Origin of the sequence: Micrococcus sp. KT16, from assembly GCF_003315015.1 — a bacterium.
Taxonomy (GTDB): domain Bacteria; phylum Actinomycetota; class Actinomycetes; order Actinomycetales; family Micrococcaceae; genus Micrococcus; species Micrococcus luteus.
This window is the reverse complement of the sequence record NZ_QNRG01000001.1, coordinates 1-113,000: the sequence shown is the minus strand read 5'-3', so window position 1 is coordinate 113,000 and position 113,000 is coordinate 1. Positions and strand designations below refer to the sequence as shown.

The 113,000-nt window shown below is 73.7% G+C and carries 101 protein-coding genes and 2 pseudogenes (1 of these 103 running past the window's edge); 56 read left to right on the top strand and 47 right to left on the bottom strand.

Annotation, left to right across the window (positions count from 1 at the left end):
- A protein-coding gene (locus DE149_RS00510; RefSeq protein WP_113913766.1) for a type I restriction endonuclease subunit R crosses the window boundary here: on the top strand, positions 1 to 638 show its 3' end. Its footprint begins 2,296 nt before the window's first position; 638 of the gene's 2,934 nt are visible here — the last part of the coding sequence; its start codon lies off the left edge, out of view; its stop codon occupies positions 636 to 638.
- A 251-nt stretch (positions 639 to 889) separates the two neighbouring features.
- Positions 890 to 2,377, top strand: coding sequence for a HEPN domain-containing protein (locus tag DE149_RS00505; RefSeq protein ID WP_113913765.1), 1,488 nt, complete (start codon positions 890 to 892; stop codon positions 2,375 to 2,377).
- Positions 2,378 to 2,775: 398 nt separating this feature from the next.
- Here DE149_RS00505 and DE149_RS00500 read toward each other — a convergent pair.
- From DE149_RS00500 to DE149_RS00490, 3 genes and pseudogenes are all read right to left on the bottom strand, one after another.
- A pseudogene (locus DE149_RS00500) lies at positions 2,776 to 3,187 on the bottom strand (phosphatidylinositol kinase); the annotation flags it as partial.
- Position 3,188: 1 nt separating this feature from the next.
- Positions 3,189 to 4,343, bottom strand: coding sequence for a glycerate kinase (locus tag DE149_RS00495; protein WP_113913764.1), 1,155 nt, complete (start codon positions 4,341 to 4,343; stop codon positions 3,189 to 3,191).
- A 29-nt stretch (positions 4,344 to 4,372) separates the two neighbouring features.
- Positions 4,373 to 5,776: a GntP family permease gene (locus DE149_RS00490; RefSeq protein WP_113913763.1), complete on the bottom strand. Its 1,404-nt coding sequence runs from the start codon at positions 5,774 to 5,776 to the stop codon at positions 4,373 to 4,375.
- Positions 5,777 to 5,954: 178 nt separating this feature from the next.
- Between DE149_RS00490 and DE149_RS00485 the strand changes: the two genes are divergently transcribed.
- Together DE149_RS00485 and DE149_RS00480 are read left to right on the top strand one after the other, a co-directional pair.
- Positions 5,955 to 6,200: a Txe/YoeB family addiction module toxin gene (locus tag DE149_RS00485; protein ID WP_199489680.1), complete on the top strand. Its 246-nt coding sequence runs from the start codon at positions 5,955 to 5,957 to the stop codon at positions 6,198 to 6,200.
- A 1-nt stretch (position 6,201) separates the two neighbouring features.
- On the top strand, positions 6,202 to 6,768 hold the full coding sequence (locus DE149_RS00480; RefSeq protein ID WP_113913761.1) for a mismatch-specific DNA-glycosylase: 567 nt from the start codon (positions 6,202 to 6,204) through the stop codon (positions 6,766 to 6,768).
- 309 nt (positions 6,769 to 7,077) lie between these two features.
- On the opposite strand, the gene DE149_RS00475 is transcribed toward DE149_RS00480, so the two are convergent.
- The 3 genes from DE149_RS00475 to DE149_RS00465 are packed head-to-tail and all read right to left on the bottom strand — an operon-like array spanning position 7,078 to position 9,124.
- A complete protein-coding gene (locus DE149_RS00475) occupies positions 7,078 to 7,860 on the bottom strand; it encodes an SCO1664 family protein (protein WP_113913760.1) in 783 nt (260 codons plus the stop codon).
- Positions 7,860 to 8,402, bottom strand: a complete 543-nt coding sequence (locus DE149_RS00470) for a DUF3090 domain-containing protein (RefSeq protein ID WP_113913759.1) — start codon at positions 8,400 to 8,402, stop codon at positions 7,860 to 7,862. The genes DE149_RS00475 and DE149_RS00470 overlap by 1 nt, the downstream gene beginning before the upstream one ends.
- Entirely contained in the window at positions 8,399 to 9,124 is a 726-nt protein-coding gene (locus tag DE149_RS00465) for a histidine phosphatase family protein (RefSeq protein WP_199489679.1), read from the bottom strand. Before DE149_RS00465 ends, DE149_RS00470 begins: the two co-directional genes overlap by 4 nt.
- Before the next feature lie 123 nt (positions 9,125 to 9,247).
- On the opposite strand from DE149_RS00465, the pseudogene DE149_RS11920 reads away from it, so the two are divergent.
- The 3 genes and pseudogenes from DE149_RS11920 to aqpZ form a co-directional block, all read left to right on the top strand.
- Positions 9,248 to 9,349: pseudogene (locus DE149_RS11920) on the top strand (ABC transporter ATP-binding protein); the annotation flags it as partial.
- A gap of 33 nt (positions 9,350 to 9,382) precedes the next feature.
- A complete protein-coding gene (locus DE149_RS11660) occupies positions 9,383 to 9,904 on the top strand; it encodes a hypothetical protein (RefSeq protein ID WP_010080493.1) in 522 nt (173 codons plus the stop codon).
- A 166-nt stretch (positions 9,905 to 10,070) separates the two neighbouring features.
- Complete coding sequence (gene aqpZ, locus DE149_RS00455; RefSeq protein ID WP_113913757.1) at positions 10,071 to 10,769, top strand: aquaporin Z; 699 nt, start codon at positions 10,071 to 10,073, stop codon at positions 10,767 to 10,769.
- 23 nt (positions 10,770 to 10,792) lie between these two features.
- Here aqpZ and DE149_RS00450 read toward each other — a convergent pair whose 3' ends face one another.
- Positions 10,793 to 11,593: a formate/nitrite transporter family protein gene (locus DE149_RS00450; RefSeq protein WP_113913756.1), complete on the bottom strand. Its 801-nt coding sequence runs from the start codon at positions 11,591 to 11,593 to the stop codon at positions 10,793 to 10,795.
- A gap of 7 nt (positions 11,594 to 11,600) precedes the next feature.
- Here DE149_RS00450 and DE149_RS00445 point away from each other — a divergent pair, with 7 nt between their 5' ends.
- From DE149_RS00445 to DE149_RS00425, 5 genes are all read left to right on the top strand, one after another.
- A complete protein-coding gene (locus DE149_RS00445) occupies positions 11,601 to 12,431 on the top strand; it encodes a patatin-like phospholipase family protein (protein ID WP_010080497.1) in 831 nt (276 codons plus the stop codon).
- A 28-nt stretch (positions 12,432 to 12,459) separates the two neighbouring features.
- On the top strand, positions 12,460 to 14,112 hold the full coding sequence (gene abc-f, locus DE149_RS00440; protein WP_113913755.1) for a ribosomal protection-like ABC-F family protein: 1,653 nt from the start codon (positions 12,460 to 12,462) through the stop codon (positions 14,110 to 14,112).
- A gap of 114 nt (positions 14,113 to 14,226) precedes the next feature.
- Positions 14,227 to 14,910, top strand: coding sequence for a type 1 glutamine amidotransferase domain-containing protein (locus tag DE149_RS00435; protein ID WP_069941694.1), 684 nt, complete (start codon positions 14,227 to 14,229; stop codon positions 14,908 to 14,910).
- A 41-nt stretch (positions 14,911 to 14,951) separates the two neighbouring features.
- Positions 14,952 to 15,962 (top strand): NADP-dependent oxidoreductase, encoded by a 1,011-nt coding sequence (locus DE149_RS00430; RefSeq protein ID WP_060973485.1) that lies wholly within the window; start codon positions 14,952 to 14,954, stop codon positions 15,960 to 15,962.
- A gap of 26 nt (positions 15,963 to 15,988) precedes the next feature.
- Entirely contained in the window at positions 15,989 to 16,795 is an 807-nt protein-coding gene (locus DE149_RS00425) for an alpha/beta fold hydrolase (protein WP_060973487.1), read from the top strand.
- A 32-nt stretch (positions 16,796 to 16,827) separates the two neighbouring features.
- On the opposite strand, the gene DE149_RS00420 is transcribed toward DE149_RS00425, so the two are convergent.
- A complete protein-coding gene (locus tag DE149_RS00420) occupies positions 16,828 to 17,319 on the bottom strand; it encodes a MarR family winged helix-turn-helix transcriptional regulator (RefSeq protein ID WP_041103948.1) in 492 nt (163 codons plus the stop codon).
- A gap of 111 nt (positions 17,320 to 17,430) precedes the next feature.
- Here DE149_RS00420 and DE149_RS00415 point away from each other — a divergent pair, with 111 nt between their 5' ends.
- Both DE149_RS00415 and DE149_RS00410 read left to right on the top strand, forming a co-directional pair.
- Positions 17,431 to 17,850 carry an organic hydroperoxide resistance protein gene (locus DE149_RS00415; RefSeq protein ID WP_017487949.1) on the top strand — a complete coding sequence of 140 codons (420 nt, stop codon included), beginning with the start codon at positions 17,431 to 17,433 and terminating at the stop codon, positions 17,848 to 17,850.
- The gene (locus DE149_RS00410; RefSeq protein ID WP_065573496.1) at positions 17,850 to 18,275 is read left to right on the top strand and encodes a hypothetical protein; all 426 of its coding nucleotides are present in this window, start codon (positions 17,850 to 17,852) and stop codon (positions 18,273 to 18,275) included. Before DE149_RS00415 ends, DE149_RS00410 begins: the two co-directional genes overlap by 1 nt.
- Before the next feature lie 62 nt (positions 18,276 to 18,337).
- Here DE149_RS00410 and DE149_RS00405 read toward each other — a convergent pair whose 3' ends face one another.
- The 3 genes from DE149_RS00405 to DE149_RS00395 all read right to left on the bottom strand — a co-directional run bounded on the left by DE149_RS00405 (position 18,338) and on the right by DE149_RS00395 (position 22,767).
- Positions 18,338 to 19,522: a M20 family metallopeptidase gene (locus DE149_RS00405; RefSeq protein WP_113913754.1), complete on the bottom strand. Its 1,185-nt coding sequence runs from the start codon at positions 19,520 to 19,522 to the stop codon at positions 18,338 to 18,340.
- Between the two features lie 34 nt (positions 19,523 to 19,556).
- On the bottom strand, positions 19,557 to 21,128 hold the full coding sequence (locus DE149_RS00400; RefSeq protein WP_113913753.1) for an AbgT family transporter: 1,572 nt from the start codon (positions 21,126 to 21,128) through the stop codon (positions 19,557 to 19,559).
- 124 nt (positions 21,129 to 21,252) lie between these two features.
- Positions 21,253 to 22,767, bottom strand: a complete 1,515-nt coding sequence (locus DE149_RS00395) for an acetyl-CoA hydrolase/transferase family protein (RefSeq protein ID WP_113913752.1) — start codon at positions 22,765 to 22,767, stop codon at positions 21,253 to 21,255.
- 187 nt (positions 22,768 to 22,954) lie between these two features.
- On the opposite strand from DE149_RS00395, the gene DE149_RS00390 reads away from it, so the two are divergent.
- The 3 genes from DE149_RS00390 (at position 22,955) to DE149_RS00380 (ending at position 27,054) form a co-directional block, all read left to right on the top strand.
- Positions 22,955 to 23,965, top strand: coding sequence for an NADP-dependent oxidoreductase (locus tag DE149_RS00390; RefSeq protein ID WP_113913751.1), 1,011 nt, complete (start codon positions 22,955 to 22,957; stop codon positions 23,963 to 23,965).
- A gap of 70 nt (positions 23,966 to 24,035) precedes the next feature.
- A complete protein-coding gene (locus tag DE149_RS00385; protein ID WP_170747997.1) occupies positions 24,036 to 25,358 on the top strand; it encodes a DUF4921 family protein in 1,323 nt (440 codons plus the stop codon).
- A gap of 43 nt (positions 25,359 to 25,401) precedes the next feature.
- Complete coding sequence (locus DE149_RS00380; protein WP_036338696.1) at positions 25,402 to 27,054, top strand: AarF/ABC1/UbiB kinase family protein; 1,653 nt, start codon at positions 25,402 to 25,404, stop codon at positions 27,052 to 27,054.
- Between the two features lie 28 nt (positions 27,055 to 27,082).
- Here the strand turns inward: DE149_RS00380 and DE149_RS00375 are convergent, their stop codons facing one another.
- Entirely contained in the window at positions 27,083 to 28,213 is a 1,131-nt protein-coding gene (locus tag DE149_RS00375; protein WP_113913750.1) for a trans-acting enoyl reductase family protein, read from the bottom strand.
- A 146-nt stretch (positions 28,214 to 28,359) separates the two neighbouring features.
- Here DE149_RS00375 and DE149_RS00370 point away from each other — a divergent pair, with 146 nt between their 5' ends.
- On the top strand, positions 28,360 to 29,352 hold the full coding sequence (locus DE149_RS00370; RefSeq protein ID WP_113913749.1) for a cation diffusion facilitator family transporter: 993 nt from the start codon (positions 28,360 to 28,362) through the stop codon (positions 29,350 to 29,352).
- 27 nt (positions 29,353 to 29,379) lie between these two features.
- Here the strand turns inward: DE149_RS00370 and arfB are convergent, their stop codons facing one another.
- From arfB to DE149_RS00355, 3 genes are all read right to left on the bottom strand, one after another.
- Positions 29,380 to 29,835, bottom strand: coding sequence for an alternative ribosome rescue aminoacyl-tRNA hydrolase ArfB (arfB, locus tag DE149_RS00365; protein WP_036338705.1), 456 nt, complete (start codon positions 29,833 to 29,835; stop codon positions 29,380 to 29,382).
- The gene (locus DE149_RS00360; protein WP_063190258.1) at positions 29,828 to 31,273 is read right to left on the bottom strand and encodes an MFS transporter; all 1,446 of its coding nucleotides are present in this window, start codon (positions 31,271 to 31,273) and stop codon (positions 29,828 to 29,830) included. The genes arfB and DE149_RS00360 overlap by 8 nt, the downstream gene beginning before the upstream one ends.
- A 137-nt stretch (positions 31,274 to 31,410) precedes the next feature.
- Complete coding sequence (locus DE149_RS00355) at positions 31,411 to 33,153, bottom strand: bifunctional 3'-5' exonuclease/DNA polymerase (protein WP_113913748.1); 1,743 nt, start codon at positions 33,151 to 33,153, stop codon at positions 31,411 to 31,413.
- Between the two features lie 139 nt (positions 33,154 to 33,292).
- Between DE149_RS00355 and DE149_RS00350 the strand changes: the two genes are divergently transcribed.
- Positions 33,293 to 34,774, top strand: coding sequence for a sugar porter family MFS transporter (locus DE149_RS00350; protein WP_063190256.1), 1,482 nt, complete (start codon positions 33,293 to 33,295; stop codon positions 34,772 to 34,774).
- A gap of 73 nt (positions 34,775 to 34,847) precedes the next feature.
- Here the strand turns inward: DE149_RS00350 and DE149_RS00345 are convergent, their stop codons facing one another.
- Positions 34,848 to 36,149: a dicarboxylate/amino acid:cation symporter gene (locus tag DE149_RS00345; protein ID WP_063190255.1), complete on the bottom strand. Its 1,302-nt coding sequence runs from the start codon at positions 36,147 to 36,149 to the stop codon at positions 34,848 to 34,850.
- A gap of 228 nt (positions 36,150 to 36,377) precedes the next feature.
- Between DE149_RS00345 and DE149_RS00340 the strand changes: the two genes are divergently transcribed.
- From DE149_RS00340 to DE149_RS00325, 4 genes are read left to right on the top strand one after another with little or no spacing between them, the layout of a single operon-like run.
- Positions 36,378 to 37,019: an ABC transporter permease gene (locus DE149_RS00340; protein ID WP_002855197.1), complete on the top strand. Its 642-nt coding sequence runs from the start codon at positions 36,378 to 36,380 to the stop codon at positions 37,017 to 37,019.
- Complete coding sequence (locus DE149_RS00335; RefSeq protein WP_070709188.1) at positions 37,016 to 38,023, top strand: ABC transporter ATP-binding protein; 1,008 nt, start codon at positions 37,016 to 37,018, stop codon at positions 38,021 to 38,023. The genes DE149_RS00340 and DE149_RS00335 overlap by 4 nt, the downstream gene beginning before the upstream one ends.
- Positions 38,020 to 38,772 carry an ABC transporter permease gene (locus DE149_RS00330; RefSeq protein WP_036382910.1) on the top strand — a complete coding sequence of 251 codons (753 nt, stop codon included), beginning with the start codon at positions 38,020 to 38,022 and terminating at the stop codon, positions 38,770 to 38,772. The genes DE149_RS00335 and DE149_RS00330 overlap by 4 nt, the downstream gene beginning before the upstream one ends.
- On the top strand, positions 38,769 to 39,776 hold the full coding sequence (locus tag DE149_RS00325) for a glycine betaine ABC transporter substrate-binding protein (RefSeq protein ID WP_113913747.1): 1,008 nt from the start codon (positions 38,769 to 38,771) through the stop codon (positions 39,774 to 39,776). Before DE149_RS00330 ends, DE149_RS00325 begins: the two co-directional genes overlap by 4 nt.
- Positions 39,777 to 39,805: 29 nt before the next feature.
- Here DE149_RS00325 and DE149_RS11735 read toward each other — a convergent pair whose 3' ends face one another.
- The 5 genes from DE149_RS11735 to DE149_RS00300 all read right to left on the bottom strand — a co-directional run bounded on the left by DE149_RS11735 (position 39,806) and on the right by DE149_RS00300 (position 44,814).
- A complete protein-coding gene (locus tag DE149_RS11735) occupies positions 39,806 to 40,276 on the bottom strand; it encodes an alkaline phosphatase D family protein (protein WP_060973549.1) in 471 nt (156 codons plus the stop codon).
- 360 nt (positions 40,277 to 40,636) lie between these two features.
- The gene (locus tag DE149_RS00315; protein ID WP_060973548.1) at positions 40,637 to 41,809 is read right to left on the bottom strand and encodes a cysteine desulfurase family protein; all 1,173 of its coding nucleotides are present in this window, start codon (positions 41,807 to 41,809) and stop codon (positions 40,637 to 40,639) included.
- Positions 41,806 to 42,726 (bottom strand): carboxylating nicotinate-nucleotide diphosphorylase, encoded by a 921-nt coding sequence (gene nadC / locus DE149_RS00310; protein ID WP_060973547.1) that lies wholly within the window; start codon positions 42,724 to 42,726, stop codon positions 41,806 to 41,808. Before nadC ends, DE149_RS00315 begins: the two co-directional genes overlap by 4 nt.
- Complete coding sequence (nadA, locus tag DE149_RS00305; RefSeq protein ID WP_113913746.1) at positions 42,723 to 44,051, bottom strand: quinolinate synthase NadA; 1,329 nt, start codon at positions 44,049 to 44,051, stop codon at positions 42,723 to 42,725. The genes nadC and nadA overlap by 4 nt, the downstream gene beginning before the upstream one ends.
- Positions 44,052 to 44,079: 28 nt before the next feature.
- Positions 44,080 to 44,814 carry an NUDIX hydrolase gene (locus DE149_RS00300; RefSeq protein WP_041104954.1) on the bottom strand — a complete coding sequence of 245 codons (735 nt, stop codon included), beginning with the start codon at positions 44,812 to 44,814 and terminating at the stop codon, positions 44,080 to 44,082.
- Between the two features lie 128 nt (positions 44,815 to 44,942).
- On the opposite strand from DE149_RS00300, the gene DE149_RS00295 reads away from it, so the two are divergent.
- A complete protein-coding gene (locus DE149_RS00295; protein ID WP_060973545.1) occupies positions 44,943 to 45,776 on the top strand; it encodes an alpha/beta fold hydrolase in 834 nt (277 codons plus the stop codon).
- Between the two features lie 126 nt (positions 45,777 to 45,902).
- Here the strand turns inward: DE149_RS00295 and DE149_RS00290 are convergent, their stop codons facing one another.
- Both DE149_RS00290 and DE149_RS00285 read right to left on the bottom strand, forming a co-directional pair.
- A complete protein-coding gene (locus tag DE149_RS00290; RefSeq protein WP_113913745.1) occupies positions 45,903 to 46,850 on the bottom strand; it encodes a DUF808 domain-containing protein in 948 nt (315 codons plus the stop codon).
- A gap of 145 nt (positions 46,851 to 46,995) precedes the next feature.
- A complete protein-coding gene (locus tag DE149_RS00285; RefSeq protein WP_073117509.1) occupies positions 46,996 to 47,514 on the bottom strand; it encodes a ferritin in 519 nt (172 codons plus the stop codon).
- 130 nt (positions 47,515 to 47,644) lie between these two features.
- On the opposite strand from DE149_RS00285, the gene DE149_RS00280 reads away from it, so the two are divergent.
- Entirely contained in the window at positions 47,645 to 48,184 is a 540-nt protein-coding gene (locus tag DE149_RS00280) for a PACE efflux transporter (RefSeq protein ID WP_098092251.1), read from the top strand.
- 24 nt (positions 48,185 to 48,208) lie between these two features.
- On the opposite strand, the gene DE149_RS00275 is transcribed toward DE149_RS00280, so the two are convergent.
- Positions 48,209 to 49,111, bottom strand: a complete 903-nt coding sequence (locus DE149_RS00275) for a patatin family protein (RefSeq protein ID WP_113913744.1) — start codon at positions 49,109 to 49,111, stop codon at positions 48,209 to 48,211.
- Between the two features lie 81 nt (positions 49,112 to 49,192).
- Between DE149_RS00275 and tpx the strand changes: the two genes are divergently transcribed.
- Both tpx and DE149_RS00265 read left to right on the top strand, forming a co-directional pair.
- Complete coding sequence (tpx, locus tag DE149_RS00270; protein WP_044659388.1) at positions 49,193 to 49,693, top strand: thiol peroxidase; 501 nt, start codon at positions 49,193 to 49,195, stop codon at positions 49,691 to 49,693.
- Between the two features lie 2 nt (positions 49,694 to 49,695).
- Positions 49,696 to 50,877 carry a S1C family serine protease gene (locus DE149_RS00265; RefSeq protein ID WP_113913743.1) on the top strand — a complete coding sequence of 394 codons (1,182 nt, stop codon included), beginning with the start codon at positions 49,696 to 49,698 and terminating at the stop codon, positions 50,875 to 50,877.
- Between the two features lie 14 nt (positions 50,878 to 50,891).
- Here DE149_RS00265 and zupT read toward each other — a convergent pair whose 3' ends face one another.
- On the bottom strand, positions 50,892 to 51,680 hold the full coding sequence (zupT, locus tag DE149_RS00260) for a zinc transporter ZupT (RefSeq protein ID WP_113913742.1): 789 nt from the start codon (positions 51,678 to 51,680) through the stop codon (positions 50,892 to 50,894).
- 65 nt (positions 51,681 to 51,745) lie between these two features.
- Between zupT and DE149_RS00255 the strand changes: the two genes are divergently transcribed.
- The 10 genes from DE149_RS00255 (at position 51,746) to DE149_RS00210 (ending at position 65,564) form a co-directional block, all read left to right on the top strand.
- Positions 51,746 to 53,224 carry an NAD(P)/FAD-dependent oxidoreductase gene (locus DE149_RS00255; protein ID WP_113913741.1) on the top strand — a complete coding sequence of 493 codons (1,479 nt, stop codon included), beginning with the start codon at positions 51,746 to 51,748 and terminating at the stop codon, positions 53,222 to 53,224.
- A 194-nt stretch (positions 53,225 to 53,418) separates the two neighbouring features.
- Positions 53,419 to 55,275 carry an ABC transporter family substrate-binding protein gene (locus DE149_RS00250; RefSeq protein ID WP_113913740.1) on the top strand — a complete coding sequence of 619 codons (1,857 nt, stop codon included), beginning with the start codon at positions 53,419 to 53,421 and terminating at the stop codon, positions 55,273 to 55,275.
- Between the two features lie 162 nt (positions 55,276 to 55,437).
- Positions 55,438 to 56,958, top strand: coding sequence for an ABC transporter permease (locus tag DE149_RS00245; RefSeq protein WP_049147577.1), 1,521 nt, complete (start codon positions 55,438 to 55,440; stop codon positions 56,956 to 56,958).
- A 5-nt stretch (positions 56,959 to 56,963) separates the two neighbouring features.
- A complete protein-coding gene (locus DE149_RS00240; RefSeq protein ID WP_098094718.1) occupies positions 56,964 to 58,154 on the top strand; it encodes an ABC transporter permease in 1,191 nt (396 codons plus the stop codon).
- Entirely contained in the window at positions 58,151 to 60,031 is a 1,881-nt protein-coding gene (locus tag DE149_RS00235; protein WP_073117068.1) for an ABC transporter ATP-binding protein, read from the top strand. Before DE149_RS00240 ends, DE149_RS00235 begins: the two co-directional genes overlap by 4 nt.
- A 148-nt stretch (positions 60,032 to 60,179) precedes the next feature.
- A complete protein-coding gene (gene typA / locus DE149_RS00230) occupies positions 60,180 to 62,090 on the top strand; it encodes a translational GTPase TypA (protein ID WP_113913739.1) in 1,911 nt (636 codons plus the stop codon).
- Positions 62,083 to 62,649, top strand: a complete 567-nt coding sequence (locus DE149_RS00225; RefSeq protein ID WP_113913738.1) for a hypothetical protein — start codon at positions 62,083 to 62,085, stop codon at positions 62,647 to 62,649. The genes typA and DE149_RS00225 overlap by 8 nt, the downstream gene beginning before the upstream one ends.
- Positions 62,646 to 62,972, top strand: coding sequence for a ferredoxin (gene fdxA, locus DE149_RS00220; RefSeq protein WP_002855160.1), 327 nt, complete (start codon positions 62,646 to 62,648; stop codon positions 62,970 to 62,972). The genes DE149_RS00225 and fdxA overlap by 4 nt, the downstream gene beginning before the upstream one ends.
- A 5-nt stretch (positions 62,973 to 62,977) precedes the next feature.
- The gene (gene dapC, locus DE149_RS00215; RefSeq protein ID WP_095347501.1) at positions 62,978 to 64,129 is read left to right on the top strand and encodes a succinyldiaminopimelate transaminase; all 1,152 of its coding nucleotides are present in this window, start codon (positions 62,978 to 62,980) and stop codon (positions 64,127 to 64,129) included.
- A 148-nt stretch (positions 64,130 to 64,277) separates the two neighbouring features.
- Positions 64,278 to 65,564, top strand: a complete 1,287-nt coding sequence (locus DE149_RS00210; RefSeq protein ID WP_101965978.1) for a citrate synthase — start codon at positions 64,278 to 64,280, stop codon at positions 65,562 to 65,564.
- Positions 65,565 to 65,660: 96 nt separating this feature from the next.
- On the opposite strand, the gene DE149_RS00205 is transcribed toward DE149_RS00210, so the two are convergent.
- Both DE149_RS00205 and dapD read right to left on the bottom strand, forming a co-directional pair.
- Entirely contained in the window at positions 65,661 to 66,668 is a 1,008-nt protein-coding gene (locus DE149_RS00205; RefSeq protein WP_036382671.1) for a DUF559 domain-containing protein, read from the bottom strand.
- A 250-nt stretch (positions 66,669 to 66,918) separates the two neighbouring features.
- Positions 66,919 to 67,884, bottom strand: a complete 966-nt coding sequence (gene dapD / locus DE149_RS00200) for a 2,3,4,5-tetrahydropyridine-2,6-dicarboxylate N-succinyltransferase (RefSeq protein WP_036382673.1) — start codon at positions 67,882 to 67,884, stop codon at positions 66,919 to 66,921.
- A 69-nt stretch (positions 67,885 to 67,953) separates the two neighbouring features.
- On the opposite strand from dapD, the gene dapE reads away from it, so the two are divergent.
- Complete coding sequence (dapE, locus tag DE149_RS00195) at positions 67,954 to 69,090, top strand: succinyl-diaminopimelate desuccinylase (protein ID WP_113913737.1); 1,137 nt, start codon at positions 67,954 to 67,956, stop codon at positions 69,088 to 69,090.
- A 61-nt stretch (positions 69,091 to 69,151) separates the two neighbouring features.
- On the opposite strand, the gene DE149_RS00190 is transcribed toward dapE, so the two are convergent.
- The 4 genes from DE149_RS00190 to DE149_RS00175 form a co-directional block, all read right to left on the bottom strand.
- Complete coding sequence (locus DE149_RS00190) at positions 69,152 to 70,039, bottom strand: amino acid ABC transporter permease (protein WP_113913736.1); 888 nt, start codon at positions 70,037 to 70,039, stop codon at positions 69,152 to 69,154.
- Positions 70,036 to 70,716, bottom strand: coding sequence for an amino acid ABC transporter permease (locus DE149_RS00185; protein ID WP_036382677.1), 681 nt, complete (start codon positions 70,714 to 70,716; stop codon positions 70,036 to 70,038). Before DE149_RS00185 ends, DE149_RS00190 begins: the two co-directional genes overlap by 4 nt.
- Before the next feature lie 104 nt (positions 70,717 to 70,820).
- Positions 70,821 to 71,714 (bottom strand): glutamate ABC transporter substrate-binding protein, encoded by an 894-nt coding sequence (locus DE149_RS00180; RefSeq protein ID WP_036382679.1) that lies wholly within the window; start codon positions 71,712 to 71,714, stop codon positions 70,821 to 70,823.
- Positions 71,715 to 71,761: 47 nt separating this feature from the next.
- On the bottom strand, positions 71,762 to 72,496 hold the full coding sequence (locus tag DE149_RS00175; RefSeq protein ID WP_199489682.1) for an amino acid ABC transporter ATP-binding protein: 735 nt from the start codon (positions 72,494 to 72,496) through the stop codon (positions 71,762 to 71,764).
- A 178-nt stretch (positions 72,497 to 72,674) separates the two neighbouring features.
- Between DE149_RS00175 and DE149_RS00170 the strand changes: the two genes are divergently transcribed.
- The 3 genes from DE149_RS00170 to DE149_RS00160 all read left to right on the top strand — a co-directional run bounded on the left by DE149_RS00170 (position 72,675) and on the right by DE149_RS00160 (position 74,170).
- Complete coding sequence (locus tag DE149_RS00170) at positions 72,675 to 73,478, top strand: TIGR00730 family Rossman fold protein (protein WP_044659404.1); 804 nt, start codon at positions 72,675 to 72,677, stop codon at positions 73,476 to 73,478.
- Complete coding sequence (locus tag DE149_RS00165; RefSeq protein ID WP_036382707.1) at positions 73,475 to 73,819, top strand: hypothetical protein; 345 nt, start codon at positions 73,475 to 73,477, stop codon at positions 73,817 to 73,819. Before DE149_RS00170 ends, DE149_RS00165 begins: the two co-directional genes overlap by 4 nt.
- Positions 73,820 to 73,999: 180 nt before the next feature.
- The gene (locus DE149_RS00160) at positions 74,000 to 74,170 is read left to right on the top strand and encodes a DUF3117 domain-containing protein (protein WP_002855133.1); all 171 of its coding nucleotides are present in this window, start codon (positions 74,000 to 74,002) and stop codon (positions 74,168 to 74,170) included.
- A gap of 78 nt (positions 74,171 to 74,248) precedes the next feature.
- On the opposite strand, the gene DE149_RS00155 is transcribed toward DE149_RS00160, so the two are convergent.
- The gene (locus tag DE149_RS00155) at positions 74,249 to 74,899 is read right to left on the bottom strand and encodes an O-methyltransferase (RefSeq protein ID WP_036316483.1); all 651 of its coding nucleotides are present in this window, start codon (positions 74,897 to 74,899) and stop codon (positions 74,249 to 74,251) included.
- A 196-nt stretch (positions 74,900 to 75,095) separates the two neighbouring features.
- Here DE149_RS00155 and DE149_RS00150 point away from each other — a divergent pair, with 196 nt between their 5' ends.
- Together DE149_RS00150 and DE149_RS00145 are read left to right on the top strand one after the other, a co-directional pair.
- Entirely contained in the window at positions 75,096 to 75,968 is an 873-nt protein-coding gene (locus DE149_RS00150; protein ID WP_036382685.1) for an anti-sigma factor, read from the top strand.
- Positions 75,969 to 76,028: 60 nt separating this feature from the next.
- A complete protein-coding gene (locus tag DE149_RS00145; protein ID WP_113913735.1) occupies positions 76,029 to 76,637 on the top strand; it encodes a twin-arginine translocase TatA/TatE family subunit in 609 nt (202 codons plus the stop codon).
- Between the two features lie 48 nt (positions 76,638 to 76,685).
- Here DE149_RS00145 and DE149_RS00140 read toward each other — a convergent pair whose 3' ends face one another.
- The 3 genes from DE149_RS00140 to DE149_RS00130 are packed head-to-tail and all read right to left on the bottom strand — an operon-like array spanning position 76,686 to position 79,927.
- The gene (locus DE149_RS00140) at positions 76,686 to 77,834 is read right to left on the bottom strand and encodes an Mrp/NBP35 family ATP-binding protein (RefSeq protein WP_036382689.1); all 1,149 of its coding nucleotides are present in this window, start codon (positions 77,832 to 77,834) and stop codon (positions 76,686 to 76,688) included.
- The gene (locus DE149_RS00135; RefSeq protein ID WP_113913734.1) at positions 77,831 to 78,619 is read right to left on the bottom strand and encodes a DUF1003 domain-containing protein; all 789 of its coding nucleotides are present in this window, start codon (positions 78,617 to 78,619) and stop codon (positions 77,831 to 77,833) included. Before DE149_RS00135 ends, DE149_RS00140 begins: the two co-directional genes overlap by 4 nt.
- A gap of 39 nt (positions 78,620 to 78,658) precedes the next feature.
- Complete coding sequence (locus DE149_RS00130) at positions 78,659 to 79,927, bottom strand: magnesium transporter MgtE N-terminal domain-containing protein (RefSeq protein WP_010080556.1); 1,269 nt, start codon at positions 79,925 to 79,927, stop codon at positions 78,659 to 78,661.
- Between the two features lie 92 nt (positions 79,928 to 80,019).
- Between DE149_RS00130 and DE149_RS00125 the strand changes: the two genes are divergently transcribed.
- On the top strand, positions 80,020 to 80,796 hold the full coding sequence (locus tag DE149_RS00125; protein ID WP_113913733.1) for a general stress protein: 777 nt from the start codon (positions 80,020 to 80,022) through the stop codon (positions 80,794 to 80,796).
- 6 nt (positions 80,797 to 80,802) lie between these two features.
- Here the strand turns inward: DE149_RS00125 and DE149_RS00120 are convergent, their stop codons facing one another.
- On the bottom strand, positions 80,803 to 82,608 hold the full coding sequence (locus DE149_RS00120) for a pyruvate kinase (protein WP_069942062.1): 1,806 nt from the start codon (positions 82,606 to 82,608) through the stop codon (positions 80,803 to 80,805).
- Between the two features lie 33 nt (positions 82,609 to 82,641).
- Entirely contained in the window at positions 82,642 to 84,240 is a 1,599-nt protein-coding gene (locus tag DE149_RS00115) for an aminopeptidase P family protein (protein ID WP_102708452.1), read from the bottom strand.
- 64 nt (positions 84,241 to 84,304) lie between these two features.
- Between DE149_RS00115 and DE149_RS00110 the strand changes: the two genes are divergently transcribed.
- Entirely contained in the window at positions 84,305 to 85,165 is an 861-nt protein-coding gene (locus tag DE149_RS00110; RefSeq protein ID WP_049147253.1) for a PHP domain-containing protein, read from the top strand.
- Between the two features lie 118 nt (positions 85,166 to 85,283).
- Here DE149_RS00110 and DE149_RS00105 read toward each other — a convergent pair whose 3' ends face one another.
- The 5 genes from DE149_RS00105 to DE149_RS00085 form a co-directional block, all read right to left on the bottom strand.
- Positions 85,284 to 87,092 carry a DEAD/DEAH box helicase gene (locus DE149_RS00105; RefSeq protein WP_061867030.1) on the bottom strand — a complete coding sequence of 603 codons (1,809 nt, stop codon included), beginning with the start codon at positions 87,090 to 87,092 and terminating at the stop codon, positions 85,284 to 85,286.
- A 250-nt stretch (positions 87,093 to 87,342) separates the two neighbouring features.
- Positions 87,343 to 88,908, bottom strand: a complete 1,566-nt coding sequence (locus DE149_RS00100; protein ID WP_063189558.1) for an RNB domain-containing ribonuclease — start codon at positions 88,906 to 88,908, stop codon at positions 87,343 to 87,345.
- 68 nt (positions 88,909 to 88,976) lie between these two features.
- On the bottom strand, positions 88,977 to 89,201 hold the full coding sequence (locus DE149_RS00095; RefSeq protein ID WP_002854967.1) for a DUF3107 domain-containing protein: 225 nt from the start codon (positions 89,199 to 89,201) through the stop codon (positions 88,977 to 88,979).
- Between the two features lie 120 nt (positions 89,202 to 89,321).
- Positions 89,322 to 89,978 carry a TetR/AcrR family transcriptional regulator gene (locus tag DE149_RS00090; RefSeq protein ID WP_044659417.1) on the bottom strand — a complete coding sequence of 219 codons (657 nt, stop codon included), beginning with the start codon at positions 89,976 to 89,978 and terminating at the stop codon, positions 89,322 to 89,324.
- A gap of 25 nt (positions 89,979 to 90,003) precedes the next feature.
- A complete protein-coding gene (locus tag DE149_RS00085; RefSeq protein ID WP_113913732.1) occupies positions 90,004 to 91,356 on the bottom strand; it encodes a glutamyl-tRNA reductase in 1,353 nt (450 codons plus the stop codon).
- 136 nt (positions 91,357 to 91,492) lie between these two features.
- Here DE149_RS00085 and hemE point away from each other — a divergent pair, with 136 nt between their 5' ends.
- Genes hemE through DE149_RS00055 form a run of 6 tightly spaced genes read left to right on the top strand, consistent with a single transcriptional unit; the run spans position 91,493 to position 98,316 of the window.
- Positions 91,493 to 92,716: a uroporphyrinogen decarboxylase gene (gene hemE, locus DE149_RS00080; RefSeq protein WP_101967521.1), complete on the top strand. Its 1,224-nt coding sequence runs from the start codon at positions 91,493 to 91,495 to the stop codon at positions 92,714 to 92,716.
- Complete coding sequence (locus DE149_RS00075; RefSeq protein WP_101965984.1) at positions 92,713 to 94,221, top strand: NAD(P)/FAD-dependent oxidoreductase; 1,509 nt, start codon at positions 92,713 to 92,715, stop codon at positions 94,219 to 94,221. Before hemE ends, DE149_RS00075 begins: the two co-directional genes overlap by 4 nt.
- A 50-nt stretch (positions 94,222 to 94,271) precedes the next feature.
- Positions 94,272 to 94,988: a hydrogen peroxide-dependent heme synthase gene (gene hemQ, locus DE149_RS00070; RefSeq protein ID WP_036314319.1), complete on the top strand. Its 717-nt coding sequence runs from the start codon at positions 94,272 to 94,274 to the stop codon at positions 94,986 to 94,988.
- Positions 94,988 to 96,337 carry a ferrochelatase gene (locus DE149_RS00065; protein ID WP_049147270.1) on the top strand — a complete coding sequence of 450 codons (1,350 nt, stop codon included), beginning with the start codon at positions 94,988 to 94,990 and terminating at the stop codon, positions 96,335 to 96,337. The genes hemQ and DE149_RS00065 overlap by 1 nt, the downstream gene beginning before the upstream one ends.
- A gap of 4 nt (positions 96,338 to 96,341) precedes the next feature.
- Positions 96,342 to 97,475 (top strand): hydroxymethylbilane synthase, encoded by a 1,134-nt coding sequence (hemC, locus tag DE149_RS00060; protein WP_049147271.1) that lies wholly within the window; start codon positions 96,342 to 96,344, stop codon positions 97,473 to 97,475.
- Position 97,476: 1 nt separating this feature from the next.
- Positions 97,477 to 98,316, top strand: coding sequence for a uroporphyrinogen-III synthase (locus DE149_RS00055; protein ID WP_049147273.1), 840 nt, complete (start codon positions 97,477 to 97,479; stop codon positions 98,314 to 98,316).
- A 27-nt stretch (positions 98,317 to 98,343) separates the two neighbouring features.
- Here the strand turns inward: DE149_RS00055 and DE149_RS00050 are convergent, their stop codons facing one another.
- From DE149_RS00050 to brnQ, 3 genes are all read right to left on the bottom strand, one after another.
- The gene (locus DE149_RS00050; protein ID WP_049147275.1) at positions 98,344 to 98,625 is read right to left on the bottom strand and encodes a hypothetical protein; all 282 of its coding nucleotides are present in this window, start codon (positions 98,623 to 98,625) and stop codon (positions 98,344 to 98,346) included.
- A 99-nt stretch (positions 98,626 to 98,724) separates the two neighbouring features.
- Complete coding sequence (locus DE149_RS00045; protein WP_049147277.1) at positions 98,725 to 99,825, bottom strand: NYN domain-containing protein; 1,101 nt, start codon at positions 99,823 to 99,825, stop codon at positions 98,725 to 98,727.
- A 10-nt stretch (positions 99,826 to 99,835) separates the two neighbouring features.
- Complete coding sequence (gene brnQ / locus DE149_RS00040; protein ID WP_095346900.1) at positions 99,836 to 101,230, bottom strand: branched-chain amino acid transport system II carrier protein; 1,395 nt, start codon at positions 101,228 to 101,230, stop codon at positions 99,836 to 99,838.
- Positions 101,231 to 101,337: 107 nt separating this feature from the next.
- Between brnQ and hemB the strand changes: the two genes are divergently transcribed.
- Together hemB and hemL are read left to right on the top strand one after the other, a co-directional pair.
- A complete protein-coding gene (gene hemB / locus DE149_RS00035) occupies positions 101,338 to 102,324 on the top strand; it encodes a porphobilinogen synthase (RefSeq protein ID WP_036381100.1) in 987 nt (328 codons plus the stop codon).
- Positions 102,321 to 103,646 carry a glutamate-1-semialdehyde 2,1-aminomutase gene (hemL, locus tag DE149_RS00030; RefSeq protein WP_036314334.1) on the top strand — a complete coding sequence of 442 codons (1,326 nt, stop codon included), beginning with the start codon at positions 102,321 to 102,323 and terminating at the stop codon, positions 103,644 to 103,646. The genes hemB and hemL overlap by 4 nt, the downstream gene beginning before the upstream one ends.
- Before the next feature lie 28 nt (positions 103,647 to 103,674).
- Here the strand turns inward: hemL and DE149_RS00025 are convergent, their stop codons facing one another.
- On the bottom strand, positions 103,675 to 104,361 hold the full coding sequence (locus tag DE149_RS00025; RefSeq protein WP_036314335.1) for a 3'-5' exonuclease: 687 nt from the start codon (positions 104,359 to 104,361) through the stop codon (positions 103,675 to 103,677).
- A 44-nt stretch (positions 104,362 to 104,405) separates the two neighbouring features.
- Between DE149_RS00025 and DE149_RS00020 the strand changes: the two genes are divergently transcribed.
- From DE149_RS00020 to DE149_RS00010, 3 genes are read left to right on the top strand one after another with little or no spacing between them, the layout of a single operon-like run.
- A complete protein-coding gene (locus DE149_RS00020) occupies positions 104,406 to 104,816 on the top strand; it encodes an MGMT family protein (RefSeq protein ID WP_036314337.1) in 411 nt (136 codons plus the stop codon).
- Complete coding sequence (locus tag DE149_RS00015; protein ID WP_036314339.1) at positions 104,813 to 108,253, top strand: ATP-dependent DNA helicase; 3,441 nt, start codon at positions 104,813 to 104,815, stop codon at positions 108,251 to 108,253. Before DE149_RS00020 ends, DE149_RS00015 begins: the two co-directional genes overlap by 4 nt.
- The gene (locus tag DE149_RS00010) at positions 108,241 to 111,765 is read left to right on the top strand and encodes an ATP-dependent DNA helicase (RefSeq protein WP_036314341.1); all 3,525 of its coding nucleotides are present in this window, start codon (positions 108,241 to 108,243) and stop codon (positions 111,763 to 111,765) included. Before DE149_RS00015 ends, DE149_RS00010 begins: the two co-directional genes overlap by 13 nt.
- On the opposite strand, the gene DE149_RS00005 is transcribed toward DE149_RS00010, so the two are convergent.
- Positions 111,740 to 112,846, bottom strand: coding sequence for a phosphotransferase (locus DE149_RS00005; protein ID WP_036314344.1), 1,107 nt, complete (start codon positions 112,844 to 112,846; stop codon positions 111,740 to 111,742). The genes DE149_RS00010 and DE149_RS00005 overlap by 26 nt on opposite strands.
- Positions 112,847 to 113,000 lie beyond the last annotated feature (154 nt).

Here is a 113,000-nt window from a genome sequence, read left to right as displayed (position 1 = left end):
ACATCGAGATGCCCGACGAGGACGAGCAGGTGGCGTTCAAGGGCGGCGCAAAGGCGTTCCTGCGCACCTACAACTTCCTCTCGACTGTGCTGCCGTACGGGAGCAGCGAGTGGGAGAAGCGCTCGATCTTCCTCGACCACCTGGTGCCAAAGCTGCCCGCGCCGAAGGAGGAGGACCTCTCGGCCGGCATCCTGGAGAATATCGATCTGGAGTCGTACCGGGCCGAGAAGCTCAGCGCCATGAAGATCGTCCTTGACGATGAGGATGGCACTCTCGATCCGGTGCCAGCCGCCGGCGGTGGGCACCGCTCAGACCCAGAGCTCGAGAGGCTCTCCGCGATTGTGCGCAGCTTCAACGATCACTTCGGCAACATCGAGTGGAACGATGCGGATCGTGTGCAGCGGTTCATCACCGAAGAGATCCCGCGGCTGGTGTCCGAGGACGAGGCCTACAAGAACGCGCAGGCCAACGACGATCCAGTGAACGCCCGCGTCGAGAGCGACCGCGCACTCAGCCAGGCAATGCTGCGCCTCATCTCCGACGACACTCAGCTCTTCAAGGAGTTCCAGGACAACAGCAGCTTCAAGCAGTGGCTTGCGAACGCGGTATTCAACGCGACCTACCGGAAGAGTGCATGAGACTTTCATCCTCTGAAGGAGATGATGGGACAATGGTCGCTGACAACACGGACCATTCGAATAAGGTCATCCACTGCGAGCACTGGTCTGAAGAGCTCGGTCGTTTTGGCGGGTGGCATCACCACGAGGGCCCGCACGCGTGCGACTGGACTAACCACGACGGTGAGTGTTCGTACTGGTCGAGCATCGGTTGGCGATCCGACGCCTGACCTCTGCCACAAGAAGTTCTAACGAATTCAGCAAGGAGAGTCGTGGCGAATGACCCTTTGAACCTCGACACGCCTGCCGAGTGGTCTGGTCTCTGGTGGCTGCCAGACGACCCTGAACACCAAGTCCCCGGCGTGCTCCGGTATGCCCCTAAAGACGGCTTGAAGCTCTCCCTGATCGGCACGTTTGAGGACCGCATCATGTCGAATCCTTCGCCTGGCGTGACTGTGTTCCATGAAGGGAACTGGAGCTGGGACGTGATCCACGGTGCGGCCGAGCAGCGCGAGGTCACCCTGCTCGGCTGTGTCCCGAACGGCGGGAAGCGGACCATGCTCGCGCGGGTGAAGAGCCCCGACAAGCAGACCGTGGTGGCGACGACCGCGATCATTGGTGCGCACATCAGCAGTGAGGACGACGCAGCGTTCTCCGCGGCCGAGGTCTCGGTTGAGGACCTTGGGCTTTGGGCCGCTTCGTCGGTTTTCGAGGGATTCCTCGGCGCATCGGATGGCAAAATCGACGGGACGGGGAGTATCTCCGTCAAGCCGGTCGAGGCTCAGTCGGTCGTAGTCGACGGGACCGAGTTCCGCCTTGATCACCGGCACACGCTGCCGTACTTTGACCAGCGCAAGGGCGGCACGGTGGGGCGCATGCGGGATTCGGCGTTTGTGCGAGCCGTCTCGTCGGAGACGAGCTCTGTGAGCGGTGCGCTGGCGACGGCGAGCCTGGTGCAGGACCTCATCTCGCTCGCAATGCACCGCGCCGCCGGCGTCATCTGGCTGCGCTTGGAGGTGGCTGGAAGCGGCTCTGTGGTGCCTAACGAGGATGTTGTTATGCCGCCACGGTATGCGGACGTGCTCTATTCGCCCGTTGCTCTCGGCAAGCACGACGCCAAGACCGTCGAACACCACCGTGTCTTCTTCACCTGCGATTCGCTCCCATTCGAGGAGGTCTTACCCCGCTGGTGCGAGGCGCACGGTCGTCTGGAGGCGGCGACCAACATGATTCTGGGCCTCCGCTATGCGCCGGCCCGCTACGTCGAGAACAATCTCTTAACTGCCGTCGGCGCAGCCGAAGTACTGCACCGAGGCCTAGGCATTGACGAAAAGCCATTCCCTGCGGACGAGTTCACGACGATGCGCGACGCGATGCTCGACCAGGTGCCGCAAGAGCACCGCAGTAGGTTCAAGGGAGCCCTCCGCAACGATCCCACGCTGCGGGACCGGCTCCACGCACTGGCCGCGCGCCCCGATCAGGAGGCGATCGCGCTTTTGATACCGGACGTGGGCAGGTGGGCGGGCCGGACCACGCGCGCACGGAATGACCTGGCGCACGAGGGCAGGACCCCTAATCACTCGATCGAAGAACTGATCGCCATCGTCGAAGTAACAACCGCGGTCGTGATCCTCAACGTGCTGCACGAGCTTGGGTTGCCCGCTGAACAGCAGCGTAAGATCGTGCGGGAGCATCCGCAGCTCAGGGCGACAGCCCGCGCGGCGCGTGAGCGGCTAGACGTAATGGACGCGGGTGATTGAGAGCTCGTTTGCGGCTCAACTTTCCCAGAGTTCAGTGACGACTTGAGCAGCGTCAGTCTAATGTTGGCATCGCGCGCTGGCGCTGTTGCTAGTGAGTGCCAGGCACTGCCATTGTCGGCGTTCGCTCGACCACCTTCCCCAAGGTCGAGAACTGTAGTATAGATCCTTTTAGTTTCCATTTTAGCGTATGTGATTAAGCGCCCCAATTTGACGAGACATATCTATAATGATACCGGGAATGGTGGCGGGAAGTATGGGTCGGGTGATCCGGTGACCACATTGCGCCGCCGCGTCCGAGGGGGACGAGGCGCCGCCGGTACGAAAACCCAGGGGCGCGCTCTGAGGTCAAGAGTGGCGCCACTGGCCCAACTGGGCGCTCGCCTCAACGACTCTTCATTTCAGAACAGCGGCCAAGGCACGGCTGGCGTCAGCCCGCTCGGTGCCGGGAAGATCCCGTCGTCGAGCAACTGGGTGCATCGTTCGGCGAGGGCTTCGATTTCCCTCGGCATTCAGCAGCTCCGCCAGCCCCCGCCCCAGCTCACCGTCGAGCCCGTCGAGAACCCGGCCGACGCCGTCGGGCTCCTCCTCGCTCAGCGCCTCGCCGAGCCATCCCCACAGCACCGTGCGCAGCTTGTCCGCCACATGAAACGTCAGCCCGTGGTCCACCCCGTAACGGTGCCCGCCGGGCATGGGGGCGATGTGGGCGCCCTTGCGGTCGGCGTGGTTGACGATCACGTCGAACACTGCCATCTGGCGCAGCGCCGCCGAGTCCTCGTGGGCCAGGACGAGCCTCCGCCCGTCCTCGCCCTCCTCAACGTGTGAGGTCGGCGGGGGAGCAGGCCATCACCAGCCGCCCGACGTCGCGGGCGGTCGCGGTCAGGTCCTCTGCCGTACGGCGGATCGCTGTCGCCAAGTCCTGGGGGCCGCGACCAATGGGCACGATCGCGGTGATGCCCTCGTCGTAGAGGGTGTCCGCGTCCTGTCCCACGGAGCCGGCGAGGACGATCACCGGGACCGCACGTCCGGCTGCGCGCACGGCCTGGGCCACACCGATCGGCACTTTCCCGGCCAAGGACTGGCCGTCGATGCGCCCCTCCCCGGTGATGACGAGGTCAGCGGTCTTCACGAGGTCGTGGAAACCCGCCGTCTCGAGGACGACGTCGATGCCCGGCTTCAAGGTGGCCCCGATGAAGGCGTGCAGGCCACCGGCGAGACCCCCCGCCGCTCCCGAACCGGGGAGCGCGTCGATCGCGACCCCGAGGTCTCGCTCGACGATGCCCGCGAGATGGACCAGTCCGGTGTCCAGGCTCGCCACTGATGCAGGATCCGCCCCCTTCTGGGGGCCGAACACGTGGGCTGCACCCTGCGACCCCGTGAGGGGGTTGCTGATGTCGCACATCACCTCCACGTCGACGTCGCGGAGCCGGTCTCGTGCCGGGGTGGAGTCGATCCGCGCAATCCGGGTGAGGGTGTCGCCGGTGGGGACGAACTCCTCACCTGCGGCGTCCAGGAACCGGACGCCGAGGGCTGCGGCAGCGCCCGTGCCGCCGTCCGTCGTGGCGCTCCCGCCGGCCCCGACGATGACTCTGCGCGCGCCCGCGGACACCGCGTCGAGGATCTGCTCGCCGACCCCGAACGTCGTGGCCCGTCCCGTGTCCTCGCGTCCCGAGGCGAGCGGGAGCCCGGCACATGAGGCTGTCTCCACCACCGCCACGTCCGGCGCGACCAGTCCGTAGTGGACAGGTACGCGCTCGCCGTAGAACACCCCGCAGACTGTCGCGGGTCGCAAGGCGCCCCCTGCGGCGGCCACGAAGGCCTCGACGGTGCCCTCCCCGCCGTCGGCAATGGGCACCACGAGAACCTCGGCGTCGGTGACCGACGCGAGACCCGTCGCGATCGCGGAGCCCGCCTCCCGCGACGACAGGGCCCCCTTGAACGAGTCTGGGATGACGATGATGCGCTGCACGCGTGGATCTCCTAAGTCGGGTGACGGGGTCAGACGAGGACGAGGCCGAGGATCCAGATGAACACGATGGAGGTGAGTCCCATCAGGAGCGTGACCATCGTCTGGGTGCGGTAACCCTGCGAGGGCGTCATGCCGCTGAAGTTGGTGACCACCCAGAAGTACGAGTCGTTGGCGTGGGAGACGGTCATGGCGCCGGCCGCGATGGCCATGACCACGAGCGCGCTGGCCACCGGGGTCTCGAAGCCCAATGCGGGCATCATCGGGAAGACCATGGCCGACGTGGTCGTGAGGGCCACGGTGGAGGAGCCCTGCGCGGTCTTCAGGACGGCGGAGACGAGGAAGGGGAAGAACAGTCCGATGACCGACAACTGGGCAGCGTTGCTCTCGATGAAGGTGACGAGGTCGGTGGCGGCGATGACGCGCCCCAGCACACCACCGGCCGCCGTGATGAACAGAATGGGGCCGACGACCCGGAGGGTCTCCTCGGTCAGGTCGTAGAACCTCTCCCCACGGCGCACGCTGAACAGCAGGCCGACTGCGCAGAGGGTACCGACGGCGAGCGCGATCATCGGCGTGCCGAGGAATCGAGCGAAGTCACCCGCGGGGCCGGTCCACTTCAGGACGGATGCGAGCGAGCCGAGAGCCATGAGCAGGATGGGGACGATGATGGGCGCAAAGGACGCAGCAGTTCCTGGCATCCGCCCGTAGGACCGGCGAAGCGCGTCGTAGGCCGCCTCCAGCTCATCCGCATCCTCCGTGCCGGTCTCCTCGGCGGAGGTCACCCGCTTGCCGATGTAGAGGGCGTACAGGTACGCGACGAGCAGTGCGGGGATCGAGACGAGGACGCCGAGGCCGATCACCAACAGAAGGTGGTCACCGATGCCGAGGTTCTGGGCGGCTGCGATGGGCCCCGGGGTCGGTGGGATGAAGACGTGCGAGGTGTACAGGCCCGCGGCCAGGGCCACGGTCATCGCCACGGGTGACGCCCCGGTGCGACGGGCCAGGGCCTTGCGGATGGGGTTGAGGATGACGAATCCGGAGTCGCAGAACACGGGGATGGAGACCACCCAGCCCATGAGCTGCATAGCCAGGACGGGGTAGCGCTTGCCGACGACCCGCACGAGCGCATCGGCGATTCTGAATGCACCGCCGGTGCGCTCCAAGATGAGTCCGATGAGCGTGCCCAGGATGATGACGATGCCGATCGAGGTGAAGATCCCGGAGAATCCCTCCCCGATCACGTCGGCGATGCCCTTGACGGGCGCTTCCCCTTCGGCGCCGGTCGACTTCACCAGCGGGATCCCACCGATGATCCCCAAGGCGAAGGCGACGGCCATGATCGAGAGGAAGGGGTGGATCTTCCATCTGGAGATCATGACGATCATCAGGGCGACGGCGAGGATGAAGACGAGTAGAAACGGTATTCCAGTCATCGGAAGTCCTTTGTGCGGCAGGGGATTCCAGTCAGAGTAGGACCGATGGGACTTCAGCGGCGATGTTCTGAAGAACACGGTTCGGTCGTGACGAGTACGCCGCCTGGCAGGAGACCGCCTACCTCTTCCGCTCCCCGGCCAACGCCCGCCGACTGCTGGACACCTACGAGCGCGCCTCGTGTCGGACCGCTCCGCCTGGGATGACTGCACGCACTGGCAGACCACGGACCGCAAGGTCGTCACACGGATCACCACCCCCATCGACACCGGCTTGCGTGATCCCTTCGAGGGGATCGGCAAACCCGAGCAGCTGAAGTACGGCGCGGCCGGGGCATGGTCCCGGCGCATCACGGAGGAGCACAGGCTCGTCTACCTCGTCGACGGCGAGGACCTGATCATCCTCCAGGTGAGGTATCACTACTGACATGCGCTTCACCCAGGCCGAGCTCCAGCAGTTCCGCGACCGCACCGTCCCCGACCTGCTGCCGGACCCGCTGCGGCTGCTGTTCATCGGCATCAACCCCGGCCTGTGGACCGCCGCCACCGGTGCGCACTTCGCCCGCCGCGGCAACCGCTTCTACCCGGCCCTGCACCGCGCCGGGCTCACCCGGCACCTGATCGACGCCTCCGACGGCTACAAGGCCGAGGACCTTGCCGAGCTGCATGCCCGCGGCATCGGGATCTCCAACCTCGTCCCGCGTGCCTCCGCCCGCGCCGACGAGCTCACCGCGGAGGAGCTCGCCGCCGCCCCCGCCCGCCTGGACGCGCTCGTGGCCGCGCACGCGCCGGCTGTCATCGCCGTGTTGGGGGTGACGGCCTACCGGCAGGCGTTCGGACGTCCGAAGGCCGCGCTGGGGGAGCAGGAGACGCCGTGGCCGGGCACGCGGTTGTTCGTGGCGCCGAACCCCAGCGGGCTCAACGCCCACGCCACCGTGGACTCGCTCGCCGCGGACTACCGTGCGGCCGGTGCCGCGGCGGGGCTCGTGGACTGAGTGCACCCGCCGTCCCTGCGGCCGCGCTGCACGCCCGCTGGGATCTCCGATCGGGTGGGCACCGTGCGCACACGAGCCACCACCTCGCTCCTGGGCCTCGGCCTGACCGCCGCGGCCCTCGTGGGCTGCCAGACGCGGACGCGGACCTCGACGTGCTCCACCGACGCCACCCTGCGCAGCTGCGAGATCCCGTGTCAGGCAACGCGTTCCAGGACCTGCCCTTCCCCGTCTCCGGGCCGATCCTGCGCGCCGTCGGGGAGAACTCGCTGGACTTCACGATCAGCCGGACGCGCTGACGCCTCAGGCCCGTCAGAAGAGCGGCCAGGGCACGGCCGGCGTCAGCCCGCTCGGGGCAGGGAAGATCCCGTCGTCGAGCAACTGGGCACAGCGTGCGGCAAGGGCTTCGACTTCCTCGGCACTGAGCAGCTCCGCCAGCCCCCGCCCCAGCTCGCCGTCGAGCCCCTCGAGAACCCGGGCGACGCCGTCGCGCTCCTCCTCGCTCAGCGTCTCGCCCAGCCATCCCCACAGCACCGTGCGCAGCTTGTCCTCCACATGGAAGGTCAGACCGTGGTCCACGCCGTACCGGTGCCCGCCGGGCATGGCGAGGATGTGGGCGCCCTTGCGGTCGGCGTTGTTGACGATCACGTCGAACACCGCCATCCGGCGCAAGGCCGTCGTGTCCTCGTGGGCCAGGACCAGCCGATTTCCGTCCTCGTCCTCGCCCTCCAGGATCGTGAGCCATCCCGAGGCCGGCACCTCGTCTGCCGGGAACAGGTCCACGGCGTCCTGCTCAGGATCCTGCTCCTGCCAGAGTTGCACCATGCCCTCGCCGAAGGGGCCGTCTCGCAGCCAGGTGCGCGGCACGATGTCCCATCCCAGCGCCTCGGACACCAGGTGCGCGGCCACCTCGCGGCGGGCCAGGGTCCCGGCGGGGAAGTCCCAGAGCGGGGCCTCGCCCGCCACCGGCTTGTAGACCACCGAGGTGTCACCGATCGCGCCGAGGAACGTGGCGTTGGACGCCGTCGTGATGCGGCCGGTGAGCGTCAGCTCCCCGGACACCAGCTCGCCGGCGGGCACGTCCGCGGGGCTCATCAGGAGTCGGGGAGAGTGCAGTCGTGGCCGTCGGGGTCGATGGGCTGGCCGCAGTCCGAGCAGAACGGACGTCCGGCGTCCACGACCTCCCGGGTGCGCCGGGCGAACGCCCGGGCGGCGCCGACGGGCATCCGCACGCGCACGGCCTCGGCACCCGCCTCGGGCGCCGAGTCGGCGTCGTCGTCGGAGAGCGGGTGCGCGTCGATGAGCACCTGCGCGGTGGTGGGGTCCCAGCCCAGGCCGATGGCCCCCACCCGGAACCACTCCTGCACCGGGTCCAGCGGATCGTTGTCCACGAGTTCCACGGGCGTGCTGGCCGGGACGCTGTGCGGGTTGCCCTCCAGCGCCATCAGATCGTCCAGGATCTCGTCGATCATCTCCGCCATCAGGGCCGACTGCTGCTTCTCCAGGGCCAGGCTCACCAGCCGGGGCCCGGTGCGCACCTGCAGGTAGAACGTGCGGGCTCCGGGACGCCCGAGCGTCCCGATCACGACCCGATCCGGCCAGTCGAACTCATGGACGGGGGCAGGTGCATCAGTCATGCCACGATCCTAGGCGTCTGCCCGTCCACCGCACCGGCGCCCGTGCCCGCACCGCCGCCCACCGGTGCGTCGTCGGACGGGCCGAGGGTCGCCAGCCAGGACAGGTCCCCGGCGTCGGTATTGGTCGCCCAGACCCGCGGTCGGCTCGGTCCGTAGCTCACGATGGACACGGAGGCGGGCCCCACCTCGATCCGCTGGAACAGGTCCAGGTGCGTGCCGAGCGCATCGGCCAGGATCGACTTGATGACGTCCCCGTGGCTCACCGCCACCCACACCGCCCCGGGCCCGTGCTCGGCCTCGACCGCGGCGTCGTGCCGGCGGATCGCCGCCACCGCGCGGGCCTGCATGCCCGCCATGGACTCCCCGCCGGGGAAGACGACGGCGGAGGGCTGGGTCTGCACCGTCGCCCACAGGGGCTCGGTGGCCAGGTCGCTGAGCGCGCGCCCCTGCCACTGGCCGTAGTCGCACTCGGTGAGGTCGTCGTCGACCAGCGAGGACACCGTCCCCGGCTGGCGATCGAGGAGGGCGCGGGCCGTCTGCGCGCACCGCTCCAGGGGACTGGCCACCACCGCGGCCACGGACACGGCCGCGATGCGGTCCGCGGTGCGGGCCGCCTGCTCCCGTCCGTGCTCGTCCAGGCTGACCCCGGGGGTGCGGCCCGCCAGCAGTCCGGTCGCGTTGGCCGTGGTGCGGCCGTGCCGCACGAGAAGTACCGTCGCCATGGCCTCAGCGTAGCGAGGGGATGCCCGCCTCTCGCGGACAAAGCCTCGCGGCCATGACGCAAAGGGTCAGTGACGCAACGCGAGCACGCCTATGCCCGGCGAGGCTGACGCCCGTCTGCAGGCCTCGAACGCCCGGAGCAGGCCCTCGAGGCCTAGGACGGCGCCCTGCTGCTGGTCACCCACGACCGCCGCATGCTCGAGGCCGTCCGACTCGACCGCCGCTGATACCCTCCCCCGGTAGTCAACCTCCTGCTCTCGGTGACGTTCGCGTGCGGCGTGGCGATCGCCGGGCTCCACGTGGTGAACCGGCGGTTCATCGCGCCGATGTACGACGTCGTCCTCAACCTGGCCGCGTTCCTCGCCGCCGTCGCCTCCTCCGTGCTCCTGGGGCACGTGCTGCCCGCGGTGTTCGCCGCGCTGGCCGTGCTCGCCTGGCTGATCCTGGCCGTCCGCACGGTGCGCGCCCGCCGCGCGGGACATAAGCTGGAGGTGACCGCCGGGCGGCTCGTCGCCGTCGACACGCGGCCCAGCAAGGCCGACGGCCGGATCGGCCTGCGCTTCCTCTTCCGCGCCGTCCACCCGCTCACTGCCGCGGACGTCGCCGCCATCCGCCTGCAGGAGGACGAGGCCTCCGAGCATCGCTTCGTGACGTGCCAGGAGGCCCGGAAGCTCCTGCGCCCGGCGATCGCCCGCCGCGTCGACGCCGCCTGGGACGCCGCGCACTGCGTCTACCTGGAGGACGGGCGTCCCGCCGCGGGGGTGGATCAGCCGGCGGGCTGAGGCCCGGCCCCCGGCCGGACGAGCGGTGCCCGGCGGCGTCCCCGTCCCGGATGAGGGCCGCTGCCTGATCTGCGGGCGTGATCGTGGCGGCGCGGTCAGGAGGGTGGACGCGGGACGAGACGGTGCGCCCAGGCAACGGCGGGACGGTCCCACGGACGGCGCTGCCGTGTTCTCCGCATCCGTGATCGACGACGCCACAGGCGTCAACATGGGCATCGGCTTCCTCGGCGTCGCCCTCGCCTTCGGCCTGACCGTGGTGGCCATGGCCTATGCCGTGGGTCACGTCTCCGGCGGTCACTTCAACCCGGCAGTCACCCTGGGTGCGGCGCTCGCGGGTCGTCTGCCGTGGAAGCTCACTGTGCCGTACTGGATCGCCCAGCTCGTGGGCGGCGTGGCGGCCGGCGACGTGCTGCTGGCGATCGCCTCCGGTCGTCCGGGCTACTCGCTTGCGGAGAACGGCCTGGCCACCAACGGCTACGGCGAACTCTCGCCCGCCGGCTACTCGATGGGCGCGGTGTTCCTGACCGAGGCGCTGCTGACCGCCGTGTTCCTCTACATCATCCTCGGCGCCACGGACCGCCGTGCTCCGTCCGGCTTCGCGCCGCTGGCCATCGGCCTGACCCTCACGCTGATCCACCTGATCTCCATCCCCGTGTCGAACACCTCCGTGAACCCCGCTCGCTCCTTCGGCGTGGCCCTGTTCGCAGGCGGGGACGCCCTCGGCCAGGTCTGGCTGTTCTTCGTGGCCCCGTTGTTGGGCGCCGCGGTCGCCGGTCTCAGCTACCGCTTCGTCTTCCCCAACTCCTCCCGAATGACCGAGGAGCTGCCCGAGCCCGCCGCCGACGGGACGCGTGACGCCGTCTGACCCCTGCCATTCGGACCTTGCCCTCACCGCCCCTTCTCTTCCCGCATCTCCTTGGAACGCAGCAGGCGCGGCGCCGTCGTCAGCGCCAACCCGCCGAGGATGTTCAGGGGGATCACCCACCACACCCAGCTGAGCCACTCGAGCCAGCCCACGCCGTGCGCTCCGGACAGGATGGCTCCGATGATGAGGATCGAGTCCATCACCGAATGGAAGAGCGAACCGCCGGCGAGGACGACGGCTCCGGCGACGGACGCGACGATCATCGCCGTCGGGCTGTCCGTCCCGGCCTGCATCCGCGTCACGAGGGTGATCGCCACCCCGGCCAGGACCGCCAGGGCGGCGCCCTGCCAGCTGAAGCCGATGTCCAGGAAGTGGTGGGCGCTCTCGGCCAGGGTGCCGTGCAGGTCGGGGAACCCCGCCACCACGAGGGCGATCATCACGGTGCCGCCGAGGAGGTTCATCACGAGGGTCACCGCCCACAGACGCAGCAGCTCCATCCACGTGCCCCGGCCGGCGGCGATCGCGGTGATCGGGTAGTAGAACCCCTCCGTGAAGAGCTCGGAGTGGGCGAGGAACAGGCTGACCAGGCCGATGGAGAACGCGAGTCCGGCCAGCAGGTGGCTGCCCGTCTCGTGGAGCGTGAGCAGGTACGCGAGCAGGCCGATCGTGATCTCGACGCCGCCCAGGAACCCGGTGGTCGTCAGGGCGGTGAGGGACCGATGCAGGCGTTCCGCGCCCTCGTCTGCCGCCTCCCTGTGGGCCGCCGGCCTGCCGGAGACGGACTGACCGGCATCGCTCCCTTCACGGTCATGTCCGTGGCACACTGGGCCCATGATGCATGACGAACGGCCCACGGGTCGGCTGGGCCTCGCCCTGGGCGGCGGAGGAGCGCGCGGGCTGTGCCACATCGGGGTCTGGCGGGTGCTCGAGGAGCTCGACATCCGCCCGGACGTGCTCGCGGGAACGAGCATGGGCGGCCTCCTCGGCGCGCTCATAGCCGCCGGTCATGACGCCGCCTCGCTCGAGAAGATCGAGCGGAGCGTGGACTGGCCGCGGCTCATCAACTGGGGCCTGACCGGCGGCATCCTCTCCAGCGAGAGGCTGCGGGCCTGGCTCCGCGAGCTGCTCCCGGACACCTTCGAGGAGCTGCAGATTCCCCTGGTGCTCACCGCGGCCGACGTCGTCGAGGGCCAGACCCGCTACCTGCACACCGGGGACCTCATCACCGCGATCCAGGCGACCACCGCCTACCCCGGCGCGCTGGAGCCGGTGACCGTGGGGGACTCCGTGCTGGTGGACGGCGGCATCCTCAACCAAATCCCGGTGGATGGGGTGCGCTTCCTGGGCGCGCAGCGGGTGATCGCCGTCGATGCCACCACGCTCGAGCCCCTGGAGCGGCCGGAGCCCGGGGCGCGCACCCGCACCCGCCGTTCGCCCGCCACGTCGCTGCGCCAGGCCATGCGGGCGATTGACGTCATGCAGGCCCAGCTCACCACCGTCCGGCTCTCGCTCTACCGGCCGGACGTGCTCATCAGCCCGCCGATCGAGGGGATGACGGTCGCGGACTTCCGCAGCTCCGGCGTCGCCATCGCGGCGGGAGAGGAGGCGACGCGCGCCCGGGCCGAGAAGCTCGTGGAGCTCAGTCGCGGCAGAATGGCCTGACGCCCGCCGCACTTCCGTCAGGAGCACCATGACCGCCACCCTTGTCGCCTCCGGCCTCGCCGGCGGCCACGGCCACCGCACGCTCTTCGAGGATCTGGACCTCACGGTCGCGCCCGGGGACGTCGTCGGCGTCGTGGGGGCCAACGGCGCGGGCAAGTCCACCCTGCTGCGCATCCTCGGCGGGGACCTCGCGCCGCAGGCCGGCACGGTCAGCCTGGCCCCGGCCGACGCGTTCGTGGGCTGGCTGCCGCAGGAGCACGAGCGGGTGCCGGGGGAGACGGTCGCCGGGTACATCGCCCGCCGCACCGGGTGCGCCGCCGCGCAGACCGAGATGGACGAGGCCGCCGAGGCCCTGGCGGACCCGGACGTCACCGACGCCGCCGCGGCCCGCTACAACACCGCCCTCACCCGCTGGCTGGCCTCCGGCGCCGCGGACCTGGAGGAGCGCATCCCCGCCGTCCTTGCCGACCTCGGCCTGGACCTCTCCGCCTCCCCGGAACAGGTCCTCATGACCTTCCTCTCCGGTGGGCAGGCCGCCCGCGTCGGCCTCGCCGCGCTGCTGCTCTCCCGCTTCGACGTCGTGCTCCTGGACGAGCCCACCAACGACCTGGACCTCGACGGCCTGACCCGCTTGGAGGCCTTCGTGCAGGAGCTGCGCGGCGGCGTCGTGCTGGTGAGCCACGACCGCGAGTTCCTGGCCCGCTGCGTCACCCGCGTCCTGGAGCTCGACCTCGCCCAGCGCACCAACCGCGTCTACGGCGGCGGTTACGAGGCCTACCTCGAGGAGCGGGCCACCCTGCGCCGCCAGGCCCGGGAGAAGTACGAGGAGTTCGCCGAGCAGAAGCAGGACCTCGTCTCCCGCGCCCGCACCCAGCGGGAGTGGTCCAGCCAGGGCGTGCGCAACGCGATGAAGAAGTCCCCGGACAACGACAAGCTGCGCCGCAGGGCCAACAGTGAGTCGAGCGAGAAGCAGGCCCAGAAGGTCCGGCAGATGGAGAGCCGCATCGCGCGCCTGGAGGAGGTGGAGGAGCCGCGCAAGGAGTGGAGGCTGGAGTTCACCATCGGTGCGGCGCCGCGCTCCAGCTCGGTGGTCGCCACCCTCAACGACGCCGTCTTCCGGCAGGGCGGCTTCACGCTCGGCCCGGTGTCCCTCCAGGTGAACGCGGGGGAGCGGATCGGCATCACCGGGCCCAACGGGGCCGGCAAGTCCACCCTGCTGCGCGGGCTGCTGGGCCGCCAGGCCCCGGACGAGGGCACGGCCGCCCTGGGGTCCAGCGTGCAGATCGGGGAGATCGACCAGGCGCGCTCGCTGCTGGCCGGGACCGTCCCGCTCGCCGCGGCCTTCGAGGCGCTCGTGCCCGAGATGGCCTCCGGGGAGGTGCGCACCCTGCTGGCCAAGTTCGGCCTCAGGGCCGACCACGTGAACCGCCCCGTGGACGAGCTCTCGCCCGGCGAGCGCACCCGGGCATCCCTGGCCCTGCTCCAGGCCCGCGGGGTGAACGTCCTGGTGCTCGACGAGCCCACCAACCACCTGGACCTGGAGGCCATCGAGCAGCTCGAACAGGCCCTGGAGACCTATGAGGGCGCCCTGCTGCTCGTCACCCACGACCGCCGCATGCTGGACACCGTCCGCACCGACCGCCGCTGGCAGGTCCAGGACGGGCGGGTGACGGAGCGCTGATGTCCTGGGCGCGGCGGCCGCGGCGTGAGGCCGGTGGGCACCGTCACCCTTGCCCGAGATTCGGTTGCGTACGACCATGAGAGTGCAGTCCCCACCGACGAAAGGCCCCCAGACATGTCCCGCATCCTGATGATCCTCACCTCGCACGACCAGCTGGGCGACACCGGCCGCAAGACCGGGTTCTGGCTCGAGGAGTTCGCCTCGCCCTACTACGTCTTCACGGACGCCGGCCACGAGGTCACCCTCGCCTCGCCCCGCGGCGGCCAGCCGCCCATCGACCCGACGAGCTCGAAGCCGGAGATGCAGACCGAGGCCACCCGCCGGTTCGACCAGGACGAGGAGGCCAAGGCCGCCCTGGCCCACACCACGCCCCTGGCCCAGGTGGACGTGGACGGGTTCGACGCCGTCTTCTACCCGGGCGGTCACGGCCCGCTGTGGGACCTGGTGTCCGACGCCGACTCCACGCGGATCATCCTCGACAGCGACGCGGCCGGGCGCCCGCTCGGCCTCGTCTGCCACGCGCCCGGGATCCTGCACCCGATCACCGCCGCCGACGGCACCCCGTTCGTGCGCGGCCGTCAGGTCACCGGGTTCACCAACGGCGAGGAGGAGGCCGCCCAGCTGACGGACGTCGTCCCGTTCCTCGTCGAGGACTCGCTGATCGCCGCCGGCGCGGACTACCGCAAGGGCCCGGACGGGGAGAGCTTCGTGGTCACGGACGGCACCCTGGTGACCGGCCAGAACCCGGCCTCCTCCGCCGACGCCGCCCGCCGCCTCCTGGACCTGCTCGCGCGCTGACCCTCCACCGAGCCCGCCGCCCCGACCCCGAGGAGACCACCATGAGCACCCCCACCCGCACGCGCGAGATCCACCTCGCCTCCCGCCCCCACGGCGCCCCGACGCCGGAGAACTTCCGTCTCACGGAGGTCGAGCTCCCCGAGCTCGCCGAGGGCCAGGTCCTCGTGCGCAACACCGTGATGTCCGTGGACCCGTACATGCGCGGCCGCATGAACGACGTCGAGTCCTACGTGCCTCCGTTCCAGCTCGACGCCCCCCTCGACGGCGGCGCGGTGGGCACCGTGATCGCCTCGCGCCACGCGGACGTGCCGGAGGGCACGTCCGTGCTCCACGGCCGCGGCTGGCGCGAGCACGCCGTCCTCGACGGCGACGCCGTCCAGGCCGTGGACACCTCCCAGTTCTCGGACAGCACCTACCTGGGCGTGCTGGGCATGACGGGTCTGACCGCCTACACCGGCCTCGTGCACGTGGCCGAGATGCAGGAGGGCGACGCCGTCTTCATCTCGGGCGCCGCGGGGGCCGTCGGCTCGGTCGCCGGCCAGATCGCCCGCCTGCTGGGCGCCTCGCGCGTGGTCGGCTCGGCGGGCACGCCCGAGAAGGTGGCGCGGGTGAAGGAGCTGGGCTTCGACGCCGCGTTCGACTACCACGACGGCTCGCCCACCGATCTGCTGGCCGAGGCGGCGCCGGAGGGCATCGACGTCTACTTCGACAACGTGGGCGGCGACCACCTCGAGGCCGCCATCGCCGCGATGCGGGTCGACGGCCGCGTGGCGATGTGCGGCGCGATCGCCCAGTACAACTCGACGGAGCCGCCGGCCGCCCCGCGCAACCTCGCCCTGGCGATCGGCAAGTGCCTGACCCTGCGCGGCTTCGTCCTGCAGAAGTACGCAGCGCAGGTCCGCCCCGAGTTCCTGGAGCGCGTGGGCCCGTGGGTCGCCGCCGGGAAGATCCAGTGGGACGAGACCGTCCGGGAGGGTCTGGAGAACGCACCCCAGGCGTTCATCGACCTGCTCGAGGGTGCCAACACGGGGAAGATGCTCGTCCGGCTGTGACGGGCGACGGCGCACTCGGGGGCGGCATGGACACCTTCCGGCATCAGGGCCTGACCTTCGATGTCCGCGACGGCGGGCCGGCCGAGGGGGAGGTGGTCCTGCTGCTGCACGGCTTCCCGCAGGACGCCACGTCCTGGAGGCACGTCGAGCCGCTGCTGCACGCCGCGGGGCTGCGCACCCTCGCGCCGGACCAGCGCGGCTACTCCCCGGGGGCCGCGCCGCGGGCGACGGCGGCCTACCGCCTCCCGGCGCTCGTGGGGGACGCCGTCGCGCTGGCGGACGCGGCGGGGGCGCGGCGCGTCCACGTCGTGGGCCATGACTGGGGCGGCGCCGTCGCCTGGGCACTGGCCACCGCGCACCCCGAGCGCGTCGCGTCCCTGACCGTCCTGTCCACGCCGCACCCGGCCGCCCTGGCCCGCGCCCTGCGCGGCCCGGACCAGCTGCGCCGCAGCTGGTACATCGCCGCCTTCCAGGCACCGTCCCTCCCCGAACGGATCCTCGCGCGACGGCTGGGCTCCCTGCTGCAGCGGGGGCAGGTCCCCGGGGCGGAGCACTACGCCCGCCGGTTCTCCACCCCGCAGAGCCTGCGCGGTCCGGTGAACTGGTATCGGGCGAACCCGGATCTGGTGACCACCACGCGCAGCGCGCCCGTGTCGGTCCCCACCACGTACGTGTGGGGCACCCGGGACGCGGCCCTCGGGCCGCGGGCCGCCGAGCTCACGGCCGGGCAGGTGGCGGGGGAGTACCGGTTCGTGAAGCTCGACGCGGACCACTGGCTGCCCGAGCGCGAGGCGGACGCCGTCGCCCGGGCGATCCTGGACCGGGTGCGCTGACCGCGCTCCGCGCGCGGGCCGCTCCCGCCGTCTCAGCGCGGCCCGACGGCCTCGGTGATTCGGTTCAGCTGGTCCATGAGGACCTGGCGCTCGGCGACGTCGAGGGGGATCCGGGTGAGGGCGTCCACCGGGACCGTCCGGGCGGACGCCCGCAGCGCCCGCCCCTCGTCCGTCAGCCGCACCAGCACGCGCCGCTCGTCGCGGACGTCGCGCTCCCGCGTGACGAGCCCCATGCCGGCCAGGCGCCGCACCAGAGGCGTGATGGTGCCGTTGTCCATGCCGAGCCTGTCCCGCAGCGCGCCGACCCCCAGTGCCCCGGCGGTCTTCGGCGTCGACGCATCCGTCTCGGCCGAGGCGTCACCCTCCGCCTGCCACAGGGTGAGCATCACGAGGTACTGCGGGTAGGTGAGGCCGAGGCGGGACAGCAGGGGGCCGTAGCCGCGCGTGACGGCGCGCGCCGCCCGGTGCAGGGCGAAGCAGAGCTGGTCCTCGAGGGCGAGGCTGGGGGTCGGCGCGGCATCCATGGGAGCGATTCTAGTGGTCGCTGGGGAGCGACTTGGTTGCGCGCGACCTAACAGGGTGGCAGGCTGGAGCCGACTCGTCCCGCACGGGGCGGGCGGATGAAAGGACCTCCCATGGAGACCATCTACACCGCCGAGGCGCTCAGCACCGGCGCCGGCCGCGACGGCCATGTCCGCACCACCGACGGGCGGGTCGACCTCGACCTCGCCGTGCCCACCGAAATGGGCGGCTCCGGCCAGGGCACCAACCCCGAGCAGTTGTTCGCCGCCGGCTACGCCGCGTGCTTCCACTCGGCCCTGCAGATGGTCGCCCGTGCCTCCCGTGCCGACATCACCGACTCCTCCGTCGGCGCGCGCGTGGGCATCGGCCGCCAGGGTGAGGGCTTCGGCCTGGAGGTCACCCTCGAGGTCGTGCTGCCCCATGTCCCCGCGGACCAGGCCCGCGCCCTCATGGAGCAGGCGCACCAGGTGTGCCCCTATTCGAACGCCACCCGGGGCAACATCGACGTCGTCCTCGAGCTCGGGGAGGCGTGATGACGAAGCGTCGGCAGTCCGTCCCCCTCTCGCAGACCGCCGCCCGCCTCGGCCTCGGCGGGTTCATGACCGCCGCAGGGCTGTCCCACCTCACCGTGGCGCGCCGTGAGTTCCGCGCCCAGGTGCCCTCGTGGGTCCCGCTCCCGGCGGACCTCGTGGTGCTCGGATCCGGCGTGGCCGAGATCGGCCTCGGGGCCGCTCTGCTGGCGCTCCCCGGGCAGCGCCGCCTGACCGGCACCGCCCTGGCGGCCTTCTACACCGCGATCTACCCCGGGAACATCGGGCAGTACGCCGAGCGCAAGGACGGCTTCGGGCTGGACACGGACGGTCGCCGCCTGGCGCGGCTGTTCGGCCAGCCCGCCCTCATCGCGGCCGCCCTGTGGGCCGCGGGAATCCCCGAGCGGGAGCAGGGCGGGCGCCGCTGACGCCGTCGCCGGTCCTGCGGCCCTGGGCCGGCTCCGGGCACGTGCCCGGAGCCGGCGTGATCTCACCCCGCCGCGAGGCGCGGCCCGTTCCGCAGGACCTCGACGACCAACCGCAGGGCGATCGGGAAGGCGTCCTCATCCAGCCCGAACCGCGGGTTGTGGTGACCCGCGTCGAAGCCCTTGGCGGCGTTGCCGGCCCCCACGAACACGTACGTGGCGGGCGCGGTCCGGGAGAAGGCCGCGAAGTCCTCGCCGCCGAGCATCGGCGGGTCGGTGATCACCGAGCCCGGGAACAGGTCCTCGCACAGCTCATGGACCACAGCGGTGCGGGCCGGGTCGTTCCACACCATGTCGTAGCCGCGCAGATAGTCCAGCTCGCAGCGCAGACCGGGGTTCGCCGTCTCCAGGCCGCGGACCATGTCCCGCATCGCCGCCTCGACCGTGTCCCGCACCTCGTCGTCGTGCGTGCGGACCACTCCACCGATGTGCGCCTCCGGCGGGTACACGTTCAGCGCCGACTGACGCCCGGCGTCCATCCAGGTGGTGGACACCACGCACGGGTCCAGGCCGGCCACCCGGCGGGACGGGATGAGCAGGAACTGCTGGATCAGGGAGCTGGCCGCGGTGACCACGTCCACGGCGTCCTCCGGGGTGGACGCGTGGGCGCCCTCGCCCCGCAGGTGCACCTCGAACAGGTCCGAGTTCGCCGAGGCCGGGCCGGGCTTGATGTCCACCGTGCCCGTGGGGAGGGTGCTCCAGTAGTGGAAGCCGAAGAAGTAGTCGACGTCCGCGAACCGGCCCGTCTCCACCATCTCCTTGGCGCCGCCGGGCGGGGTCTCCTCCGCATGCTGGAAGATGCCGAGCACGGTGCCGGTCAGCTCGTCCCGGTGGTCGTGCGCCCAGACCAGGGCGGACATGATGGTGGCCGTGTGGCCGTCGTGACCGCAGCCGTGCATGCGACCCGGCGTCGTCGAGGCGAAGTCCAGGTCGGGGCGGTCCTCGGTCATGGCCAGCCCGTCGATGTCCGCGCGCAGACCCAGGGTGGGGCCGGGGCGGCCGGTGTCCAGGGTCACCACGAGGCTCGTCGGCGTGAGGTTCTCGAACGTGGCGCCCGGCAGGCGCGGCTCGAGCTCGGCACGGATGTAGCGGACGGTCTCGTGCTCCTCGAACGAGGCCTCCGGGTGCTGGTGCAGGTGACGGCGCCAGGCGACGAGCTGGCCCTGGTAGGCGTCGATGTCGGCGGACATGGGGGTCTCCTCTCGGTCGGGGCGGGGCGGGGCGTCACGGGGTGGGCAGGTGGATGGGACCGTCCGGCCCCATCGGCCAGCCCAGCAGGTACCAGACGACCATCATGGCGGTCCACACCAGGCCCATCGCGAGCGAATAGGGCACCAGCGTGGAGATGAACGTGCCGATGCCGAGCTTCTTGTCGTAGCGCTGGGCGTAGGTCAGCACGAGCGCGAAGTACGGGAACATGGGCGTGATCGGGTTCGTGACGGCGTCGCCGATGCGGTACACCATCTGCGTGAACGCCGGGTGGTAGCCCAGCAGCATCATCATCGGGATGAAGATCGGCGCCAGGATCGCCCACTTGGCGGAGGCCGACCCGACGAAGAGGTTCACGACGGCGGAGATCGCGATGATCCCGAGGATCAGCACGATGCCGTCCTGACCCTGGAGCAGTTCGGCGCCGCGGATGGCCAGGATGGCGCCCATGTTGGACGCGCTCACGTAGGACAGCAGCTGCGAGGCGAAGAACACGACGACGATGAAGCTGGCCATCGTGGCCATGGACTCCACCATCATGCGGGCGACGTCCGAGGAGCCCGTGATCGTCTTGGCCCGGACCCCGTAGACCAGCCCCGGGATGAAGAACGCCAGGGCAAGGATCAGCCCGATGCCGTTCATCAGGGGCGCGTCGGTGGTCAGGGAGCCGGTCTCCGCGTTGCGCAGGAACGAGCCCTGGGGGATGCAGGCGGCCACCACGAGCGCGGCGAACAGCGCCAGCGCCACCAGGGCCCAGCGGTTGGCCCGGCGCTGGACGTCGGTGATCTCCATGTCCCCGGCCTCGACGTCGTCCGCCTCCTGGTAGGCGCCCAGGCGGGGGATCGCGACCTTGGTGGTGATGAGCCACAGCACCGGCAGGAGGACGACGACGGAGGCGGCGATGAACCACCAGTTCATCGGGACGGTCGTCTCGATGTCGGGATCGATGATGACCGCGGCCTCCTGGGTGAAGCCCTGGACCAGGGCGTCGGACATGCCGATCATCAGGTTCGCCGCGAAGCCCCCGGTCGCGGCCGCGTAGGCCAGGGCGATGCCGGCGATCGGGTGCCAGCCCAGCTTGTGGAAGATCAGGGCGGCCAGCGGGGGCAGCACGATCGGGGCGGCGTCGCCGGCGATGTTGCCCAGCAGGCCGATGAGCGCGATCGCGGGGATGATCAGGCCCTTGGGGGCGCTGGTCATGGACTGCGTCAGGCCGACCTCGAACCAGCCCGACCGCTCGGCCACGCCGATGCCGAGCATGATGATGAGCACCTGTCCCAGCGGGGCGAAGGCGCCGAAGGTCTTGGCGGCGTCGCCGATGACGACGCGCATGCCCTCCGTGCTGAGCAGATTGGTCGCCACGAGGGTCTCACCCGTGCCCGGATGGACCGCGCTCCAGCCGCCCAGGCCGGCCACGGCGGACGCCACCAGGGTCAGGGCGCAGAGGCCCGCGAAGATGATGATCGGGTCCGGGAGCTTGTTGCCGCTCCATTCGATCACGTTGAGGAACCTGTTGAGCAGGCCCCCGGGGGCGCGATTCCGGGGTGAGGCGTCGGCGGCGGTGGACCCACCGGTGGGCGAGGTCATGGGACTCCTCCGAGGTGCGAGAGACGGTGAGACCTCGGCCACAGGGGCGAGGTACGGCCCACTGTAGGGTGCCCCGTCGCAGGTGTCCCGCAGGTGTCCCGCAGGTGTCCGGACCGGCGGGCCGTCAGCCGTGACGCATCGTCCCGGTCTCGAGGAAGCGCTGGTGCCAGGACAGGGCCTCGCCCAACAGGTGCGGGGTGTGCAGGCCGCCCGACTCGCGCATCGCGCGGTCGAAGTAGTCCCGCAGCGGCTCCCTGTAGTCCGGGTGCGCGCACGTGTCGATGATCGTGCGGGCGCGCTGCTTGGGGGAGAGACCGCGCAGGTCCGCCAGCCCCTGCTCGGTGACCACCACGTGCACGTCGTGCTCGGTGTGGTCCACGTGCGAGACCATCGGCACGATGCAGGAGATGTCCCCGCCCTTGGCCGTGGACGGGGTGAGGAAGAACGAGGTGAACGCGTTGCGGGCGAAGTCGCCGGAGCCGCCGAGGCCGTTCATCATCTTCGTGCCCATCAGGTGCGTGGAGTTCACGTTGCCGTACAGGTCGGCCTCGAGCATGCCGTTCATGGCGAGGATGCCGAGCCGGCGCACGAGCTCGGGGTGGTTGGAGATCTCCTGGGTGCGCAGGATCAGCTTGTCCCGATACTTCGCGGCGTTGTCGTTGAACCGTTCGGCGGCCTCGGTGGACAGGGAGAACGCGGTCGCGGACGCGGTCGCCAGGGTGCCGGAGTCCAGGGCGTCGAGCATGCCGTCCTGCACCACCTCGGTGAACGCGGACAGGCCCGTGAACCGGGACTTCACCAGCTCGGACATCACCGCGTTCGCGATGTTGCCCACGCCCGACTGCAGCGGCAGCAGCCGCTCGTCGTACCGGCCCTGGGCCACCTCGTGCTCGAAGAACTCCACGAGGTGCTGGGCGATCGCGATCGAGTCCGCGTCGGCGGGCTTGAAGGCAGAGTTGCGGTCCGGGGCGTGGGTCTCGACGACGGCCACCACCTTGGCCGGATCGCACCGCAGGTACGTCTCACCGATGCGGTCTGCCGGGTGGGTGAGCATGATCGGCGAGCGGTGCGGGGGCAGCGCGGTGCCGTAGTAGACGTCATGCAGACCCTCGAGGTCCTCGCTCTGCCACGAGTTGACCTCGAGGATCACCTGATCCGCCAGGTCGATCCAGGACTTGTTGTTGCCCACGGAGGAGCTGGGGACGAGACGGCCGTCCTCGCGGATCCCGGACACCTCGATCACCGCGGTGGTCATGGGCCCGTAGAAGCCGTTCCACACGGCCTGCGCCAGGTGGGACAGGTGCGTGTCGATGTACTCGATGGCGCCCGCGTTGATCTTGGCGCGCATCGTCGGGTCCGACTGGAACGGGGTGCGCAGCGCGACGGCGTCCGCCTCGGCCAGCGCACCGTCCATCTCCGCGGAGGTGGACGCCCCCGTGTGGAGGTTGATGCGGAACTCCTCGCCGCGCGCGTGCAGCTCCTTGGCCCGCTCGGCCAGCGCCATCGGCACGGCCTTCGGGTAGCCGGACCCGGTGAACCCGCTCATGCCCACGGTGGTGCCGTGCTGGATGAACGCCGCCGCCTCCGCGGCGGACATCACCTTCGACCGGAGGCCGGGGTGGTGGATGCGGGACGACATGGGTGAGGCCTCCGTGCGGGTGAGACGAGTCGAGCGAGAGCGCTGTGACGTGGAACAGCGATCAGCGTACCCGCGTCACGGGTGGCCGTGGGGATGATCACGCCGGAGGTGACCGAGCCCGACCTGCGTGATCGACGACGGCGAACAGGGCTCGGCACTCCGGGTCGGCGCGCCTAGGCTCGGCGGCATGCGAGCACTCGTCCTCCAGTCCTACGGCGGCCGTGAGGCCATGGCCCTCACCGACGTCCCCGCCCCCACGGCCGGCGCCGGCGAGGTGCTGATCCGCACCCGCGCGGTCGGCCTCAACCCCGTCGACGCGATGCATCGCGAAGGCGACTTCAAGGCCATCGCCCCCGACGACTTCCCCACGGTCGCCGGCAACGAGCTCAGCGGCATCGTCGAGACCGTGGGCGCCGGGGTGACCGCGTTCGCCCCGGGTGACGCGGTGATCACCCGCGTGGACCCCTCCGGCCACGGGGCATTCGCCGAGCTGGCCGCGGTGCGCGCGGACTGGGTGGCCGCCGCGCCCGCCCGCATGCCCCTGACGGACGCGGCCGGCCTGCCGCTCGCCGGCCTGACCGCTCAGCAGGCACTCGGCCCGGAGCACCTGGACCTGCAGCCCGGGGAGCGGTTGCTGATCACCGGGGCCGCCGGCGGCGTCGGGCTGATCGCCACGCGCCTGGCACACCTGCGCGGCGCGCACGTGACCGTGACCGCCTCCGCGGCGGGTGAGCCGTACGTCCGCGAGGCCGGCGCCGACGCGGTGATCGACTATCGCGCCCGCACCGTCGCAGAGGGGGGCGAACGCTTCGACAAGGTGTTCGACCTCATCGGCGGTGATCAGATGGCCGAGCTGCTCGGCTCGATCGAGCCCGGCGGCCGGCTGGTGACCATCGCGGGCCCGCCGAGCCCCGGCAGCCTTCGTGAGACCGCGCGCCCGTCGCGTCGGCCGCTGGCCGCCGTCGTCTCCCGGGTGGTCAGTGCGAAGGTGCGCCGGGCCGCGAAGAAGGCCGGGGTGACCTACGAGTTCTTCCTCATGCATCCGGACGGGGCGGGCCTGGCCGAGCTCGTTCGGCTCGTGGACGCCGGCGAGCTGGCCGTGACCGTGGACAGCCGCTACCCCCTGGCCGACTGGGAGCAGGCGTTCGAGCGTCTCGAATCCCACCATGCCAAGGGCAAGGTGCTGCTCGAGTTCTGACCGGCGGGCGCGTCGGCGCCGGCCTGCCCGGGCCGGCACCGCCTCGTATCCTGGCCTCGTGCACCCGTCTGTGAGCGAGCCCCTCACCCGACTGCCGGACGGCACCGTCAAGCAGCGCAACCCCTTCACCGGTACCGAGGTCTGGACCGTGCCCGGCCGCGGCCACCGCCCGCTCGGCCTCGTCCGGCCCGCCCCGCAGCCGCTCGACCCCGCCCAGCACGGCCGGCACTGCGCCTTCTGCGAGCACCGGATGCTGGAGACGCCGCCGGAGAAGTCACGCATCGTCTCCATGAGGGCCGACGACGGCGCCCCGGCCTGGCAGATCCTGCGGCACCCGGCCGCGGAGCGGCTCGAGGAGACGACCCCGGCCTTTCGCCGGGTCCCCAACCTCTTCGAGATCCTCAGCTACGACTACTGGCGTCTCAACCACGGCTATGAACTTCCCCCGGACGCGCGCCGCCGCCGTGACGAATACCTGGCCACCGAGGCCGGCCGCGCCCACGTGCGCGCCGTCGTCGCCGCGAAGCTGCGCGCCTCCGGCCGCTCCACCGAGGAGGCTGCAGCGATGTCCGAGGCGGAGCTGATCGCGGCGTCGGCCGCATTCTTCGGCGGCACGCACGACGTGGTGATCGCCCGGCGGCACTTCGTCGACGACGCCGTGGACGACCACCAGCTCGCCTCCTCGGGCACCCTCACCCCGGACGAGCACCACGCCTTCCTGGCCCTCACCGCCGACGCGATGCGGGACCTCTACGCGACCACGCCCGCCGTGCGGTACGTCTCCGTGTTCCAGAACTGGCTCAAGCCCGCCGGCGCCTCCTTCGACCACCTGCACAAGCAGCTCGTGGCCATCGACGAGATCGGCGCGCAGAACGCCGCCGCCCTCGACCGGCTGCGCGAGGACCCGCAGGTCTTCAACCACGCCGCGCTGGACGTCGCCGTGGCGCACGACCTCGTCATCGCCGAGAACGAGCACGCCGTGATGTTCGCCGGCTTCGGCCACCGGTACCCGACGGTCGAGGTCTACTCCACGAGCCCGGTGGGGGAGCCGTGGCGGCAGGACCCGGCCGAGCTGCGCGGCATGTCCGACCTGCTGCACGCCGCCCACGCGGCCACCGGCCCGGACGTCCCCTCCAACGAGGAGTGGCACACCCGCCCGCCCGGCGTCGCGGACCCGATGCCGTGGCGCGTGATGCTCAAGTGGCGCGTCTCCACCCTCGCCGGCTTCGAGGGCGCCACCAAGATCAACGTCAACACCCTCAGCCCGTGGGACGTGCGGGACCGGGTGCTGGCGAGGCTGCGGGAGCTGCGGGCGGCGGGCGCGCTCGCGGACGGGATGCGGATCGGGGCCGACGCGCGGGTCCGGCCGGGCATGCTCCGGTACGCGGACTGAGCGGCGGGGCCCGTCCCTCCGCGCGGTCGGTAGCGTGGGCGTCATGGCCCTCCACCTGCAGCGCTACCGCGAGATCGCCCACGTCATGGCCCGCAACGGCCTCATGGCCACGGCCGTGCAGGCCGGGCTCTCCCGGTGGCTGCCCCTCGAGGAGGGGGAGCCGCACCTGGGCATCGACGCCGAGGCCCGCCCCGAGCTGTTCGTGCGCACGTTCGAGGAGCTGGGCGTCACCTTCGTGAAGCTCGGGCAGCTGATCTCGGCGCGCCCGGACGTGTTCCCCGAGGCCTACTGCGCGGCGTTCGCCCGCCTCACGGACAGCACGTCGGCGGTGCCCTTCGAGGCCGTCGCCCGGACGGTCGAGGAGGACCTCGGCGCCGACGTCGACACCCTGTTCGCCTGGTTCGACCGGGCGCCCCTGGCCACCGCCTCCATCGGTCAGGCCCACCGCGCGCGCCTGCATGACGGGCGCGCCGTCGTCGTGAAGGTCCGCAAGCCCGGTGTGGTGGAGCAGGTCCAGGCGGACCTGGAGATCCTGCGGACGCTGGCGGCCACGTGGTCGCGGGCCTCACGGACCTTCGCCGACCTGGACGTGCCGGCCATGGTGGACGAGTTCGACCGCTCGCTGCGCGCCGAGCTCGACTACGTGGTGGAGGCGCGGGCCTGCGAGGAGATCGCCGCCGGCTTCCGGGACACCCCGGGCGTGCGGTTCCCGTGGATCGAGTGGGACCTGACCACCTCGCGCGTGCTGACCATGCAGGAGCTCTCCGGGCTGCGCGTGGACGACCTGGCCGGACTCGACGCCGCCGGCATCGACCGGGAGGAGCTGGCGTACCGGGCCGCCGACGTGCTGCTGGCCATGGTGTTCGAGCACGGCGTGTTCCATGCGGACCCGCACCCGGGCAACCTGTTCATCGAGCCGGACGGGACCGTCGGGTTCATCGACTTCGGCTCCGTGGGGCGGATCTCCCCGTCCCTTCGACGCCGGTTCGCGGGCCTGGCCATGGCGCTGGCCCGGCAGGACACCGACGGGCTGGTGCGGGCCCTGCTGGACATCGCCCCGCCGCGCGGCCCGGTGGACCGCCGTCGGCTCCGGCTGGAGGTGGCCCGGATCGTCGGCCGCCTCGAGGGGCGCGAGCTCGAGGACATCCGCGTGGCGCAGCTGATCTCGGAGATCTTCGCCCTGGTGCGGCGCCACCGGCTGTCCCTGCCGCCCGAGCTCGTGCAGCTGCTGCGGATGCTGATCATCGTGGACGGCATCGGCCGCCGCCTGCACCCCGGCTTCGACTACACCCGCGTGCTCGACCCGTTCGCCCTGCGCCTCGTGGGGGAGCACCTCGACCCCCGGCGGGTGGCGGGCCGGATCGGCCGGGCCACGATCGCGGCGGCCGAGCTCGGCATCGACCTGCCGGAGTACGCCCGCAAGGTGATGGAACGCATCGACGACGGCGGGATCGACGTCACCGTCCGCGCGAGCGAGCTCGAGCCGCTCGTGACGCGCCTCGAGCGGACGGGCGACCGGGTGGTGGCCGCCATGGTGGTGGCCGCGATGATCACCGGCGGCACGAACGTGCTCGTGGCGTACAAGGACCGGCTCGGCCGCTTCGCCGGGCCGGTGGTGGCCGCCGGCGGCGCCGCCCTGACCGGCGGCAGCGCCTATCTGGCCTGGATCAGCCGCCCGCGGCGTCGCCCCCGCTGAGGGCCACGGGCGGGGTCAGTCGTCGGGATCATGCCCGCACCAGGCCGACCGCGGCGCAGGCCGTCTCGAAGTCGTCGAGGCCGAACGCCTGGATCGGGCTGACGACGCCGGCCTCGCGGGCCCGGCCTGCGGCGAGCTGACGGGCGCCCCAGGCCATGAGGTCCCCGGTCAACGTGTAGGCGTTGGGGCCGCGCAGGTGCACGTCCGCCACGACGCGGCCGGCCGCGTCCCGCGCGATCGCCCCGACTCGGGAGCCCGTGCGGGCCCGGTCCGCGGCGTCGGGGCCACCCGGGTCCCCGGCCAGGGGCCGCAGCAGGGCCTGCACGCCGCGGGCGACGCCGGGGAGCCACCCCACCGCGCCGAGGGCGGCCGCGCCGATCTGCGTGGGCCGGGCCGGGAACCAGCCGTTGAAGACCTCGACCTCATCCAGGCCGGGCTGCATCCGCGGCAGGAACAGGGACTCCGTGCCGCCGAACAGCACGCCGCGGCGGTCCTGCCCGTCGACCCGGAAGACGGCCGACCGGCTGGCCAGGCCCGTGGTCGCCAGCCGCCCGCCGCGCCACGTGATCGTCCGCTCGGTGAGGGCGTCCACCATCGTCTGCCGCGTCCCGTGGCTGAGGTCGACGCGGGGGTCCAGCTCGCCGTCGGCGAAGTAGCCGATCTGCAGGGACCGCGCCCGTCCGGCGGCCTCCGCCAGCGCGAGCCCGCCCGCCAGCATGCCCGGCGCGTAGTCGAAGCCGAGGGCGGGCAGCAGGGTGGCACCCGTGCGTCGGGCGGTGGCGTCCAGGTCCGCCTTGAGGTCCTTGACGAAGCCGATCTCACCGGTCGAGTCCACGTAGTGCGCGCCCCGCTCCGCGGCGGCGCGGGCGACGGGTCGGCCGTAGCGTTCGAAGGGGCCGACCGTGGAGACCAGCACATCGCCCTCTGTGACCAGGGCCCTCAGCGAGGTGGGGTCCCCGGCGTCGGCGACGGCGACCTCCAGCCCGTCGTGCTGCGTCGCCGCGTGCTGGAGCGAGTCCCGGTTCCGGCCCGCCAGCACGGGCCGTGCACCCTGGGCCAGGAGGGCGTCCACGACGAGGGATCCGGCGTAGCCCGTCGCGCCGAGCACGATGATGCGCGGGACGCCGGGATGGTCGAGATGCAGGGGAGAATCCGTCATGCCCTCTTACAGCTAGGCCGCGCATGCGGAGACCTCACGGGCTCGGCGACGCCGATCCGCGTGGACCCCATCTCGCGCTCCTGGACCGGCGGACCCGGACACGGCGAGCCTGGTCCGGCACCCGCCTGCAGGGGCAGACTCGAAGGATGACCCGCACCCCGCCCGCTCACTCCGCCTCGCCCGCCGCAGAGACCGGCGGCGAGAGCCTGCTGACCGTCCTGATCGCCCTCGGCGTGAACACGGTGATCGCCGTCGTCAAGTCGATCGTGGGCGCGGTCACCGGCTCAGCCGCGATGGTGGCGGAGGCCGCGCACTCCTGGGCCGACGCCGGCAATGAGGTCTTCCTGCTGCTGGCGGAGCGTCGGGCCGGCCGAGCCCCCGACGCGCGGCACCCGCTGGGCTACGGGCGCGCGGCCTACGTGTGGTCGATGGTCGCGGCCTTCGGCCTGTTCGCGGTGGGCTCGGCGGTCTCGGTCTGGCACGGGATCACGGCCTGGTCCGCCCCCGAGGAGGAGGCGGAGTACACGATCGCGTACATCGTGCTCGCCGTCGCGTTCGTGCTCGAGGGCATCTCGTTCCTGAACGCGCACCGGCGCGTCCGCCGCGACGCGGAGCGGCGGCACATCAGCGATGCCACGTTCCTGCGCCAGACCTCGGACCCCACCCTGCGCGCCGTGTGGGTGGAGGACGCCTCGGCCCTGATCGGCCTGGTCATCGCGGCCGCCGCCCTCGCCCTGCACCAGCTCACCGGGGACCCCCGGTGGGACGCCGCCGGCTCGATCCTCGTGGGCGTGCTGCTCGGGGTCGTCGCGATCTTCCTGCTCTCGCGGAACATGGCGTTCCTCGTCGGCGAGGTCGCCGACCCGGTGGTCCGGACCCGGGTGCTGCGCTGGCTGCTGGAGCGGCCCGAGGTGCTCTCCGTGAGCTACCTGCACCTCGAGTACGTCGGCCCGGAGAAGCTCTTCGTCGTCGGGGCCGTGGACCTGGCCGGGGACGAGCGGGAGAGCGAGGCCGCGGTCCTGCTCCAGCGCGTGGAGGACGCCCTCCTCGAACACCCGCGCGTGGCCGCCGTCGTGCTCTCCCTGTCCAACCCCGCCCACGCGCCCCTGGCCCCGGAATCGCAGAACACCCGCGTCTGAGCCCGCGCGGCCGGCGGGCGAGCGGCCTCAGTCGAGGCCGGGGCGGCGGCGCGTGCGCTTCACCTCGGAGCGACGGTGTTTGGCCTCCAGGCGGCGCCGCCGAGAGCCGCGCGTCGGCTTGGTAGCACGCCGCGGCGTCGGCGGGGCCAGGGCCTCGCGCAGCAGCGCCGCGAGCCGCTCGCGGGCGGCCACCCGGTTGCGCCGCTGGGCCCGGTGCTCCGCCACGCTGACGGTGAGGACCGTCCCGGCCAGCCGGGGCGCCAGCCGCGCGAGGACGCGGGCGCGCTGGACGTCGTCGAGGGCGGAGGTGGCCGCCAGGTCCAGGCTGAGCTGGACCCGCGAGTCCGCCGTGTTCACGCCTTGACCGCCCGGGCCGGAGGCGTGGGAGAAGCGCTCGACGAGTTCGCCCGCGGGGATGACCAGCCCGCGGGGTGCGCCGGGGCCGGGGGTGACGCGCACGTCGCCGGGGCGGGGCTCAGCCACGGGGCGCCGCCGTCCGTGGTCCGCGCAGGTCCGCGAGTGCGACGAGGAGCGCGAGCGCCATGCACCCCGCCACCAGGGTGAAGGCGGCCATGAACGCCCCGTCCCAGTCGGCACCGGAGGCGACGCCCAGGAACACCCCCACGATCACGGCGGTGCCGACGGCCGTGCCGACGCGCTGGCCGGTCTGCAGGACGCCGCCGGCCGTGCCGGAGTGCCGCGGCGGGACCTCGGCCAGGCTGAGGGTCTGGTTGGGGGAGACCACCAGCCCCTGCCCGGCACCCAAGATGGCGAGGGTGAGCAGCAGCCACCACGGGCTCAGGCCGAACTCCCGGTTGGCCCACGCCACCCCGATGGAGCCCACGACGGCGAGCAGCGCCAGCGCGATGCCGAGGACGACGATCTTCCGGCCCGTGCGCAGCACCACGCGACCGGCCACGGTGGACATCACGCTCGACATGACCGCCGAGGGAAGGCCGATGAGTGCGGCGTGCAGCGCCGGGTAGCCCAGCCCGTTCTGCATGAACATGGCGATCACCACGAACATGCTGGTCGAGCCGGTGAAGTAGATGGCGATCAGCAGGGCGCCGCACGCGAAGCTGCGGGTCTGGAACAGGCGCAGGTCCACCATCGGGGCGCGGCCCCGTCGGGCGTAGCGGGCCTCCCAGCGTGTCCAGAGGGCGGCCAGGCCGATGCCGACGGGCACGAGCACGAACCGCCACGGCCCGAGCTCACGGTCCAGGAACGGGAGCATGACGGCCACGAGGGCGCCGGCCAGCAGGACGACGCCGACCGGGTCCAGGTCCGGACGCCGCGCCCGCTCGGGGGCGGTGCGCGGCAGCCACTGGCGGGCCACGATCAGGGCGCCGAGGGCGATGGGCACGTTCACCAGAAAGGTCGCGCGCCAGCCGAGGTCGCCGCCGAGCCACGCGATGAGCCCGCCGCTGAGCAGCGGCCCCACCGCCACGGACACCCCGACGACGGCGCCGAGCGCCCCGAACGCCCGGGCGCGGGAGGCGCCGGAGAACTCGCCCTGGATGAAGCCGGTGACCTGCGGGTTGAGCAGGCCCGCGCCCACGCCCATGACCAGGCGCGCGAGCACGAGCAGGACGCCCGTGGGCGCCAGGCCGGACAGGAGCGCACCGAGCGCGAACACGCCGAGGCCCACCAGGAACAGCCGGCGGCGGCCGAAGAGGTCACCCGCCCGGCCCGCCGGCACGAGCACCATGCCGAACACGAGGGTGTAGCCGGAGATGGCCCACTGCAGCTCCGCGTCGCTGGCGTCCAGGCCCCGCTGCAGGGCGGGCAGGGCCACGTTGATGCTGGACACGGCCAGCAGGGACATGAAGATCGGGATGAGGAGCACCGCGAGGATGCGCTGCTGGTGCGGGGTGAAGACCGAGGACGCGGCGCCGTCGGACGGACGCGGGGCGACGGGCATGCGGTCTCCTTCACAAGGGTGTCTCGGGCGCTCTCCAGGATCGGCCCTCGTCCCGCATCGTGCCAGGTCCGAGGGTCCTCGGCCCGGTGCGGCGCACGGAGGCCATGACCGCGACCGTCGCCCTGCCGCCCCGTCGCTCACTTCGCGTCCGCGTACGACCCCACGCTGGAGACGGTGAGCGGGAAGTCCACGGGGGCGGGACCGAACAGCAGGCGGCCGGCGGCGCTCGCGGACTCCGCCACGACCGTCCGCACGGCCTCGGCCTCCGTGGCCGGGCCGTGCAGGACGACCTCGTCGTGGACGAAGAACACGAGTTCCGTGCGCATGCCGGCCGAGCGCAGTCGACGGCGGATCTCGCCCATCCAGCACAGCGCCCACTCGGCCGCGGTGCCCTGCACCACGAAGTTCCGGGTGAAGCGGCCCTGGGAGCGCCGCCGTCGCCGGGCCGCGGACTCGGCGGCCTGGGTGCCGACGTCGGACACGGACTCCTGCCACTTCCGCCCCGGCGCGGGGGACCAGCGGCCCAGCCACGTGGACACCTGGCCGCCTCCCTCGCCGACGGAGGCCGCCCGCTCGAGCAGGCCGATCGCTCGGGGGTAGAGCCGGCGCAGGTGCGGCATGAGCGCCGCGGAGTCGCCCGTCGTCGAGCCGTACATCGCACCCAGCAGGGCGATCTTCGCGCGCCCGCGGTCGGCCAGCGCGGTGCCGGCCGCCCGGCCCTGCTCCGCCACCTCCCGGTACAGGTCGGGCGTGGTCCCGGCACGGGCCAGCGCCTCGTCGGCGGCCATCGCGGCGAGGATGCGCGGCTCCACCTGGGAGGCGTCGGCCACGGTCAGCGTCCACCCGGGGTCTGCGCGGACGGCGTCGCGCACCCCGGCCGGGACCTGCATGGCCCCACCGCCGTGGGCGGCCCACCGCCCGGTCACCACGCCGCCGACCAGGTAGGCGGCGTGGAACCGGCCGTCGTCGCCGATCCACTGGTCCAGCCAGTGCCAGCCGTTGGCCGTCCACAGCCGGGCCAGGGCCTTGTACTCCAGCAGAGGCGCGAGCAGCGCGGCCCGCGCCTCGCGTTCCGCGCCGCCGGCGTCGATCCAGTGCTTCAGGTCCCACTGCCGCGTGGACTCCACGGCCACGCCCGCCGTCTGCAGCGCCCGCAGCAGGCTCGGCTGCGAGTCGGGGCTCAGCCCGGGGGAGCCCAGGACGTCGGCGATGCGTTCGGCCAGGGTCTGCAGGCGGGCGGGACGCTCGCCCGGTGCAGGCCGGGGGCCGAGCTGCTCGGCGAGGAGCGCCTCGTGCACGCCCCGGTCCCACGGCAGACCCGCCGCCCGGATCTCTGCGGCCACGAGTGCGCCCTGCGACTCCGCCGCCGCGAGCAGCCGCAGCCGGTGCGGGTGGGCCGAGCCCTCGACGGCCGCCCGCTGCGCGGCCAGCTCCGCCGCGAGCACGGTGACGTCCGGGGCGGGGCCGGACTCGTCCGGCAGGTCGAAGAAGGACTCCTGACCGGCGGGCACCCGCGCCGGGCGCTCGGGCTCCGTCGGGTCGGCGACCTCGAGCTGCGCCACGGGCGTGTAACGCACCCCGCTGCCCGGCGCCGTCGCCGCGTGCCGCAGGATCCGCTGGACGAGGGCCACGTCCCAGCACCGATCCACCCGCACCCCCGCCGCCAGCCAGGCGGCGTACTCCGTCCCGACGTCGGCGAGCACCCAGCGGACCGTGCTCGGGTCCACGCCCAGGCGGGCGGGCAGACCGGCCACGAGCCCGGCCACGGACCCGGCGGCGCAGGAGCCCAGGGGAACGGCGTCATCGCCCTCCCCGTCCAGGGCCCACCAGGTGCCGGGGCTGCCGACGGAGGCGGGGGCGGGGCCCAGGACGACGAACATGGCCCTCATTCTGCCCCGCCGCCTCACCGTGGGCGGGGCGAGGGGCTGTGCGACTTGCACGCTCGCTGAGCGGAGAACACACTGTGCGGACGCACCGGCGCGCAGCGGGCCGTCGGGCGCCACCCAGAGAGGACCCACCATGACAGCGACCCGGTCCGGCGGCGCCGCGACGTCTCGCCTCAACGCCAAGGTGGTCGGCATCTCGGTCGCCGCCGCGCTCGGCGGCTTCCTGTTCGGCTTCGACACCTCGGTCATCAACGGTGCCGTGGACGCCCTCGCCGGGGAGTTCGGCCTCGGCGCCGGTCTCACGGGCTTCGCCGTCTCCTCGGCGCTGATCGGCTGCGCTCTCGGCGCCTGGTTCGCCGGGCCGATCGCCAACCGCCGCGGCCGCGTGCCCGTGATGGTAATCGCCGCGATCCTGTTCCTGGTCTCCGCCATCGGCTCGGGTCTGGCGTTCGGCGTGGTCGACCTGATCTTCTGGCGCATGGTCGGCGGCCTGGGCGTGGGCGCCGCGTCCGTGATCGCTCCGGCGTACATCGCGGAGGTCAGCCCGGCCCATGTGCGCGGTCGCCTCGGCTCGCTCCAGCAGCTGGCGATCGTCCTGGGCATCTTCGCCGCGCTCCTCACGGACGCGCTCTTCGCGACGATGGCCGGGGGAGCGGCGCAGCCGTTCTGGCTCGGCGTCGACGCCTGGCGCTGGATGTTCCTGGCCGAGGCCGTCCCGGCGGTGCTGTACGGCCTGTTCGCCCTGAAGCTGCCGGAGTCCCCGCGCTACCTGGTCGCCCGCGGCCGCACGGACGAGGCGGCCGAGGTCCTGCACGAGTTCACCGGTGTGGACCGGGTGAACCTGATGATCGAGGACATCCGGCGCTCGCTGGACTCGGAGCGCCGCGAGTCGCTGGCGGACCTGCGTGGACCGGCGGCGGGCCTGCAGCCGATCGTGTGGATCGGCATCCTGCTCTCCGTCTTCCAGCAGGCCGTGGGCATCAACGTGATCTTCTACTACTCCACCACCCTGTGGCGCTCGGTGGGCTTCGGGGAGTCGGACGCCCTCACGGTCACCGTGATCACCTCGGTCACGAACATCGCCGTCACCCTCATCGCGATCGCCCTGGTGGACCGCGTCGGCCGTCGCCCCATGCTGATCGCCGGCTCCGCCGGCATGACGGTCAGCCTCGGCCTGATGGCACTGGCCTTCTCCTTCGCGCAGACGGGCGGCGGCGAGTCCGTGTCCCTGCCGCAACCGTGGTCCACGGTGGCGCTGGTGGCCGCGAACGCCTTCGTGGTGTTCTTCGGCGCCACCTGGGGTCCGCTGGTCTGGGTGCTGCTGGGCGAGATGTTCCCGAACCGCATCCGCGCCGGCGCGCTCGCCGTGGCCGCCGCCGCGCAGTGGGCGGCGAACTTCACCGTCTCCACCACGTTCCCGTGGTTGGCGGACATCGGCCTGACCCTCGCCTACGGCCTGTACGCGGTCATGGCGGCGCTGTCCCTGGCCTTCGTGGCGGCCTTCGTGCCCGAGACCAAGGGCAAGACGCTCGAGGAGATGAGCGACGTCGTCGTGCGCTCCCCGGGGCAGCGGCGCGCGGTGCGCGCCGAGGCCGAGCGGGACCTGCGCGGCTGACACCGCCCGTCCCGACGACGGCCCCCTCCCTGAGCTGCAGACAGGGAGGGGGCCGTGGTGTGTGCGGGGCGGGTCAGCCGGCGTCGGCGCCGGTGGCGGCCTCCTGGTCGTCGAGGCGCTCCAGGCCCTCGTCCTCGGAGTCCTCGATGAGACGGTCTCCGGCGATCCTGTCGACGATCATCGCGATGGCGGCGTCGCCGGTCACGTTGGTGGCGGTGCCGAAGGAGTCGATGGCGATGTACGTGGCGACCATGAGCGCGACCTGCGGCTCGGTGAAGCCGAGCATCGAGGACAGCAGGCCCGAGGCCGCCACGATCGCGCCGCCGGGCACGCCGGGCGCCGCGACCATGGTGACGCCCAGCATGAAGATGAAGCCCACGAACACCGGGACGTCGATCGACTGGCCCGAGAGGAACAGCACCGCGATGGAGAACGAGACGATCTTCACCGTGGAGCCGGCCAGGTGGATCGTCGCGCACAGCGGCACGACGAACGAGGCGATCGGCCGGCGCACGCCGAGCAGCAGGGTCTGGCGCAGGGTCACCGGGATGGTCGCCGCCGAGGACGAGGTGCCCAGGGCCGTCGCGTAGGCCGGCAGCATCGTCTTCAGTGCCGTGAACGGGTTGCGGCCCGCGATCGCGCCCGCGACGACGTACTGGACGAGCAGCAGCACCACGGTGAGGCCGAAGACCAGCAGGATCACGCCGAGGAACGTGGTGATGACCTTGAAGACCTCGCCGGCGGCGGTCATGTTCAGGAACACGCCGAAGATGTAGACGGGCAGCAGCGGCACGATCAGGCCCATGACGACCCGCTCGATGATGGATCGCAGCTGGTCGAAGCTCTCGTGCAGGGCGCCGCGCGGCAGCGTCGTCAGGCCGATGCCGAGCACGAACGCGAGCAGCAGGGCCGTCATCACGCCGAAGGGCGGGTCCATCTGCACCTCGAACAGCGGGCCGAGCAGCGCGTCCTCAGGGTTGGCCATCCCCTCGAAGGACCCGGGCGTGAGGATCAGCGGGAAGACGAGCAGGCAGACCAGCAGGGCGCCGAAGCCGCCGACCAGGGTGGAGCCGTAGGCGATGCCGCCGGTCAGGGCCAGCAGCTTCCCCGCGCCCCGGCCGATGTCGCCGATGGCGGGGGCGACGAGCGCCAGGATCAGCACCGGGACGATGAAACCCAGGAAGTTCGAGAACAGCCCGTTGAAGGTGGCGAAGGCCTGCACGAGCCAGGTCGGCGCGACCAGGCCGACGAGGACGCCGGCCACGATCGCGACGAGGATGCGGGGCAGCAGGCCGACGCGGCGGCGGGGCACGGCGACGGCGCCCCCGGAGTCGGGGCCGGACGCGTCGAGGGCGTCGGAGTGGGAGCGAGACATGGCCGACACGCTAGCGCAGGCCGTCCTGCCCGTCGCCCGGTCGGTAGGCCATCCTTGGCGGTGCCGGTGACCCCCTTCGTGGCGCAGAACACAGGGAGCGCCACCATCTCGGGGAGCGTGCAAGAGCACGCCCGACCCACCCGGACCGAAGGAGACGACGATGACGGTCCTGCCCCGCCCCGCAGACGCCCGGGCCGCCCAGGGGTGCGCTGCCGGCGTGGAGGCCGCATGAGCGAGTTCCTCGCCTCACGCTGGCCCGACATCCTCTTCCGGGCGTGGCAGCACGGGTGGCTCGTGCTGCAGGCGCTGGCCATCGCCACCGTGCTCGCCATCGCGCTGGCCGTGATCGCCACGCGGATCAAGGCCCTGACCCCGATCGCGAACGCCTTCACGGCCGTCGGGCTGACCCTGCCCTCCTTCGCGCTCATCGGCGTCCTGATCCCCCTGGTGGGCATCGGGACCGTCCCCGCCGTCGTGGTGGTGGTCTTCTATGCCCTGCTGCCCATCCTCCGCAACGCGCTCGTGGGTCTGCGCGGCGTGGACCCGGAGGTGCTGGAGGCCGCCCGGGGGATGGGCATGGGGCCGGTGGCGCTGTTCACCCGGGTGCGTCTCCCGCTGGCCTGGCCCGTGATCCTCACCGGCATCCGGGTCGCGGGCCAGCTCGGCATGGGCGTGGCCGCGGTCGCGGCCTACGTCCTGGGGCCCGGACTGGGCTCGTACATCTTCACGGGGCTGGTCTCCCTGGGCGGCGCCAACGCGTTGAACTACGCCCTCGTGGGCACCCTCGGCATCGTCGTCGTCGCCCTCGTCCTGGACGGGCTGCTCGTGCTGCTCGGCCGGCTCACCATCTCGAAGGGACTGCGCGCATGAGCACCGACCGTGACGCCGGGGCCGAGATCCGTCTCGAGTCCCTGACGAAGCTCTATCCGGGGCAGGACCGTCCCGCCGTGGACGCCCTGGACCTCGTCATCCCCGCGGGGGAGACCGTGGTGTTCGTCGGCCCGTCCGGCTGCGGCAAGACCACCTCGCTGAAGATGATCAACCGCCTCATCGAGCCCACCTCCGGGCGGATCCTGATCGGCGGGGAGGACATCACACGCCGTGACCCCACCCGGCTGCGCCGTCAGATCGGCTACGTCGTGCAGGGTGGCGGGATGATGCCCCACCTGTCCGTCGCCGAGAACGTCGGCCTGGTGCCGCGCCTGCTCAAGTGGGACCGCCGGCGCATCGCCGACCGCGTGGACGAGCTGCTCGACCTGGTCGGCCTGGACCCGGCGATCTATCGAGACCGTTTCCCGCGCGAGCTGTCCGGCGGACAGCAGCAGCGCGTCGGCGTGGCCCGGGGCCTCGCGGCGGATCCTCCCGTGCTGCTCATGGACGAGCCCTTCGGCGCCGTGGACCCCCTCACCCGCGAGCGCCTGCAGCAGGAGATGCTCGACATCCAGGCCAGGGTGGGCAAGACCATCGTGATGGTCACCCACGACGTGGACGAGGCCGTGCTCCTGGGCGACCGGATCCTGGTGCTCGAACCCGGCGCGCACGTGGCCCAGTACGCCACCCCCGAAGAGGTCCTGGCTCGGCCGGCCACCGAGTTCGTGGCCGACCTCGTGGGGTCGGGGGCGGGGCTCAAGCGGCTGGGGCTGCGGTCGGTCGACTCGCTGCCGCTGCGCCCGATCGCACACCACCCGACGGGCCCGCTGCCGGGCGGGCCCGTGCTCGACGCGGCCACCCCGATCAGCGAAGCCCTCGCGGCGCTGGTCATGGCCCCGACGGAGGAGATCGCCGTGGTCCGTGATGGCACGGTCATCGGTCTGCTCGACTATCCGACACTGCGCGCGCACGCCCGCGCCGCCGACGAGCAGGCTCAGCCATGATCGCCCGGCTGCGTTCGGCCTCCGCCGAAGACCGCCTGCTCCTGATCGGCCTGCCGCTGCTGGTGGCCGCCCTGCTGATCGGGTGGACCGTCTGGGTGCGCGGAGCCGCCCTCGACGACGTCGAGGCCCGGCTGCTGACCTGGCCCACCGTCCTGCGCCTCACCGCCGAGCACCTGGCCCTCGTCGGCGTGTCCACCGTTCTGGTCGTGGCGACGGCCGTCCCGCTCGGCGTGCTGCTGAGCCGCCCCGCCGCCCGGCGGTTCACCCCCGTCGCCATGGGGCTGGCCAACGCCGGTCAGGCCGCCCCCGTGATCGGTGTGATCGTCCTGCTCGCCATGGCGTGGGGGTTCGGCTTCCGGGTCGCCGTCCTGGCCCTGTCCCTCTACGCGTTCCTGCCCGTGCTGGCCAACACGCTGGCCGGGCTGCGGGGCGTCGACCCCACCGTCGTCGAGGCGGCCCGCGGCATGGGCATGTCGCCGCTGCAGACCCTGCTCCGGGTGGAGCTGCCCCTGGCCCTGCCCGTGATCATGGCGGGTCTGCGGACCGCCCTGGTGCTGCTGGTGGGCACCGGGGCGTTCGCGACGTTCATCGACGCCGGCGGCCTCGGCCTGCTCATCCAGACCGGGATCGTCCTGTTCCGCTTCCCGCTGCTCGTCTCGGGGGCGATCCTCGTGGCCGCCCTCGCCCTGATGATCGAGTGGATCGGCCGCCTCGTCGAGACGCTGGCCACGCCGAGGGGGCTCGCATGACCACCCCGCGCGCGACCATCCCATCTCGCCGCCGCGGCCGGACCCCCGCTCGCGCCGTGCTCGCCGTGCTCGGCCTGGCGGCCTCCCTGGTCCTGTCCGGGTGCGGGCTGAGCACCGCCGGCGGCTACCTGCCCTCGGGCACGCCCGCCGGCGACGTCGCCGGGATCGACCTCGAGGGCGCCCACGTGGCGGTGGGGTCCAAGAACTTCAACGAGGGCGTCGTGCTCGGCAAGATCACCGCGATCCTGCTGCGCTCCGCGGGGGCCGACGTCGAGGATCTGACCAACATGCCGGGTTCGCTCAGTGCGCGCCAGGCCCAGGTCGCGGACGTCGTGGACGTCGAGTGGGACTACACGGGGACGGCCTGGATCACGTACCTGGGCCACACCGATCCGATCCCGGACCCCCAGGCGCAGTGGGCCGCGGTCCGGGACGAGGACGCGCAGCAGGGCCTGGTGTGGCTGCCGCCGACCGAACTCGACAACACCTACACCTTGTCCGTGCGCCAGGACCGTGCGGAGGAGCTCGGCGTGGAGACACTCGCGGACATCAAGGACCTCCCCACGGAGGACCAGTCCTTCTGCGTGAGTGCCGAATTCGCCGCCCGCAACGACGGATTCCTGCCCATGCTCGAGGCCTACGGGATCGAACGGCCCACCGGATCCCGGCTGCGCCAGATGGACATCGGGGCGGTGTTCGCCGCGGTGGCGGACGGGACGTGCACCTTCGGGGAGGCGTACTCCACGGACGGGCGGATCGCCGCGCTGGACCTGACGACCCTGCAGGACCCGCTGAGCTTCTTCCCGAAGTACAACGCAGCCCCCATCGTGCGCGAGGAGGTCCTGGCCCAGCACCCCGAGATCGCCGACCTGCTGGCGCCCGTGACTGCGCGCCTGGACAACGCGACGGCCGCGCGCCTGAACGCTCGGGTGGACGTCGACGGCGAGGAGCCCACCCAGGTCGCGTGGGACTGGCTCCGCGAGGAGGGCCTGATCACCGACTGACGGTCCGCCGACGCCGCCGACACCGCGGATCAGGCAGCCGTCAGCGTGCGCGAGTAGACCGTCCGGCCGACGGCGTTGATCAGACGCACCCGGAACTCGCGGCCGTCCTCGGGGATCTCGACGTGGCCGAAGTACTGGTGCTCGCCGGAGCGCGGCGAGCCCATGACCGGCCCGTGCGCCTCGAAGTCCAGGCGCGGGCCGAAGGTGCCGTCCAGCGTGTTCGGGCCGGACGATCCGGCGTTGATGGGGCCGGCCACGAACTCCCAGAACGGCTCGAAGTCGGTGAACGCCGCGCGCAGCCCGCGGATGAGCCACTGCAGCTGTTCCTCGCCCAGGATCGGGGTCTCGTGGGTCTCGAGACGCTGGGTGTTCTCGCCCTTGTGGGTGCGCATGTCCAGGGCGAACACGTCGAGCGTCGCGCCGCGGGGGATCCTGCGGTGGATGCGGGTGGGCGCGAGGCCGGAGCCGCGGTGCAGGGCCGTGGAGTCGGCGATCGGCATGTACTCCTGCCACGCTCGCCGGGCGCCGTCGTGAAGCGGGCCACGGCCGACTCGCCCAGGCGGCCGGTCTCGTCCTCGAACGCGTACGTCACCTCGAAGCGGGCGCCGGAGGGCAGCGTGTCCGCGAGGATCTTCGCGGTGTGCTCGGCGGCCCCGTCGACCCAGCCGGAGCGCAGGGTCAGCCCGCGAGCGAAGCGGCCGCGCAGCACCAGCCCGTCCTCGTCGACCGCGCGCAGCGTGGCGTGCAGGCGCGAACGGCCGGACTCGGCCAGGCCCCCGGGTGTGTGGCCTCGGGCTGACCCCCGGGTGAACGTCCGACGCCGGCCCCGGCGGCAGCGGGGTCGACCGGCCCGGGGCCGCTCAGCGCAGGGCGGCGACCGTCCGGACGGCGTCGACGATCGCGTCCGCCGCGGCCTCGAGCAGCGGGGCGTCGGCGTCCGGGCCGAACGTGCAGCGCAGGGCCGTGCGGGCCTCGTCCTCGCTGAGGCCCAGCGCGAGCAGGGCCGGGGACGGCTCGGCGTCGTGGGCCGAGCACGCGGACCCCGCCGAGGCCAGCACGCCCCGGCGGGCCGCCTCCTCCAGCACCGACTCGCCGTTCACGCCGGGCAGCACGAACGAGGCGTGGCGTGGCAGCCGTCGGGCGGGATGGCCGGTCAGCCGCGCGTCGGGCACGAGCTCCCGGACGCCGTCGAGCACGCGCGCCGCGAACCGGTCCCGCAGCCCGGCCCACGCGTCCGCGGCCGCGGCGCGCTCCGCCTCGGCCTCCTCGAAGGCGGCCGCGAACCCGGCCGCGCCGGCCACGTTCTGCGTCCCGGACCGCCGGCCCCGCTCCTGGCCGCCACCGGGCACGAGCGGTTCCAGGGCGTGACCCGGGCGCACCCACAGCGCGCCGACCCCCTTGGACCCGCCCACCTTGTGCCCGGACAGCGCCACCAGATCCGCCCCGAGGGCGCGCACGTCCACCGGGATCTGCCCCGCGGCCTGCACCGCGTCCACGTGCACCGGCACGCCCGCCTCCCGGGCGACGGCGGCCAGCTCGGCCACCGGCTGCACCGTGCCCACCTCGTTGTGGGCCAGGTGCACGCTGACCAGCGCGGTGTCCGGGCGCAGGCGGGCGGCGAGGTCGTCCGCCGAGGTCAGGCCGTCCCGGTCCAGCGCGAGGTGCTCGACCTCGACGCCGTGCAGCCGGGCCAGCTGGTCACAGGACTGCCGCACCGCGCTGTGCTCGATCCCCGTGGTCAGCACGTGGCCCGCCGGGCGGCCGGCGAGGATCCGGGCGCGCACCGTGCCGAGCACGGCGAGCGCGTCGGCCTCCGTGCCGCCCGAGGTGAACACGACCTGCCCGGCCCGGGCGCCGATCGCGCAGGCCACCCGCGCGCGGGCGTCCTCGAGCAGGGCCGCCGCCGCCCGGCCGGCCTCGTGCGCCGAGGACGGGTTGCCGTAGACGCCGGTGAGTGCGGGCCACATCGCCTCCAGTGCGCTGCGCCGGACGGGCGCGGTGGCCGCGTGGTCCAGGTCGAGGGCGGTGCTCATCGGCGCGGCGAGACCTCCTCGACCACGGCGTCCAGGCCCAGGTCCAGGGACTGGACGGTATGGGTCAGCGCTCCCACCGAGATCACGTCCACGCCCGTGGCCGCGATCGCCCCGATCGTCTCGAGGCTCACCCCGCCGGAGGCCTCGACGACGGCGCGGCCCGCCACGAGCTCGACGCCGGCCCGCAGCTCGGCCGGCGAGAAGTTGTCCAGCATGATCGTGTCGACCCCGGCGGCGAGCACCGCCGGGATCTGCTCGAGCCGGTCGACCTCCACCTCCACGTGGGTGGTGTGCGGCAGGCGGGCCATCCCGGCGCGCAGGGCCGCGGTGAGGGCCTCGCCCGGGTCGCCGGCACCGCCGAACCCCAGCGCGGCCAGGTGGTTGTCCTTGAGCATCACGGCATCCGAGAGGCTGAAGCGGTGGTTGTGCCCGCCTCCGTCCCGCACCGCCTGCCGTTCGAGCACGCGCAGACCCGGGGTGGTCTTGCGGGTGTCCACCACCCGCGCGTGCCCGCCGCCGGCGCGCACGGCGGCCACGTGGGCGGCCGTCGTCGTGGCGATCCCGGACAGGCGCTGGACGAGGTTCAGCGCCACGCGCTCGGCGCGCAGCACCGAGCGGGCGGGGCCCGCGACCTCGGCGACGACGGCGCCGGGGGACAGGTCGGCGCCGTCGGCCAGGTGCAGGGTGACGGACACGGCCGGGTCGACGAGCCGGAAGGCGGCCTCGAGGGCGTTCGTGCCGGAGAGCACCCCGGCCTCGCGGGCCACCACGCGCGCGGTGATCCGGGCCTGCTCCGGGACGAAGGCCTCCGAGGAGACGTCACCCCAGGGCGCGTCCTCGGCGAGCGCTGCGGCCACGATCCGCTCCACGTCCGGCCGCGGGGCCGGTGTCGTCGGGGCGCGGTCGGCCGGGGTCACGTCCCAGCCCCGGCGGACTGCGCGGCCGACTGCTTCGGCGCGACGGCCAGCATCCGCTCGAGCGCGGTGCGGGCCGGGTCGGCCACGGACGCGGGCACGGTGATCCGGTTGACCACGCGGCCGGCCACGAGCTCCTCGAGCACCCACGCGAGGTAACCGGGGTGGATGCGGTACATCGTGGAGCACGGGCAGATCACGGGGTCGAGGCAGAAGATCGTGTGCTCGGGGTGCTGGGCGGCCAGGCGCTGCACGAGGTTGATCTCGGTGCCGATCGCGAAGGTCGAGCCGGCCGGCGCCGCCTGGATGGCCTTGACGATGAAGTCCGTGGACCCGGAGGAGTCCGCGGCCTCCACCACGGGCAGGGGGCACTCGGGGTGCACGATCACCTGGACGTCCGGGTGCTCGGCGCGGGCCTGCTCGATCTGCGCCACAGTGAAGCGGCGGTGCACCGAGCAGAAGCCGTGCCACAGCAGGACCTTCGCGTCCCGCAGGGCGTCCTCGGAGTTCCCGCCCAGCGGCAGGCGGGGATTCCACGTCGGCATCTGCTCGAGTGGGATCCCCCTGGCGCGGCCCGTGTTCCGGCCCAGGTGCTGGTCCGGGAAGAACAGGACGCGCTGGGCACGCTCGAACGCCCAGTCCAGCACGGCCGAGGCGTTGGAGGACGTGCACACGATGCCGCCGCGCTCGCCGACGAAGCCCTTGAGGGCCGCGGAGGAGTTCATGTAGGTCACGGGCAGCAGGGGCACGCGCCCGTCGTCGTCCGGCTCGGTGCCGTAGACCGCCTCGAGCTGCTCCCACGCGTCCTCGACCGAGTCCAGGTCGGCCATGTCCGCCATGGAGCAGCCGGCGGCGAGGTTGGGCAGGATGACGGCTTGGTCCGGGGTGGAGAGAAGGTCCGCGGTCTCCGCCATGAAGTGCACGCCGCAGAACACGATCGCCTCCGCCTCGGGCCGGCCCTGGGAGGCCCGCGCGAGCTGGAAGGAGTCGCCCACGAAGTCGGCGTGCTGGACGACCTCGTCGCGCTGGTAGAAGTGGCCCAGCACGACGACGCGTTCGCCGAGTGTCTGCCGCGCGGCGCTGATCCGGGCGTGGAGCTCCTCGTCGGAGGCCCGCTGGTACTCCTCGGGGATGCGGCCCTGCACGGGGGCGTCGGCCGGGACGACGTCGTCCTGCGATGCGCCGGGGCCGTAGGCGGGTAGGCCGGCGTCGAACGCCCAGGGGCCGCGGGTCAGGTCGGGGGAGCACGAGGAGCCGCGCGCGGCGTCCTTGTCGATCAGGGTCAGGGTGCGGGCCACCGAGGCGGTGGTCCCGGTCGGGGTGGTCATGGGTGACTCCTGGGTCGGGGCTGGTGGGTCAGCGGCGGGCATCCGGCCCGGCGGGATCGGGGTCGGTCCCGGGCCCGGCGGGCCGGTAGCGGTAGAGCTTGGGCGGGCGGTGCGGGGTGCCGCCGCGGACCTCGCCGGTCTCCTCGAGGGCCCCGGCGGCGAGGGTGGCGCGGCGGAAGTTGGCGGCGTCGAGGCCGCGGCCGAGGACGGCCTCGTGCACGGCGCGCAGCTCGGCGAGGGTGAAGGAGGGCCCCAGCAGCGCGTGCCCGACGCCGGCTCGCGGCAGGTCCGCGCGCAGGCGCGCCACGGCCGCCGCCAGGATCTGCGCGTGGTCGAACGCCAGCGCGGGCGGCGCGTCGGCCCGGTGCCAGCGCACATGGACCCCGATGGGCAGCCCGGCCACGTCCGGGTCCGGGCGGGACGCCGGGGCGGCGCCGTCGTCGTCCAGGACGGGGCTGAGCGCCCAGTGGGCCACCGTGAGGACGCGTCCGGTGGGGGAACGGTCCACGGCGCCGAACGCCGCCAGCTGCTCGAGGCGACGGACGGGACCGGGCACGCACTCGGCGGCCACGCGTGCGGCGACGTCGGCCAGCTCCTCGTCCGCGCCGAGCCACGCGCCCGGCAGCGCCCACCGGTCCAGGAACGGCTCGCGCATCCGCGGGACGAGGGCGACGCAGAGGCGGGGCACGCCGTGCGGGTCCGGGCGCACGCCGAAGACGGCCGTGGACACGGCGACGCTGACGCGGGCCTCAGCGACCGGCATGGGACCTCCCGGGGCGGACTGGCGGGGCTGTTCGGGTCAGTATGACACTGTTCCCGCCCATCTCAGAGGGTCAAGATGACTGGAAGTCGGGGGAGGCACCGGCGCGGTCCCGCGCTAGCCTGAGTCGGGTGAACACGACCGCCGCCTCCGCCCCGTCCGACGCACCCCTGGCCTCCACCCGCATCGGGGAGGGCCCGCGCCGCGTCGCGTTCCTGCACGGCCTCATGGGCCGCGGCCGGAACTTCACCGGCCCGGCCAAGGAGCTGGGCGACGACTTCACGGTGGAGCTGATCGATCTGCCGGACCACGGCGCCTCGCCCTGGACGGACCGGGTGGACTACCGCGAGATCGCGGACCGGGTGGCCGCCCACCTGCGCGCCGGCCTCGCCGCCGACGGGCCGGTCCACCTGCTGGGCCACTCGATGGGCGGCAAGGTCGCGATGGTGCTCGCCCTGCGGCACCCGGAGCTCGTGGACCGGCTGATCGTGGAGGACATCTCCCCGCGGCTCTCACCGCAGGCCACGGACGAGTTCGTGCACCTGCTGGGCACCATGCTGCGCATGGACCTGGACGCGTACGACTCGCGGGCCGAGGCCGACGCCGCCATGGCCGAGCACGTCCACGACGCGCGGGTGCGCGGCTTCCTGCTGCAGAACCTGCGGCGCACGGCCGGGCACTTCGCGTGGCAGCCCAACGTGGCCATGCTCTTCGAGCACCTGCGGGAGATCGGCTCGTTCCCGGACCCGGTGGTCCCCGAGGATCCGGAGCGCGTGTTCGACCATCCGGTCCTGTGGCTGGCCGGCGCCGAGTCGGACTACGTCCAGGATGAGGACGTGCCGCGGATGAAGGAGCTGTTCCCGCGCGTCGTGCGCGTGACCGTCCGTGACGCCGGCCACTGGCTGCACGCCGACCAGCCCGAGGCCTTCGTCTCCGCGGTGCGCACCTTCCTCACCGCCGACTGACGGGGCCCGTCGGGAGACGGAGACAGCGCCGAGGCCCGCAGACGCGCCGCCACGTTCCGTGCGTAGCGGCGCGTCTGCGGGCCTCAGCGTGGGGCGCGGGTGGGGGCGGACCCGTCGGCCGCCGCATCAGTGGGCGGGCGCGGCCTTCTTCCCGCGCAGGCGTCCGACGAGCAGGACCACCCCGAGCGCGACCGAGCCCCAGAGCAGGCCCCACACAGCCGACGTCGCGGTCTCCGTGAGCCAGCCGAGGAACGCGCCGGCGGCGTGCGTGACGGGCTCGACGATCCCGTGCTGCACGGCGTAGGGCCACGGCACGCCCAGCGCGTCCAGCTCCACGAGGGCGATGTGGCCGCCCACCCAGAGCATCGCCACGGTGCCGATGACGGTCACCACGCGCAGCACGTGCGGCATGGCCTTGACCAGCCCGGCGCCGAACGAGCGGCCGCCGGAGGTGGAGGCGTTCTGGTGCAGGTGCAGGCCGACGTCGTCCATCTTCACGATCAGCCCCACCACCCCGTACACGCCCGCGGTGATGACGACGGCCACCACCGCCAGGATCGCCGCCTGCATCCAGAAGCCCAGGTCGGCCACCTCGTTCATGGAGATGACCATGATCTCCAGGGACAGGATGAAGTCCGTGGTGATGGCCCCGCGCACCACGGTGTCCTCAGCCTCCGGACCCCGCTCGACGGCAGGCTCCTCGTCGTCGGCATGCCCGTGGCCGGCGAGCTTGCCCCACACCTTGTGCGCGCCCTCATAGGACAGGTAGGTGCCGCCGGCCAGCAGCAGCCACGGCAGGATCCAGGGGGCGAGCCAGTCGAGCAGCAGCAGCGCGGGAAGGATGAACACGAGCTTGTTGCGCAGGGAGCCCTTGGTGATCCGCCAGATCATCGGCAGCTCGCGGGCCGCGGCCGCGCCGGCCATGTACTGCGGGGTCACCGCGGCGTCGTCGACCACCACTCCCGCCGCCTTGGCCGCGGCGCGTCCCGCTCCGGCGGCCACGTCGTCCACGCTCGCGGCGGCGAGGCGGGCGAGGGCGGCGACGTCGTCGAGCAGGGCTACGAGTCCGACCATGGTTCCTCCTGGGGTGGGGCCGACGGGCGCGCCGGTGCGCGGGCAGGGCGCAGGTCGAGCATAGCGGCGGGGACGGACACGCACCGGCCCGGTCCCGTGGGGGACCGGGCCGGTGCGTGCGCGGCCGACGAGGCCGCCGGTGGGCTCAGGCGTCGTTCTCGGTGGTCTCCACGGGACGGGAGCCCAGACGGCCGTCGATGCGGAGCAGGCCCGAGCCGTCGTCGCCCACGAGCTCGAGCTGGCCCACGATCTCGGAGACGGTGGACTCCTCCTCGATCTGCTCGTCCAGGAACCAGTTCAGCAGCGGGCGCGAGTTGAGGTCGCCCGCGGACTCGGTGGCCCGGTACAGCTCGCGGATCGCCTCGGAGACCTTCTGCTCGTGCGCGAGCGCGGCCCGGAAGATCTCCAGGGCCGACAGGCCGGCCTGCACGGGCGGGGCCGGGATGGCGCCGATCGTCGGGAAGCTGTCCCGGTCGGCGACGTGGTCGATGAACTTGTTCGCGTGGACGATCTCCTCGTCCGCCTGGTGCCGCAGCCACGCGGCCATCCCGGACAGGTCCAGGTCGTCGGCGGCGATCGCGAGCTGGCGGTAGACCATGGACGCCTCGAACTCGAGGGTGATCTGGTCGTTGAACTTCTGCAGCAGGTCATCGGTGAGCTTCATGCCTCGAACTCTAGGCAGGCGGCCGGGGCGCGGTGAAGGCGCGCCCGCCCCGTGGCCGAGGCACGACAACGGCGGGCGGCCGGTTCCGCCGGATTCGGCGCCCGGCGGTGCCAGCCCTAGGCTGGGCGCCGTGTCCGAGACCCGCCGCGCCCGCCCGGGCGTCGACCCCGCGTCGACGCCGCCCTCCGACGTGCCGCGGGGCCCGGGAGGCCGGGACGCCCTCGTGCGCCGCCGCGTGTTCCGGACGCCCCTGCTGCGCCGCGTGGTCTACGCGGTGGTCTTCGAGCTGCTCGCCATCCTCTTCACCACCGTGATCCTGGCGGCGCTCGGCAACGGCGGCGGGCCCTCGCTCGCCGTGGCGGTGGTGTCCTCGACCGTGGCCCTGCTGTGGAACATCGTGTTCAACTCGGTGTTCGAGACCCTCGAACGCCGCCTCGGGATCACGGGCCGGCCCTGGTGGGTGCGCGTGGCCCACGCCGTCGGCTTCGAGGGCGGGCTGATCGTGTTCCTCGTGCCCGCGGTGGCGCTGATCCTCGGCATCGGGCTGGGGGAGGCGTTCCTCATCGAGGCCGGCCTGCTCGTGTTCTTCCTCGTCTACGCCGCGGTGTACGCCTACGCGTTCGACTCGGTGTTCGGCCTGCCGGACTCGGCCGCCCGCGCCGAGGCCTGACCCGCCGCTCGGAGCAGGCGCGGCTCAGCGGGACGCCGGCAGCCCCAGGAACGCGCGGATCGCGGGCATCTCGCGGCGCACCTGGTCCAGGCCGAGCTCGTGGGCGGCGGCCAGCTTGGCCACGGACCGCTCGCCGTTGGCGATGGGCATGGTCTCGGGCGCGAACAGATAGGCCCGTCCCTGCCGCTCCATCTCGAACAGGCGCTCGCGGGTGGCGTTGTACCGGCGCCAGCGCGTGAGCAGCGCGTCCGCGACGGCGGGGTAGCGCCGGAAGGTGCGCTGGTAGAACGAGGGGAACCGTTCGGGCCGTTTCACGTACCCGCGCTCCCGGGTCAGGACCACGAGGACCTTCTCGAACCCCGCGTCCTCCGCCGCGGTCAGCGGGATCCCGCCGTCCACGCCGAGGGCGCCGTCCACGAACACGGTGCCCTCGGCGTGCACGGGGGGCATGAGGACCGGCATCGTGGACGACGCGCGGACGCGGACCATCAGGTCGGTCAGGGTGGTCATGTCGGAGCGGTCCCACCAGCGCGTCTCGCCGCTCGCGGCGTCGAACCCGCCCAGCACGAGCCGGGCGGGGTTCGCGCGGAACGTGGCGAAGTCGTAGGGCAGGTCCGCCTCGGGCAGGCCGGCGTGCTCGTAGATGTACTCGGCGTTGAACAGGCCCTTGCCGCGCAGGAAGCTCAGCCAGTTGCCGAACCGAGGATCGTCGGCGAAGTCCACGAACGAGCGCCGCGCACGGGCCGGGTCGCGGGACAGGTAGTTCACGGCGTTGGACGAGCCCGCCGAGATGCCGGCCACGAAGTCCACGTGGATCCGCTCGCGCAGCAGCTCCGCCACCACGGCCGAGGTGAGCGCGGCGCGCATCCCCCCGCCCTCGAACAGCAGCGCCGTGTCGGTGACGTTGGACGTTATGGGCTCGGTCATGGTCGGTCCCTCCGTGTTCGCCGTCCGCCGAGCAGGGCGCGGGGCGCTCCCGTCCGGCCGCGCCCATCCTAGGCTGTCCCCATGGCGACGACCCACATGAAGAGCACCCCCGTCCACACCGTCGGTGAGCTGCCCCAGGTGGGTTCCCCCGCCCCCGACTTCACCCTCACCGGGGCGGACCTGTCCCCGGTGACCCTGCGGGAGCTGCGCGGCCGCCGCGTGATCCTGAACATCTTCCCGTCCCTGGACACCGGCGTGTGCGCCGCCTCCGTCCGCGAGTTCGACTCCCGCGTCGCGGACCTCGGGGACACCACCGTCGTGGCCGTGTCCGCGGACCTGCCGTTCGCCGCCGCGCGCTTCTGCTCGGTCGAGGGCATCGACCACGTCCGCAGCGGCTCTGTGTTCCGCTCGTCGTTCGGCGGCGACTACGGCGTGCGCATGACCGACGGTCCGCTCGAGGGCCTGCTGGCCCGCGCCGTCGTCGTGGTCGATGCCGACGGCGTGGTCCGTCATGCCCAGCTCGTCCCCGAGATCTCCGAGGAGCCGGACTACGAGGCCGCCCTGGCGGCCGCCCGGGGCTGAGCGTGACGCCGCCGGGCTGGCCGCCGCGCGCACGACGCTCGCCCCTGGCGTTCGTCATCGCGCTGTTCGGCGTGCTCGGGGCGCTGGTCCTGGCGGGGGGCCTCACCGCGCTCCTCGCCGGCCGGATGGTCGACGTCGCCGCGGACTCCGCCCCGACCGTGCCCGCCGCCGAGGCCCCCGCCCGGGAGGCGGGCGCGCTCGCGGCGGGCCTGACCCACATCCACGACGGCGTGACGGTGGACTGGTCCGCATCGGCCCACGACGGATCGTCCCTGGATCCGGGCCAGCCGGTCGCGGACGCCCCGGGCATCCTCCTCGTGGAGACCGCCCTCGGCGCCCGCACCGGCACGGGGACGGGCATGGTGCTCTCCCCGGACGGGCTGGCGGTGACCAACTACCACGTGGTCGAGGACTCCTCGGAGGTGCATGTGGTGGTCGCGGACACCGGCGCGCGGCACACGGCCACGGTGCTCGGGCGCGATGCCGAGCACGACATCGCGGTGCTCGACGTCGAGGGCGTCTCAGACCTGCCGGTGGCCAGCGTCTCGCTGGACCCGGTGCGGCGCGGGGAGACGGTGGCCGCCGTCGGCAACGGCGGGGGCCAGGGCTATCTGACGGCCGTGCGCGGCACCGTGCTCGCCACGGACCGCTCGATCATGGCCGCGGCCGAGGGCACCGATCAGTACGCGCGCCTGTCCGGCCTGATCCAGACGGACGCGGACGTCGTGCCCGGCTACTCCGGCGGCCCGGTGGTGGACGACGACGGTCAGGTGGTCGGCGTGACCGTGGCGGCCAGCGACGGGACCACCGCAGACGAGGTGGACGGCTTCGCGATCCCGCTGGAGGTGGCCTTCGACGTGGTGGACCAGGTCCTCTCGGGTGAGGAGACGGACACCGTGAGCATCGGCGCGGACGGCGCCCTGGGCATCATGGTCGGCGCGGATCCCGACGTCGGCGTCGTGGTCATGCAGGTGGACGCGGGCTCGGCGGCCGAGCAGATCGGCCTGGTCGAGGGCGATGTGATCCTCGAGATCGAGGGGCGCCCCGTCGGCGACGACGCCTCCCGGATGTCCCGCCTGGTCAACGACCACAACGTGGGGGACCGGATCACCGTCCAGTGGCGCACCGCCGGCGGCGAGGTGCGCGAGGCCGAGGCGGTCCTGCAGCCGGCCCTCGTGAACTGACCGGCCCCCCGCGCTCAGGCGAGCAGGTCCAGCGAGAGGGCCATCGCGACCACGCCCAGCAGCACGCCGCTCAGCGCCGCGGCGCGGCCCCCGGCCGCCCGGGCGGCGGGCAGCAGCGCGTCGAGGCTCACGGTCACCATCACGCCCGCCACGGCCGCGAAGACGGCGGCCACGAGCGCGGGCGTGAGGAACGGGGCCAGCAGCAGCCAGCCGATCAGCGCGCCCAGCGGCTCCGCGATCCCCGTGAACGCGGCCCACGCGAAGGCCTTGCGCCGCGACCCGGTGGCCTGCCGCACGGGCACGGCCACGGCCACGCCCTCGGGCACGTTGTGCACGGCCATCGCGACGGCCAGCGCGACACCCACCGACGGATCCTGCAGGGTGCCGGCGAAGGTGACGAAGCCCTCCGGCAGGTTGTGCAGGCCGATCGCCAGGGCCGTCACCGTGCCCAGGCGCAGCATCCGCCGCCGGTCCAGGCCGGCCGGGTCGTCGACGTCGCCCGGCATCTCCGAGACGGGGTCGGGGACGGCGCGCTCGAGCAGCACGTAGGCGCCTGCGCCGAGGGTCAGGGCGGCCACCGCGACGGCGGTCGCCGCGGGGCCGACCGCCCCGCCCAGCCCCTCGACGGAGGCCGGCAGCATCTCCAGGAAGGAGACCGCGAGCATGACGCCCGCGGCGAGGCCGAGGGCGGCCCCCAGCCCGCGGCCCGAGGGCTCGCGTCCGACGATCGCCAGGACGCCGCCCAGCACCGTGGCCAGCCCGGCGAACGTCGTGAGAGCGAGCGCGGTCCAGAACGGGTCCACGGGGGAGGGCCTCCTGACGGGCGGCGGGCGGGGTGCGACCATCCTAGGGACCACAGGAGGAGACCATGACCGACACCGCCGCCGGCCCCGGATTCGCGCTGCCCCGGGGCGTCGAGCCGGGCCGCGCCGTCGTCGTGGGCGCCGGCCCCAACGGCCTGACCGCCGCCGCCCTGCTGGCCCGCGAGGGCTGGGAGGTGGACGTGTTCGAACGGGCCCCGGTGCCCGGCGGTGCGTGCGCGTCCGCGCCGGTGCTGGGGGAGGGGACCGTGGTGGACCTCGGGGCGGCGGGTCATCCGTTCGGCGTCGCCAGCCCCGTGTTCCGGGAGCTGGGGCTGACGGACCACGGGCTCGCCTGGCTGCACCCGGCCCTGCCGATGGGACATCCGCTGCCGGACGGGCCGGCCGTCCTCCTGCATCGGGACCTCGAGGCCACCGCCGCGGGTCTCGGCGCCGACGCGCGGGCCTGGCGGACCGTGCACGGGGCCCTGGTCGCACACGTCGACGAGATCCTGGCGGGCGCGCTCGGCCCGGTGCTGCGACCCCCGCCCCATCCAGTGGCGATGGCCCGCTTCGGCCTGCGCGCCCCGTGGCCGGCCGATCTGCTGGGCCGGGCGATGTTCCGCACGGAGGCCGCCCGCGCCCTGTTCACGGGCTCGGCGGCCCACGCGATCCTGCCCTCGAGCCGGCCCCTGACGGCGGCGTTCGGTGCGCTCTTCGGCGCGCTCGGGATGAGCTCGGGCTGGCCGGTGGCGCGCGGCGGGTCGGGGGCGATCGTCGAGTCGCTCGTGGCGGTGCTGCGGGCGCACGGCGGGCGGCTGCACCTGGGTCACGAGGTCACGGACCTGCGCGCGCTGCCCGCCGCGGACGCCGTCGTGCTGGACCTGACCCCGCGCCAGGTGCTGCGCGTCGCCGGCACGGGCCTGCCGCCGCGCTACGCCGCCGCCCTGCGCCGGTGGCGCCCCGGGCCGTCCGTGTCCAAGGTCGACTTCCTGCTCGACGGGCCGATCCCGTGGCGCGACGCCCGGCTCGCGGGCGCGGGGACGGTGCACCTGGGCGGGACCGCCGCCGAGATCCGGCGGGCCGAGGACGACGTCGCGGCCGGCCGGATGCCGGCGCGGCCCTTCGTCATGCTCTGTCAGCAGCAGGCGGCAGACCCCACACGGGCCACCGGGCCCGCCCGGGGGCACACGGTCGTCTGGTCCTACGCCCATGTGCCCCACGGCCACCCCGGCGACGTCCGTCCGCTGATCGAGGCGGAGGTGGAGCGGCACGCACCCGGTTTCCGGGACCGGATCCAGGCCGCGGTCGCGATGCGCCCGGCCGACCTGGAGGTGTGGAACCCGAACCTCGTGGGCGGCGACATCGCGGGGGGATCGCTCGCGGGAGCGCGCGCGCTCCTGCGCCCCACTGCGTCGCCCCGGCCGCACCGGGCGGGTCGGACCGGGCTGTATCTGGCCTCCGCCTCCACCCCGCCGGGCGCCGGCGTCCACGGCATGGGCGGGGCGTGGGCCGTGCGGACTCTGCTGGCGGACCGTCGTCGCTGACCGCTGTGCGCCACGGCTGAGACTGATCCGGATCCGGACTTTCGCGAATCGGAATGTGCCCGCTACAGTGTGGTCCATCTCACGGAACGTCCCGTCTCGGCGGAACGGCCCGGGGGTCGTCTCGCACCATCGGATCCCCACAGGGATGCGGGCGCGCGACGTCCTTGCACCTCTCATGAACGGAAGCACCTTCCATGAAGTACACGAAGCTCTCCGCTGCCGCGGCCCTGGCCGCCGGCTCGGCCCTCATCCTCTCCGCGTGCGCCCCGGGCGGCGGCAACGCAGGCGAATCCAGCAACGGCTCCGGCGCCGGCCAGGGCGGCGACTCGGGCGCCGGCAACGTCATCGAAGGGGACAAGGGCCAGAAGCTCACCGCCGAGGCCTCCGGGCCGGAGATGGCCGACCTGGGCGACGTCAAGACCCAGGACGGCTCCATCGCCTACTCGGTGGGCGCCGACGACTTCCTGTCCTACAACGGCCTGCAGTCGAACACGTACACCACGTACAACTCGGCCGTCGCGGACCGCATGTTCTCGTCCTTCTGGTACTTCGGCACCGACGGCTCGATCATCCCGAACGAGGACTTCGGCACGTACGAGAAGACCTCGGACGACCCGCTGACCGTGAAGTACACCATCAGCGACGACGCCAAGTGGTCCGACGGCACCCCCGTCACCGCCGGCGACTTCATCGTGCACTGGGCCGCGAACAACGACACGGTCAAGGCCGAGGGTTCCGAGACCCCGCTGTTCGACTCGATCTCCTTCGAGCAGGGCAAGTACATCCCGGAGGCGCCCGAGGGCGAGGCCGACGGCAAGGAGTTCACCGTCACCTACCCGGAGCCCTACGCGGACTGGGAGATCCTCATCAGCACCGCGCTGCCGGCGCACATCGTCGCCAAGGAGGCGGGCATGAGCTTCGAGGAGCTCGTCACCGCTGCGAAGGAGAAGGACGTCGAGGCGCTCACCCCGGCGGCCGAGTTCTGGAACGACGGCTGGGACTTCAGCCCCGGCGAGCTGCCGGACGCCTCGCTGGTGCCCTCCATGGGCCCCTACAAGTTCAAGGACGGCGGCTGGCAGGCCGGCCAGTCCATCACCCTCGAGGCCAACCCCGAGTACTGGGGCACCCCGCCGGCCACCAAGGAGCTCGTCCTCCGCTTCGCCGACCCGAAGACCCACGTGCAGGCCCTGCAGAACGGCGACCTCGACGTCATCGAGCCGCAGGCCACCGTGGACACCCTCCAGCAGCTCGAGGGCCTCGGCGACGACGTCAACGTCCAGACCGGTGACCAGCTGACCTGGGAGCACGTGGACTACAACCGCGGCGAGGGCTCGGTCTTCGCGGACTCCCCGGAGCTGCGCGAGGCCTTCGCCCTCTGCCTGCCCCGTCAGCAGATCGTGGACAACCTGATCAAGCCGATCTACGCGGACGCCCAGGTTATGAACGCCCGTGAGGTGTTCCCGTTCCAGGAGAACTACCAGGAGGTCGTGGACGCGGCCTACCCGGAGGAGATGGACCAGCCGAACATCGAGAAGGCCAAGGAGCTCGTCGAGAAGTCGGGCGTCTCCACGCCCACGGTCCGCCTCGGCTACCAGGCCGGCAACCAGCGTCGCACCGAGACCGTCGCGCTCATCAAGAGCTCCTGCGACCAGGCCGGCTTCGACGTGCAGGACACCAACTCGCCGGTGTTCTTCAAGGAGGTCATGCCGGCCGGTGACTACGACGCCGCCCTCTACGCCTGGGCCGGCTCGGGCCAGAAGGCCTCCGGCGCGAACATCTACCAGTCGGACGGCGCTCAGAACCAGCAGAGCTACAACAACCCCGAGGTGGACGCGGCCTGGGACAAGCTCGCCACCTCGCTGGACGAGGACGAGCAGCTGGAGCAGGTCAAGACCATCGAGAAGCTGCTCTGGGAGGACTTCCAGGCCATCCCGCTGTACGCTCACCCGGGTCTGGTCGGCCACAAGGCCGACGTCGCCAACGTGCGCGACACCGCCGCCCAGTCGGGTGCGCTGTGGAACGTGGAGCAGTGGGTCCGCGTCCAGGAGTGACGCCCCGCTGACCTCTGACCCGGCGGTCCGCCTCTCGCGGACCGCCGGCGTCGGGATCGAGGACAGAGCCCGGCCGGGCACCGGCCGGGCTCTGGCCGTGAACCGCGGCGAACCCGCACCCCTCCCTTTCCCTTGCACTCGCACGGAAGGTCACCCCCTGTTGTGCTGAAATTCATCCTCAAGCGCCTCGGCAGCTCCCTCCTGGTGCTGTTCGGCGCGTCGATCCTGCTCTTCTTCCTCGTGGCCCACTCGGGTGACCCCCTCCAGGACCTGCGAGAGTCACAGAACCCCAACCGCGAGACCCTCATCGCCGCCCGCACCGAATTCATGGGGCTGGACCAGCCCTGGTACGCCCGGTACTGGGACTGGCTCCAGGGCATCGGCGGCTGCGTCACCGGTCAGTGCGACCTCGGCCTCAGCCGGAACGGTCAGTCCGTCGCCGACCTGCTGAGCAACGCCGCGGCCTCCACGCTGCGCCTCGTGGTGCTCGCGACCGTCCTGGCGATCATCATCGGCATCGCGATCGGCATCGTCACCGCGATCCGCCAGTACTCCGGCCTCGACTACGTGGTCACGTTCCTGATCTTCCTCTTCTTCTCGCTGCCCGTGTTCTGGGCGGCCGTGCTCCTGAAGGAGTACATGGGGATCCGGTTCAACGACTGGATCCGCAGCCCCGAGCTGAACTGGCCCCTCCTCATCGGGGTCGCCGTCCTCGCGGGCCTGGTCCTGCAGGCCGTCATGGCGGGCGACCTCAGGCGGCGCGCCTTCACGTTCGGCGCCACCGCGGCGTTCATCCTGCTCGCCGGCTGGGTGCTGTTCGCCGTCGACTTCTGGCGGCATCCGCAGATGGGCCCGGTCGTGCAGCTGGTCATCGGCCTGGCCGCCGCCGTCGGCGCCACCGCGGTGATCTCCGGTCTGCGCAACCGATCGGTCCTCAAGGCGGCCCTGGTCACGGCCGCGATCGGCCTCGTCGCCTACTACGCCACCTACGGCCTGCTGTGGCGGACGCCGTCCGCACTGCTGCTGGCCGGCCTCGGCGTCATCCTCGTGCTGGTGGCCATCCTGGTGGGCCGCCTGCTCGGCGGCTTCTCCAAGGGCTCGGCCGTGTCCGCCTCGCTGGTGACCGCCCTGATCATGGGCGTGGCGATCGTGGCGGAACACCTGATGAACTACTGGCCGACCTTCCTGAAGGTCAAGCCGCGCCCGATCTCCACGATCGGCTCGGGCACCCCGAACCTGGACGCCCACTTCTGGGTGGTGTTCCTGGACCGCGGTGCGCAGCTTCTGCTGCCCACCATCCTGCTGACCATCATCTCGGTGGCCACGTACTCGCGGTACACGCGCTCCTCCATGCTCGAGGTCTCGCGCCAGGACTACATCCGCACCGCGCGCGCCAAGGGCCTGCCGGAGCGCCAGGTGATCCTGAAGCACGCGTTCCGCAACTCGCTGATCCCCATCACCACGATCATGGCCTTCGACTTCGCCGGCCTGATCGGCGGCGCCGTGATCACGGAGCAGGTGTTCGGCTGGAAGGGGATGGGCGAGCTGTTCGCCACCGGCCTGCACGACGTGGACCCCATGCCCGTGATGGCGTTCTTCCTCGTGACGGGCACCGCCGCCGTGCTGATGAACCTCGTGGCGGACGTGCTCTACGCCGTCCTCGACCCCCGGATTCGAGTGTGAGCCAGATGACCACCAACAACTCCTCGACGACGGGCGCGCAGCTCGACGAGAAGCAGATCTTCGACCTCGCGGAGGCGGAGGACGCCAAGCTCCGCGCCAAGGCCGGGAAGTCCTACTCCCAGGGCGCCCTGGTCCGCAAGCGGTTCTTCCGCCACAAGGCGGCGATGATCTCCCTGATCGTGCTGGTCTTCATCACGCTGATGGCGTTCTCCTCCATCGGCTTCGCCGGCATCCCCGGCTGGTGGGACAAGTCCTACACGGCCGCGGCCTCCGTGGTGAACGGCGGTCGCCCGACGCTGTCGGTCGTGCCGCAGTTCCTCGGCGGTGACGGCATCCGCTGGGGCGAGCACCCCTTCGGCCAGGACACCACGGGCAAGGACTACTTCGCCCTCGTGATGCGCGGCACCCAGCAGTCCATGATCATCGCGGCCATCGTGGGCCTGCTCTCCACCGTGATCGGCGCGATCGTCGGCGCCGTGTCCGGCTACTTCGGCGGCTGGGTCGACTCCGTGCTGATGCGCCTGACCGACCTGATCATCGTCATCCCGCTGCTCGTGCTCGCCGCGGTGCTCGGCCAGATGGCCAGCGGCATGAAGATGGGCATCCTCCCGCTCGCGGTGGTGCTCGGCCTCGTGTCCTGGACGTCCCTGGCCCGCCTCGTGCGCGGCGAGGTCCTGTCCCTGCGCGAGAAGGAGTTCGTGGCGGCCGCCGTCGCCATGGGCGCCAAGCCGGGCCGCCTGATCTTCAAGCACCTGCTGCCCAACACGATCGGCGTGATCGTCGTGAACGCGACGTTCGCCATCGCGGGCGCGGTGCTGCTGGAGACCTCGCTGTCCTTCCTCGGCTTCGGCGTGAAGGCGCCGGACTCGTCTCTGGGCCTGCTCATCTCCGACTATCAGAACGCGTTCACCACCCGTCCGTGGCTGTTCTGGTGGCCCGGCATGATCATCCTGGCGATCGCCCTGTCCGTGAACTTCCTCGGTGACGGCCTGCGCGACGCCTTCGACCCGCGCCAGGGTGCGGGCGCCCACCGCAGGCCCCGCTTCTTCGGCCGCCGCGCGGCCGCCACCGAGGCCGGTGCGACGACGGCGGGCGGTCTGGCCGCGGCCCCGACGGCCGGCCGGATCGAGGCCCCCGTGGAGGCGGCCGGCGGATCCGCACGGATCTCCGACGCGGACGAGGACGGTCAGCGATGAGCGCGAACGACAAGAAAGGCCGATCCATGTTCGGCAAGAAGAACCAGAACGACGTGACCGCCGGCGGGCAGGGCTCGCACGCGGCGTCGTCGGCCGACCTCGAGGCGCGCGGCGCCGCCGTGCCCGGCTCCTCCGGCGCCGGCGGCGTGCCTCCGGGCCCCGCGACGAGCGCGATGGGCGTCGTGGCCCGCCACGACGACCTGGGCGGCGAGCCGGTGCTCGCCTTCCGCGACGTGGACGTGAAGTTCGCGACCGAGTTCGGCGAGGTGCACGCGGTCAAGGGCGTGACGTTCGACGTCAAGCCCGGCGAGGTCGTCGCCCTCGTGGGCGAGTCCGGCTCCGGCAAGTCCGTCACGAGCGCCACCGCCATGGGCCTGCTCCCGGGCAATGCGGACATCACCGGCTCCGTGAAGCTGGCCGGCCGCGAGGTGCTCACCATGACCCCGGGGCAGCTGCGCGACATCCGCGGCGACGAGGTGGCGATGGTGTTCCAGGAGCCCATGACGGCCCTGAACCCCGTCCTCACCGTGGGCGACCAGCTCACGGAGGCCCTCGAGCTGCACGGCATCGCCTACGGCACCGAGGCGGACAAGCGCGCCGTCGAGCTGCTCACCATGGTGGGCATCCCCGACGCCGCCACCCGGCTCAAGCAGTACCCCCACCAGTTCTCGGGCGGCCAGCGCCAGCGCATCGTCATCGCGATGGCGATCAGCTGCTCGCCGAAGGTGATCATCGCGGACGAGCCCACCACGGCGCTCGACGTGACGGTCCAGGCCGAGATCCTGGAGCTGCTGCGCTCCCTGAAGAACAAGATGAACACCGGCATCCTGCTCATCACGCACAACATGGGCGTGGTGGCGGACATGGCGGACCGGGTGTGCGTGATGCTCCACGGCGAGCTCGTGGAGCAGGGCTCGGTGCACCAGGTGCTCCAGCACGCCCGGCACCCGTACACCCAGAAGCTGCTCTCGGCGGTGCCGCGCCTCGGCGAGCCCCTCGAGGTGGCGGAGCCGGAGCCGGTCACGGCCACGCAGACGCAGGCCCGGTACGCGATCGAGGCGGAGAACCTCCACCTCGAGTACGACCACCGCGGCAAGAAGAACCGCGTGGTCCACGACGTAAGCTTCCAGGTGGCCCCGGGCGAGATCCTGGGCCTGGTGGGCGAGTCCGGCTCGGGCAAGTCCACCATCGCCAAGTCGGTGCTCGGCCTGCTCACCATCGCGGAGGGCTCGCTGCGCATCCAGGGCCACGACCTGGCGACGATGCCCAAGGCCGAGCAGCGCGCCCTGCGCAAGAACATCGGCGTGGTCTTCCAGGACCCGGCGGCCTCGCTGGACCCGCGGTTCCCGATCGGCGACATCATCACCGAGCCGATGGTCGTGCACAAGGTGGGGGACCGGCGCTCGCGCCTGGCCCGCGCCGAGGAGCTGTTGGACGCGGTGCGTCTGCCGCGCTCCGTGGTGAACCGGTACCCGCACGAGCTCTCCGGCGGTCAGCGCCAGCGCATCTCCATCGCCCGCGCCCTGACCCTGGACCCCCAGGTGCTCATCGCGGACGAGCCGACCTCGGCCCTGGACGTGTCCGTCCAGGCCGCCGTGCTGGACATGTTCGCGGAGCTGCAGCAGCGCTACGAGTTCGCGTGCCTGTTCGTGTCCCACGACCTCGCGGTGGTGGACATGCTGGCCCACAAGGTGCTCGTCCTCAAGGACGGCCGCCAGGTGGAGCAGGGCCCCACGGAGGAGGTGCTCCACCGTCCGAAGGAGGAGTACACCCGTCGCCTCCTGGCGGCGGCGCCCGTGCCGGACCCGGACCAGCAGGCGGAGCGTCGCCAGGAGCGCCGCGAGTTCCTCGCCTCCCTCGGCGAGGGCGTCTACTGACCGCGCGGGTCGGCGGCGGGCGCGTCCCGCCGCCGACCCCGGGCCCACCGGCCCGCCTGTCCACGGCGGCCCCTGCGCGTACAATCGCACGGGGGCCGCCGTCGTCGTGTGCCTCCACCCCTTTGATGTCGAACCGGACAGGACGCCCATGACCTCGACCGAAACCCGCCGCTCCGATCTGCGCAACGTGGCCATCGTGGCCCACGTGGACCATGGCAAGACCACGTTGGTGGACGCCATGCTGCGCCAGACCGGTGCCTTCAACACGCACGGCGACGTCGCCGAGCGGGTCATGGACTCCGGGGACCTGGAGAAGGAGAAGGGGATCACGATCCTCGCCAAGAACACCACGGTGTTCTACTCCGGCCCGTCCGCCCCCGAGGGCGAGACCGTCACCATCAACGTGATCGACACCCCCGGCCACGCCGACTTCGGCGGCGAGGTGGAGCGCGGCCTGTCCATGGTGGACGGCGTCGTGCTCCTCGTGGACTCCTCCGAGGGCCCGCTGCCCCAGACCCGCTTCGTGCTCCGCAAGGCCCTCGCGGCCAAGCTGCCCGTGATCCTTGTGGTCAACAAGACGGACCGCCCCGACGCGCGCATCGACGGGGTCGTCTCCGACTCCATGGACCTGCTGCTCGGCCTGGCCTCGGACCTGGCCGAGGAGGACCCGGACCTGGACCTCGACTCGGTGCTGGACGTCCCCGTCGTCTACGCCTCGGGCAAGGCCGGCCGCGCCTCCCTGACCCAGCCCGCCGACGGCGCCCTGCCGGAGGCCGAGGACCTCGAGGCCCTCTTCAACGTGATCATGGAGCACATCCCGGCCCCGTCCTACACCGAGGGCGAGGTCCTCCAGGCGCACGTCACCAACCTGGACGCCTCCCCGTTCCTCGGCCGCCTCGCGCTGCTGCGCATCTTCAACGGCACCCTTCGCAAGGGCCAGCAGGTCGCGTGGGCCCGCCAGGACGGCGCCCTGAAGACCGTGAAGATCACCGAGCTGCTGGCCACCAAGGGCCTCGGGCGCGTGCCCGCGGAGGAGGCCGGCCCGGGCGAGATCGTCGCCGTCGCCGGCATCGAGGACATCATGATCGGCGAGACCCTCACCGACGCGGAGAACCCGAAGCCGCTGCCGCTGATCACGGTGGACGACCCGGCCATCTCCATGACCGTGGGCATCAACACCTCCCCGCTGGCCGGCCGCGTCAAGGGCGCCAAGGTCACGGCCCGCCAGGTGAAGGACCGCCTGGACAAGGAGCTGATCGGCAACGTCTCGCTCAAGGTGCTCCCCACCGAACGCCCGGATGCGTGGGAGGTGCAGGGCCGCGGCGAGCTCGCCCTGGCCATCCTCGTGGAGCAGATGCGCCGCGAGGGCTTCGAGCTCACCGTGGGCAAGCCGCAGGTGGTCACCCGAACCGTGGACGGCAAGGTCCACGAGCCGATGGAGCGCATGACCATCGACATCCCCGAGGAGTTCATGGGCGCGGTCACGCAGCTCATGGCCGCCCGCAAGGGCCGCATGCAGGAGATGTCCAACCACGGCACGGGCTGGATCCGCATGGAGTTCCTGGTCCCGGCCCGCGGCCTGATCGGCTTCCGCACCCGCTTCCTCACCGAGACCCGCGGCGCGGGCATCGCCTCCTCCTACGCGGCCGGCTACGAGCCGTGGACCGGTGAGATCGAGTACCGCACCAACGGCTCCCTCGTGGCCGACCGGGCGGGCTCCGCCACGCCGTTCGCCATGATCAACCTGCAGGAGCGCGGCACCTTCTTCGTGCAGCCGGGCGCCGAGGTGTACGAGGGCATGATCGTGGGCGAGAACTCGCGCGCCGACGACATGGACGTGAACATCACCAAGGAGAAGAAGCTCACCAACATGCGTGCGGCCTCCTCCGAGTCGTTCGAGGGCCTGACGCCCCCGCGCCGGCTCACCCTGGAGGAGTCCCTCGAGTTCGCCCGCGAGGACGAGTGCGTGGAGATCACCCCCGAGGACATCCGCATCCGCAAGGTCGTCCTGGACGCCAATGAGCGCCTGAAGGCCGCGCGCGCCCGCGCCCGTGCCTGAGCGTCCCCGCCGCCGCGCCCGGCCCGCCGACGTGGTGGGCGGGGCGTTGCTCGGCGTCGTCGCCGGCGCGCTCGGCACCGCCGTCCATCTGAACCTGGCCTCCCTGCCGGGCGGCTGGACCCTGCCCTGGGGTGCGGTGCTGGCGCTTGTGCTCGTGGGCTCGACACAGCGCTGGTGGATGGTCCGACGCGCGGGCCGCGGCGGGCGCGCCCTGCCGGCGGGGGCCGCGGTCGTCGCCGGCGCGTTCACCGCCGTCCTGGCCCTGCAGCGCCTGCCGGTGGACGACGCCCTGGGGTTGTCCTGGACGGCCGGCCTGTGGGCGGCGGCGCCGGGCGCCGTCGTCGCCTCCGTGGCCTGGAACGTCGGCCAGCCGGCGCTCGGTATGGTCCTGTTGGCCGCGGGCCGGCGGCTGGACCGCCGACCCGCGGAGGCCGCCGAGGCCGCCACGCGCCCCCGCCGGGCCACTGTGACCGCCCGCGAAACGCGTCCGGGGGAGCGAGTACCCTGGACCGCAGCCCCGCAACCCCGTGCCCAGAGAGAGGTGGACGGTCAGCCATGACCTACGTGATCGCGTTGCCGTGTGTGGACGTCAAGGACAAGGCGTGCATCGACGAATGCCCCGTGGACTGCATCTACGAGGGTGAGCGCATGCTCTACATCCACCCGGACGAGTGCGTCGACTGCGGTGCGTGCGAGCCGGTGTGCCCCGTCGAGGCCATCTACTACGAGGACGACACCCCGGACGAGTGGGCCGAGTACTACAAGGCCAACGTCGAGTTCTTCGACGACCTGGGCTCCCCGGGCGGCGCCGCCAAGCTGGGCATGATCGCCAAGGACCACCCGATCATCTCCGCCCTGCCCCTGCAGAACGCCGACGCCTGAGCCCCATGCTGACGCTGCCGGACTACCCGTGGGACACGCTCACCCCCTACCGCGAGCGTGCCGCCGCCCACCCGGACGGTGTCGCGGACCTGTCCATCGGCACGCCCGTGGATCCGACGCCGGCGCTGATCCGCCGGGCCCTGACCGAGGCCGCCGACGCGCACGGCTACCCGACGACGCACGGCACGGACGCCCTGCGCCGCGCGGTCGTCGACTGGTACGCCCGGCGCCGCGGGGTGTCCGGGCTGGACCCGGCGGCCGTGGTGCCCACGGTCGGGTCCAAGGAGTTCATCGCGTGGCTGCCCACGCTGCTCGGGCTGGGTGCAGGCGACGTCGTCGTCCACCCCGAGGCCGCCTACCCCACCTATGCGGTGGGCGCGCTGCTGGCCGGGGCGGAGGCCGTGGCCGCGGACGACCTCGACGCGCTGGCGCCCGAGGTGCGTGAGCGGGTGCGCCTCGTGTGGACCAACTCGCCGGCCAACCCCACCGGTGCCGTGCTGGACGCCGCGGCGCTGCGCCGCACGGTCGACGCCGCCCGTGGCGTGGGCGCCGTGGTGTGCGGGGACGAGTGCTACGCCGAGCTCGGCTGGGACGCGTGGGACGGGGCCGTCGTGCCCTGCATCCTGTCCGACGAGGTCTCCGGCGGCGACCTGACGGGCCTGCTGAGCGTCTACTCGCTGTCCAAGCAGTCCAACCTCGCCGGCTACCGCGCCGCGTTCGCCGCGGGGGATCCGCAGCTCGTGGCGACCCTGGTCAACACCCGCAAGCACGCGGGCATGATCGTGCCGGCCCCGGTGCAGCATGCGATGGCCGTGGCCCTGGCCGACGACGCGCACGTCGCGGAGCAGAAGGACCGCTACCGCCGCCGTCGGGACGCGCTGCGCACCGCGCTGGAGGCCTCCGGCCACACGGTGGACCACTCCGAGGCGGGGCTGTACCTGTGGACCCGGCGGGCGGACCTGGACCCGGCCGACGCCACGGCGCAGGACTCGTGGGACCTGCTGGGCGACCTGGCGGACCTGGGCATCATCGCCGGGCCCGGCGTGTTCTACGGTGCCGGCGGCGACGGCTACGTCCGCGTGGCGATCACCGCCACGGACGAGGCGGTCGCCCGGGCCGCGGCGAGACTCACGGCCCGCGGGCCGCGGACCGGCTGAGCCGGGGTCGGGGGCCGTCGTCGGGGGAAGCGACCGCGCGTCCCGGGCCGGTCCTTGATAGTTTGGAGCAGAGTCGTCCCCGCGTGGGCGCGCCCACATGGGCGTGCGAACCCGGGCCATCGAGAAGACAAGACGAGGGAGCACACCCGTGACCCATCACGAGTCCGTCCGGCTGACCGTCGGCGAGCAGAGCCTGGACCTGGGCGTCGAGTACGCCACAGAGGGCAACAACGGCATCAACATCGCCCCGCTCCTGAAGGAGACCGGCGACGTCACCTACGACCCGGGCTTCATGAACACGGCGAACGCCAAGTCGGCCGTCACGTTCATCGACGGCGACCAGGGCATCCTGCGCTACCGCGGCTACGCCATCGAGGACCTCGCCGAGCACTCCTCGTTCATGGAGGTGGCCTACCTGCTGATCTACGGTGAGCTGCCCGAGTCCAAGGAGACCCTGGAGGCCTGGGAGACCAACATCCTGCGCCACAACATGGTGCACGAGGACCTCAAGCTGTTCTTCAACGGCTTCCCGCGGGACGCGCACCCCATGCCGGTGCTGTCCTCCTCCGTGTCCGGGCTGTCCACGTTCTACCCGGACTCCCTGGACCCGCACGATCCGGAGCAGGTCCACATCTCCACCGTGCGTCTGCTGGGCAAGCTGCCGGTGCTGGCCTCCTACGCGTTCAAGAAGTCGCTGGGCCAGCCGTTCATGTACCCGCACAACTCGCTGAACTACGTGGAGAACTTCCTCCGCCTGTGCTTCGGCGTGCCGGCCGAGGAATACGACATCGACCCGGACGTGGTCAAGGCCCTCGACCTGCTGCTCATGCTGCACGCGGACCACGAGCAGAACGCCTCCACCTCGACGGTGCGCCTGGTCGGCTCCACCCAGGCCAACCTGTTCGCCTCGGTGTCCGCCGGCATCAACGCCCTCTACGGCCCGCTGCACGGTGGCGCCAACGAGGCCGTGCTGAACATGCTCCGGAAGATCAAGTCGGAGGGCATCACGCCCGAGGACTTCATGGAGAAGGTGAAGAACAAGGAGGACGGCGTCCGTCTGATGGGCTTCGGGCACCGCGTGTACAAGAACTACGACCCGCGGGCCAAGATCATCAAGAAGACCGCCGAGGACATCCTGGGCAAGATGGGCGGCAACGACGAGCTGCTGGAGATCGCCCAGCGTCTCGAGGAGAAGGCCCTCGCCGACGACTACTTCGTGGAGCGCAAGCTCTACCCGAACGTCGACTTCTACACCGGCGTGATCTACAAGGCCATGGGCTTCCCGGAGAAGATGTTCACCGTCCTCTTCGCCCTGGGCCGCCTGCCCGGCTGGATCGCCCAGTGGCGCGAGCTCATGGAGGACCCGGCCACCAAGATCGGCCGCCCGCGCCAGATCTACGTGGGCGAGCAGCTGCGCCAGTACCCGCAGCGCTGACCCGGGGGCGCTGACCCTGCGTTTGGGGGCGGTTTCGGGTGGTATTCCGACGGAATACCACCCGAAACCGCCCCCAATGCGTTCGCCGGAGCGTCTTCATGTCGAGGCGGAGTGGCCGAGGCGGCGTCGGACCACCGCGACGACGCCACGGAAGTCCTCGCGCCCATCGGCCCAGGTGACGCGGAGCGTCGTCCAGCCGCGCGCCTGGCCGTAGCGGTCCCGGCGGGCGTCGCGCGCCTGCTGCTCCCGCGTGCGGTGCCCGGCACCGTCGTACTGCAGGGCCAGGCGCACGTGGCGGTAGGCGAGGTCGGCCACGGGGGAGAAGGGGTCCTCGGGTTCGAGCGCGGCCTGCAGCCCCGGCTCCGGCAGCCCGCCGGCCACGAGGGCGAGGCGCAGGCGGGTCTCGGGCGGCGAGTCCGCCCCGACGCGAACGGAATCCAGCGCCTCCCGGGCGGCCGGGCGGCCGTGGAAGCGTCCGGACGCGTGCAGCGCCGACCGCAGCGCGGCGATCGTGGTGGCCGGATCCGTCCGGCCCGCGGGCGTCCACGGGTGCCGGACGGCGTGGTCCCCGGCGGCCACGAGGTCCTCGAACGTCCACGGGGGAGTCAGGGAGCACAGGTCCAGCCAGGTGCGATCGACCGTGGTGACGCGCAGGCCGTGCACGTGCGTGACGAACTCGGGCGCCAGCGGCCGCCGGTGGTCCATCAGACCAGCCCGCCGGACGCGTCGTGTCCCCCGGGCCACGGTGAGGTGAACCGGCGGGTCGACGTCGAGCTCGCCGGTCGCCGGGTCGCGCCGCCGCCAGGCACGCGCGGGCATCGGCAGACCGTGCAGGTGGGCCGCGGTCTCGTGGGAGAGGACGGCATCCGGGCGTCGGCGCAGAAGCGCGGCAAGGTGATCGGGGGAGAAGCCGTGCCCGGGCTCGGGCAGGCCCAGGTCGGCCCATCCCGTGCCAGGGTGCGCCCGCTGCCGGTGGAAGCCCTGTCCGACCCGCTCCAGGTCCGACCGGCGGGCGCGGTCGGGCGGCAGCCCCAGTCGGGCCAGGTCCGTGGCCAACAGGACGGCGGGCTGGTCGGGCGGCAGAGGAGTCACGACGCGCGGCATGCACCCATCGGACGACGCCGGCGGGGCGCCCGGGGCGCGCTGGCCGCGGCACGGGGATGACGCGCGGGGCGGGCGCTGCTGTGCAGGAGCCGACGGCCCGCGCCGCGTGCCGCCGTCGTCGCCCCGCCCCCGGACCGCCGTGGAGCTCCGGGGGCGATAGTGGGCGTTATCCCGACGGGATACCACCGGAAATCGCCCCCAAACGCGGCGCGGAGGGAAGGGTCGCGGGCTGGCAGCCGGGTGCGCCGGGTCAGTTCGCGTGCAGCGCCGCGTTCAGTTCGACGGTCCGGCCGGCGCGGGGGAGGGCCTCGACCCCGCCCGTGGTGGAGTTGCGGCGGAACAGCAGGTTCGGCACGCCGGAGAGGTCCACGGCCTTCACGGTCCGCGCCGCCTCGCCGTCCTGCAGCACGCTCACGCGCGTGCCTGCGGTGACGTACAGACCGGCCTCGACCACGCAGTCGTCGCCGACGGAGATGCCCACGCCGGAGTTCGCGCCGAGCAGCACGTGCTCGCCGATCACGATCCGCTGGGTGCCGCCGCCGGAGAGCGTGCCCATGATGGACGCGCCGCCTCCGACGTCGGACCCGTCGCCCACCACGACTCCGGCCGAGATCCGGCCCTCCACCATCGAATGCCCCAGGGTGCCCGCGTTGAAGTTCACGAAGCCCTCGTGCATCACGGTCGTCCCCTCGGCCAGGTGGGCGCCCAGGCGCACCCGGTCCGCGTCGCCGATGCGCACCCCGGAGGGCACGACGTAGTCCGTCATGCGCGGGAACTTGTCCACGCCGTACACCTGCACGGCGCCGCGGGCACGCAGCCTCGCCCGCGTCAGCTCGAAGTCCGCGACCGCGCAGGGTCCGTGGTTCGTCCACACCACGTTGGTGAGCAGCCCGAAGACGCCGTCGAGGTTGAGCTCGTTCGGCCGCACCAGGCGGTGCGAGAGCACGTGCAGGCGCAGCCACGCGTCCGCGGTGGAGGCCGGGGCGGCGTCCAGGTCGACCTCCAGCTCGACGACGGCCTGCGTGGTCCCGCGGTCCGCGTCGTCCGCGGCGAGGGCGCGCAGGGTGTCGCGCAGCGAGGCGTCCGCAGCGGAGAGCGGACCGGCCACGGGCGCGGGGAACCACACGTCCAGGACGGCGCCGTCGGCGGCCGTGGTGGCCAGGCCGTGGCCGGAGACGAGACGGGGGGAGGGCTGCTGTGCAGCGGTCTGGGTCATGCGCCTCAGCCTAATGAGCGGCCGGGGCACGCTGCAGGGCGGCGAGAGGCCCGTCCGTAGACTGGACACATGAGTCTCACCCCCGTGCCCCTGCCCGACCTCGCCGATCCGGACCTCGACGTCGCGGCGCTCACCGCCATCCTGCTGGACGTGCGCTCCGTCTCGGGGGAGGAGGGGCCGCTGGCCGACGCCGTCGAGCAGGCCCTGCGCGCCCTCGGCGGCCTCGAGGTGCGGAGGTTCGGGGACGCCGTCGTCGCCCGCACCGCTCTGGGGCGGCCGACCCGCGTGATCCTGGCCGGGCACCTGGACACGGTGCCCCTGCCCACCGTGCCGGGCTCGCGCGGGACCGTGCCCTCGGCGTGGGACGGGGACGTGCTGTACGGCCGCGGGGCCGTGGACATGAAGTCCGGCGTCGCCGTGCAGCTGGCCCTGGCCGGCCGCTTCGGCCGCGCGGACGGCCCGACCCCCGTGCACGACGTCACGTGGGTGTTCTACGACCACGAGGAGGTCTCCTCGGACCTGTCGGGCCTCGCCCGCGTGGCCCGCCAGGCCCCCGAGCTGCTGGAGGGCGACTTCGCGGTGCTGCTCGAGCCGACCGACGGCGTCGTGGAGGGCGGCTGCAACGGCACGTGCCGGTACCGCGTCACCTTCTCCGGTGTCGCGGCGCACTCGGGCCGCGCCTGGCGCGGCGACAACGCGATCCACAAGCTGGCCCCCGTGCTCACCGCCCTGGCGGCGTACGAGCCGGCCACGGTCACGGTGGAGGGCCTGGAGTACCGCGAGGGGCTGCACGCGATCCGCGTGGCCGGCGGCGTCGCGGGCAACGTCATCCCGGACGAGGCGTCCGTGGACCTGAACTACCGGTTCGCTCCGGACAAGACCCTCGACCAGGCCCACGCGCACGTGCGCGCGGTGCTGGAGGGGGCCGGCGTGGACTGGGACGCCCAGGTGCGGATCGACGACGCCTCGCCCGCCGCCCGCCCCGGTCTGGACCGGCCGGCCGCCGCCGCGTTCGTCGCCGCCGTCGGGGGAGAGCCCCAGCCCAAGTACGGGTGGACGGACGTGGCCCGGTTCTCCCAGCTGGGCGTGCCCGCGGTCAACTTCGGCCCCGGCGACGCCCTCCTGGCCCACACGGACGACGAGCACGTGCCCCGCGAGGCGGTCCACGCGTGCCTCGCGGCGCTCACGGCCTGGCTGGCCGGCTGACCCGACGACGTCGGCCGGTGCCAGCCGCCCGACCTGCGGGCCCGCCTCGCCCGCCGCCCGGTCAGCCCGCCGTGTCCGTGGGCGCCCCGACGCGCGGGGTCGTGGGGGCGCTGGCGTCGCCAGCCGTCCGCGACGACAGCCGCCGCGAGAGCCGGGTGGCCGCCCAGGTGAGGAGGAAGTTGATCACGATGAAGATCATCGCGGCCACCACGAGGGACTGCAGGATGTTGCCGTTGCCGGAGCCGAGCTGGCGGGCGTACTGCAGGAGTTCGAAGAAGCCGATGAGGTAGCCCAGCGCCGAGTCCTTGAGGATCACCACGAACTGGCTCAGCAGCGACGGCAGCATGGCGATGAGGGCCTGAGGCACCTCCACGAGCCGCAGGGACTGCATGCTCGTCATGCCCACCGCCGCGGCCGCCTCGCGCTGGCCGCGCGGCAGCGAGCGCACCCCGGAGCGCACCAGCTCCGCGATCACAGACCCGTTGTACAGGGTCAGCGCCGCGATCACCGCGTAGTACGGGCCGTCCTGGGGCTGGATCGCCCCGGTGCGCGCGACCTGTGCGAACAGCTGGTAGAAGAACACCATCATCACGAGCACCGGCACGGCCCGGAAGAACTCCACGACGACGGCGGCCAGCCAGCGCACCGGGCCGACCGGGGCCAGCCGCAGGAAGCCGAACACCAGGCCGAACACCACGGAGGAGACCACGGCGATGCCCGCGGACTGCAGGGTGAACTGCAGGCCCGGCAGGTAATAGTTCCGCCACGCGTTGCCGTCGACGGCGGCCAGCCAGCGGCGGCCGGAGAGCTGGCCGGTGGCGTTCATCTGGATCAGGACGAGCACCGCCACGGTCAGGACCGCGGCGAGGGCGACGAGGTTGGCGAGGAGGATCCGCCGGCGGGCGATCGGGCCCGGGGCGTCGAAGAGGACGGAGGCCTGGGCGCTCATCGGGCCACCGCCCATTTCTCCGAGGCCCACGTGGTCAGCAGGCCGATGGGGATGACGATCAGGCAGAAGCCGATCGCGAAGGTCAGGAAGATCGCCACCATCACGTCCGGGCTGAACTCGATCATGCGCTTCATCAGGCCCGAGGCCTCCGCCACCGACGCCGCGGCGGCGACGGTGGTGTTCTTGGTCAGCGCGATCACGGTGTTGCCCAGCGGGGTGATGGCCCCGCGCAGCGCCTGGGGCAGGATCACGTGGCGGGCCGCGGGCAGGAAGCCCAGGCCGATGGAGCGGGCGGCCTCGGCCTGCCCGAGCGGGACGGTGTTGACGCCGGAGCGGATCGCCTCGCACATGAACGCCGCGTGGTAGAGCGAGAGTGCGATCACGGCGTAGATGAAGAAGTTCAGCGTGAAGTCGGACGAGAAGCTGACCTTCAGCTGCCCCCAGACGGCGAGCACGCCGAGCAGCATGATGATCGTCAGCGGGGTGTTGCGGACCACGTTGACGTAGCCGGTGCCGAGGGCGCGCAGCGAGGGGACGGGCGAGATGCGGAACAGGGCGAGCACCACGCCGAGGACGAACGAGCCGAGGGTCGCGAGGAACGCGAGCCTGATGTTCGTCCAGAACGCGAGCGGGATGTCCGCGCCGTAGTCCGCGAGGAGCGAGGAGATCGATTCCATGTCTTCTCCGAGGGTCGGGACAGGGCTGACGGGCAGGGGAGCCGCCGGGCGGGCCGAGGGCGACGGCTCAGGTCACGTCCTCGGCCCACCCGGCCGCGGGGCTGTCAGGCGCAGGGCTCGAACTCGGCGTCCTCGCCGGAGTTCAGCGTCTCGTCGTAGGTGTAGCCCGTGCCCTCGGTGTTGGACTCGAGGGCCTTCTTCCACTCGCCGGAGTCCTTCATCTCCTGGATGGCCTCGTTGATGTCCTCGCAGCGCTCCGAGTCCTTCGGCAGGCCGACGCCGTAGCGCTCCGTGGTGAAGGTGTTGCCGACGACCTTGAACTTGCCCTTGTTGGCGTCGGCGGCGGCCAGGCCCGCGAGGATGATGTCGTCCGTGGTCACGGCGTCCACCTGGCCGGACTCGAGGTAGGTCACGCATTCGGCGTAGCCGCCCTGCTCCACCAGGTTCACGCCGGAGGCGAACTGGTCCTTGATCTTCTGGGCCGAGGTGGAGCCGGTGACGGAGCAGAGGTTCTTCCCGTCGAGGGCCTCGGGGCCGGTGATCGCGGTGTCGTCCGCGCGGACCAGCAGGTCCTGGCCGGCCACGAAGTACGGGCCCGCGAAGTCGACGCGCTCCTTGCGGGCGTCCGTGATGGAGTACGTCGCGAAGATCATGTCGACCTCGCCGTTCTCCAGGGCGTTCTCCCGGTTCGCGGACGGGGTCTGGACCCACTCGATGTCCTTCTCGGCCACGCCGAGCTTGTCCGCCACGTAGCGGGCCACGTCCGTGTCGAAGCCGGTGGGCTGGGCCGAGCCCTCGCGGTAGCCCAGGCCCGGCTGGTCGAACTTGATGCCGATGCGCAGGCGCTCGCCGGAGCCGGACGACGTCGACTCGCCGGCCGAGGACGAGCCGGCGGCGTCGCCACCGCCGCCCTGCGACGAGGAGGGGGCGCAGGCGGTGAGGGACAGCGCGGCCGCGGCGGTGACGGCGGACAGGGTCAGGAGCTTCGTGCGGAGCATGGTGCTCTCCTCTGGTTCGGTGCGGTGGGGTGCGACGGGGGACGGGGTCAGTGCGCGAGGATCTTGCCCAGGAAGTCCTGGGCGCGCTCGTGTCGGGGGTTCGTGAAGAAGGTGTCGGGGTCGGTGTCCTCGAGGATGGCGCCGTCGGCCATGAAGACCACGCGGTCCCCGGCCTTGCGGGCGAAGCCCATCTCATGGGTGACCACGACCATGGTCATGCCGCCCTCGGCGAGCTGGACCATGACGTCGAGGACCTCCTGCACCATCTCGGGGTCGAGGGCGGAGGTCGGCTCGTCGAAGAGCAGGGCCTTCGGCTCCATCGCCAGGGCGCGGGCGATGGCCACGCGCTGCTGCTGCCCGCCGGAGAGCTGGGCCGGCATCTTCCTGGCCTGGGCGGCCACGCCCACGCGCTCGAGCAGCTCCATGGCGTGCCGCTCGGCGTCCGCCCGGCGCTTGCCCTTCACCTTGATGGGCCCGAGGGTCACGTTCTCCAGGATCGACTTGTGCGCGAAGAGGTTGAAGGACTGGAAGACCATGCCGATCTCGGCGCGCAGCTGGGCAAGCTGCCTGCCCTCGATGGGGAGCGGCCGTCCGTCGATCAGGATGCGGCCGCCGTCGTCGTCGATGGTCTCGAGCCGATTGATCGTGCGGCACAGCGTCGACTTGCCGGAGCCGGACGGGCCGAGGACGATCGCCACCTGGCCGCGCGGGATCCGCAGGTCGATCTGCTTCAGGGCGTGGAAGTCGCCGAAGTGCTTGTTGACGCCCTCGAGGACGATCAGGTCATCGCCCGCAGCACCGCGACGGCGCCGCACACCGGCCTCGTCGGGGAGGTGGGCGCCGTGGGGCTGCTCAGGCGTGATCTGCGTCATGCCAGTGGAATATAGCGCACGTCACACCCGGTGCGGTGCGCCGTGGGACGCCGGCCCTGGCGGCCCGCCGGCTCGTTAGGCTGGCGCCATGGCCCCACATGAGCACCCCTCGGGCGGCGACGTCGCCGCCGCGCGCCAGCGCGTCCGCCACGGCGGGCAGGTCCTGCGCGGGGACGCGGCACACACCCCCACGTTCGACCAGCTCCTCCTCGACGGCCGGCGGCCCGGCGACGACGCACGCCCCGCCGCCGACGTCGCCTCGACGACGTCCGAGGCCTGGCGTGTCCTGCGCATCCAGGCCGAGTTCGTCGAGGGCTTCGGCACCCTCGCGGGGCTGGGTCCCGCGGTCTCCGTGTTCGGCTCCGCGCGCACGCCCGAGGGCAGCGCCGAGTACGCCCTGGCCCACGAGGTCGGGACCCGCCTGGCCCAGGCCGGGTACACGGTCATCACCGGCGGGGGGCCCGGCACCATGGAGGCCGCCAACCGGGGCGCCCACGAGGCCGGTGGAGAGTCCGTGGGCCTGGGCATCGAGCTGCCGTTCGAGACCGGTCTGAACCCCTGGGTGCACGTGGGGGTGGACTTCCGCTACTTCTTCGTCCGCAAGGTCATGTTCCTCAAGTACGCGCAGGGGTTCATCGTGCTGCCCGGCGGCCTCGGCACCCTGGACGAGCTCTTCGAGGCCCTCACCCTCGTGCAGACCGGCACCGTCACCCGCTTCCCCGTGGTCCTCGTGGACCGCGGCTTCTGGGGTCCGCTCGTGGACTGGATCCGCGGCACGCTCGTGGAGCGCGGCATGATCTCGCCCGAGGACCCGGACCTCTTCCACCTCGTGGACACGGCCGAGGAGGCCGTCGCGTGCGTGCTCCGCTCGGCGGGGAGGGCCGACGCGTGAGCGGGCCGCAGTGGATCGTCCTCGTGGCCGTGCTCGTCGTCGTGCTGGCGGCCCTGGCCGCCGCCCTCGCGGGCCGGCTCACGCTCCGGGCCGACGACCCGGCCGGACGGATGCCCGGGCACCCCGTGCTGCTGCCGGAGCGGCCGCGCGCGGCGGATGTGGACCTGCTGCGGCTGGCCGTCGCGGTGCCCGGCTACCAGCGGGACCAGGTGGACGCCGTCCTGCTGCGGCTGCGGGACGCCCTCGCGGAACGCGAGGACGAGGCGACCGCGCTGCGGGCCCGGGTGGCCGAGCTCGAGGCCGCCGACCCCTCCCGGGGCGATCCGGCGGGGTACGCCTGAGTCGCGGGCCGGGCTCGGTGCGGGCCATCGTTTGGCGCGCGCACGCGGAATCCGCGATAATGGTGATGTGACCGGCCTCGCGCACGCCCGCGTGCGGGGGCGCCGGAGGCGTCCGGACAGCGCCCGCTCCCGCGGTCACCGGACGCCGTGACGGGAACATCATCCAGAAGGGAAGTCGCAATGGCCGCCATGAAGCCCCGCACCGGGGACGGTCCCATGGAAGTGACCAAGGAGGGGCGCAGCCTGATCATGCGCGTGCCGATCGACGGCGGCGGCCGTCTCGTGCTGGAGATCAACGCGGACGAGGCCCGCGAGCTCAAGGAGTGCCTCGAGGGCGTCATCCAGGCCTGAGCCCGGACCCCTTCGACGCGGACGCCCCGCGCACCGTCACGGTGCGCGGGGCGTCCGCGTCCCCGGCGACGCCGCGGATCAGCGGCGCACCGCGATCAGCACGCCCGTGCCGGAGGGGACGACGGCGGACAGCCAGTGCTCGTCCTCCCGGATGAGGCGGTCCACCGCCCGGGCGGACACGGTGGACTCGTCGCGCACGGCGGGCCGGGGAACGCGGTCCCCGTCGAGGGCGTCCACCACGACGAGCACGCCGCCGGGGGCGAGCATGCGCGCGGCCTGCTCGACGTCGAACTGACGCGCGGCCGGGTCCCCGTCCACCAGGACCATCTCATAGGCGCCGCTCGTGAGCCGGGGGAGGACGAGCCGGGAGCGCCCCGTGATCATGCGGGTGCGGCTCGTGGGCAGGCGGGCCTCCGAGAACGCCTCGCGGGCCGCGCGCTGGGCCTCCGCGTCCGGGTCCACGGTGGTGAGGACCGTGCGCTCGGGCAGACCGCGCATCAGGGCGAGGCCCGAGACGCCGGCGCCCGTGCCCACCTCCACGACCGCCGCGGGGGCACGCGTGGCCGCCAGCACCGTCAACAGGGCCGCCGTCCCCTCGCTCACCGGCGGCACGTCCAGCTCGGCGGCGCGCTCGCGGGCGCGCAGGACGACGTCGTCCTCGGTGGCCCGGCTCTCCGACCAGGCCCAGGACGCGTGCTTGTCGGTGGGCTGGGGCTGCAGGGCGCTCATGGCTGACTCCGGGACGACGACGACGGGACCTCGCCCGCGGCACGGGCGACGCGGGCCAGTGTACGGGCCGGCACGCGGCCGCGACCCAGTGTTCTCCCAGGAGGCGGGCCGATGATGGGACACGGCACGAACCGGCTCCCGCCGTGTGGGAGGCCGGTCGCCGGGCCGAGGACGCGAGGACCGAGGAGGTGGCCGCATGGGACGTCGACACACCCAGCGCCACATGGACGCCTACCTCGAGGGCTCCCTCCCCGCCGCGTCCCGGGCGCGCATCGCCCGCCACCTGGACCGCTGCCCCGAGTGCCGCGCCACCGTCCAGGCCCGGGCCCGCGTGCTCGACGCCGCCCGCACGGTGCACCAGCGTCCGGCCGGCGCCGTCGTCGCCCCGGTGCTGCGCGCCCGCGGGGTCTCCGGCCGCCTCGTGGTGGGGCTGCTGACCTTCGTCGTCCTGCTCGGCGGGCTGTTCACCGCGGTCTGGGTGGCCGGCGCGCCCCGCACCGCGGCCCTGCGCACGGCCCCGACCCCGACGGACACCGTCGCCCTGCCGGCGGCCGGGACCGCGTCGACGGACCGGCGCGGCACCGTCGCGGAGCTGCGGGGTCAGGGCTGGACGGTGCCCTCCCTCGTGGGGGCCGGCCTGGAGCCGCTCACCGTCGACACCGCCCAGACGGCCGAGGACGTGGAGGTCGTCGTCGGCTGGGGCCGGGACGAGCCGACCGTGACCGTCCGTGAGTGCCGACCCCGGATCGTGGGAGCCGCCCCGGAGGGCTGTGCCTCGACCGCGCCCCTGAGCACGGGGGCACAGGAGCGTCGGCTGGCCGGCGGCGGCGTCTACCGGATCGTCCCGGCGGGGGAGCAGGACGGCTGGACGGCCGAGCTGACCACGCCCCAGGCCGCCTACCGCGTGGAGGCCAGCCTGCCGGACGAGCGCGCCGACGCCGTCCTCACCCACCTGCTGGTCTCCGAGCGGGCGCGGGTGCTCGAGCTGGGCGGCGGTGACGCCGTCGAGGAACGCCTCGAGCGCGGCCTCGAACGCATCGCGGACGCTGTGCCGCGCCCCCGCGGCTGAGCCGCCCCGCCCCCGCGGCTCCGGGCTGTGGGGCGGTGCCGCTCTAGTAGAGTTCGGAGGGTGTTTGGTATCAACGGCGGCGAGTTCATCATCTTGGCGGTGCTCGCGATCGTCATCCTCGGGCCGGAGAAGCTCCCCGAGTACACGCGCGCCTTCACCGACTGGCTGCGCGTCATGCGCGACAAGGCCGAGGGTGCCAAGGCGCAGTTCAAGGAGGAGACCGGCACGGACTTCGACGAGGTGGACTGGCGCAAGTACGACCCCCGCCAGTACGACCCGCGCCGCATCATCCGCGACGCGCTCCGCGAGCCTGCCGGCGGCTCGTCCACGCCCGCGTCCCGGGCGGCGCAGGCGACGGGCATCAGCGCCGAGGACGTGCACGGCGGCCTCACCCGCCAGGACCTGGCGGACATGGATCCGCGCACGCTCTTCCGCCGCCCCGCCGGGGCCGGCAGCACCGCCGCCGCGGAGTCCGGTGCCGCCGCACAGACCCGGTCGACCGCGCCCGCCGCGGGGGCGGCCGCCGTGGGCGGCGCCGCCGCAGCCCTGATGGCCTCCGGCCGCGCCGAGGCCCTCGCCGAGGAGCGTCCTGCCGCCGTGGAGACCGAACCGGACCCCCTCGAGCTGCTCGGGCTGGCGCCCGCCCCCTTCGACGTCGACGCGACCTGACGCCGTCGCGCGCGTCGGGTGCCCCGGCCGGGGCGCCGGCACCCGAGGTCAGCGAGGGGTGAACGGCAGGGGTCGCCCGGCCAGCCCGCGCGGTCGCACGGCCACCCGCTGCGCGATCTGCGTCAGCGCCCGGCCCGCGGGACTCTCCGGCGCGGACACCACCACGGGTTCGCCGGCGTCGCCGCCCGCGCGCAGCGCCGGGTCCAGGGGAACGGTGCCCAGCAGCGGCACCTGCGTGTCCAGCACCCCGGACAGCCGCTCCGCCACCTCGGCGCCGCCGCCGGTCCCGAACACATCCAGGACGGTGCCGTCTGGCAGGGTCATCGGCCCCATGTTCTCCACGACCCCGGCCACGGTCTGGCCCGTCTGCTCCGCCAGCTGACCGGCGCGCGCGGCCACCTGCGCGGCGGCGTGCTGCGGCGTGGTCACCACGAGCAGCTCCGAGGCGGGCAGCAGCTGCGCCGTCGAGATCGCGATGTCCCCGGTGCCCGGGGGCAGGTCCACGAGCAGGACGTCCAGGTGGCCCCAGTGCACATCCGTGACGAACTGCTCGAGCGCGCGGTGCAGCATCGGCCCGCGCCAGGCCACCGGCCGGTCCGCGTCGAGGAACATGCCGATCGAGATGACCTTCACGTCCCGCACCACGGGCGGCAGGATCATCCGGTCCAGCTTCGTCGGGGTGCCGGTCACGCCCAGGAGCCCGGGGATGGAGTAGCCGTGCACGTCCGCGTCGATCAGGCCGACGGCGAGCCCGCGCGCGGCGAGCGCGACCGCGAGGTTGGCCGTGACCGAGGACTTGCCCACGCCGCCCTTGCCCGAGGCCACCGCGAGGACGCGCGTGAGCGTCCCCTCCCCGAACGGGTTCGTCGGCCGAGTCGCGCGCAGGGCGTCCTGCAGCGCCAGGCGGCGCTCGGGCTCCATGACCCCGACGCGAACGTCCACGGATTCACAGCCGGGCACGACGGCGACGGCGGCGGCCACGTCCGTCTGGATCGTCCCGCGCAGGGGGCACGCGGCGATCGTGAGCAGGACCGCGACCTCGACGACGCCCGGGGCGGTCTCCACGACCGACTCCACCATGCCGAGGTCGGTGATCGGGCGGCGGATCTCGGGGTCCTGGACCGTGGCGAGCCGCTCCAGCACCCGGCGCTCGAGGTCGGTGCGGACCTCGGGCACGGGCAGGCCCAGGGCGCTCATCGGCCGCCCCCGTCCACCGGGCCCGCACCGCCGGCGGGGCCGGTCACCGGACCGGACCCCCCGGCCTCGCGGGCCTCCTGGGCCTCCTGCGCCGCGAGGGTGGCGAGCGTGGTGGTCGTGGGCTCGGCGCCGGCGTCGCCGCGCCGCGCATCCCGGCCGCGGCCCTTGGTCTTCTTGTTCTTGCGGGGCTGGGCCTCGGCGACCGGGAGGCCGGCGCGCAGCTCCTCCCGGATCTCCTCCCGGATCTCCTCCCGCAGCTCGGCGCGCAGCGCCTCGCGGAGGTCGTCCCTGAGGTCGTCCTGGACGCCGCGCAGCTCGCCGCGCACGAAGTCGCGCGTGGCGACCTCCTGGACGGCCAGCCGCAGACCGGCGATCTCGCGGGTGAGGAACTCGGTGTCGGCGAGGTTGCGCTCGGCGCGGTCACGGTCCTCGCGCAGCGCGACCCTGTCCCGGTCGTCCTGGCGGTTCTGCGCCAGCAGGAGCAGGGGTGCGGCGTAGGACGCCTGGAGGGAGAGCATGAGCGTGAGCGCGGTGAAGCCGAGCTCGGCGGAGTCGAACCGCCACGCCATCGGGCCGAACGTGTTCCAGCCCAGCCAGGCGGCGCAGAACAGCGTCATCCAGACGAGGAACTGCGGGGTGCCCATGAAGCGGGCGATGCCCTCGGTGGCCTCGCCGAAGGCGTCCGGGTTCGGGGCCAGCCGGGGCACGCGGCGCCCGCTGGCGCTCAGCGGGGTGTCCAGGCCGGTGCCGCGGCCCGGGCGCAGGTCTCGCGCGGTCTGGGTCATGCTCACACCTCCGGTGTCGTGCGGCGGCGGGCCGCGGGGTCAGGTTGCGGGGCGGGTCTCGGCGTCGTCGAGGTCCATGGCCCGCCAGTCGTCGGGCAGGATGTGGTCGAGCAGGTCGTCCACGCTCACGGCCCCGACGACGCGGTCCTGCTCGTTCACCACGGGGATGCACGTGAGGTTGTAGGTCGCGAGCTCGCGGGTCACGTGGGCGATGGGGGCGAGGTCCGAGACGGCCTCGAGATCCTTGTCCATGATGTTGCCGATCGCCTCCGGCGGCGGGTACCGCAGCAGGCGCTGGAAGTGGACGACGCCGAGGAACCGGCCCGTCGGCGTCTCCAACGGCGGCCGGGCCACGATCACGAGCGAGGCCAACGCGGGGGAGATCTCCTGCTGTCGGATGGTCGCCATGGCCTCGGCCACGGTGGCCTCCGGGGGGAGGATGACCGGCACGGGGGTCATGAGCGAGCCCGCCGTGCCCTCCTCGTACTCGAGCAGGCGCCGGACGTCCTCGGCGTCCTCCGGCTCCATGCGTTCGAGCAGCAGCTCCTGCTGGGAGTCGGGCAGCTCGTGGAGCAGGTCCGCCGCGTCGTCCGGGTCCATCTCCTCCAGGACGTCGGCGGCGCGGTCGATGTCCAGCTGGGAGAGGATCTGCACCTGGTCGTCGTCGGGCAGCTCCTGGAGCACGTCCGCGAGGCGTTCGTTCTGCAGCTCCCTGGCGACCTCGACGCGGCGCTTCTCCGACATGTCGTGGAGCATGTCCGCCAGGTCGGCGGGCTTGAGGTCCTCGTGCGCGGCGAGGAAGCTCGTGGCCCCCTGCGGGTCGGCCTGCGCCGTCCAGCGGGCCTCGTCCCAGTTCAGCAGGAGGTGCTCGCCCCGCTGGGCGCGGCCGAAGGGGCCGCGGCCGACGATGCGGCGCACGTACAGGTCCGAGACCAGCCAGTCGCCGTTGCGCTGCTGCTCCAGCCCGATGTCCTCCAGGAAGGCCTCGCCCGACCCGTCGGAGAGGCGCACCTTCCGGTCGAAGAGGTCGGCGGCCACCATCTGCTCGGCGCCACGGCGGGAGAACCGGCGCAGGTTGATCAGCCCGGTCGTGATGATCCGGCCCGAGTCCATGGACGTCACCCGCGTCATCGGGACGAAGACGCGCTTCTTGCCGGGGACCTCGATCACGAGGCCGGTGGCGAACGGGGCTGCGGCGGGGCCGCGGTCCAGCACGACGACGTCGCGCAGCCGTCCCAGGCGGTCGCCGAGGGGGTCGAAGACGTCCAGGCCCAGCAGGCGGGCCACGAAGATCTTGGGGGAGCTCACCGACCCAGCCTACGGCGTGCCGGACCGCGGCTCCGTGTCCGCGTACGGCGGACCGCCGCCCGCCCGGGCGCCGGGCCGGGCACAATGGGTCCATGTCGTTCATGATGTCCAACCCTCAGCCCGGCGCCGAGCAGGGCCTGCCCCGCGGAGAGCTGCTGGCCACCTACGCCACCTACGCGCAGGCGCGCGAGCAGGTGGACCGCCTCGCCGCCACGGACTTCCCCGTGAGCGCCGTGTCGATCGTGGGCAAGGACCTGCGGGTCGTGGAGCGGGTGCGCGGCCGGCTGAACTACGCCCAGGTGGCGTTGTCCGCGGGTGTGCGCGGCGTGTTCTTCGGCGGACTGATCGGCATGTTCCTCTACCTGCTGGCCCCCGAGGCCGGCCCGGGGCAGATCCTCACCTCCATGCTGCTGGGCCTGGCGGTGTGGCTGATCTTCGGCGTGATCGGCTTCGCGATGCGTCGGGGCCAGCACGGCTTCGCGTCCTCGCAGGCCGTCGTGCCGACGGCCTTCGACCTCGTGGTCGCGTTCGACCACGCCGCCCGCGCCCGCCAGGAGCTGGGCCTGGGCGGTGCCGCGGCCCCGACGCCGCAGCCGGCCCCGCAGCCGGCGCCCGCCCCCGCCGCGGAGGAGGCCGGGGGCGGGTCCGTGCAGGCCACCCCGGCCGCCGCGCCGTCGTCGGGCGGGTCCCACGCGGCGCCCGCTCCCGGCGGACCCGAGGCGCCGGCCCGGCCCGTCCCGGAGGCGGGCCCCGCGCCCACCGGCCTGGACCGCTCCTACGGCGTGACCCTGCCCCCGGAGGAGGTCGCCAAGCTCATCGAGGCGCGCGGCGGCCACCCGCCCCGGCCCCAGGACGAGCCGCGCGGCTGAGCCCCGTCAGAGGGACCAGGACTCGAGCCGCCGGAGCATGTCGCGCTTCTTGCTCGCATGACCGTGCATCCGGCCCAGGATGTCGCCGAGGACGGTGACGGCGCGGTCGATGTACGGGCCCTTGTTCAGCATCGCGGCCTCGGCCCGCTGCGCCATCGCGGCGTCCGTGATCTCCGCCCGTGAGGGCAGGCCGGTTTTGGCGAGGGACTCGAGGACCTGGGTGGCCCAGATCGCGGGCACGTGCGCGGCCTCGCACAGCCACAGGATCTCCTCCTGCAGCTCGGCCATCCGTGCGAAGCCGGCCTCCACCGCCAGGTCGCCGCGGGCGATCATCACCCCGACGTCCCGCCAGCGCATCGCCTCGAGCAGCATCCGCGGCAGCTGCCGGAAGGCCTCCACCGTCTCGATCTTCAGCGTGATGTCCACGTCCGGCGCGTCCTCGGCCTCGAGCGCGTCGATCAGCTGGGCCACGTCCTCGGCCGAGCGGACGAAGGACATGTTCACCATGTCCGCCTGGCGGGCCGCGAACGGGATGTGGGCGAGGTCCTCGTCCGTGAGGGCCGGGATGTCCAGGTGCGTGTCCGGGAAGTTCACGCCCTTCTCCGCCTTGAGCTTCGCCCCGCGCGGGCCGGCCTGGGTCACCTCGAGGGTGATCTCGTCGTCGGACACCGCCGTGATCCGCGCGCCGATCCGCCCGTCGTCGAGGGAGACCCGGTCGCCGACCGCCGCGTCCGCGAACGCCTGCGCCAGGGTGAGGCCGATCCGGTAGGGCGGCGTGTCGACCGCGGGGACCGGCTCGAGCGAGCGGGCCAGCACGATCTCCTCGCCCTCGTGCACGCGCATGGACTGCTCGAGCGGGGGCAGCGGCCCGACCTCGAGCGGCCCGTGCGGCGTCGTCAGCGCCGTGCCCGTCGCCCAGTAGACCGTCTTGTCCGCCTGCACGAGCACGCCCTCGCCGTCCACCTGCTCGACCTCGAGCCTGCGGTGAGCGCCACGCGCGTCGGTCAGCTCGATCTCGTCGCCGCGCTGCAGGACCGCCAGGGTCTTCCCCTCCGGGTCCGCGAGCGGCACGACGACGGCGCCGTCCGGCCGGTCCGCTGTGGCCACGGCGTCGTGGGGCCCGGCGGCGAGCCACACGCGGGAGGGCTCGGTGACGATCCCGGAGGGGTCCCGGGCGGGCTTCACCTTCACGACGCGCGGTCCCGGCTCGATGGGGCCGGTGCGCACCTTCGGCCCGGCCAGGTCCATCGCGACCAGGGGTGCGGGCCGGCCCGCACCGGCACACCGGCGGACCGCCGCGATCATGGCGGCCCACGCCTGCTCGTCGTCGTGGGCGCAGTTCACGCGCGCCAGGTCCATGCCGGCCTCGGCGATCCGGGCCACGAGCTCTGGGTCCGTGGCGGCCTCGGAGGGCATGGTCACCATGATGCGCGCGTCCCGGTCGCCGCGGGCCGGACCGAGCAGGCTCGCCGCGTTGCGGGCGAGGATGGCGCGGCCCTCGGCGGAGGTCAGGGCGTCGTCCTCGGGCGCGGGGGCGGGGTCGCCGTCGAGCGCGCGGGCGGCGGCCAGCACCGCGTCCACGTGGCCCAGCACGCCGGCCTCCATGCGGCCCAGAGAGGACAGTCCGGCGTCGCTCAGCGCCTCCTGCAGGGGCCGCAGGTCGGTGCCGCGCAGGGCGACGTAGTGCACGAGGTTCCGGGCCGAGGCCCGGTGGCGCTCCCGGACGCGGGAGATGAGGTCGGCGTGCTCCGCCTCGGCGGAGAGGAGGCGGTCGCGGAGGGCGGTGAGCTCGGTGGTCAGGTCGATACCCATGGTCCGAACCCTAGGGGCGCCCTCCGCGCCGGATCACGCCTGGAGCCGCGCCATCCAGGCCTCGATCTCGTCCGGGGTGCGGGGGAGGACCGCGGAGAGGTTCTCGGCCCCGTCCTCGGTCACGAGGATGTCGTCCTCGATGCGCACGCCGATGCCGCGGTACTCCTCGGGGACGGCCAGGTCCTCCTCCTTGAAGTACAGACCCGGCTCGATCGTGAAGACCATGCCCGGCGCGAGCACGCCGTCCAGGTAGAGCTCGCGCTTGGCCTGGGCGCAGTCGTGCACGTCGAGGCCGAGGTGGTGCGAGGTGCCGTGGGGCATCCAGCGCCGGTGGTGCTGGCCCTCGTCCGAGAGCGCGACCTCGGCCGAGACCGGCAGCAGGCCCCAGCCGTCGAGGCGGTCGACGAGCACCCGCATGGCCTCGGCGTGGAGCTCGCGGAACCGGATGCCGGGGCGCACGATCGCGAAGGCGGCGTCCGCGGCGTCGAGGACCGCCTGGTAGATGCGGCGCTGCACGTCCGTGAACGTGCCGGACACGGGCAGGGTGCGGGTGATGTCCGCGGTGTAGAGGGAGTCGTCCTCGACGCCGGCGTCGAGCAGGAGCAGCTCACCCGGGCGCACGGTGCCCGTGTTGCGGATCCAGTGCAGGATCGTGGCGTTGTTGCCGGAGGCCGCGATCGTGTCGTAGCCCAGGTCGTTGCCCTCGAGGCGGGCGCGGGCGAAGAAGGCGCCCTCGACCACGCGCTCGCCGCGGTCGTGGCCCACGGCGCGCGGCAGGGCCCGCACGACGTCCTCGAAGCCCGCGATCGTGGCGGCCACCGAGGCGCGCATCCGCTCGACCTCCCACGCGTCCTTGACCAGGCGCAGCTCGGAGAGGAACTCGGCGGTCTGGGCGTCGGCCTCGGCCGCGGCGGCCAGGTCCACGCCGGCCTCGGTCCGGACGGCGGCCAGCAGCGCGTCCACGTCCTGGTCGGTCTCGGCCAGCAGCCGCACCGCGGTGCCGTCCGCGGCCACGTTCTTGGTGACGGCGGACTCGAGCTCCTCGAGCCCCGCCGTGCGCAGACCCGTGCGGGCGGCCAGGCCGGCCAGGGTCGGACGGGGGCCGATCCAGAACTCACCCGAGCGCGAGTCCGCGTAGAACTGCTCGGTGTCCCGGCCGGCCAGGGGACGGAAGTACAGGGTGGCGGTGTGGTCCGTGCCGTCGTCGCCGGCGCCCGGGTCCGTGGGCTCGAGCACGAGCACGGCGTCCGGCTCGTGGTCCACGCCGAGGCCCGTCAGGTGGGCAAACGCGGAGTGCGCGCGGAAGCGGTAGTCGGTGTCGTTCGAGCGGACCTTGAGGCGGCCGGCCGGCACCACGATCCGCTCGCCCGGGAAGCGCGCGGACACGGCGGCCCGCCGCCGGGCGGCGTACGGGGCCGAGGCGTCGGGGTCGGGCAGGGCCTGCGACGAGGGCGCCCAGTCGGAGGCCATGAAGTCGCGGAAGGCGTTCGAGGCGGGGCGCTGCGAGCGGTTGTCGACGCGCTCGGCCAGCGGCTGGGGGTTCACCGCGCCGGTGCCGTCGGCGCCCGCCTCGGGGGCGGCGGCGGGCTGGTCGGGGGTGGTCTGGGCGGGGTGCTGTGCGGCATCGGTCATGCCCTCCATCATGGCACCGGTGGGCGCGGGCAGGTCGGGGCCGCCGCGCGCGGGTCTCGGTACCATGGCCGCCATGGCCCGCTACGACCTGCACACGCACTCGACCGAGTCCGACGGCACCGAGCCGCCGGCCGACGTGGTGCGTGCGGCGGCGCGGGCCGGGCTGGACGGCCTCGCGCTCACCGACCACGACACGACCGCCGGCTGGGCCGAGGCCGCCCACGCCGCGCGGGAGACCGGGCTGACGCTCGTGCCCGGCATGGAGATGTCCTGCACCTCCGCCGACGGCGTGAGCGTGCACGTGCTCAGCTACCTGCACGACCCCGAGGACCCCGCCCTGCTGCGGGAGGTCGGCCTGGCCCGCGACGCGAGGCTGATCCGGGCGCAGGAGATGGTGCGGCGCCTGGGCGCGGACTTCCCGATCACGTGGGAGCTGGTCCAGGAGCACGCGGCGGAGAACGCGACGATCGGCCGGCCCCACCTGGCCGACGCCCTCGTGACGATCGGGGCCGTCCCGGACCGCTCCGCGGCGTTCCGGGAGATCCTCGCCGGCCGGTCCAAGTACTACGTGCCGCACTTCGCCCCGGACCCGGCCGAGGCGGTCGCGCTCATCCGGGCCGCCGGCGGGGTGCCGGTGTTCGCGCATCCCCGGGCGCGCATGCGGGGCCGCGTGGTGGGCGACGAGGTGTTCGAGCAGATGGCCGAGGCCGGACTGGCGGGGGTCGAGGTCGAGCACCGGGACAACCCGGCGGAGGAGCGCACCTGGCTGCGCGCGTTCGCGGACCGGCACGGGCTGTTCGTCACCGGCTCGTCCGACTACCACGGCACGGGCAAGCCCAATCCGATCGGCGAGCACACCACGGGCGCGGAGGTGCTCGCCGAGATCGAGCGGCAGGGCACCGGCACGGCGATCATCCGCGGCTGAGCCCGGACGGCCGGGGCGACGGCGGAGGATCCGTTGCGCGAATGACCCTTCCGGCCGCCTGCACGGCGGTCAGAAGGGTCATTCGCGCAGAAGACTCCCGGGGGCCCGGAAGGGAGGGTCAGCCGTCCACGACCTCGCCGTTGCGGCGGCGCGTGCGGGTGCGGCCGCCCCGGCGACGACGGGCCTCGGCCCGCGCCTCGGCGCGCTCGGCCCGGCGGGCCTCCGTCAGCTCGACGCCGGCCACCGGCTCCGGCGTCCGGGCTGCGGGGGCCTCGGAGCGCGAGGCGGTGCGCTCGCGGCCCTCGCCGCGACCACGGCCCCGGCCCTCGGCGCGCTGCTCGGCGGGTACCTCACCACGCCCGCGGGCCGAGCGCTCGCCGCGGCCTCCGCCGCGTGCATCGTCGCGGCCCTCGCCGGAGCGGCCGCCCCGGTTCCGTCCGCCACGTCCGCCGCGGCCGCCCTCACGGCCGCCGCGCTCGCCGTCGCGGGACCGACCGCCCTCGCGACCCCGTCCGCGGCCGCCGTCGCGCTGCTTCGCCTCGGGGCCGCCGAGGTCCTCGAGCGTCTCGCCCTCGAGGCCCTCGAGCACGCGCTTGGCCTGCGGCAGACGGCCCTTCGTGCCCTTCGGGATGCCGAGGTCGGAGAACAGGTGCGGGGAGGAGGAGTAGGTCTCCACCGGCTCGGGCTGGCCGAGGCCGAGCGCCTTGTCGATCAGGGACCAGCGCGGCATGTCCTCCCAGTCCACGAGGGTCACCGCCACGCCCTTGTTGCCGGCGCGGCCCGTGCGGCCCACGCGGTGCACGTAGGTCTTCTCGTCCTCCGGCGCCTGGAAGTTGAACACGTGCGTGACGTCGTCGACGTCGATGCCGCGCGCCGCGACGTCGGTGGCCACGAGGATGTCCACCTTGCCGTTGCGGAACGCGCGCAGCGCCTGCTCGCGGGCGCCCTGGCCGAGGTCGCCGTGCAGCGCGCCGGCCGCGAAGCCGCGCGCCGTCAGCTCGTCCGCCACGCGAGCGGCCGTGCGCTTGGTGCGCGTGAAGATGATGGTCCGGCCGCGGCCCTCGGCCTGCAGGGCGCGGGCCACGAGCTCGTCCTTGTCCATGTGGTGGGCGCGGTAGACGAGCTGACGGATGTCCTTCTTCGTCAGGCCCTCGTCCTCCGGGTCCGCCGCGCGGATGTGGGTCGGCTGCGTCATGTAGCGGCGCGCCATCGCGACCACGGGACCCGGCATGGTGGCCGAGAACAGCATGGTCTGACGCACGGCCGGGACGGCGGCGAGCAGGGTCTCGACGTCGGGGAGGAAGCCGAGGTCCAGCATCTCGTCGGCCTCGTCCAGCACCACCGTGTTCACCAGGTCCAGGCGCAGGTGGCGCTGGCGCATCAGGTCGATGAGGCGGCCGGGGGTGCCGACGACGATCTCGACGCCGCGCTGCAGCTCCTCGATCTGCGGCTCGTAGGCGCGGCCGCCGTAGATGGTGGCGATGCGCAGGGGGCGCCGGGCCGCGGCGGCCGTGAGGTCGCCGGCCACCTGGACGGCGAGCTCGCGCGTCGGGGCGACGATCAGGGCCTGCGGGGCGCCCGCGGTGCCCTTGGCCTCGAGGCCGTCCCAGCCGGGCTCGCCCGGGCCGATGGCGCGCTGTAGCGCGGGGATGCCGAAGCCGAGGGTCTTGCCGGTGCCGGTCTTGGCCTGGCCGATGATGTCGTGGCCGCCGAGGGCGACCGGCAGGGTCATGGCCTGGATGGGGAAGGGGTGGACGATGCCCTTGGCCTCCAGGGCCTCGACGATCGCGGGGTGCACCCCGAAGTCGGCGAAGGTCTGCTCGGGGGCCACGGGGGCGGCGTCCTCGGTGACGATGTCCTCCGCGATCGCGGCGACCGTCGGGTCGAGGTCGGCGGAGGCGGGGGTGTGCTCGGAGTTCTGGGTCATGGCGACTCGCGTTCCTGGTCAGGCGTCGTCACGGCGGGCGGAAGGCCCGGCTCCGCCGTGCGCGCGGTTCAAGCGGAAGCCGATCGCGAGGCAAGCACGCGGAGCGGCCGACGGGCGGTGCCCCGTGGAACCGGGCGGGCGCGCCGTACGCGGCGGGCCGTGCCGGATCCGGCAGGTCATGGTGCCGTCCCGGGCGTCAGGGGCGCGGGCGGCGGGTCAGGGTGATCAGAGAGCGACCGGTCATCCTGGGTCAGCGTGAGCTGTGCGGCCAGTCTACCCCCGCGGCCGTGATCGCACCCGAGGCGCGGTCCACGCCCTCGATCCGCACGCGCACCCGGGTGCCCGCCGGGACGCTGCCCGGCACCCGCAGGCTCACGGCCGGGTCGAGCAGCCACACCTCCGTGCCGTCCTTCGCCTCGCGCACCGCGATCCCCTCGAGCTCCGCGCCGACGCGGGACTCGAGCGCCGCCGCCTCCACGAGGTCCGCCGCCGTCCGGCTGGCGGCCGAGGCCCGGCGCGACGAGTCCGCCATGAGGGCGGGCAGCGCGGGCAGGGCGCTGCGGACCCATGCGGGGGCGGGGGCGCCGATGGCATGGGCGTGGCACAGGGCCAGGACGAAGCGGTCCACGAGCCGGCGCAGCGGAGCGGTGGCGTGGGCGTAGGGGGCGGCGAGCGCGGCCTGGGCCGGTTCATCCGGCGGTGTGCGCAGGGCCGGGTCCTCGGCCTGCGCGTCGAAGGCCGTGTACCCGGCGCCGCGGAACAGCCCGGTCGCCGCGTGCAGCACCGCCAGGTGCCGCGCGTCGGCGGGGTCGAGGGAACGCAGGTAGGCGCCGTAGTCCTGGCCCTCGTCCCACGGGGCGCCCAGGGCGCGTGTGCGCTCTCGGAAGGCGGCGACGGCCTCGGCGTCCGGCGCCGGCATCGTGCGCAGGATCCCGACCCCGGCGGCCAGCATCAGCTCGGCCGCGGCCATGCCGGTCAGCAGGGAGAGCTGGGCGTTGTGCTCCTCCGCCGGCAGCGGCGCCCGGTGCACGAGCTCGTGCGCCCCGTCCTCGGTGACACGGACCTCCTGGTCCGGCAGGTTCAGGGAGGCGCCGCCGCGGGCGGCCTCCTGCGCGGCCCGCCGTCGGCCCACCTCCGGCAGCAGCGTCAGCGAGTCGCGCACCTCGGCCGGCCACCCCTCGGCGGCGGCCCGGTCCGCGTCGGTGACCCCGGGACGCGGCGTCGTCTGCGCCTGCGCCCCCGGCTGTGCGTCGAGGAAGGCCTGCACCTGCCCGTACGTCAGCTGCGCCCGGGAGCGGATGCGGGCGCGTTCGAGGCCGGTCTCGACGACGGCGCCCGCGGCGTCCAGCAGGAACGTCCAGACGAACGCCGGGCGCTCGCGGTCGGGGAGCAGGGAGGCGGCGTCCTCGCTCAGCACCTCCGGGTGCAGGGGGACCCGGCCGTCGGGCAGGTAGACGGTCTGGCCGCGGCGGCGGGCCTCGGCGTCCACGGCGCCGCCCGGGGCCACGAAGGCGGGCACGTCCGCGATCGCGTAGCGGACGAGGATGCCGTCGTCGTCGGCGGGGGTCAGGAGCAGGGCCTGATCCAGGTCCGTGGAGCCGGCGGGGTCCACGGTGACGAACGGCAGCGCCGTGCGGTCCGCGTGGTCCGGGCTCCCGGTCAGGCCCGCGTGCACCTCACGCGCGGCCGCCTCCGCCTCGGCCAGGACGGGGGCGGGGAAGGCCGGCGGCAGCTCGAGCTCCGTCCGCAGGGCGGCGAGGCGCTCGAGCAGGGCCGGGTCGGCGGGGCCGCGGAGGCCGAGGGCGTGAGGCGACATGGCGATGCTCCTGGGCAGGGGGCCGAGACGACGCACGCCCCGGCGGATCACCGGGGCGTGCGGGCGGGTCAAGAGGCGGCGAACCCGAGCGGGCCCGACTTCTTCGCGCCGATCTCCACGAAGCCGATGCGGTCGCCGGGGACGACCACCTGGCGGCCCTTGGCGTCCGCCAGGACCAGCGGGGTGCCGTCGGCGACGGCGGCGTCCACGAGGGAGCGGACCTCGTCCGCCGACTGCTCGCTGTCGATGACGACCTCGCGGCCGACGTGCTGCACACCGATGCGGATCTCCATGGGGAACCTCTTCTCTTCGTCGCGTCCTGTGCGGTCCACCGTCAGCCTACGGGACCGCTCGGCGGGGTGGACGGGCGCCCACGAGGTTCACCCGCGGGCGAAACGGGCCGGACGGCCGGGTCAGCGCGGCGCGTCGTCCGCGGAGGGCAGCGAGGCGAGGCCGCGCCAGACGAGCGCGTCCACCGTGCGGGCCATCTCGGCGGCGGCGGGGCGGGCGTCGGCGTCGAGCCGGTCCGCCCAGTGGCGGGCGGCGCCCAGGAGATAGCCGACGAGTCCGCGGGAGAGCACCTCGGCCTCGGCCTCGGCTACGGTGGTGTCCGCGCGGATGGTGCGCGCGACCTCGGAGGAGAGCAGCCGGTGGACGGCCTCGCTGCGCGTGCGCACCTCCGGGTCCGCGTCGATGCCGGAGTCGAAGATGAGGCGGTGGGTCCGCTCGGGGGAGGCCATGTACTCGAACACGGCGGCGACGGTGGCCCGCACCCGTTCGCGGTTGTCCCGGCGGGTGTCCATCGCCGCCTCGAGGAGCGCGCGCAGGCTCGCGACCTCGGCGTCCAACAGCTCGAGGAAGAGCTCGTGCTTGCTGGGGAAGTGCTGGTAGAGGACCGGCTTGGAGACCTCGGCCCGCTCGGCGATCTGCTCCATGGAGGCCCCCGCGTACCGCTCGGCGGCGAAGACCGCGCGGGCGCAGTCCAGCAGCTGGCGGCGACGCTTGTGCCGGGGCAGACGACGGCCTCGCCCGGGCTCGTCGGGCGCGGTGGCGGCGGGGTGGGCGGTCACGGGGTCTTCCTGGCGCGGGGCGGGCTCACGCGATGCGCGCGGCGCCGCCGTCGTCCTCGTGCGCGGGGCAGGCCGCCTCGACCGTGCCCACGGCGGGGGCGGGGCGGCCGGGGGCCTCGATCCCGAAGACCGCCTCGAGGGCGTCCTCATAGCGGTCGAGCCGGCCCTCGGCGGCGAGCCGCTTGGCGCGCACGCTGGGCTCGTGCAGGAGCTGGTTCACCATGCGGCGCAGGGCGAACTCCACCTCCTCGGCGGCCGCCGTGCAGCCGTGGCGGGCGCGCACGCGCTCGAGCTCCCGGTCGAGCACACCGAGGGTGTGGCGGCGCAGGGCCTTGATCGCCGCGTCGGCACTGCGGCCACGCTGCGCGGCGCGGTACTCCTCGACGGCGTCGTCCACGAGCGCGCGGGCCTCCGCGACGGCGACCTGGGCCTGCTCGGGTGCGGCCAGCCGCACCGACTCGAGGGTGATGAGATCGACGTCCGGCAGGTCCGCGACCGCCGGGTCGAAGTCGCGCGAGAGGGCCAGGTCGACCACCGTGAGCGGACGCCGTCCGCCCTCGCGCAGCTCCTGGAGGCGCTCGGGGCTGATCTGGCGTTCGCCGCCGGAGGAGCCGATGATCACGTCCGCCTCGGCGACGGCGCCGGCCACGGCCTCGCCGCCGAGCGCGAGGGCCCAGCCGCCGCGGTCCGCGACGAACTGCTCCGCGCGGCCCGAGGCCGAGTGCACGCCGACGGTGGTCGCGCCCCGGTCCGCCAGCTGCGCGAGCGTGGTGCCGGCGTAGGCGCCCGTGCCGATCAGCAGGATGGTGGCCCCGGCCCAGAAGTCGCGCTGGGCCGCGGCGTCGGTGAGACCGCGCAGCTCCTCCGCGAGGTCCAGGGCGACGGAGACGACCGAGCGGCCGGCCGCGCCGAGCGCCGTGCGGGAGCCGACGTCCTTGGCCGTGCGCGTGGCGGACTCGAAGAGGCGGACGAGCGGACCCGAGGCGGTGCCGGCCTCCTGGGCCGCCGTCAGGGCGCGTCGGACCTGACCGGCGATCTCGCGCTCGCCCACCACGGCGGAGTCCAGTCCGGCGCCGACCTCGAAGAGGTGACGGGCCGTGGCGTCGGCGTCGAGTGTGCGGAACGCGGCGTGCACGTCCTCGTCGGGCAGGGAGGTGGAGGCGGCGACGGCGGACAGCAGCCCCGCGCGAGCGGCCTCGACGCCGGCCCCGTCGGCCTCGGCGTAGATCTCCACGCGGTTGCACGTGGCCAGCACGACGGCGCCCGCCGCACCGCTGCCGGGCAGGGCGGGCCCGACCCCGGTCGCGCCGGCGCTGAGGCGGGCGACCGTGTCCAGGTCCAGATCATGGTGGGAGGCGACGAGAGAGAAGACAGTCACAGCGGGCCAAGTCTAGCCCCGACCGCCCCGCCCGTCCGGGAAGGCGGACCTGACCCGGGTGCCGTCGGCCAGTGTGACGACGCTCACGGAGGACGCGGATGTGCCACCGCGACACGACCGGTGGGACACTGGGGGCATGTCCGCCCTGTCCCAGACCCCCGAGACCCCCGCGGCCGTCCCGGCACTGCCCGCCGAGCACCCGCTGCGCACCGAGGATCCGTCACGCTCGACCGTGGCCAGCCCGCTCCTCTGCGCGCTGCGCGGCCAGCGCCCCGACCGCCACCCCGTGTGGTTCATGCGGCAGGCCGGCCGTTCGCTGCCCGAGTACCGCCAGGTGCGCGAGGGGATCGGGATGCTCGACTCCTGCCTCATGCCGGACCTGGTCCGGGAGATCACGATGCAGCCGGTGCGCCGCCACGACGTCGACGCGGCGATCTTCTTCTCGGACATCGTGGTCCCCCTGCGCCTGGCGGGCGTGGACGTGGAGATCCAGCCCGGCGTGGGCCCCGTGCTCGGCCAGGCCGTCCGCACCGCCGACGACGTCGCCGCGCTGCCCGTCCTCGAGGACGCCGCCCTGGACGTCATCCGCGAGGCCGTCGCGGCCACCGTCGCCGAGCTGGGCCCGCGCCCCCTGATCGGCTTCGCCGGCGCCCCCTTCACGCTGGCGGCGTACATGGTGGAGGGCCGTCCCTCCCGCGACCACTTCGGCCCGCGACGCATGATGCACGCCGACCCCGAGACCTGGGCCGCCCTGGCCGGCTGGGCGGCCACCGTGTCCGGCCAGTTCCTGCGCGCCCAGCTCGAGTCCGGCGCCTCCGCCGCGCAGCTGTTCGACTCGTGGGCCGGTTCGCTCTCGGCGGACGACTACCTCGAGCACGTGCAGCCGCACTCGACGGCGGCCCTCGCCCATGTCGCCGACCTCGCCGGGCCCGGCGTCCCCGACGGCGCCCCGCTCCTGCACTTCGGCACGGGCACCGGAGAGTTCCTGCACCACATGCGTGACGCGGGCGCGACCGCCGTCGGCGTGGACCACCGCCTCACGCTCGCCGAGGCGCACCGCCGGCTCAGCGCGAACCCCGGCCCCGACGGACGCGGCGCCGTGCCCCTGCAGGGCAACATCGACCCGGCCCTGCTCGCCGCCCCGTGGGAGGTCCTCGAGGCCCACGTGCGCGACGTTGTCGCCTCCGGCGCCGTCGCGCCCGGCCACGTCGTCAACCTCGCCCACGGCGTGCCGCCGGAGACGGACGCGGCCGTGCTGACCCGCGTGGTCGAGCTGATCCACTCCCTGCCCGTGCCGGAGCGGGAGGGCCAGGACCCGGCACCGGGGGTCGAGACCGCCGAGCGGGAGGAGCGCGCATGAGCGGCACGGCGCTCGTGGTCGGCGGCGGCATCGCCGGCCTCGTCGCGGCCCACCGACTGTCCACGGCGGGCTGGGACGTGACCCTCGCCGAGGCCACCTCCGTGCTCGGGGGCGCGGTCTCCCCGCGCTTCCTCGACGTCCCCTCGCACGGCGAGACCGGGGCCCCCGAGACCCAGACCCTCGAACTCGACGGCGGCGCCGAGTCGTTCGCCGTCCGCGGCGCCGCCGTGCGCGCGCTCGTGGAGGAGCTCGGGCTGGGCGAGAAGATCGTCGCGCCCGAGCCCCTCGGCTCGTGGCTGCACGGTCCCGCCGGCCCCGTGCGCGCCCCGCGTCTCGGCATCGTCGGCATCCCCGGCGACCTCGACGCCGAGGACCTCGCCGCCGCCCTCACGCCGGCCGGCCTGGAGCGCGCCCGGCAGGACGCCGAGGCCCCCATGGATCGCTGGGCCGCCGCGCTCGCGGCCGGCGAGCCGGTGACCGTCGCGCAGGTCGTGGCCGACCGCCTCGGCGACGAGGTGCTCGACCGCCTCGTGGCCCCCGTCGTCGCCGGAGTCCACTCGGCCGACCCCGCGGTCGTCGAGCTGGAGCGCGTGGCCCCCGGCCTGCTCGCCGCCGCCGTGGAGCACGGCGGGCTGGCCGCGGGCGTCGCCGCGCTGCGGTCCACCGGGACCCCCGGCTCGCTCGTGGCCGGTCTGGACGGCGGCATGGTCCGCCTCACCGGCCGGCTCGTCGAGGCGCTGCGCGAGGACGGGGCCACCGTCCTGCGCGGTGTCCGGGTGGCCGCCCTGTCCCGCGTGCCCGCCACCGGCGGCTGGTGGGCCCAGATCTCGGACCGGGACGACGAGGTCGTCCGCGGGCTCGACGTGGACCGCGTCGTGCTGGCCGTGGACGGCGTCACCGCCTGGGACCTGCTGGCCCCGCTCTCGGCCGAGGCCCTGGACCCCGACGCCGGCCCCGCCCTCGGCGAGGGCATCGCGCTGGCCACGCTCGTCGTCGAGGCCGCGGGCCTGGACGACGCGCCACGCGGCACCGGAGTGCTGGTCGGCGCCGGGACGGACGTGGCCGCCAAGGCCCTGACCCACGCCACCGCCAAGTGGGCGTGGCTGCGCGAGGTCGTCGCGCGTCCGCAGGAGGACGGTGTCGCCCGCCATCCCCACCGCCACGTGCTGCGCCTGTCCTACGGCCGCCAGGGCGGCGGGCCCGAGGCCCTGGGCCACCGCAGCGCGGACGAGGAGCTGCTCGCGCAGGCGCTCGTGGACACGGCGACTCTCACCGGGGTGCCGCTGGCGGAGGAGGACGTCGTCGCCCGCACCGTCACCCGCTGGCGCCGCTCCATCCCGCCGCAGGCCGGCCCCGACCGCGCGAAGGCGGACACGCTGATCGACTGGGCACGGGACGTGCCCGGCCTCGACCTCGTGGGCAGCTGGGTGCACGGCACCGGGCTGGCCGCCGTCGTCGCCGGCGTGGACCGCACCCTCGGCGCCGACGCGCCGCCCGCGGGCTGACCTCGCCCCCAGACCACCCCTGACGCAATCGGATCTCAAGGAAGAGGACCATGACCAAGGACAGCACCACCACCCCTGCCGAGGCCGGCAAGGACTGGTTCACCACCTACACCGTGTTCGCCCGCCCACAGGGCGAGCCCGGCTGGCTGGGACTGGAGGGCCGTGACGCGAAGAAGGCCGCCAAGGAGTTCGACGAGGCCGTCGCGCGGGTGGCCCAGACCGGCGTGACCGTGCGCGGCGTCTACGACGTCTCGGGCATGCGCGAGGCCGGCGACGTCATGGTGTGGATGTACGGCCAGGTGCCCGAGGACCTGCAGGCCGCCATCCGCGAGCTGCGCCGCACCCGTCTGCTCGAGGGCACCACGATGGTGCTCTCGGCCATGGGCGCCGATCGCATGGCCGAGTTCAACAAGGACCACGTCCCCGCCTTCGCCATGGGCCGCAAGGCCCTGAAGTGGCTGTGCTTCTACCCGTTCGTGCGCTCGTACGATTGGTACCTGCTGGACCCGAAGGAGCGGGCCCGCATGCTCCGCGAGCACGGCCAGCTCGGCCAGGACTTCCCGCAGGTATGGGCGAACACCACCAGCGCGTTCGGCCTGAACGACTGGGAGTGGCTGCTGGGCCTCGAGGCGGACGAGCTGACGGACCTGGTGGACATGATGCGCCACCTGCGCAACAACGAGACCCGCCTGCACGTGCGCAGCGAGGTGCCGTTCTACACCGGACGCCGTCTGGAGACCGCCGAGATCGCGGAGGTGCTGGCCTGATGACCGCCGCCCCCGAGCCCCGCGCCGACGCGCCCGTCCACACCGGCCCGGACGCCGGCGTCGCCCCGGCCCTCCGGACGCCCGAGAAGGCCGCCGCCGGCGTCGACTACGACGTGTGCGGCGTGATGGCCCCCAAGGACTACGACGCCCTGCTGCTCGCCTCCTTCGGCGGGCCCGAGGGCCAGGACGACGTGATCCCGTTCCTGCGCAACGTCACGCGCGGGCGCGGCATCCCGGACGAGCGCCTCGAGGAGGTCGCCACCCACTACCGCGCCAACGGCGGCGTCAGCCCCATCAACGCGCAGAACCGCGCGCTGAAGGCGGCCATCGAGGCCGAGCTGGCCGCCCGCGGCCTGGACCTGCCCGTGTACTGGGGCAACCGCAACTGGGAGCCCTACTTCCCGGACACCCTCGAGCGGATGCACGCCGACGGGCACCGCCGCATCCTGACGGTCACCACCTCCGCGTACTCCTGCTACTCCTCGTGCCGCCAGTACCGCGAGGACATGGGCATGGCCCTGGAGCAGACCGGCCTGACCGGGAAGGTGGACCTGGACAAGACGCGCCAGTACTTCAACCACCCCGGCTTCATCGAGCCGTTCCGGGACGGCCTGCGCGCGGACCTGGCGTCGCTGCGCGCGGAGCTGGGGGACGACGCGCGGATCCACGTGCTCTTCGCGACCCACTCGATCCCCACCTCCGACGCCGCCGCGGCCGGCCCGCGCGGCCTCGCCGCAGACCTGCGCGCGCAGGCGGGGGCGGAGCCGGGCGACGAGGGTGCGGACGTGTACTCGGCGCAGCACCTCGACGTGGCCCGCGAGATCCTCGCCGGCGTGCCCGAGGCCGCGGACGTGCCGTGGTCGCTCGTGTACCAGTCGCGCTCCGGCCCGCCCTCGGTGCCGTGGCTGGAGCCGGACATCAACGACGCGATGGAGCACCTCGCGGGCGAGGGCGCCGAGACGGACGCGCAGGGGCGTGCCGTGGCGGGCTTCATCGTCGTGCCGCTGGGGTTCGTCTCGGACCACATGGAGGTGGTCTGGGACCTCGACACCGAGGCCAAGGAGACCGCCGAGGGGCTGGGCGTGGGGTTCCGTCGCAGCCCCACCCCGGGCACCGACCCGCGGTTCGTGGCCGGGCTCGTGGACATCGTGGAGGAGCGGCTGGGCCGGCGCGAGGGTCGCGCCGCGGTCGGCTGCTTCCCGGCGTGGTACGACGTGTGCCGGCCGGACTGCTGCGTCAAGGTGATGCGGGACGGCTCGACGCGGCCGACGACGTCCGCTGTCGACGCCGCCGTGCGCGGGCTGGCCGAGCACGAGGCGGGCGCCGCGGCCCCCGCCGAGGAGGCCTGAGACCGTGACCCCCCTGCGCATCGGCACCCGGGGCTCCGCCCTGGCGACCACGCAGACCACCCACGTGGCCGAGACGCTCACGGAGCGCTCCGGCCTGGCCCACGAGCTGGTGGTGATCCGCACCGAGGGCGACGTCACCACCGGCTCGCTGGCCTCGCTGGGCGGCACCGGCGTGTTCGCCTCGGCGCTGCGGGCCGCCGTGCTCGACGGCGTCGTGGACGCGGCCGTGCACTCGCTCAAGGACCTGCCGGCCGTCCAACCGGAGACCCTCGAGATCGCCGCGGTGCCGGCCCGGGCCGACCTGCGGGACGCCCTGTGCGCCCGCGACGGCCTCACCCTGGCGACCCTGCCCGAGGGCGCCCGGGTGGGCACGGGCTCGCCGCGCCGCGTGGCCCAGCTCAAGGCGCTGCGCCCGGATCTGGAGCTGGTGGACATCCGCGGCAACGTGCAGACCCGCCTGGCCCGCGTGCCCGGGCTGGAGCAGCACGACGATCACGCCCCGGCCGCCGCGGGTTCGCCCCGCGGTGACCTCGACGCCGTGATCCTGGCCTGTGCCGGGCTCGACCGGCTCGGCCTGGACCACGTGATCACCGAGCGGATCGACCCGGAGGTCATGGTGCCCGCCCCCGGGCAGGGCGCCCTGGCCGTGGAGATCCGGGCCGAGGACGAGTCCTTCCTCGGTCGGGCGCTCCTGGACCCCGAGGCGCCGGTCGGGAGGCTGCACGCCGCCCTCGAGCTGGTCGACGATCGGGACACCCACGTGGCGGTCACCGCCGAGCGGGCCCTGCTGCGCCGCCTCGAGGCCGGCTGCGCCGCGCCGATCGGGGCCGTGGCCCGCGTGACCGACGGCGAGGCCGGCGCGCCGCGCATCGAGATGACCGCGATGGTGGCCGCCCTCGACGGCTCGCGCGTGCTGCGCCGGACCTCGTCCGTGCAGCTCGACCCGGTGCCGGCCGACGTGGCCGGCGACCCGGCGGCCGCCGACGAGTGGCTCGAGGACACCCTGTTCGTGGCCGCGGAGGCACTCGGCGTGCACGTGGCCGAGCAGTTCGTGGCCGAGGGCGCCGACCTGCTGCCCGGCACGGTGCGCGGGGTGGACCGGGGCGACGGCGCCCCGCGCCCCGACGACCCGGCCTGAGATGCGCGTCCTGCTCACCCGCCAGCCGGCCCAGGCCGGCGACCTCGAGGCCGGTCTCGCCGGCACCGAGGTGGCGGGGCGGCGGCTGCGGGTCGGCTTCCTGCCGCTGACCGACTTCGCGCTGCCCGACGACGACGGCCCCCTGCGCGCGCTGCTCGCGGACTGGGCGGGGGCCGACGGTGATGCGGCCGGGCCGGTGCGCTCGGACGGGTCCCGCTGGCTCGTGCTGACGAGCCCCAACACCGTGCGCGCGCTCAGGGCCGTCGGCTGGGACGGCCATGTCCCGGCGGGCGCGCGGATCGCGGTCACCGGACCGGGCACGGCACGGGTGCTGACCGAGGCGGGCTGCGACGCGGCGCCGTGGCTGCCGCCCGAGGACCGCTCCGCCGAGGGCCTGATCGCCGGACTCGCCGCCCTGCATCCCCGCGGCGCCCGCGCGTGGCTGCCCCAGTCCGATCGGGCCCGGTCCCGCCTCGCCGACGGCCTGCGCGCGGCGGGCTGGGACGTGCGGACCGGGCTCGCCTACCGGACGGTGCCGTATCCGGCGCAGGCCGGCAGGCGGCTGCTCGACGGGGCGGCGGACGAGGGCCGGGGGGACGTCGTGACGCCCGCGCGGCTGGCCGCGGTCGCGGCGGGGACCGCCGTGGTGCTCACCAGCTCGTCCGCGGCGGAGGAGTTCGTGGCCGCGGGTCTGACGCCACTGGTGGGGGAGCGGGTGCGGCTCGTGGCGATCGGCGCGCCGACCCGTGACACGTGCGCGCGGCGGGGTCTGCCCCTGCTCGGGACGGCCCCCACGCCGGACGCGGCCGGAGTGCTGGCCGTGCTGCGCGGTGCGGCCTGAGCCGCCCGGCCGCACGCGAGGCGAGGCTCAGTCGGGGCGGTCGCCGTCCGGGTCGGGCGCGTCGTCCTCCGACGGCGCCGGGCCGGCGTCGTGCTTCTCGTCCTGCGGCACGCCGGTGGCGGCGGCCATGATGTCCACCCGCGGGCCGCGCAGGATGGCGACCGAGACGTTGGTGAAGCCCGTGTTGGCGAGCAGCTCCGAGGCCTCCTCGTCCGTCAGGTCGTACGCGTGCGCGAGCATGCGCACGTTCTCCGTGTAGAAGGCGTGCAGGCGGTCGACGCCGCGCAGGAAGCCCAGAGTGTTCCCCATGGCGGGGAGCCTACCGGGCGGGCGTGGTGGGCGGGTGGCCGGCGGGTGAACGGCCGGTTGACCGGCCCGCCGGCCGCGGGGGACGACGGGCCGTGCCGCTCAGCCCTCGGCGCGGCGGCTGCGGCGGCGGACCAGCGAGACCTCCATGGTCCGGCCCTCGGTGCGGGTGCGCAGGTACGGCTGGTCCTCCACGAGGGTGGAGAGCTTGGAGTGCCCGAAGTCGCGCGGGTCGAAGTCCACGTGGGTGCGGCTCAGGTGCTGGCCGATCAGGGACAGCGTGGCCCAGCCGTCGTCGGTGCTCGTGGCGTTGACGGCCTTGGTGAGCGCGGCCTGCAGGTCGATGCGCGGGGCGGCGTCGGCCTCGTCGTGCTCGGGCTCGGCCTCGACCGGCACCTCGGGCGGGGTCGGGTCCTCGGTGACGTCCGACGACGACGCACGGCGGCCCCGCCGACCGGCCCCGGACTTCGCCTCCGCGGCCTTCCCGTCCTTGCCGGCGGCGGCGTCCCCGGCGGGCGCCTCGTCGGCGGCGGGGGCCTCGTCGGCAGCAGGGGCCTCGTCGACAGCGGGGGCCTCCGCGTCCGCGTCCGTGGCCTCGGGGGTGTCGGTGGCGTCGGTGGTCTTTGCCCCGCGACCGCGGCCTCGACCGCCGCGGCGGGACCCCGAGCGGCCGGAGCCCTCGGACGCCTTGGCGTTCTCCTCCTTGGCGGGGGCGTCCTCGCCGGTCTCGTCGTCGTCGACGTCGTGGTCCGTGGCGGTGCCGAGCAGCTCGAGGTAGATGAACTGGTCCACGGCGTTGCGCAGGGAGGCGGGGGTCTTGCGGGCGCCCAGGCCGATCACGCGCTTGCCGCCCTCGCGCAGGCGGGTGGCCAGGCGCGTGAAGTCGGAGTCGGAGGAGACGAGGGCGAACGCGTCCACGTTGCCCATCCAGAGCAGGTCCATCGCGTCGATGATGAGCGCGGAGTCCGAGGAGTTCTTGCCCACGGTGTAGGCGAACTGCTGGACCGGCTGGATCGCGTGGTGGTTCAGCGCCTTCTTCCAGCCGTTGAGGTTGGTCGTGGTCCAGTCGCCGTACGCGCGCTTGATCGTGGGGGTGCCGTAGGTGGCGAGCTCCTCGAGGATCAGGGGGGCGAACTTGGGGGAGACGTTGTCGCTGTCCATCAGGACGGCGATGCGCAGGGATGCGGGGGTGGGTTCGGGCATGTGTCCCACCCTAGTCGGCGGCGGTGCGCCCGTGGCCGGCGGTGACCGGGATCGCCTCCCGCTCGCCCCGGCGGGAGCGGGGCCGCGAGGCGGCGGCCAGCGTGCCGACGACCAGCCCGACGAGCGCCGGGACCACCCAGCCGAAGCCGACCGCGTAGCCGGGCAGCACCCGGCCGGCCAGGCCCGTCAGGGCGGTGACGGGCGGCGTCGTCACGAGCGCCTCCGGCAGGGCGCCCAGCAGGTCGAAGAAGGCGGCGAGCCCCGTGCAGGCGACCACCCAGCGGGCCACCGCCGGGCGGTCCCGCACCCAGGCCCAGGCGAGGCCGAGCAGGATGACGACGACGGCGATCGGGTAGAGGAACATCAGCACCGGGACGGACCAGGCGATGATCGCCTCCAGGCCCAGGTTGGCGAGCGCGAAGGACACCACGAGGAAGAGGCCCGCCCACAGCCGGTAGGACCCGGGGAACATCTCCGCGAACATCTCGGCGCACGCCACGATCAGTCCGATGCAGGTCTTCAGGCACGCGACGAAGACGATGGCCGCGATGAGGTACGCGCCCGCCGTGCCGAAGAAGTGGCTCGCGCTGCGGGCGAGGACGTCGCCGCCGTTCGTGGCCTGCGCGAACGCGCCGTGGCTCGTGGCGCCGATGTACGCCAGCGAGGCGTAGACCACCGTCATCGCCGCGCCGCCGAGCAGCCCCGCCTTGCCCAGCTCCACCGCCATGCGGCGCGGGCCCGTCACGCCCAGGCGCCGGGCGGCGTCGACGATCACGACCGCGAAGGCGAGCGAGGCGAGCGCGTCCATCGTGGCGTAGCCGTCCAGCAGGCCCCGCACGAGCGCCCCGTCGGCGTAGGCGGGGGTCGGCGAGGGCAGGGCGCCCGTGCTCATCGGGGCCACGACGGCGGCCGCCACCAGGGCGCCGAGCAGGACCAGGAACGCCGGGGTCAGGTACCGCCCCACCCACTCCATGAGCCGGCCCGGACGGAACGCCGCGACCGCGGCGACCGCGAAGAACGCCGCCGTGAAGCCGAGCAGCCGCAGGCCGCCGTCGCCCGCCAGGGGCGCGACACCGATCTCATAGGACACCGTGGCGGTGCGGGGGATGGCGAAGAGGGGGCCGATCGTCAGGTACAGCAGGCACGTGAACGCCACGGCGAAGCGCCGGGAGACGGGCGCCGTCATCTCACGGACCGAGCGCGCCCCCGTCACCGCCGAGGCGACGATGCCCAGAACCGGCAGCCCCACCGCCGTGACGAGGAAGCCGAGCGTGGCCGGCGTGACCGCGGCGCCCGCATCCCGGCCCAGGCCGGCGGGGAAGATCAGGTTGCCCGCGCCGAAGAACAGGCCGAAGACGAGCGAGGCCAGCAGCAGGGTCTGACCGGGGCGCAGGCGCGGGGGCATCACGGGCCTCTCGACGGCGGACGGGGCGCCATGACTGTACCCGGCGCGCGGTCAGCCTCCGCGCCTAGACTGGACGGGTCCCCGAACCAGGAGCGTGTGACCCCGTCATGTCCTTCCCGCTGCACCGTCCCCGGCGTCTGCGCCGGTCCGCCGCGATGCGCCGCCTCGTCGCTGAGACGCGCCTGCACCCCGCCGAGCTGATCCTGCCGGCCTTCATCAAGGAGGGCGCCGCCGAGCCCGTGCCGATCGCCTCGATGCCGGGCGTCGTGCAGCACACCGCGGACTCGCTCAAGGCCGCCGCGGCCGAGGCCGCCGAGCTGGGCCTGGGCGGCATCATGCTGTTCGGCGTGCCGACCACGCGCGACGCCGTCGGCAGCGCCGCCCTGGACCCGGACGGCGTCCTGAACCGGGCCATCCGGGACGTGAAGGCGGAGGTGGGGGACGGGCTCGTCGTGATGTCCGACCTGTGCCTGGACGAGTTCACCGACCACGGCCACTGCGGCGTGCTCACCGCCGAGGGCACCGTGGACAACGACGCGACGCTGGAGATCTACGCCCGGATGGGCGTCGCGCAGGCCGAGGCCGGTGCGGACGTGCTCGGCCCCTCCGGGATGATGGACGGCCAGGTCCGCGTGATCCGGGAGGCCCTCGAGGGCGCCGGCCACCACGAGACCGCGATCCTCGCCTACGCCGCGAAGTACTCCTCGGCGTTCTACGGGCCGTTCCGCGACGCCGTCGACTCCCAGCTCACGGGCGACCGCAAGACCTACCAGATGGACGCCGCCAACCGGAGCGAGGCCCTGCTCGAGGTCGCCCTCGACCTCGAGGAGGGCGCGGACATGGTGATGGTCAAGCCCGCGATGAGCTACCTGGACATCGTGCGCGACGTGGCGGACATGGCGGACGTGCCCGTCTCCGCGTACCAGATCTCGGGGGAGTACGCGATGATCGAGGCCGCCGCCGCGCACGGCTGGATCGACCGGAAGGCCTCGATCGTCGAGTCCGTGCTCTCCATCCGGCGCGCCGGCGCCGACTCCGTGCTCACCTACTGGGCGGCCGAGCTCGGCCGCTGGATGAAGGAGGGGTCCCTGTGACCGCGTCCCAGCCGACCACCAACGCCGCCGCCTTCGCCGCGGCCCAGGCCGTCATCCCCGGCGGCGTCGACTCACCCGTGCGCGCCTTCGGCTCGGTGGGCGGCACGCCCCGGTTCATGGCCGGCGCACGCGGCCCGTACCTGACCGACGTCGAGGGCAACGAGTACGTGGACCTGGTCTGCTCGTGGGGCCCCATGCTGCTGGGCCACCAGCACCCCGAGGTCGTCGAGGCCGTGCACGCCGCCGTGGACCGCGGCCTCGGCTTCGGCACCTCCACGCTGGAGGAGACCGCGCTGGCCGAGCTGATCGCCTCCAAGGTCCCGGTCGAGCGCGTGCGCTTCGTGTCCACCGGCACCGAGGCCACCATGACGGCCCTGCGCCTGGCCCGCGGCGTGACCGGCCGCAACCTGATCGTGAAGTTCGCCGGCTGCTACCACGGCCACTCGGACGGCCTGCTGGCCGCGGCCGGCTCGGGCGTGGCGACCGCCGCCCTGCCCGGCTCCGCGGGCGTCACCGAGGCCGCCGCCTCCGAGACCCTCGTGGTGGACTACAACGACCGCGCCGCCGTCGAGGCCGTGTTCGCCGAGCACGGCGAGCGCATCGCCGCGCTCATCACGGAGGCCGTGCCCTGCAACATGGGCGTCGTGGAGCCCGCCGAGGGCTTCAACGCGTTCCTGCGCGAGATCACCCGCCGCCACGGCGCGCTGCTGATCTGGGACGAGGTGCTCACCGGCTTCCGCGCCACCGCCACGGGCGGCTGGGGCCTGTCCGGACAGCCCGAGGGCTGGACCCCGGACGTCTGGTGCTTCGGCAAGGTGATCGGCGGCGGCATGCCCGCGGCCGCCCTGGGCGGCTCCGCCGAGATCATGGACCACCTGGCCCCGCTCGGCCCCGTGTACCAGGCCGGCACCCTCTCCGGGAATCCGGTGGCCATGGCCGCCGGCCACGCCACGCTCTCCCGCGCCGACGAGGCCGTCTACGCGGCCGTGACGCGCGCCTCGGACGCCGTGCGCGAGGGCCTCGTGGCCGCGCTCGACGCCGAGGGCGTGGACCACTCGATCCAGCGGGCCGGCACCCTGTTCTCCCTGGCGTTCGGCACCTCCGGCACCGGCGTGCGGGACTACCGGGACGCCCAGGGCCAGGAGGTCTTCCGCTACGCCCCGTTCTTCCAGTCGCTGCTGGCCTCCGGCGTGTACCTGCCGCCGTCCGTGTTCGAGGCCTGGTTCGTCTCCGCCGCCCACGACGACGCGGCGGTCACCCGGGTGCTCGACGCGCTGCCGGCCGCGGCGAAGGCGGCCGCGGCGGCGACGCCCCAGGGCTGAGACCCGGGTGCGGGTCGGGGCCGGGCGCTCAGCGCTCGGCCTCGACCGGCCAGTGGCGCGAGACGGTGGCCTGCGGGTCCTTGCGTCGCAGGTACTGCTCGAAGCTCTCCGCCTGCTCGGCCTTCCAGCGGACCTGCCGCTCGTGCAGGTCCACCGGCGCGACGCGCAGCTGCTCGTACCGGGCGGCCAGGGCGTCGGCCACCTGGACGGCGGCGAGGGCGTCCGCCGCGGAGGTGTGCGCGTTCTCCAGGGTCACCCCGTAGTGCTCGGACACCGCGGAGAGCGTGCGCTTGCCCTTGCGGAACCGGTCCACCTGCTTGTCCAGCACGAACGGGTCGATCACGGGGCGGGCCTCGAGCGGCGTCAGCCCGTGGTGGCGCGCCTCCCGGTCCATCACCGTGAAGTCGTACACGCCGTTGAACGCCACCACGGGGATGCCCGCGGCGAACAGGTCCCGCAGGGTCTCGGTGATCTCCGTGACACCCTGCGCGGCGGGCATGCCCTCCGCCTGCGCCCGCTCCGTGGTGACGCCGTGGACCTCGGCCGCCTCGGCCGGGATGGGCACGCCCGGGTCCACGAGCCACTCGGCCGACGACGCGGCGCGGCCCTGCTCGTCCACCATCACCAGGGTGGCGGTCACGATCAGCGCGGTGCGCGGATCACGTCCGGTGGTCTCGAGGTCGAAGCCGGCGCGGATGCTCTCATGCCAAGTCACGCGCCTCACGCTACCCGGAGCGGCGGACACGACAGGATGGGGTCGTGACCGATCACCCTGTGCTCCCCGGCGCCCGCCACCGCGACGACGGACCGCTCACCCTCGGCGAGGGGCTCGAGGCGCTCGCCCGTCTGGTCCCGCCCGGACGCGCCGTCAGCTACGGGGGGCTGGCCGGCCTGCTGGGGGTCGGCGGTCCGCGGCAGGCCGGCCGGGCGATGGCCGAATCGAGCCCCGGCACGCCGTGGTGGCGGGTGGTCCGGGCCGACGGCTCGCTGCCTCCGGAGCTGGCCGCGCGGGCCGCCGTCGAGCACGAACGCGAGGCCATGCCCCGCACCCCGGCCGGGCGCGTGGACCTGCCCCGGGCCCGCTGGGAGCCCGACGACGGCGCCGCGCGGGCGATCCGTGCGATCGCCGACCGTATCGTGTCCGGGCCCGGTGCGAGGATGAGGCCATGACCAGGGAACACGGGGTGGACCCCTTCGACGACGACGCGGCGGCGCCGGAACGGGCCGCTCGGCTGGTGCGCACGGCCGCCGCGCCCGAGGACCGGATCACGCTCACGGACGAGCAGGAGGCGATCGCCTCGCTCGCCCCCGGGCACAACGCCGTGCTCGTGCTGGGCGCCCCCGGCACGGGGCGCACCACCGTGGCGGTCGAGTACGCGGCCCGCCGGATCGAGGCGGGGCTGGACCCCGAGTCCCTCCTGCTGCTGGCCCCGAGCCGGGATGCGGCGGCGCGGCTGCGCGACGCGCTGACCCGCCGGCTCGCCGCCGCCGGTCGGGGCACCCGCGCCGTCACCCCCGTGCGGACCTGGTCCTCCTACGCGTTCGACCTGCTGCGCCGTGCCCGCGTCACGGGACCGCTGAGGCATCTGGAGGTCGCCCCCCGGCTGCTCACCGGTGCCGAGCAGGACACGGTCATCGCCGAGCTGCTCGAGGGCTACGCCGCCGGCCTCGCCGCCGCGCCGGACTGGCCGGCCGACGTCGCCCCCGCCGTGGAGGCGCGGGGATTCCGCCGCGAGGTCCGCGAGCTCGTGGACCGCATGAGCGAGCTCGGCCTCGAGCCGGGCCGCCTGCAGGAGCTCGGCACCGCCCACGGGCGCCCCGAGTGGGAGGCCGCGGCCGTGCTGCTGCAGGACTACCGGGACCGGATCGACCTGGGCATGGCCGAGGCGTTCGACGCCGCCGGGCTGCTGTCCGCCGCCGTCCGCGTGCTCACCGAGCGGCATCCCGAGGACCCGGAGCGCGACGCCGCGGCGCAGGCGTTCGTGGCGGCGGAGCGGGACCGCCTGGCCGTGCTCGTGGTCGAGGACCTCCACGAGGCCACCCCCGCCGTGCACGACCTGCTCACCGTGCTCGGACGCGGGCGGGACGTGCTGCTCACCGCGTCGCCGGACACCACCGTGGAGGGCTTCCGCGGCGCCCGGCCCGACCTCCTCGCCCGGTACCCCGGGGTCCTCGACCCCGATCCCGTGCCGGGGGCCGCCCCGCCCGCGTCCCCGGACGGGCGCGTCCGGGTGCTGACGCGCGGGCACCGCATGCGCGCCGAGGTCCAGGACGCCTACCTGCGCGTGGCCCGCCGGGTCCGCCAGCGCACCGCCGGCGTCGAACGGACCCGGACCGAGACCGTCCCGGCGGACGGTGACGGCGCCGTCCGCGCGCACGTCGTGCCCACCCGCGCCCACGAGGACCAGCTCGTCCTCGAACGGGTGCTGCGGGTCCACCACGAGGACGGGGTGCCCCTGGACCGGATCCTCGTGGTCGCCCGCTCCGGCTCCCGTGTGGCCGCGCTCGCCCGCCACCTGGAGGCCGAGGGCGTCCCCGTGCTGCGCGACGCCGCCGGGCTCGTGCTGAAGGAGGAGCCCGCCGTCGCGCCCCTGCTCACGCTGGTGGACGCGGCGGGGGCGCTCGCGGAGGATCCGGAGGCCCGGGTCGAGGACGTGCTCGACCCGGACGAGGTCGTGGGACTGCTCACCGGCCGGTACGGGATGGCCAGCGCGCTGCACGTGCGGCGGCTGCGCCAGGACCTGCTGGCCGCCGAGCGGGGCCGGGGCGGCCGGCGCACCTCGGACGCGCTGCTCGCCGCGGCCCTGCTGGACCCGAGCCTGGCCGGCCCCGAGCACGAGCGGCACCGCGCCCTGCGCCGCGTCCACTGGATGCTCCGGGACGGCCTGGAGGCCGCCCGCGCCCCCTCGGCCTCGCCCGAGACCGTGCTGTGGGCGCTGTGGTCCGCCTCCGGTCGGGCCGAGCGGTGGCGTTCGCTCGCGCTGCGGCCCGCCGAGCACGCGAACGACCGCCGCGAGTCCCGCCGGGCGGACGCGGACCTCGACGCCGTCGTCGCCCTGTTCAAGGTGGCCGAGCGCTTCGTGGACCAGTTCCCGGGCGCGTCGCCCGAGTCGTTCGCCGTCTACATGGAGTCCCAGGACCTGCCCGTGGACACCCTGGCCCGCCGTGCCGAGTCCGGTGACGCCGTGCACGTGCGCACCCCCGCCGCGGCGGCCGGCCAGGAGTGGGACACGGTGATCGTCGTGGGCCTGCAGGAGGGCGTGTGGCCGAACACCCGGCTGCGCGGCCAGCTGCTCGGCGCCACCGACCTCGTGGACCTCGTGACCCTGCCCGCGGACGCCCCGTGGCCCACGGATCACCGCACCCGGCTGCGCGAGGTGCGTCAGGACGAGCTGCGCATGCTCGCGGCCGCGGTCTCCCGGGCACGGCGTCAGGTGGTCGTCACGGCCGTCCGCTCGCCGGATGAGGGCCCCTCCGACTTCCTCGACCTGGTGGACCCGCCCGAACGGCTGCCCGCCGAGGCGCGCGACGCCGCCGGCGTCCGGCGGCTCACCGCGGTCCCCGACCCGATCACGGCGTCCGCGCTCGTCGGCCGGCTGCGCCGCGTCCTGGAGGCCGGGGACGAGGCGGACGCGGCCGACGGGGCGACATCCCGGGCCGCGGCGGCCGCCGGCCTGGCGGTCCTCGCCGAGGACGGCGTGACCGTCGCGGACCCCCGACGCTGGTGGGGCCTGCTGCCGCTGTCCACCGAGGCCGCGCTCGTCGACCCGGAGCGCGAGGTCGTCGCGCTCTCGCCCTCCCGCGTGGAGACGGCCCTGCGCAATCCGCTGAACTGGGTGCTGTACCACGTCGGCGCGAACGCGGGCGGAACCCTCGCCCAGTCCGTGGGCACGCTCGTGCACTCGGTGGCCGAACACCACCCCGAGGGCGTGCCCGAGGACGTGCGCGCCGAACTGGAACGCCGCCTGCCCGAACTCGGCCTGCCGGAGGGCTGGATCACGGAGATCGAGCACGACCGGGCCCGCGGCCTGGTGGACGCCTACATCGGCTACTGGAGCATCGCCCGGGCGGCCGGGCGTCGGCCCGTGGCCCAGGAGGTGCGGCTCCTCGCGGACCTGACCTGGGGCGGGACCACCGTCCGGATCACCGGCGTCGTGGACCGGCTCGAGGCGGATGCGCAGGGCCGACCCTTCATCGCCGACCTCAAGACCGGCCGCAGCGCGCCCACCGGCGCGGAGATGGCGCGCCAGCCCCAGCTGGCCGCCTATCAGGTGGCCGTCCGCGCCGGCGGTCTGGAGCAGGTCCGGGACGACCCCGCCACGGACCCCGCCCTGCGCGCCGCGCTCGCCGGTCTGGAGCACCCCACGACACCGGCCGGCGCGGCCCTCGTCCAGCTCGGCGCCGGCACCCAGAAGACCAAGGTGCAGGACCAGCCGGCCCTCGAGGACGAGGACACCTGGGCGCTCGAGCAGGTGTTCACGGCGGCCCGCCGCACCACGGGGCCGCGCTTCCTCGCCCTCCACGAGGCCGGCGCCCGCCGGTGCGCGCTGCCCTCCGTCTGTCCGCTCTGCTCCGAAGGAAGGCAGGTCACCGAATGGCCCCGCTGACCGGCGATCCCGCCGCCCAGACCGATCGTCCGCGCGTCGAGGACGCGGTCCACTCGCCGGAGGACATCGCGGCACGGCTGCGGCTGCCCCCGCCCACGGAGGAGCAGGCCGAGGTGGTCACCGCCCCGCTCACTCCGCGCCTGGTGCTGGCCGGCGCCGGCTCCGGCAAGACCGCCACCATGGCCGACCGCGTGGTCTGGCTCGTGGCCAACGGTCTCGTGCGCCCGGACGAGGTCCTCGGCGTCACGTTCACCCGGAAGGCGTCCGGTGAGCTCGCCGAGCGGATCAACGGGCGCGTGGACGCCCTGCTGCGCTCCGGCCTCGAGATCCCCGGCTTCGACGGGGAGCCCGAGGACCTGGGCCGCGCCTCGGTGTCCACGTACCACTCCTACGCCGGCGCGCTCGTCAGGGACCACGGCCTGCGGATCGGCGTGGAACCGGAGGCGCGGCTGCTCGGAGGCGCGGACGCCCACCGGCTCATGGGCGCCGTCGTGCGTTCGCATCCGGTGGTCGCGGACACCCTCGGCGTGGCCCCGTCCCGGCTCATCACGCAGGCGTTGCGGCTGGCCGGGGACATGGCCGAGCACCTGGTGAGTGCGGACGAGGTGCGCGAGTTCCTCGCCCGGCTGGCCGAGCAGGGGAGCGCCCTGCCGCTGCCCCCGCGCGCCAAGACCCCCTCGAAGGAGATCCAGGAGTTCCTGACCGGCCTGGCGGACCGCGCCCTCATGGCGGACCTCGTGGCCCGCTACGACGAGGTCAAGCGCGAGCAGGACGTGATGGACTTCGGCGACCTGCTGCGCCACGCGGCGCGCATCGCCGTCGAGGTGCCGGCGGCCGGCGAGCAGGAGCGCGCGCGGTTCCCCGTGGTGCTGCTGGACGAATTCCAGGACACCTCCCACGCCCAGATGCGGATCTTCGCCGGGCTGTTCGGCCCGCGCGGCCCCGAGGACGACGCGCCCGGGTTGGGGCACTGCGTCACCGCGGTGGGTGACCCCCACCAGTCGATCTACGGCTTCCGCGGCGCCTCCGCCGGGCAGCTCTTCGCCTTCCCGCACGCCTTCCCCCGACTGGAGACCGGCCCCGGCGGCGCCCCGCGGCGCGTGAACGCGGACGTCTCGCACCTGACGATCGCGTGGCGCAACGAGGAGTCGATCCTGGCGGTCGCCAACGCCGTCGCCGCACCGCTGAACGCCCACGCCGCCGCGACGGGCGGCGCGCCGGTGGAGGTGCGCACCCTGCGGCCCCGGCCGGGCGCGGGGGAGGGCGTCGTCCGGGTGGACCGGTTCGTCACCGCGGAGGAGGAGGCCGCCGACGTCGTCGCCCGCCTCGGCGCCCTCACCGGGTCCGGGCCCGGGGGGGCCACCCCGAGCCGCGCCGTCCTGTGCCGCACCCGCGCCCAGTTCGGCCCCGTGCTGGACGCGCTCGACGCCGCCGGCCTGCCCTACGAGGTGCTCGGGCTCTCCGGGCTGCTGGCGCTGCCGGAGGTCGCCGAGGTGCTCGCCGTCCTCCACGTGCTGGCCGACCCCACGCGCAGCGACCAGCTCGTCCGCCTGCTCACCGGCCCGCGCTGGCGCATCGGCGTGGCCGACCTCGAGGTGCTGCAGGAGCGCGCCCGGTTCGTCTCGCGGCTGCGGGCCCGGCGGGCCGGCGGTGGGCGGGAGGACCCCGCCGGGGACGCCCCGGACCCGGCCCGGGACGTGAGCCCCGAGGAGGACGCCGACGCCGCCGCCCTGCTGGAGGCCCTCGACTCCCTGCCCGGGGAGGGGACGGACTGGGTCGGCTCGCGCGGCCGCGGCTTCTCACCCGAGGGGCTGGCCCGACTGAGGGCCGTCAACGCCGAGCTGCGCCGGCTCTCTACGCGCACCGGGGAGGACCCGGCCGACCTCATCGCGGAGGTGATCCGTGAGACGGGGCTGGACGTCGAGGTGGCCCTGCGGCCCGGCGTCTCCGCGGCCGCGGCCCGGCGGCACCTGAACGCGTTCCAGGACGCGGCCCGCGACTTCGGCGCCGGCACCACGGCGACGGACCTGACGGCGTTCCTGGCCTGGACGGAGTCCGTCCTCGAGCACGAGGACGGCCTCGGCGTCGAGAACGCCGAGCCCACCCCCGGCCTGGTCCAGGTGCTCACCGCGCACGCCTCGAAGGGGCTCGAGTGGGACGTCGTCGCGGTCCCCGGCCTGCAGGAGGGCACGTTCCCCTCCACGCGGGCGGACCGCTGGACCAGCCCCCGGGCCGGCGCGCTGCCGTGGCCCCTGCGCGGGGACCGCGCGTCGCTGCCGCAGTGGGACGGCTCGTGGGCGCAGGACCAGCGGGACTGGGTCCAGTCGGCCGGCACCGGATACAGCTCGAAGGCGGCCCAGGAGGGCAACCCGGACCCCTATGCCGTGGCCGTGGCCGCCCACGCCGAGCGCGAGGAGCGGCGCCTGGCCTACGTCGCGTACACGCGCGCGCGATCCGCCCTGTGGCTGAGCACCTCCCTGTTCAAGGGAGTCAACAAGGAGCCCCTGCCGGCCTCGGCCTTCCTCGAGGAGGTGGCCGGTCTGGCGGGGGAGGTGCCCGGCGTCGCGCTCGGCCCCGCCCCGGCCGAGGACGACCTGCCCGAGGCCAACCCCGCCGCGGGCCGGACGCTGGTCGCCCGCTGGCCCTTCGACCCGCTCGACGGCCCGGAGGCCTTCGTCGCCGACCCGGAGGACCCCGAGGACGAGGAACGCTGGCAGCCGCTGCCGCGCCGCTCCCGGGCCCGCCGGCACGGGGTGGAGGCGGCCGCCGCGGCCGTGCACGCCGCGGACCCGGCGGCGCTCGGGGACGACCCGGAGCTGGCCCGCCAGGTGGACTGGGTGCTGCTGCGCCGCCGGGACGTCGCCGGGACGGGCGGGGAGACCGCCCTGCCCGAGCACGTCTCCGTGTCCCTCTACGGCGAGCTCGCCGCCGACCCGCAGGCCGTGGCCGAGCAGCTGCGCCGGCCCCTGCCCCGGCCGCCCGCGCACGCGGCGCGGCGCGGCACGGCGTTCCACGCGTGGCTCGAGGAGCGCTTCGGGGCCACCGGCATGCTGGACATCGACTCGGCCGAGGACGCCGCGGACCTGTGGGTCGACGAGGCCCTCGACCTCGGCCCGATGCAGGAGTGGTTCCGCTCCTCGCGCTGGGCGGAGCGCACCCCGGCCTTCGTCGAGGCCCCGGTCGAGACGACGGTCGGCGGGATCACACTGCGGGGCCGGGTCGACGCGATCTACCGCTCCGGCGGCGACCCCCGCCTGCCCTTCGACCCCGAGGCCGACTGGGAGCTCGTCGACTGGAAGACCGGCGCCGTGCCGCGGGGCCGCGACCTCGAGCTCAAGTCGCTGCAGCTGGCCGTCTACCGGCTCGCCTGGTCACGGCTGCACGGGATCCCGCTGGAACGGATCGGGGCCAGCTTCGTGTACGTGGCCCACGGGCAGGAGCGCTCCTTCCCGGACCTGCCGGGGGAGGAGGAGCTCGAGCGTCACATCACGGACGCCCTGGCCCGCCGTTGATCGGCCGCACCACCTCGACGGCGGGCAGCGGGCCCGTCTCCGGGTCCGCGGTCCTCGCGGCCGCGGCCTCCCGGGCGTCCTCCGCCGCATCCCGGGCGTCCTCGGCGGCGTCGGCGGCCGCGTCGGCCTCCGCCTGGCGCGCGGCCGCCTCCTGCGCGGCGCGCACGTCGCCCTCGAGCTCGGCCAGCATGGCCTCCGCCTCGGCGACCATCCCCGCGTCGTGCCGGTCCAGGCCCCGCGTGAGCCACTGGGCGAGGGCGAACTCGGCGAGCAGCGCCGCACGGCGCATCAGGTGGGCGTCGCCGTCGTCGGCGGCCCCCGCGTCGGCCCGCCGGGCCGCGTAGGCGTCGAGGACGCGGTCGGCCAGGTCCGGGTCCGTGGCGGCGGCCAGCCAGGCGACGTCGCCGGCCGGGTCGCCCACGTGCAGGTCCGTCCAGCCCGTCACGCCCACCACGCGGCCGCGCTCGAGGAGCAGGTTGTCCTCGTGCAGGTCACCGTGCACAGGCACCGGGGTGAACCGCCACAGGGCCTCCTCCTCCATGGCCTCCTCCCAGCGGCGCAGCAGCAGGGGCGGCACGCGGCCGGAGGTGGCCGCCTGGTCGAGGGCGTGGAGGTGACGCTGCCGGATCTGCTCCGCCGTGTAGGAGGGCAGGTCCGCGTGGTCCACGACATCCGAGGGCAGCGTGTGGATCGCGGCCAGCACACGGCCCACGTCCTGCACCGCGGGCTCGCCGAGCCGGGCCAGCTCATCCAGGGTGACGGGACGCCCGGGCATGTCCTGATAGACGAAGGTGCGCAGCCCCTCGAGCCGCACCGCGCCCGCCACGGAGGGCGTGCGGAACGGCAGGCCGGCGCGCACCGCCGGGGTCAGGCCCGCCAGCACCTGCAGCTCCGTCTCGAGACGGATGCCCGCCTCCGGGGTGCGGGGCGAGCGGACCCGCCACCGCTGGCCCTCACCGTCCACGACGACGGCGGTCGAGAAGTCCGCGGGGTCGTCCGGGCTCGCCTCCGCGGAGACGGGGGCGAGGCCGGGGACGGCCGCGGCGGCCAGGGCTGCGAGACGAAGGGGCTGACGATCCACCCCTCCAGCCTAGGTGTTGTGGGTCATGAGGTTCTTGACATGGGTACCGGGCTGAGATGAGACGAGTGGGCCTCTCCCGCAGGATGGAAGTTCCTACACCACCCACCTGCCCGAAAAGACCCACTCATGACTCACGCTAACGCACCCCTGACCC

Bases quoted from the DNA above. Each gene is read 5' to 3' on its own strand.
- DE149_RS00490 (WP_113913763.1), bottom strand. From the start codon at position 5,776: ATGACTGGAATACCGTTTCTACTCGTCTTCATCCTCGCCGTCGCCCTG.
- DE149_RS00480 (WP_113913761.1), top strand. From the start codon at position 6,202: ATGCGCTTCACCCAGGCCGAGCTCCAGCAGTTCCGCGACCGCACCGTC.
- DE149_RS00475 (WP_113913760.1), bottom strand. From the start codon at position 7,860: ATGAGCCCCGCGGACGTGCCCGCCGGCGAGCTGGTGTCCGGGGAGCTG.
- DE149_RS00470 (WP_113913759.1), bottom strand. From the start codon at position 8,402: ATGACTGATGCACCTGCCCCCGTCCATGAGTTCGACTGGCCGGATCGG.
- DE149_RS00465 (WP_199489679.1), bottom strand. From the start codon at position 9,124: ATGGCGACGGTACTTCTCGTGCGGCACGGCCGCACCACGGCCAACGCG.
- DE149_RS00445 (WP_010080497.1), top strand. From the start codon at position 11,601: ATGATGCATGACGAACGGCCCACGGGTCGGCTGGGCCTCGCCCTGGGC.
- abc-f (WP_113913755.1), top strand. From the start codon at position 12,460: ATGACCGCCACCCTTGTCGCCTCCGGCCTCGCCGGCGGCCACGGCCAC.
- DE149_RS00435 (WP_069941694.1), top strand. From the start codon at position 14,227: ATGTCCCGCATCCTGATGATCCTCACCTCGCACGACCAGCTGGGCGAC.
- DE149_RS00430 (WP_060973485.1), top strand. From the start codon at position 14,952: ATGAGCACCCCCACCCGCACGCGCGAGATCCACCTCGCCTCCCGCCCC.
- DE149_RS00425 (WP_060973487.1), top strand. From the start codon at position 15,989: ATGGACACCTTCCGGCATCAGGGCCTGACCTTCGATGTCCGCGACGGC.
- DE149_RS00420 (WP_041103948.1), bottom strand. From the start codon at position 17,319: ATGGATGCCGCGCCGACCCCCAGCCTCGCCCTCGAGGACCAGCTCTGC.
- DE149_RS00415 (WP_017487949.1), top strand. From the start codon at position 17,431: ATGGAGACCATCTACACCGCCGAGGCGCTCAGCACCGGCGCCGGCCGC.
- DE149_RS00410 (WP_065573496.1), top strand. From the start codon at position 17,850: ATGACGAAGCGTCGGCAGTCCGTCCCCCTCTCGCAGACCGCCGCCCGC.
- DE149_RS00405 (WP_113913754.1), bottom strand. From the start codon at position 19,522: ATGTCCGCCGACATCGACGCCTACCAGGGCCAGCTCGTCGCCTGGCGC.
- DE149_RS00400 (WP_113913753.1), bottom strand. From the start codon at position 21,128: ATGACCTCGCCCACCGGTGGGTCCACCGCCGCCGACGCCTCACCCCGG.
- DE149_RS00395 (WP_113913752.1), bottom strand. From the start codon at position 22,767: ATGTCGTCCCGCATCCACCACCCCGGCCTCCGGTCGAAGGTGATGTCC.
- DE149_RS00390 (WP_113913751.1), top strand. From the start codon at position 22,955: ATGCGAGCACTCGTCCTCCAGTCCTACGGCGGCCGTGAGGCCATGGCC.
- DE149_RS00380 (WP_036338696.1), top strand. From the start codon at position 25,402: ATGGCCCTCCACCTGCAGCGCTACCGCGAGATCGCCCACGTCATGGCC.
- DE149_RS00375 (WP_113913750.1), bottom strand. From the start codon at position 28,213: ATGACGGATTCTCCCCTGCATCTCGACCATCCCGGCGTCCCGCGCATC.
- DE149_RS00370 (WP_113913749.1), top strand. From the start codon at position 28,360: ATGACCCGCACCCCGCCCGCTCACTCCGCCTCGCCCGCCGCAGAGACC.
- DE149_RS00360 (WP_063190258.1), bottom strand. From the start codon at position 31,273: ATGCCCGTCGCCCCGCGTCCGTCCGACGGCGCCGCGTCCTCGGTCTTC.
- DE149_RS00355 (WP_113913748.1), bottom strand. From the start codon at position 33,153: ATGTTCGTCGTCCTGGGCCCCGCCCCCGCCTCCGTCGGCAGCCCCGGC.
- DE149_RS00350 (WP_063190256.1), top strand. From the start codon at position 33,293: ATGACAGCGACCCGGTCCGGCGGCGCCGCGACGTCTCGCCTCAACGCC.
- DE149_RS00345 (WP_063190255.1), bottom strand. From the start codon at position 36,149: ATGTCTCGCTCCCACTCCGACGCCCTCGACGCGTCCGGCCCCGACTCC.
- DE149_RS00340 (WP_002855197.1), top strand. From the start codon at position 36,378: ATGAGCGAGTTCCTCGCCTCACGCTGGCCCGACATCCTCTTCCGGGCG.
- DE149_RS00335 (WP_070709188.1), top strand. From the start codon at position 37,016: ATGAGCACCGACCGTGACGCCGGGGCCGAGATCCGTCTCGAGTCCCTG.
- DE149_RS00330 (WP_036382910.1), top strand. From the start codon at position 38,020: ATGATCGCCCGGCTGCGTTCGGCCTCCGCCGAAGACCGCCTGCTCCTG.
- DE149_RS00325 (WP_113913747.1), top strand. From the start codon at position 38,769: ATGACCACCCCGCGCGCGACCATCCCATCTCGCCGCCGCGGCCGGACC.
- DE149_RS11735 (WP_060973549.1), bottom strand. From the start codon at position 40,276: ATGCCGATCGCCGACTCCACGGCCCTGCACCGCGGCTCCGGCCTCGCG.
- DE149_RS00315 (WP_060973548.1), bottom strand. From the start codon at position 41,809: ATGAGCACCGCCCTCGACCTGGACCACGCGGCCACCGCGCCCGTCCGG.
- nadA (WP_113913746.1), bottom strand. From the start codon at position 44,051: ATGACCACCCCGACCGGGACCACCGCCTCGGTGGCCCGCACCCTGACC.
- DE149_RS00300 (WP_041104954.1), bottom strand. From the start codon at position 44,814: ATGCCGGTCGCTGAGGCCCGCGTCAGCGTCGCCGTGTCCACGGCCGTC.
- DE149_RS00290 (WP_113913745.1), bottom strand. From the start codon at position 46,850: ATGGTCGGACTCGTAGCCCTGCTCGACGACGTCGCCGCCCTCGCCCGC.
- DE149_RS00285 (WP_073117509.1), bottom strand. From the start codon at position 47,514: ATGAAGCTCACCGATGACCTGCTGCAGAAGTTCAACGACCAGATCACC.
- DE149_RS00275 (WP_113913744.1), bottom strand. From the start codon at position 49,111: ATGACCGAGCCCATAACGTCCAACGTCACCGACACGGCGCTGCTGTTC.
- tpx (WP_044659388.1), top strand. From the start codon at position 49,193: ATGGCGACGACCCACATGAAGAGCACCCCCGTCCACACCGTCGGTGAG.
- DE149_RS00255 (WP_113913741.1), top strand. From the start codon at position 51,746: ATGACCGACACCGCCGCCGGCCCCGGATTCGCGCTGCCCCGGGGCGTC.
- DE149_RS00250 (WP_113913740.1), top strand. From the start codon at position 53,419: ATGAAGTACACGAAGCTCTCCGCTGCCGCGGCCCTGGCCGCCGGCTCG.
- DE149_RS00240 (WP_098094718.1), top strand. From the start codon at position 56,964: ATGACCACCAACAACTCCTCGACGACGGGCGCGCAGCTCGACGAGAAG.
- DE149_RS00235 (WP_073117068.1), top strand. From the start codon at position 58,151: ATGAGCGCGAACGACAAGAAAGGCCGATCCATGTTCGGCAAGAAGAAC.
- typA (WP_113913739.1), top strand. From the start codon at position 60,180: ATGACCTCGACCGAAACCCGCCGCTCCGATCTGCGCAACGTGGCCATC.
- fdxA (WP_002855160.1), top strand. From the start codon at position 62,646: ATGACCTACGTGATCGCGTTGCCGTGTGTGGACGTCAAGGACAAGGCG.
- dapC (WP_095347501.1), top strand. From the start codon at position 62,978: ATGCTGACGCTGCCGGACTACCCGTGGGACACGCTCACCCCCTACCGC.
- DE149_RS00205 (WP_036382671.1), bottom strand. From the start codon at position 66,668: ATGCCGCGCGTCGTGACTCCTCTGCCGCCCGACCAGCCCGCCGTCCTG.
- dapD (WP_036382673.1), bottom strand. From the start codon at position 67,884: ATGACCCAGACCGCTGCACAGCAGCCCTCCCCCCGTCTCGTCTCCGGC.
- dapE (WP_113913737.1), top strand. From the start codon at position 67,954: ATGAGTCTCACCCCCGTGCCCCTGCCCGACCTCGCCGATCCGGACCTC.
- DE149_RS00190 (WP_113913736.1), bottom strand. From the start codon at position 70,039: ATGAGCGCCCAGGCCTCCGTCCTCTTCGACGCCCCGGGCCCGATCGCC.
- DE149_RS00185 (WP_036382677.1), bottom strand. From the start codon at position 70,716: ATGGAATCGATCTCCTCGCTCCTCGCGGACTACGGCGCGGACATCCCG.
- DE149_RS00180 (WP_036382679.1), bottom strand. From the start codon at position 71,714: ATGCTCCGCACGAAGCTCCTGACCCTGTCCGCCGTCACCGCCGCGGCC.
- DE149_RS00170 (WP_044659404.1), top strand. From the start codon at position 72,675: ATGGCCCCACATGAGCACCCCTCGGGCGGCGACGTCGCCGCCGCGCGC.
- DE149_RS00160 (WP_002855133.1), top strand. From the start codon at position 74,000: ATGGCCGCCATGAAGCCCCGCACCGGGGACGGTCCCATGGAAGTGACC.
- DE149_RS00155 (WP_036316483.1), bottom strand. From the start codon at position 74,899: ATGAGCGCCCTGCAGCCCCAGCCCACCGACAAGCACGCGTCCTGGGCC.
- DE149_RS00150 (WP_036382685.1), top strand. From the start codon at position 75,096: ATGGGACGTCGACACACCCAGCGCCACATGGACGCCTACCTCGAGGGC.
- DE149_RS00140 (WP_036382689.1), bottom strand. From the start codon at position 77,834: ATGAGCGCCCTGGGCCTGCCCGTGCCCGAGGTCCGCACCGACCTCGAG.
- DE149_RS00135 (WP_113913734.1), bottom strand. From the start codon at position 78,619: ATGACCCAGACCGCGCGAGACCTGCGCCCGGGCCGCGGCACCGGCCTG.
- DE149_RS00125 (WP_113913733.1), top strand. From the start codon at position 80,020: ATGTCGTTCATGATGTCCAACCCTCAGCCCGGCGCCGAGCAGGGCCTG.
- DE149_RS00120 (WP_069942062.1), bottom strand. From the start codon at position 82,608: ATGGGTATCGACCTGACCACCGAGCTCACCGCCCTCCGCGACCGCCTC.
- DE149_RS00115 (WP_102708452.1), bottom strand. From the start codon at position 84,240: ATGACCGATGCCGCACAGCACCCCGCCCAGACCACCCCCGACCAGCCC.
- DE149_RS00110 (WP_049147253.1), top strand. From the start codon at position 84,305: ATGGCCGCCATGGCCCGCTACGACCTGCACACGCACTCGACCGAGTCC.
- DE149_RS00105 (WP_061867030.1), bottom strand. From the start codon at position 87,092: ATGACCCAGAACTCCGAGCACACCCCCGCCTCCGCCGACCTCGACCCG.
- DE149_RS00100 (WP_063189558.1), bottom strand. From the start codon at position 88,908: ATGTCGCCTCACGCCCTCGGCCTCCGCGGCCCCGCCGACCCGGCCCTG.
- DE149_RS00095 (WP_002854967.1), bottom strand. From the start codon at position 89,201: ATGGAGATCCGCATCGGTGTGCAGCACGTCGGCCGCGAGGTCGTCATC.
- hemE (WP_101967521.1), top strand. From the start codon at position 91,493: ATGTCCGCCCTGTCCCAGACCCCCGAGACCCCCGCGGCCGTCCCGGCA.
- DE149_RS00075 (WP_101965984.1), top strand. From the start codon at position 92,713: ATGAGCGGCACGGCGCTCGTGGTCGGCGGCGGCATCGCCGGCCTCGTC.
- hemQ (WP_036314319.1), top strand. From the start codon at position 94,272: ATGACCAAGGACAGCACCACCACCCCTGCCGAGGCCGGCAAGGACTGG.
- DE149_RS00065 (WP_049147270.1), top strand. From the start codon at position 94,988: ATGACCGCCGCCCCCGAGCCCCGCGCCGACGCGCCCGTCCACACCGGC.
- DE149_RS00055 (WP_049147273.1), top strand. From the start codon at position 97,477: ATGCGCGTCCTGCTCACCCGCCAGCCGGCCCAGGCCGGCGACCTCGAG.
- DE149_RS00050 (WP_049147275.1), bottom strand. From the start codon at position 98,625: ATGGGGAACACTCTGGGCTTCCTGCGCGGCGTCGACCGCCTGCACGCC.
- DE149_RS00045 (WP_049147277.1), bottom strand. From the start codon at position 99,825: ATGCCCGAACCCACCCCCGCATCCCTGCGCATCGCCGTCCTGATGGAC.
- brnQ (WP_095346900.1), bottom strand. From the start codon at position 101,230: ATGCCCCCGCGCCTGCGCCCCGGTCAGACCCTGCTGCTGGCCTCGCTC.
- hemB (WP_036381100.1), top strand. From the start codon at position 101,338: ATGTCCTTCCCGCTGCACCGTCCCCGGCGTCTGCGCCGGTCCGCCGCG.
- DE149_RS00015 (WP_036314339.1), top strand. From the start codon at position 104,813: ATGACCAGGGAACACGGGGTGGACCCCTTCGACGACGACGCGGCGGCG.
- DE149_RS00010 (WP_036314341.1), top strand. From the start codon at position 108,241: ATGGCCCCGCTGACCGGCGATCCCGCCGCCCAGACCGATCGTCCGCGC.